This is a genomic window from Aerosakkonema sp. BLCC-F183 (genome assembly GCF_041929145.1).
In the GTDB taxonomy this organism is placed as follows: domain Bacteria; phylum Cyanobacteriota; class Cyanobacteriia; order Cyanobacteriales; family Aerosakkonemataceae; genus Aerosakkonema.
On record NZ_JBHFNU010000087.1, the window covers coordinates 1 to 115,343 of the forward strand.

General features: G+C 43.8%; 104 protein-coding genes, 1 tRNA gene, 1 rRNA gene and 1 CRISPR repeat array (1 of these 107 running past the window's edge). Of the genes, 53 read left to right on the plus strand and 53 right to left on the minus strand.

Going from position 1 to position 115,343, the window contains the following annotated elements; all coding sequences use genetic code 11:
• Window positions 1-18: 18 nt before the first annotated feature.
• The 4 genes from rrf to ACE1CD_RS24975 all read left to right on the plus strand — a co-directional run bounded on the left by rrf (window position 19) and on the right by ACE1CD_RS24975 (window position 2,831).
• Window positions 19-136: ribosomal RNA gene (rrf, locus tag ACE1CD_RS24960) — 5S ribosomal RNA — on the plus strand.
• Window positions 137-220: 84 nt separating this feature from the next.
• A complete protein-coding gene (locus tag ACE1CD_RS24965; RefSeq protein WP_374793432.1) occupies window positions 221-1,201 on the plus strand; it encodes an ATP-binding cassette domain-containing protein in 981 nt (326 codons plus the stop codon).
• A complete protein-coding gene (locus ACE1CD_RS24970; protein ID WP_374826601.1) occupies window positions 1,201-1,989 on the plus strand; it encodes an ABC transporter permease in 789 nt (262 codons plus the stop codon). The genes ACE1CD_RS24965 and ACE1CD_RS24970 overlap by 1 nt, the downstream gene beginning before the upstream one ends.
• 59 nt (window positions 1,990-2,048) lie before the next feature.
• On the plus strand, window positions 2,049-2,831 hold the full coding sequence (locus ACE1CD_RS24975) for an ABC transporter permease (RefSeq protein ID WP_374826602.1): 783 nt from the start codon (window positions 2,049-2,051) through the stop codon (window positions 2,829-2,831).
• Window positions 2,832-2,956: 125 nt separating this feature from the next.
• Here the strand turns inward: ACE1CD_RS24975 and ACE1CD_RS24980 are convergent, their stop codons facing one another.
• Complete coding sequence (locus tag ACE1CD_RS24980; protein ID WP_374826603.1) at window positions 2,957-3,475, minus strand: hypothetical protein; 519 nt, start codon at window positions 3,473-3,475, stop codon at window positions 2,957-2,959.
• Window positions 3,476-3,653: 178 nt separating this feature from the next.
• On the opposite strand from ACE1CD_RS24980, the gene ACE1CD_RS24985 reads away from it, so the two are divergent.
• The 4 genes from ACE1CD_RS24985 to ACE1CD_RS25000 all read left to right on the plus strand — a co-directional run bounded on the left by ACE1CD_RS24985 (window position 3,654) and on the right by ACE1CD_RS25000 (window position 7,424).
• Window positions 3,654-5,099 carry an NB-ARC domain-containing protein gene (locus ACE1CD_RS24985; RefSeq protein WP_374826605.1) on the plus strand — a complete coding sequence of 482 codons (1,446 nt, stop codon included), beginning with the start codon at window positions 3,654-3,656 and terminating at the stop codon, window positions 5,097-5,099.
• Entirely contained in the window at window positions 5,080-6,450 is a 1,371-nt protein-coding gene (locus tag ACE1CD_RS24990) for a tetratricopeptide repeat protein (RefSeq protein WP_374826606.1), read from the plus strand. Before ACE1CD_RS24985 ends, ACE1CD_RS24990 begins: the two co-directional genes overlap by 20 nt.
• Window positions 6,451-6,651: 201 nt before the next feature.
• The gene (locus tag ACE1CD_RS24995) at window positions 6,652-7,005 is read left to right on the plus strand and encodes a hypothetical protein (protein ID WP_374826607.1); all 354 of its coding nucleotides are present in this window, start codon (window positions 6,652-6,654) and stop codon (window positions 7,003-7,005) included.
• Complete coding sequence (locus ACE1CD_RS25000) at window positions 7,002-7,424, plus strand: HNH endonuclease (RefSeq protein WP_374826608.1); 423 nt, start codon at window positions 7,002-7,004, stop codon at window positions 7,422-7,424. The genes ACE1CD_RS24995 and ACE1CD_RS25000 overlap by 4 nt, the downstream gene beginning before the upstream one ends.
• Before the next feature lie 18 nt (window positions 7,425-7,442).
• Here the strand turns inward: ACE1CD_RS25000 and ACE1CD_RS25005 are convergent, their stop codons facing one another.
• Both ACE1CD_RS25005 and ACE1CD_RS25010 read right to left on the minus strand, forming a co-directional pair.
• The gene (locus ACE1CD_RS25005; RefSeq protein ID WP_374826609.1) at window positions 7,443-8,054 is read right to left on the minus strand and encodes a Uma2 family endonuclease; all 612 of its coding nucleotides are present in this window, start codon (window positions 8,052-8,054) and stop codon (window positions 7,443-7,445) included.
• A gap of 163 nt (window positions 8,055-8,217) precedes the next feature.
• Window positions 8,218-13,656, minus strand: a complete 5,439-nt coding sequence (locus tag ACE1CD_RS25010) for an AAA family ATPase (protein WP_374826610.1) — start codon at window positions 13,654-13,656, stop codon at window positions 8,218-8,220.
• A 261-nt stretch (window positions 13,657-13,917) separates the two neighbouring features.
• On the opposite strand from ACE1CD_RS25010, the gene ACE1CD_RS25015 reads away from it, so the two are divergent.
• The 3 genes from ACE1CD_RS25015 to ACE1CD_RS25025 all read left to right on the plus strand — a co-directional run bounded on the left by ACE1CD_RS25015 (window position 13,918) and on the right by ACE1CD_RS25025 (window position 15,656).
• Window positions 13,918-14,640, plus strand: coding sequence for a pyridoxine 5'-phosphate synthase (locus ACE1CD_RS25015; RefSeq protein WP_374826611.1), 723 nt, complete (start codon window positions 13,918-13,920; stop codon window positions 14,638-14,640).
• Window positions 14,641-14,740: 100 nt separating this feature from the next.
• Window positions 14,741-15,070, plus strand: coding sequence for an MgPME-cyclase complex family protein (locus ACE1CD_RS25020; RefSeq protein ID WP_374826612.1), 330 nt, complete (start codon window positions 14,741-14,743; stop codon window positions 15,068-15,070).
• Between the two features lie 172 nt (window positions 15,071-15,242).
• A complete protein-coding gene (locus ACE1CD_RS25025) occupies window positions 15,243-15,656 on the plus strand; it encodes a hypothetical protein (protein ID WP_374826613.1) in 414 nt (137 codons plus the stop codon).
• 70 nt (window positions 15,657-15,726) lie between these two features.
• On the opposite strand, the gene ACE1CD_RS25030 is transcribed toward ACE1CD_RS25025, so the two are convergent.
• The 4 genes from ACE1CD_RS25030 to ACE1CD_RS25045 form a co-directional block, all read right to left on the minus strand.
• Window positions 15,727-16,182 (minus strand): divergent PAP2 family protein, encoded by a 456-nt coding sequence (locus ACE1CD_RS25030; RefSeq protein ID WP_374826614.1) that lies wholly within the window; start codon window positions 16,180-16,182, stop codon window positions 15,727-15,729.
• Between the two features lie 100 nt (window positions 16,183-16,282).
• Entirely contained in the window at window positions 16,283-17,209 is a 927-nt protein-coding gene (gene crtE / locus ACE1CD_RS25035) for a geranylgeranyl diphosphate synthase CrtE (RefSeq protein WP_374793434.1), read from the minus strand.
• A 284-nt stretch (window positions 17,210-17,493) separates the two neighbouring features.
• A complete protein-coding gene (gene folD, locus ACE1CD_RS25040) occupies window positions 17,494-18,369 on the minus strand; it encodes a bifunctional methylenetetrahydrofolate dehydrogenase/methenyltetrahydrofolate cyclohydrolase FolD (RefSeq protein WP_374792589.1) in 876 nt (291 codons plus the stop codon).
• A gap of 56 nt (window positions 18,370-18,425) precedes the next feature.
• Window positions 18,426-18,569 (minus strand): hypothetical protein, encoded by a 144-nt coding sequence (locus ACE1CD_RS25045; protein WP_374826615.1) that lies wholly within the window; start codon window positions 18,567-18,569, stop codon window positions 18,426-18,428.
• A gap of 57 nt (window positions 18,570-18,626) precedes the next feature.
• Here ACE1CD_RS25045 and ACE1CD_RS25050 point away from each other — a divergent pair, with 57 nt between their 5' ends.
• Together ACE1CD_RS25050 and ACE1CD_RS25055 are read left to right on the plus strand one after the other, a co-directional pair.
• Window positions 18,627-18,998, plus strand: a complete 372-nt coding sequence (locus ACE1CD_RS25050; protein WP_374792591.1) for a hypothetical protein — start codon at window positions 18,627-18,629, stop codon at window positions 18,996-18,998.
• Window positions 18,995-19,435, plus strand: a complete 441-nt coding sequence (locus tag ACE1CD_RS25055; RefSeq protein WP_374792593.1) for an NUDIX domain-containing protein — start codon at window positions 18,995-18,997, stop codon at window positions 19,433-19,435. The genes ACE1CD_RS25050 and ACE1CD_RS25055 overlap by 4 nt, the downstream gene beginning before the upstream one ends.
• A 25-nt stretch (window positions 19,436-19,460) precedes the next feature.
• Here the strand turns inward: ACE1CD_RS25055 and ACE1CD_RS25060 are convergent, their stop codons facing one another.
• Window positions 19,461-19,628 (minus strand): hypothetical protein, encoded by a 168-nt coding sequence (locus tag ACE1CD_RS25060; RefSeq protein WP_374792595.1) that lies wholly within the window; start codon window positions 19,626-19,628, stop codon window positions 19,461-19,463.
• Between ACE1CD_RS25060 and mutS the strand changes: the two genes are divergently transcribed.
• The 4 genes from mutS (at window position 19,613) to ACE1CD_RS25080 (ending at window position 23,257) form a co-directional block, all read left to right on the plus strand.
• Window positions 19,613-22,303 carry a DNA mismatch repair protein MutS gene (gene mutS / locus ACE1CD_RS25065; RefSeq protein WP_374826616.1) on the plus strand — a complete coding sequence of 897 codons (2,691 nt, stop codon included), beginning with the start codon at window positions 19,613-19,615 and terminating at the stop codon, window positions 22,301-22,303. The two genes, ACE1CD_RS25060 and mutS, sit on opposite strands and share 16 nt — an antisense overlap.
• Window positions 22,304-22,342: 39 nt before the next feature.
• Window positions 22,343-22,552 (plus strand): 2-oxoisovalerate dehydrogenase, encoded by a 210-nt coding sequence (locus ACE1CD_RS25070; protein WP_374826617.1) that lies wholly within the window; start codon window positions 22,343-22,345, stop codon window positions 22,550-22,552.
• Window positions 22,549-22,791, plus strand: coding sequence for a type II toxin-antitoxin system HicA family toxin (locus ACE1CD_RS25075; RefSeq protein WP_374826618.1), 243 nt, complete (start codon window positions 22,549-22,551; stop codon window positions 22,789-22,791). Before ACE1CD_RS25070 ends, ACE1CD_RS25075 begins: the two co-directional genes overlap by 4 nt.
• Before the next feature lie 106 nt (window positions 22,792-22,897).
• Window positions 22,898-23,257, plus strand: a complete 360-nt coding sequence (locus ACE1CD_RS25080; RefSeq protein ID WP_374826619.1) for a type II toxin-antitoxin system HicB family antitoxin — start codon at window positions 22,898-22,900, stop codon at window positions 23,255-23,257.
• A 56-nt stretch (window positions 23,258-23,313) separates the two neighbouring features.
• Here the strand turns inward: ACE1CD_RS25080 and ACE1CD_RS25085 are convergent, their stop codons facing one another.
• Window positions 23,314-23,661, minus strand: coding sequence for a pentapeptide repeat-containing protein (locus tag ACE1CD_RS25085; protein ID WP_374826620.1), 348 nt, complete (start codon window positions 23,659-23,661; stop codon window positions 23,314-23,316).
• 391 nt (window positions 23,662-24,052) lie between these two features.
• Window positions 24,053-24,684: direct repeats of the CRISPR family, unit length 37 nt; unit sequence CTTTCAATCAACAGAATCCCGGCAACGGGATTGAAAC.
• 56 nt (window positions 24,685-24,740) lie between these two features.
• A complete protein-coding gene (locus ACE1CD_RS25090) occupies window positions 24,741-25,664 on the minus strand; it encodes a nucleoside hydrolase (RefSeq protein ID WP_374826621.1) in 924 nt (307 codons plus the stop codon).
• A gap of 53 nt (window positions 25,665-25,717) precedes the next feature.
• On the opposite strand from ACE1CD_RS25090, the gene ACE1CD_RS25095 reads away from it, so the two are divergent.
• Both ACE1CD_RS25095 and ACE1CD_RS25100 read left to right on the plus strand, forming a co-directional pair.
• A complete protein-coding gene (locus ACE1CD_RS25095; protein WP_374826622.1) occupies window positions 25,718-26,542 on the plus strand; it encodes a hypothetical protein in 825 nt (274 codons plus the stop codon).
• A gap of 531 nt (window positions 26,543-27,073) precedes the next feature.
• Entirely contained in the window at window positions 27,074-27,283 is a 210-nt protein-coding gene (locus ACE1CD_RS25100) for a hypothetical protein (RefSeq protein ID WP_374792609.1), read from the plus strand.
• A 189-nt stretch (window positions 27,284-27,472) separates the two neighbouring features.
• Here the strand turns inward: ACE1CD_RS25100 and ACE1CD_RS25105 are convergent, their stop codons facing one another.
• The 5 genes from ACE1CD_RS25105 to ACE1CD_RS25125 form a co-directional block, all read right to left on the minus strand.
• The gene (locus tag ACE1CD_RS25105; RefSeq protein ID WP_374826623.1) at window positions 27,473-28,222 is read right to left on the minus strand and encodes a Uma2 family endonuclease; all 750 of its coding nucleotides are present in this window, start codon (window positions 28,220-28,222) and stop codon (window positions 27,473-27,475) included.
• Between the two features lie 119 nt (window positions 28,223-28,341).
• Window positions 28,342-30,924, minus strand: coding sequence for a DUF3656 domain-containing protein (locus tag ACE1CD_RS25110; protein WP_374826624.1), 2,583 nt, complete (start codon window positions 30,922-30,924; stop codon window positions 28,342-28,344).
• A 188-nt stretch (window positions 30,925-31,112) separates the two neighbouring features.
• Entirely contained in the window at window positions 31,113-31,730 is a 618-nt protein-coding gene (locus ACE1CD_RS25115; protein WP_374826625.1) for a Uma2 family endonuclease, read from the minus strand.
• Between the two features lie 169 nt (window positions 31,731-31,899).
• Window positions 31,900-32,676, minus strand: coding sequence for a type I methionyl aminopeptidase (map, locus tag ACE1CD_RS25120; RefSeq protein ID WP_374826626.1), 777 nt, complete (start codon window positions 32,674-32,676; stop codon window positions 31,900-31,902).
• A 47-nt stretch (window positions 32,677-32,723) separates the two neighbouring features.
• Complete coding sequence (locus tag ACE1CD_RS25125; protein WP_374792619.1) at window positions 32,724-32,963, minus strand: helix-turn-helix domain-containing protein; 240 nt, start codon at window positions 32,961-32,963, stop codon at window positions 32,724-32,726.
• Window positions 32,964-33,018: 55 nt separating this feature from the next.
• Here ACE1CD_RS25125 and ACE1CD_RS25130 point away from each other — a divergent pair, with 55 nt between their 5' ends.
• A complete protein-coding gene (locus ACE1CD_RS25130; protein WP_374792621.1) occupies window positions 33,019-33,240 on the plus strand; it encodes a hypothetical protein in 222 nt (73 codons plus the stop codon).
• On the opposite strand, the gene ACE1CD_RS25135 is transcribed toward ACE1CD_RS25130, so the two are convergent.
• Entirely contained in the window at window positions 33,185-33,532 is a 348-nt protein-coding gene (locus ACE1CD_RS25135; protein WP_374793436.1) for a zinc ribbon domain-containing protein, read from the minus strand. The two genes, ACE1CD_RS25130 and ACE1CD_RS25135, sit on opposite strands and share 56 nt — an antisense overlap.
• Between ACE1CD_RS25135 and ACE1CD_RS25140 the strand changes: the two genes are divergently transcribed.
• Window positions 33,524-33,862, plus strand: coding sequence for a DUF760 domain-containing protein (locus tag ACE1CD_RS25140; RefSeq protein WP_374792623.1), 339 nt, complete (start codon window positions 33,524-33,526; stop codon window positions 33,860-33,862). The two genes, ACE1CD_RS25135 and ACE1CD_RS25140, sit on opposite strands and share 9 nt — an antisense overlap.
• A 66-nt stretch (window positions 33,863-33,928) precedes the next feature.
• Here ACE1CD_RS25140 and ACE1CD_RS25145 read toward each other — a convergent pair whose 3' ends face one another.
• The 4 genes from ACE1CD_RS25145 to ACE1CD_RS25160 all read right to left on the minus strand — a co-directional run bounded on the left by ACE1CD_RS25145 (window position 33,929) and on the right by ACE1CD_RS25160 (window position 41,366).
• On the minus strand, window positions 33,929-34,204 hold the full coding sequence (locus ACE1CD_RS25145) for a hypothetical protein (RefSeq protein WP_374792625.1): 276 nt from the start codon (window positions 34,202-34,204) through the stop codon (window positions 33,929-33,931).
• A gap of 88 nt (window positions 34,205-34,292) precedes the next feature.
• Window positions 34,293-37,184 carry an EAL domain-containing protein gene (locus ACE1CD_RS25150; RefSeq protein ID WP_374826627.1) on the minus strand — a complete coding sequence of 964 codons (2,892 nt, stop codon included), beginning with the start codon at window positions 37,182-37,184 and terminating at the stop codon, window positions 34,293-34,295.
• A 365-nt stretch (window positions 37,185-37,549) separates the two neighbouring features.
• On the minus strand, window positions 37,550-39,784 hold the full coding sequence (locus tag ACE1CD_RS25155; RefSeq protein WP_374792629.1) for a GumC family protein: 2,235 nt from the start codon (window positions 39,782-39,784) through the stop codon (window positions 37,550-37,552).
• A 109-nt stretch (window positions 39,785-39,893) separates the two neighbouring features.
• The gene (locus ACE1CD_RS25160; protein ID WP_374826628.1) at window positions 39,894-41,366 is read right to left on the minus strand and encodes an SLBB domain-containing protein; all 1,473 of its coding nucleotides are present in this window, start codon (window positions 41,364-41,366) and stop codon (window positions 39,894-39,896) included.
• A gap of 89 nt (window positions 41,367-41,455) precedes the next feature.
• On the opposite strand from ACE1CD_RS25160, the gene ACE1CD_RS25165 reads away from it, so the two are divergent.
• The 13 genes from ACE1CD_RS25165 (at window position 41,456) to ACE1CD_RS25225 (ending at window position 53,510) form a co-directional block, all read left to right on the plus strand.
• Window positions 41,456-41,584 (plus strand): hypothetical protein, encoded by a 129-nt coding sequence (locus tag ACE1CD_RS25165; RefSeq protein WP_374792633.1) that lies wholly within the window; start codon window positions 41,456-41,458, stop codon window positions 41,582-41,584.
• Window positions 41,585-41,590: 6 nt separating this feature from the next.
• Window positions 41,591-42,460: a glycosyltransferase family 2 protein gene (locus tag ACE1CD_RS25170; protein WP_374826629.1), complete on the plus strand. Its 870-nt coding sequence runs from the start codon at window positions 41,591-41,593 to the stop codon at window positions 42,458-42,460.
• Between the two features lie 84 nt (window positions 42,461-42,544).
• Window positions 42,545-42,910 carry a hypothetical protein gene (locus ACE1CD_RS25175; protein ID WP_374792637.1) on the plus strand — a complete coding sequence of 122 codons (366 nt, stop codon included), beginning with the start codon at window positions 42,545-42,547 and terminating at the stop codon, window positions 42,908-42,910.
• Entirely contained in the window at window positions 42,867-43,748 is an 882-nt protein-coding gene (locus ACE1CD_RS25180) for a glycosyltransferase family 4 protein (RefSeq protein ID WP_374826630.1), read from the plus strand. Before ACE1CD_RS25175 ends, ACE1CD_RS25180 begins: the two co-directional genes overlap by 44 nt.
• Complete coding sequence (locus tag ACE1CD_RS25185) at window positions 43,748-44,509, plus strand: WecB/TagA/CpsF family glycosyltransferase (protein WP_374826631.1); 762 nt, start codon at window positions 43,748-43,750, stop codon at window positions 44,507-44,509. The genes ACE1CD_RS25180 and ACE1CD_RS25185 overlap by 1 nt, the downstream gene beginning before the upstream one ends.
• Window positions 44,510-44,518: 9 nt before the next feature.
• Window positions 44,519-45,673, plus strand: coding sequence for a DUF563 domain-containing protein (locus ACE1CD_RS25190; protein ID WP_374792643.1), 1,155 nt, complete (start codon window positions 44,519-44,521; stop codon window positions 45,671-45,673).
• A 6-nt stretch (window positions 45,674-45,679) separates the two neighbouring features.
• A complete protein-coding gene (locus tag ACE1CD_RS25195; protein ID WP_374792645.1) occupies window positions 45,680-46,849 on the plus strand; it encodes an endo-1,4-beta-xylanase in 1,170 nt (389 codons plus the stop codon).
• 35 nt (window positions 46,850-46,884) lie between these two features.
• Window positions 46,885-48,267: a flippase gene (locus ACE1CD_RS25200; RefSeq protein WP_374792647.1), complete on the plus strand. Its 1,383-nt coding sequence runs from the start codon at window positions 46,885-46,887 to the stop codon at window positions 48,265-48,267.
• A gap of 4 nt (window positions 48,268-48,271) precedes the next feature.
• Complete coding sequence (locus tag ACE1CD_RS25205) at window positions 48,272-49,096, plus strand: sulfotransferase domain-containing protein (protein ID WP_374826632.1); 825 nt, start codon at window positions 48,272-48,274, stop codon at window positions 49,094-49,096.
• A 27-nt stretch (window positions 49,097-49,123) separates the two neighbouring features.
• Window positions 49,124-50,068: a sulfotransferase domain-containing protein gene (locus ACE1CD_RS25210; RefSeq protein ID WP_374826633.1), complete on the plus strand. Its 945-nt coding sequence runs from the start codon at window positions 49,124-49,126 to the stop codon at window positions 50,066-50,068.
• Window positions 50,043-50,912, plus strand: coding sequence for a methyltransferase domain-containing protein (locus ACE1CD_RS25215; protein ID WP_374792653.1), 870 nt, complete (start codon window positions 50,043-50,045; stop codon window positions 50,910-50,912). The genes ACE1CD_RS25210 and ACE1CD_RS25215 overlap by 26 nt, the downstream gene beginning before the upstream one ends.
• A gap of 52 nt (window positions 50,913-50,964) precedes the next feature.
• Entirely contained in the window at window positions 50,965-52,218 is a 1,254-nt protein-coding gene (locus ACE1CD_RS25220; protein WP_374792655.1) for a glycosyltransferase family 4 protein, read from the plus strand.
• The gene (locus tag ACE1CD_RS25225; RefSeq protein WP_374826634.1) at window positions 52,215-53,510 is read left to right on the plus strand and encodes an O-antigen ligase family protein; all 1,296 of its coding nucleotides are present in this window, start codon (window positions 52,215-52,217) and stop codon (window positions 53,508-53,510) included. Before ACE1CD_RS25220 ends, ACE1CD_RS25225 begins: the two co-directional genes overlap by 4 nt.
• On the opposite strand, the gene ACE1CD_RS25230 is transcribed toward ACE1CD_RS25225, so the two are convergent.
• From ACE1CD_RS25230 to ACE1CD_RS25245, 4 genes are all read right to left on the minus strand, one after another.
• A complete protein-coding gene (locus tag ACE1CD_RS25230) occupies window positions 53,507-55,126 on the minus strand; it encodes a glycosyltransferase family 39 protein (RefSeq protein WP_374826635.1) in 1,620 nt (539 codons plus the stop codon). The genes ACE1CD_RS25225 and ACE1CD_RS25230 overlap by 4 nt on opposite strands.
• 391 nt (window positions 55,127-55,517) lie before the next feature.
• Complete coding sequence (locus ACE1CD_RS25235) at window positions 55,518-56,264, minus strand: PEP-CTERM sorting domain-containing protein (RefSeq protein WP_374826636.1); 747 nt, start codon at window positions 56,262-56,264, stop codon at window positions 55,518-55,520.
• A gap of 625 nt (window positions 56,265-56,889) precedes the next feature.
• A complete protein-coding gene (locus ACE1CD_RS25240) occupies window positions 56,890-58,305 on the minus strand; it encodes a sugar transferase (RefSeq protein ID WP_374826637.1) in 1,416 nt (471 codons plus the stop codon).
• A gap of 454 nt (window positions 58,306-58,759) precedes the next feature.
• Window positions 58,760-58,927 carry a hypothetical protein gene (locus ACE1CD_RS25245; protein WP_374793468.1) on the minus strand — a complete coding sequence of 56 codons (168 nt, stop codon included), beginning with the start codon at window positions 58,925-58,927 and terminating at the stop codon, window positions 58,760-58,762.
• On the opposite strand from ACE1CD_RS25245, the gene ACE1CD_RS25250 reads away from it, so the two are divergent.
• Window positions 58,896-59,591, plus strand: a complete 696-nt coding sequence (locus ACE1CD_RS25250) for an ATP-dependent Zn protease (protein ID WP_374792664.1) — start codon at window positions 58,896-58,898, stop codon at window positions 59,589-59,591. The two genes, ACE1CD_RS25245 and ACE1CD_RS25250, sit on opposite strands and share 32 nt — an antisense overlap.
• 43 nt (window positions 59,592-59,634) lie before the next feature.
• Here the strand turns inward: ACE1CD_RS25250 and ACE1CD_RS25255 are convergent, their stop codons facing one another.
• From ACE1CD_RS25255 to infC, 4 genes are all read right to left on the minus strand, one after another.
• Window positions 59,635-60,672: a diguanylate cyclase gene (locus ACE1CD_RS25255; RefSeq protein WP_374792666.1), complete on the minus strand. Its 1,038-nt coding sequence runs from the start codon at window positions 60,670-60,672 to the stop codon at window positions 59,635-59,637.
• Between the two features lie 807 nt (window positions 60,673-61,479).
• Window positions 61,480-61,959, minus strand: a complete 480-nt coding sequence (locus ACE1CD_RS25260) for a Crp/Fnr family transcriptional regulator (protein ID WP_374792668.1) — start codon at window positions 61,957-61,959, stop codon at window positions 61,480-61,482.
• A gap of 325 nt (window positions 61,960-62,284) precedes the next feature.
• The gene (locus tag ACE1CD_RS25265) at window positions 62,285-65,278 is read right to left on the minus strand and encodes an Npt1/Npt2 family nucleotide transporter (RefSeq protein ID WP_374792670.1); all 2,994 of its coding nucleotides are present in this window, start codon (window positions 65,276-65,278) and stop codon (window positions 62,285-62,287) included.
• A 493-nt stretch (window positions 65,279-65,771) separates the two neighbouring features.
• Complete coding sequence (gene infC / locus ACE1CD_RS25270; RefSeq protein ID WP_374792672.1) at window positions 65,772-66,305, minus strand: translation initiation factor IF-3; 534 nt, start codon at window positions 66,303-66,305, stop codon at window positions 65,772-65,774.
• Window positions 66,306-66,828: 523 nt separating this feature from the next.
• Between infC and ACE1CD_RS25275 the strand changes: the two genes are divergently transcribed.
• Window positions 66,829-67,779 carry an alpha/beta fold hydrolase gene (locus tag ACE1CD_RS25275; protein ID WP_374792674.1) on the plus strand — a complete coding sequence of 317 codons (951 nt, stop codon included), beginning with the start codon at window positions 66,829-66,831 and terminating at the stop codon, window positions 67,777-67,779.
• Between the two features lie 69 nt (window positions 67,780-67,848).
• On the opposite strand, the gene ACE1CD_RS25280 is transcribed toward ACE1CD_RS25275, so the two are convergent.
• On the minus strand, window positions 67,849-68,190 hold the full coding sequence (locus ACE1CD_RS25280) for a BON domain-containing protein (RefSeq protein ID WP_374792676.1): 342 nt from the start codon (window positions 68,188-68,190) through the stop codon (window positions 67,849-67,851).
• Window positions 68,191-68,480: 290 nt separating this feature from the next.
• Here ACE1CD_RS25280 and ilvN point away from each other — a divergent pair, with 290 nt between their 5' ends.
• A complete protein-coding gene (gene ilvN, locus ACE1CD_RS25285) occupies window positions 68,481-69,002 on the plus strand; it encodes an acetolactate synthase small subunit (RefSeq protein ID WP_374792678.1) in 522 nt (173 codons plus the stop codon).
• A gap of 30 nt (window positions 69,003-69,032) precedes the next feature.
• Here ilvN and ACE1CD_RS25290 read toward each other — a convergent pair whose 3' ends face one another.
• From ACE1CD_RS25290 to ACE1CD_RS25310, 5 genes are all read right to left on the minus strand, one after another.
• The gene (locus ACE1CD_RS25290; RefSeq protein ID WP_374792680.1) at window positions 69,033-70,037 is read right to left on the minus strand and encodes a zinc-dependent alcohol dehydrogenase family protein; all 1,005 of its coding nucleotides are present in this window, start codon (window positions 70,035-70,037) and stop codon (window positions 69,033-69,035) included.
• 84 nt (window positions 70,038-70,121) lie between these two features.
• Complete coding sequence (locus tag ACE1CD_RS25295) at window positions 70,122-70,325, minus strand: hypothetical protein (RefSeq protein ID WP_374792682.1); 204 nt, start codon at window positions 70,323-70,325, stop codon at window positions 70,122-70,124.
• Window positions 70,326-70,484: 159 nt separating this feature from the next.
• Window positions 70,485-70,811, minus strand: a complete 327-nt coding sequence (locus ACE1CD_RS25300) for a helix-turn-helix domain-containing protein (protein ID WP_374792684.1) — start codon at window positions 70,809-70,811, stop codon at window positions 70,485-70,487.
• A gap of 82 nt (window positions 70,812-70,893) precedes the next feature.
• The gene (locus ACE1CD_RS25305) at window positions 70,894-71,397 is read right to left on the minus strand and encodes a helix-turn-helix domain-containing protein (protein WP_374792686.1); all 504 of its coding nucleotides are present in this window, start codon (window positions 71,395-71,397) and stop codon (window positions 70,894-70,896) included.
• A complete protein-coding gene (locus tag ACE1CD_RS25310) occupies window positions 71,375-72,586 on the minus strand; it encodes an RNA-guided endonuclease InsQ/TnpB family protein (protein ID WP_374792688.1) in 1,212 nt (403 codons plus the stop codon). Before ACE1CD_RS25310 ends, ACE1CD_RS25305 begins: the two co-directional genes overlap by 23 nt.
• A 65-nt stretch (window positions 72,587-72,651) precedes the next feature.
• On the opposite strand from ACE1CD_RS25310, the gene ACE1CD_RS25315 reads away from it, so the two are divergent.
• A complete protein-coding gene (locus ACE1CD_RS25315; protein ID WP_374792690.1) occupies window positions 72,652-72,879 on the plus strand; it encodes a hypothetical protein in 228 nt (75 codons plus the stop codon).
• Between the two features lie 32 nt (window positions 72,880-72,911).
• On the opposite strand, the gene ACE1CD_RS25320 is transcribed toward ACE1CD_RS25315, so the two are convergent.
• The 3 genes from ACE1CD_RS25320 to ACE1CD_RS25330 all read right to left on the minus strand — a co-directional run bounded on the left by ACE1CD_RS25320 (window position 72,912) and on the right by ACE1CD_RS25330 (window position 76,956).
• Entirely contained in the window at window positions 72,912-74,213 is a 1,302-nt protein-coding gene (locus ACE1CD_RS25320; protein WP_374792692.1) for a dihydrolipoamide acetyltransferase family protein, read from the minus strand.
• A 152-nt stretch (window positions 74,214-74,365) separates the two neighbouring features.
• A complete protein-coding gene (locus ACE1CD_RS25325; RefSeq protein ID WP_374792694.1) occupies window positions 74,366-74,815 on the minus strand; it encodes a YlqD family protein in 450 nt (149 codons plus the stop codon).
• Window positions 74,816-74,928: 113 nt separating this feature from the next.
• A complete protein-coding gene (locus ACE1CD_RS25330; RefSeq protein ID WP_374792696.1) occupies window positions 74,929-76,956 on the minus strand; it encodes an AMP-binding protein in 2,028 nt (675 codons plus the stop codon).
• 288 nt (window positions 76,957-77,244) lie between these two features.
• Here ACE1CD_RS25330 and ACE1CD_RS25335 point away from each other — a divergent pair, with 288 nt between their 5' ends.
• Window positions 77,245-77,805, plus strand: a complete 561-nt coding sequence (locus ACE1CD_RS25335) for a hypothetical protein (protein ID WP_374792698.1) — start codon at window positions 77,245-77,247, stop codon at window positions 77,803-77,805.
• Between the two features lie 7 nt (window positions 77,806-77,812).
• On the plus strand, window positions 77,813-78,217 hold the full coding sequence (locus ACE1CD_RS25340) for a hypothetical protein (RefSeq protein WP_374792700.1): 405 nt from the start codon (window positions 77,813-77,815) through the stop codon (window positions 78,215-78,217).
• Here ACE1CD_RS25340 and recQ read toward each other — a convergent pair whose 3' ends face one another.
• The gene (gene recQ, locus ACE1CD_RS25345) at window positions 78,218-80,398 is read right to left on the minus strand and encodes a DNA helicase RecQ (protein WP_374826638.1); all 2,181 of its coding nucleotides are present in this window, start codon (window positions 80,396-80,398) and stop codon (window positions 78,218-78,220) included.
• 79 nt (window positions 80,399-80,477) lie between these two features.
• Here recQ and ACE1CD_RS25350 point away from each other — a divergent pair, with 79 nt between their 5' ends.
• Complete coding sequence (locus tag ACE1CD_RS25350; RefSeq protein WP_374792704.1) at window positions 80,478-80,762, plus strand: DUF427 domain-containing protein; 285 nt, start codon at window positions 80,478-80,480, stop codon at window positions 80,760-80,762.
• Between the two features lie 227 nt (window positions 80,763-80,989).
• Window positions 80,990-81,826, plus strand: coding sequence for a Uma2 family endonuclease (locus tag ACE1CD_RS25355; protein ID WP_374792707.1), 837 nt, complete (start codon window positions 80,990-80,992; stop codon window positions 81,824-81,826).
• A gap of 198 nt (window positions 81,827-82,024) precedes the next feature.
• Here the strand turns inward: ACE1CD_RS25355 and ACE1CD_RS25360 are convergent, their stop codons facing one another.
• Together ACE1CD_RS25360 and ACE1CD_RS25365 are read right to left on the minus strand one after the other, a co-directional pair.
• Window positions 82,025-83,272 carry a hypothetical protein gene (locus ACE1CD_RS25360; protein WP_374826639.1) on the minus strand — a complete coding sequence of 416 codons (1,248 nt, stop codon included), beginning with the start codon at window positions 83,270-83,272 and terminating at the stop codon, window positions 82,025-82,027.
• 462 nt (window positions 83,273-83,734) lie between these two features.
• Complete coding sequence (locus tag ACE1CD_RS25365; protein WP_374826640.1) at window positions 83,735-84,661, minus strand: LysR substrate-binding domain-containing protein; 927 nt, start codon at window positions 84,659-84,661, stop codon at window positions 83,735-83,737.
• A 380-nt stretch (window positions 84,662-85,041) separates the two neighbouring features.
• Here ACE1CD_RS25365 and ACE1CD_RS25370 point away from each other — a divergent pair, with 380 nt between their 5' ends.
• The 5 genes from ACE1CD_RS25370 to ACE1CD_RS25390 all read left to right on the plus strand — a co-directional run bounded on the left by ACE1CD_RS25370 (window position 85,042) and on the right by ACE1CD_RS25390 (window position 89,579).
• On the plus strand, window positions 85,042-86,502 hold the full coding sequence (locus ACE1CD_RS25370) for an APC family permease (protein ID WP_374826641.1): 1,461 nt from the start codon (window positions 85,042-85,044) through the stop codon (window positions 86,500-86,502).
• 96 nt (window positions 86,503-86,598) lie between these two features.
• Entirely contained in the window at window positions 86,599-87,300 is a 702-nt protein-coding gene (locus tag ACE1CD_RS25375) for a cadmium resistance transporter (protein WP_374826642.1), read from the plus strand.
• Between the two features lie 21 nt (window positions 87,301-87,321).
• The gene (locus tag ACE1CD_RS25380; RefSeq protein ID WP_374792717.1) at window positions 87,322-87,978 is read left to right on the plus strand and encodes a cadmium resistance transporter; all 657 of its coding nucleotides are present in this window, start codon (window positions 87,322-87,324) and stop codon (window positions 87,976-87,978) included.
• 294 nt (window positions 87,979-88,272) lie between these two features.
• Window positions 88,273-88,947 carry a hypothetical protein gene (locus tag ACE1CD_RS25385; protein ID WP_374792719.1) on the plus strand — a complete coding sequence of 225 codons (675 nt, stop codon included), beginning with the start codon at window positions 88,273-88,275 and terminating at the stop codon, window positions 88,945-88,947.
• Between the two features lie 203 nt (window positions 88,948-89,150).
• Window positions 89,151-89,579 (plus strand): YidH family protein, encoded by a 429-nt coding sequence (locus tag ACE1CD_RS25390; RefSeq protein ID WP_374826643.1) that lies wholly within the window; start codon window positions 89,151-89,153, stop codon window positions 89,577-89,579.
• Between the two features lie 8 nt (window positions 89,580-89,587).
• On the opposite strand, the gene ACE1CD_RS25395 is transcribed toward ACE1CD_RS25390, so the two are convergent.
• Complete coding sequence (locus ACE1CD_RS25395) at window positions 89,588-90,385, minus strand: sulfite exporter TauE/SafE family protein (protein WP_374826644.1); 798 nt, start codon at window positions 90,383-90,385, stop codon at window positions 89,588-89,590.
• 225 nt (window positions 90,386-90,610) lie between these two features.
• Window positions 90,611-90,979 carry a hypothetical protein gene (locus ACE1CD_RS25400; protein WP_374792726.1) on the minus strand — a complete coding sequence of 123 codons (369 nt, stop codon included), beginning with the start codon at window positions 90,977-90,979 and terminating at the stop codon, window positions 90,611-90,613.
• 21 nt (window positions 90,980-91,000) lie between these two features.
• Here ACE1CD_RS25400 and ACE1CD_RS25405 point away from each other — a divergent pair, with 21 nt between their 5' ends.
• Complete coding sequence (locus ACE1CD_RS25405; protein WP_374792728.1) at window positions 91,001-91,183, plus strand: hypothetical protein; 183 nt, start codon at window positions 91,001-91,003, stop codon at window positions 91,181-91,183.
• 187 nt (window positions 91,184-91,370) lie between these two features.
• Here ACE1CD_RS25405 and ACE1CD_RS25410 read toward each other — a convergent pair whose 3' ends face one another.
• Entirely contained in the window at window positions 91,371-92,180 is an 810-nt protein-coding gene (locus tag ACE1CD_RS25410; protein WP_374826645.1) for a prohibitin family protein, read from the minus strand.
• A gap of 152 nt (window positions 92,181-92,332) precedes the next feature.
• On the opposite strand from ACE1CD_RS25410, the gene ACE1CD_RS25415 reads away from it, so the two are divergent.
• Both ACE1CD_RS25415 and ACE1CD_RS25420 read left to right on the plus strand, forming a co-directional pair.
• A tRNA-Leu gene (locus tag ACE1CD_RS25415) sits at window positions 92,333-92,414 on the plus strand.
• 182 nt (window positions 92,415-92,596) lie between these two features.
• Entirely contained in the window at window positions 92,597-93,787 is a 1,191-nt protein-coding gene (locus ACE1CD_RS25420; RefSeq protein WP_374793438.1) for a GTPase family protein, read from the plus strand.
• A gap of 25 nt (window positions 93,788-93,812) precedes the next feature.
• Here ACE1CD_RS25420 and ACE1CD_RS25425 read toward each other — a convergent pair whose 3' ends face one another.
• A complete protein-coding gene (locus ACE1CD_RS25425) occupies window positions 93,813-94,364 on the minus strand; it encodes a Uma2 family endonuclease (protein WP_374826646.1) in 552 nt (183 codons plus the stop codon).
• A gap of 115 nt (window positions 94,365-94,479) precedes the next feature.
• Between ACE1CD_RS25425 and ACE1CD_RS25430 the strand changes: the two genes are divergently transcribed.
• The 3 genes from ACE1CD_RS25430 to ACE1CD_RS25440 are packed head-to-tail and all read left to right on the plus strand — an operon-like array spanning window position 94,480 to window position 97,172.
• Window positions 94,480-94,896 carry a XisH family protein gene (locus tag ACE1CD_RS25430; RefSeq protein ID WP_374793440.1) on the plus strand — a complete coding sequence of 139 codons (417 nt, stop codon included), beginning with the start codon at window positions 94,480-94,482 and terminating at the stop codon, window positions 94,894-94,896.
• Window positions 94,884-95,219 carry a XisI protein gene (locus ACE1CD_RS25435; protein ID WP_374826647.1) on the plus strand — a complete coding sequence of 112 codons (336 nt, stop codon included), beginning with the start codon at window positions 94,884-94,886 and terminating at the stop codon, window positions 95,217-95,219. Before ACE1CD_RS25430 ends, ACE1CD_RS25435 begins: the two co-directional genes overlap by 13 nt.
• Window positions 95,220-95,255: 36 nt before the next feature.
• Window positions 95,256-97,172 carry a GTPase family protein gene (locus ACE1CD_RS25440; RefSeq protein WP_374826648.1) on the plus strand — a complete coding sequence of 639 codons (1,917 nt, stop codon included), beginning with the start codon at window positions 95,256-95,258 and terminating at the stop codon, window positions 97,170-97,172.
• On the opposite strand, the gene ACE1CD_RS25445 is transcribed toward ACE1CD_RS25440, so the two are convergent.
• From ACE1CD_RS25445 to ACE1CD_RS25485, 9 genes are all read right to left on the minus strand, one after another.
• Window positions 97,165-99,072, minus strand: a complete 1,908-nt coding sequence (locus tag ACE1CD_RS25445; protein ID WP_374792738.1) for an adenylate/guanylate cyclase domain-containing protein — start codon at window positions 99,070-99,072, stop codon at window positions 97,165-97,167. The genes ACE1CD_RS25440 and ACE1CD_RS25445 overlap by 8 nt on opposite strands.
• Window positions 99,073-99,134: 62 nt before the next feature.
• A complete protein-coding gene (locus ACE1CD_RS25450) occupies window positions 99,135-102,155 on the minus strand; it encodes a response regulator (protein ID WP_374826649.1) in 3,021 nt (1,006 codons plus the stop codon).
• Complete coding sequence (locus ACE1CD_RS25455) at window positions 102,152-105,205, minus strand: ATP-binding protein (RefSeq protein WP_374826650.1); 3,054 nt, start codon at window positions 105,203-105,205, stop codon at window positions 102,152-102,154. Before ACE1CD_RS25455 ends, ACE1CD_RS25450 begins: the two co-directional genes overlap by 4 nt.
• Window positions 105,183-105,671, minus strand: coding sequence for a response regulator (locus ACE1CD_RS25460; RefSeq protein ID WP_374826651.1), 489 nt, complete (start codon window positions 105,669-105,671; stop codon window positions 105,183-105,185). Before ACE1CD_RS25460 ends, ACE1CD_RS25455 begins: the two co-directional genes overlap by 23 nt.
• A gap of 158 nt (window positions 105,672-105,829) precedes the next feature.
• Complete coding sequence (locus ACE1CD_RS25465; protein ID WP_374826652.1) at window positions 105,830-107,668, minus strand: response regulator; 1,839 nt, start codon at window positions 107,666-107,668, stop codon at window positions 105,830-105,832.
• 69 nt (window positions 107,669-107,737) lie between these two features.
• A complete protein-coding gene (locus tag ACE1CD_RS25470) occupies window positions 107,738-108,835 on the minus strand; it encodes a diguanylate cyclase domain-containing protein (protein WP_374826653.1) in 1,098 nt (365 codons plus the stop codon).
• A complete protein-coding gene (locus ACE1CD_RS25475) occupies window positions 108,832-110,007 on the minus strand; it encodes a response regulator (RefSeq protein WP_374792750.1) in 1,176 nt (391 codons plus the stop codon). The genes ACE1CD_RS25470 and ACE1CD_RS25475 overlap by 4 nt, the downstream gene beginning before the upstream one ends.
• Window positions 110,001-111,836, minus strand: a complete 1,836-nt coding sequence (locus tag ACE1CD_RS25480; RefSeq protein WP_374792752.1) for an EAL domain-containing protein — start codon at window positions 111,834-111,836, stop codon at window positions 110,001-110,003. The genes ACE1CD_RS25475 and ACE1CD_RS25480 overlap by 7 nt, the downstream gene beginning before the upstream one ends.
• Window positions 111,833-115,343: the 3' portion of a PAS domain-containing protein gene (locus tag ACE1CD_RS25485; protein WP_374826654.1), read on the minus strand. 1,517 nt of this gene lie beyond the right edge of the window; the window shows 3,511 of its 5,028 coding nt (coding positions 1,518-5,028); the start codon falls outside the window, past its right edge; its stop codon occupies window positions 111,833-111,835. Before ACE1CD_RS25485 ends, ACE1CD_RS25480 begins: the two co-directional genes overlap by 4 nt.

The window sequence follows — 115,343 nt, forward strand, 5'->3', positions numbered from 1 at the left end:
GTGAGTTTTGACTTCATTCCTGGTGCTGCTGGCGCGGTGGAACCACACCGACTCCATCCCGAACTCGGAGGTGAAACGCTGCTGCGGCGAAGATACTTGGTGGGTCACTGCCTGGGAAAATAGCTCGGTGCCAGGTTAATATTTACAGCTAAAGCCCTCTTGCTCAAATGTACAAGAGGGCTTTGCTGTTTTGAGATGTGCAGAAGGTTTTGGACAGCGTATGCCGATCGTCATAGTTGATAACCTGAGCAAGGTATATCCGGTGGCTGTAAAAGAACCGGGGCTTAAGGGGACGCTACTGCATTTCCTGCGTCGCACTTACCGCTCGGTGAATGCTGTTCAAGGGGTTTCTTTTCAAATTGAACCGGGCGAGGTGGTGGGATTTCTTGGCCCTAACGGTGCGGGTAAGACTACTACCCTGAAAATGCTCACAGGGCTAATTCATCCTTCGTCTGGTAAGCTTAGGGTGGCTGGATATGTTCCTTTTCGACGTGAAGAAGCTTTTTTGCAAAAAATCACTTTGGTGATGGGGCAAAAGCAGCAACTGTTGTGGGACTTGCCAGCGCTAGATTCATTGAAAATTAATGCTGCTGTTTATAATATTTCGGACAGAGAGTTTCGGCTGCGGGTGGGTGAGTTAACAGAGTTATTAGGATTGGAAGGAAAACTCAACCAACCTGTACGCAAGCTTTCTTTGGGCGAACGGATGAAAGCAGAATTGCTGGCTGCACTTTTGCATCATCCGCAAGTCTTATTTTTAGATGAACCGACGCTAGGACTCGATGTTAACGCTCAAGTGGGTGTGCGAGATTTTTTGCGGGAGTACAATCAGCGATACCAGGCGACCGTGCTGCTGACCAGTCATTATATGGCGGATATTACGGCTCTTTGCGATCGCGTTTTGTTGATTCACCAAGGGCTGCTAATTTACGATGGTAGTTTGGAAGGGCTGTTGCAGCGGTTCGCCCCTTACCGGGAAGTTAAGGTGGAGTTAGCCCAAGCTGTGTCGGAAACCGATTTGTCGCAATACGGGGAACTGGAAGCGGTGGAAGGTCGGGAGGTGCGTTTGTTGGTGCAGCGGGAAGCCCTGACTCGCACGGTTGCCCGTATACTTGCGGAATTAGAGGTATTGGATTTGACTGTGACTGACCCGCCGATCGAAGAAGTTATCGGTCGAGTGTTTCGTGCGGGGGTAGCCTGATGAAAGGTATTGTGAGAAAAGCTACAGTGCTGCTTGAGGTCTACTACGCTCATATGGTGGAGTATCGGGCAGAACTGGTGTTGTGGGTTTTGTCCGGGTCTTTGCCGCTGATTATGATGGGAATTTGGATGCAGGCGGCGCAAGGTGGCAGGTTCGGATTGACACCAGTGGAGTTTGCTCGCTACTTTCTGGTTGTTTTCTTTGTACGCCAGTTTTCGGTGGTGTGGGTGATTTGGGATTTTGAGAAAGAGGTGGTGGAAGGAAAGCTTTCTCCCAGGTTGCTACAGCCTCTAGACCCGGTTTGGCATCACGTCGCTTCTCATATTTCAGAACGCTTTGCTCGGTTGCCATTCGCGATCGCGCTGATGGTGTTGTTTTTTATACTCTACCCCCAAGCGGTTTGGGTACCGAGTCTGCAAAGCTTTTTGCTGTGCGTACCGGCGCTGGCGATCGCTTTCATTTTACGCTTCCTAATTCAGTATACTTTTGCGATGTTCGCTTTTTGGATAGAGCGAGCATCTGCGATCGATCAATTCTGGTTTTTGCTGTACCTATTTCTCTCTGGTATGGTTGCGCCTCTGGAACTTTTTCCACCAGGGGTGCGGGAGGTTGTGCTTTGGACTCCGTTTCCCTATTTGGTTCATTTTCCAGCTGCACTGTTGGTAGGACTACCCGTAGATGTGGTGAAAGGATTTTTAACTATGCTGGGTTGGTGCTTGTTCTTTTTTGTCTGCAACCGTTGGTTGTGGCGTCGGGGACTAAAACGATATTCAGGAATGGGAGCATAATTGATTTGAAATTTTGGATTTTAGATTTTGAATTGAGCGTGTAAGTCAGAATCCCAAATATGAAAAGATATTTGCGAGTGTTGGGGTTGTTTTGGAGTACCTCTTTAGCAGCTGAGATGGAGTACCGAGTTAACTTTGTTTTAGCCGCTCTCAGTAGTTTGGGAAATTTGATCGGCAGTTTGTTCAGTTTATTTTTGTTTTACCGCACTGGCTACACTTTCCAAGGATGGTCTTGGGAAGAGACGTTGGTGGTATTGGGAATATTCACTTTATTGCAGGGATTTTCTACTACTTTCCTGGTTCCTAATTTAAACCGCATTGTCCGACAAGTGCAAGAAGGAACCCTAGACTTTGTGTTGCTTAAGCCTATCAGCAGTCAATTTTGGCTTTCAACTAGAAGTGTATCGCCTTGGGGAATACCGGATTTAATTTTCGGTTTTCTGCTGATTGGCTATGCGGGTGTACATCTGGGTATTAGTATTAATGATTACATGATTAGTGCTGTGCCGATCGCATTCGGTGTGGCTATCCTCTACAGCCTGTGGTTTATGCTGGGAGCGACTAGCATCTGGTTTGTCAAAATATTCAACGTTACTGAGGTATTGAGAGGACTGCTGGAGGCGGGAAGATATCCGATGATGGCTTATCCTACGGCTTATCGGTTCTTTTTTACTTTTATAGTACCTGTAGCATTTTTGACAACAGTGCCAGCAGAGGCGATGTTGGGGCGAGGTGATGTTGGTTGGGTATTGGGTGCGGGAGTGTTGGCAGTTGTGCTGTTTTTGGCTTCAGTGGGATTTTGGCGGTTTGCCTTGCGTTTTTATACCAGTGCTTCGAGTTAAGCAGAACCACTGACACGGGCGGCTTTCAGAGTGTCAGTGCTTCGTCGGGAAATATCGACATTCTTAGCGCTATTAACAGCAAGTCTATGGGAGGCTATGCTGTTGGCAGCATAGCCTTCGATCTGTTATTTTGTGGGTATAAGTAGCATCCCCCTCCACATGGCGATACCAATCTCCATTGCCATCTCTGTCTGGTTGAGAATTTGTCCTAAGTGGTAAACACTCTTCAGGACAGTTTCGGCGTGTTCGTTTAGTGCTTGTCTGGTCATAAAAAACCTGACTAGCAAAATATCCTCGCCGATCAGCTCCATAGCTGGACTCTCCCACAGCCCCAGGATTGGGAAGCAACTAGCCCCGCCACACAGACGAGCCATATCAACAATGAATTTTTTAATTTGCTCAATATCCACTAGAGGTAGATAAACAGCCATGTTGCAGTCTAGCACCCGAATTTTAAGCGGGGAATTCGAGACAAACTGCTGAACTTCTGGAGGAAACGTTTCACGCAGGGAATTAATAACGTCTGTATCGGTCTGCTTTAATTGATTGATGACAGTCTGAATCGTTGGGTGTTGCTCAGTAATTTGAGCCAGTATGCGAGGGAGAATGTTTTGGATTGGTTCCATCTCTTCAAAAGGTTTCATAGGTATCTCCTAAGCGTTACTTTGAGTGTGATGGATTTTTTACAAATAAAAAATTTACCTAAAATTAGAATAAAATAGCAAAAATTGAAAAATAGAGTGAAAATAGTAAAAAAATAGTTTAAAAATAGAAAACATTCTTGCTAAAAAAGTTTGATTAAACCTAAATTGGAGCTAACTTATGGACGAAAGAAAAAAATTTCTCAACGAGATGGCTGATATTTTTGGTTTTTTGGGGAATGAGACGCGAAGGAAAGTATTCTTAACTCGGTATGCTTATGAGGATGCGGACAAGCAGAAGCCGAATACAGAGATTGCCAATTCGCTTAAAATGGATGAATGGAAGTTCCAACAAGAATTAGGTGAGATATACAAGGTATTGGATAAGAAGGGTTGTCCTAATCTTGTTTTCAAAAAGGGTCGTCCCTCGAAAGAAGAAGGAGGCAATTTCATAAATTCATTCAATTGGTTGTGGTATAATAAATTCCCGTCTTGGCAGAAAAATCAGGGTTCGGCTTCGCTTTCATCTGAGACGTTAGCGGCTCAAAGAGAGATTGGTGGCTCGGCTACATGGCGAGATGAGCAGCACTACAATAAATTCATTGCTCGCAGTGATGAACGAAGTAAAATGCTGAAAGATTTGGAGGAAGATCGTCCTCAAATTTTTAGTATTGTTGGAATGGGTGGTATGGGTAAAACAGCGTTTTGCCACAAAGTTGTAAGCGATACTTACAATGCCAGAATTTTTTCAAGAGTTGCCTGGGTTCGTGCTCGTGTATGTGAGTATAAAGCCGATTTATTTGGTAAACCCGATCCCCGCATGGAGGCAAGCTTAACAACAGAGGATGCTTTAAGAAAAATAGGTGAAGAACTAAGAATACCAAACTGGGTAATCCTGGGACAAGATCAAGAAAAACTTGAACAAGAAATTTGCAAGGTTCTAGAAGCAAGTCGTTGTCTGATTGTCATAGATGGACTAGAAGATGCAGAAAGTCCCGGTAAACTAGCAGAAAAGTTACAGCAAGTATTGGGAAAAAGTAGTGTTATTTTAACAAGTAGGGAACAGGTCGATGCAAACGTTATTCGATACCCGATGACAAAAATGAGTCGCCCAGTATCACGGGAATTTATCAGAGAAATTGCTGAAGAAAGATACTCAAATCCGAACGAAAATCCCCTCTTAGAATTACCTGATTCAAAGATGGAAAAAATATTAGATGTTACAGAAGGTATGCCATTGGCAATGAAATTATTTGTAAGTCAGGTCGATGTATTAAGTCCAGACGATGCTATTGAAGGCTTGCAGAGAGTATCTACAGAACGACAGCTATATGATTATCTTTTTGAAGCTAGTTGGCAGAAAATAAAAAAACAACAGAATAAATCTTCTATAGTTCTACTTATTTACTTGGCAAAGATACGAGAGCCTATTTCCATTTCTAATCTTTGCAGATTGAAGAATTTGTCAGAACAAGAGGTACGTGGTGGTATTGAAACCCTGCGGAAACTGTCACTTGTAGAATGTAGTACACAAGGAAGCGGTATTAGAAAAGTATCCTTGCACTCGTTCACAGTTCGTTATGTAAATGAAACATTGAAAAATAAATATGGAACAATCTCCCAATGAGTTTGATGTTTTCATATTCAATCTATTTCAGGATAGAGATACTATAATGTCTAATCATTGGATTTCAAGAGGTGAAGAACTAAATAGGGAACTTTACGGAAAAAATGGATATGAAACTGTTTCAAGCCTGCGTGAAATTTTTGGGCAGATGATCGATCTTGTCGAAGAAGGTAAAGGTAATAAGCGAGAATACTGCAAAGTCCTACTTAATTACTGCGATCTAACTCAAGACTGGAGATACTGGGGAGTCTGGGCAGAAGAAGAAATCAGCATTGGTGCAGGATCGGATAGTCCCTGGCTGTTTTATGGCTTCGGTCGTTACGTGGAAGAAATTGGTCAACTGCGGAAGTCTCTGGAATATCATTATAAAGGCATTGAGGTTAGCACCGTTGCAGGAGATGATACATTCTTAGCATTAAACCATTTGGGAGCAGGGATTACTTTACAACGTTCTCTGAAACCTCAGAAAGCTGAATGGCATATAAAAAAAGCACTAAAAATATTTCAGAAACAAGGCGACATTTATCAGCAGGCTAGTGCGTTACTAAATCTAGGCACTTTATACGATCGATGGGGTAAGAGCAACTTGGCTATCTCACCATATCAGGAATCAGATCGGCTACTCGACTCCATTGGTGACATATTTGACCGGGGGCGTGTTTTATATAGTTTGGGAATGGCTTGCCTGGAAGCTAATAAACTTAAAGAAGCTGAGAAAGCTTTTGCTCAGGGCAAAATTCTATCTGAGGAGTCTAATAATGTTCTCTTTATAGCCCTAAACTATTATGGAATAGGATGGTTAGAATACCGCAAAGGTGAAATTGTAAAGGCTCGTCAAACATTAGAAGAAGCTATTACTAGATTCAAGAAAGCAACTGAAGAAATGCTAGGAGTGGTTCAAACTTCATTTGCTGAAGCCGAAGGACACATATCAGGATTAGCTGCATCTGCCTATAGTAAATATCCAGAGCCTAATTATGAGGCAGCATTAAAGTATTTAGAATATGCAGAAGAGTCATATCGCAATCTTGATTATGCTGATTTCTCAATGGCAAAAGTATTAGCTAATCGTGCGCGTATTTTGGAGTATTCGGGTGATATTTATGATGCTATAACAACTTTTCTAAAATTACTGGCTGAGGGAAAGCGTCTTAAGTCTCCTGGAATGATGGGTGATGCTGCCGTACATCTAGTTTACATATACTACCAGCAACGGTCATCGATTAAAGAGTGGGCTGTTCTACTTAAGAAACTTGGAATATGTGGGCTTTGGGGTTTTGCCATAGGCTGTTTTAATCGAATCAAAAGCTACTTGGGTCGCTCTAAGTATCTAAAAAATACAACTGGATGATCCAGATAGTAGGAGATGTCCATTATGATGTTAAGCTGATGCGATCGCTACTCAAATAAATTACAATAACTCCATGAAAAAGCTTAAGCTTAATGACGGGTACTAAGCGAACTTGACTTCAAGACAAACTAGAGATAGAATAGAGACAATTATGCCTACAAAAAATTCAATACAATGTATTAGTCCGCAAACAACTATACTATGTTAGTAACGATCGAGATTCCTAACGAATTAGCCGCTCAGTTGAGCAATCTGGAAGAGGATATCCCCGAAATTCTAGAATTAGGGTTGCGGGAACTCAATGCTAAAGCTCAATCTGGTTTTGCGGGTACAGCAGAAGTTTTAGAATTTCTGGCTAAATTACCTACGCCGCAAGAAATATTAGCAATACGTCCGTCAGAAGCTTTACAAGCTCAGATTAATCAATTATTAGAAAAAAATCGCACTACAGGATTGACGACCGCAGAAGAAAAAAAATGGCAGCAGTACCAATATTTAGAACACTTGGTACGCCTTGCGAAGGCTGAAGCTTACTTGAGATTGAAAAGATCGTGAGTCGTACTTATATATCATCTACGCTGCGACAACTGGTTTACGATCGCGCTAACGGTTGTTGCGAATACTGCTTGATTCCAGAAGCAGCAAGCTTTTCCAAACATGAGATCGACCACATTATTGCTGAAAAACACGACGGCTTAACTGAAGCTGAAAACTTAGCACTTTCTTGTACGGTATGCAACAAACATAAAGGCAGTGACTTAACTTCGATCGATCCCCAAACAAACCAGATTACTCCACTATACAATCCTCGGCGCGATCGATGGTCGGAGCATTTTCAACTGAGTGACGCTCAATTTATTCCACTGACTGCAATTGGTTGCGTTACCATTCGCTTATTACAATTAAATCACCCGAACAGAGTTAAAGAACGTCAATTGCTAATTGCTGCAAATTTGTTACCTTTGCCAGATTGAAAGTAATAAAATTTTCGCCTAAACCCTCAAAATATCTTCAATAGTTAATTCCAATTCAGGAAAAGTAGCAGATCCAATCCGATCGTTACCTCTATAAGCAGTTACTTGATAATCTCCATTTTCATCTAATTGATAAACGAAAACAGTAGGAAGTTTCGGATTACCTAAATAATCTCTACTGCCAATAGCCAAATAATCTACAATCCAATATTCACGAATCCCTAAACGTTGATATTCATCTAATTTATCGATATAATCATCTTCCCAATTAGTTGATACGACTTCTACAGCTAATTGCAAAGGTTCGCGCAAAGCAGAATAAGCAGAACGATTTGCACGCCAGACATCTAAGCTAACCACGCTGACATCGGGAAACCGTCCCTGTTCTTTGCCATTTTTGGTTAAAGTGGCAATCATAATTCTACCGGACACTTTGTAGTTCAAGCTCAGTCGGTCAACTTCCCTATCAAATCGTTTATTAAGGAAATCTGCAATATCATCGTGCTGTCTAGTTGCTAGTATTTTCACAATTTCTCCATCCACTAACTCATAGCGACCATCATCGGGGTATTGCGCCAGAAATTGCTCAAATGTGAGGGTTTGCTTTGACTGAGTAGAAATGGCAGTCATGCTGTTTACCTGTGGTATGCGATCGGGAAATGTATAGTTATATTTTATTGTAATAGCTTCAGAACATTTGGTTAAGTTTTGTTCAGTCTGAAGCTGCTTTGAAATTAAAAAAATCGTGATTTTTACTTATCCATTGAAGCGCGAATATTGGGTAGTTTTGGTATTATACTCGATACTTGATGGGAATCTCGATCGCAAATTTTGTGCCGCTACCGACGGTAGAAGTATAGGTTAATTTACCGCCATGTTTTTTGATAATAGCATAGCTGACCGATAAACCTAAACCCGTACCGCTCCCAACTGGTTTAGTGGTAAAAAATGGCTCGAATATGCGTTTTTGAAGATCGGCTGGAATTCCGCCACCATTATCAGCGATCGTAATTCTTACTTGCTCTTTTTCTATGACTTCAGTCTGAATATGAATCAGCGGCTTTTGATTAGTTTTACTTACTTCCTTGAGAGCATCAAGAGCGTTGCTGATAATACTCAGAAATACTTGATTCATCTCACTAGCATAACAGGTGACTTTAGGAAGATTGCCATACTCTTTAATTATTTGGATTTGGGGTCGATCGTCGCTACCTTGGCAGCGGTTTTGTAAAATTAGTAAAGTGCTTTCAATTCCGGCGTGTAAATCTACGCTTTTCAGGTTAGCTTCATCTAAGCGAGAGAAATTACGCAAACTCAGGATAATTTGTTGAATGCGATCGCTTCCCACCTTCATCGATCGCAAAGTTTTAGGTAAATCTTCACTGATAAACTCTAAATCCATTTGTTCGATTTTATCTTTAATTACGGCACTGGTTTGCGGATATTCCTGCTGATAAAGAGAGAGCAAAATCAACAAATCTTTTAAGTAACTTTCTGTATATTCGAGATTACCAGCAATAAAATTTACCGGATTGTTAATTTCGTGGGCTATCCCCGCTACCAATTGACCGAGGGCTGACATTTTTTCGCTTTGAATTAATTGGGCTTGGGTTTGTTGTAAGTTTTGCAATGCTTGCTCTAAATCAACAGCTTTTTGGCTTAAAGCTTCAGTTTTTCGCGCTACTTCGGCTTCTAAGTTATGAGAATAGTTCTCTACTTGTCGATACAAACGGGCATTTTCTATAGATATAGCTGCTTGGGAAGTAAGGACTTGGAGAATTTCGACGCGATCGCTAGTAAATGCTCCGACTGTGAGGTTATTTTCCAAATATAAAATGGCAATTAATTTTCCCTGCTTGGTAATGGGAATACATAAAGCCGATTTAGGCTGGTGGGCGATAATATAGCGATCGCCTGCAAATTGAGCCTCAGCACTCAAGTCATCAAAAACTGCTGTTGTTTGATTTCTGATTACAGAATAAATCAAATTTTGGGGTAATTCTTCCGATTTAACGAGAGGAACTTGGCAATTTTCAGTTTGATTTCGATCGGCTTTAATTACTACTAACCATTCGGCATCTTTCTCGATCGCTAAAACTCCTGTTTCTGCCCCCGCATTAGTGAGGGAAATTTGCATCAAAGTGGCTAACAATTTTTCTAATTCAATTTCTTGTGATATCGCTTGTGCTGCTTTGATTACCGTTGAAAAATCTAACCGTAAATTCTGACCGCTACTGGTAGCAGTTAAGCTTCTAATCGAGAGGGTGGCGATCGTTGTTCCAGATTCGTTCGCTAGTTTATTTTGTTGGAGAATGGCTGCTAGTAATTGAGGATAATTTTGTTCTAAATGAGCAATTTTTGTCTTCGCACCCCAACGAGCATAACAGTAGTATGCTTCTTGCATATATCCAGGGGCAACTTTTTCTTTTCCCCAACTCAAATAGAATTTAGCCGCCAGTTCGTTTGCTAAAGCTTCTTCATGGGTATATTGATTTTCTTTAGCTGCGGCAATGGCTTTTTCATATAATTCGATCGCTGCCGATTTTTGTCCGAAAATTCGACATTTTTCTGCCTCTAATAAGTCAACTCTATGTTGGTGATTCATCGGTGCATGACGCGCCCATTCAATCAGAGTATCTTGGTGAATTTTCACTCGATCGAGAGCGTTCGCTTGCTCGATTTCTGACTGGGTAGAACAGAGTGCCAACTCAGTTAAACCAGCATAAAAACGGAAAATTGCCGTATAGGTTGCTCCTGCAACTGTGGCTAAAAAGTGATTAGCTTGGGCAATGTAATCTAGGGCATTAGTGTAGTTACAAAAAAAATAAGCCAGCATCAGTTTGCCAATATAGACAGCAGCTAATGCACTTAATTCACTATTTTGATGATGTTGGGGAATCATCACCATTTCATCATAAGCGGTTCCTTGTAATAAATCTGGTTGAGCGATCGCATTTCGCAAATTATGTACCATCTGCTGTTTCATCTTCACAAAAACTAGGGAAGAATCTTGCTTCATTTGAGATAAAACAACGCAGTAATTCTCGACTTCTGACTCCCAATCTTCTAAGCAAACTCCGGCAAATAAACTACTATCTAAATAGTTATCTGCATTATGTCCAGCACTGAAGAAATCACCCGTTTCCATTCCCACCAAATAACCCTCTTTCATCATGGTAATTGTGTTTCTGAGAGCGACTTGGCGATGGTCGATTAAAAAGCTACATAAGAGTAAAGTTAAGGACTTAAATTCTCTTCCATTAAGACGATCGAGTAAACTCAATGCCAAGCAGCTAAAAGCATAACCTCTTTCTACTTCGCCAAAAGAAGCACACAGCAACATCCCATAACTGGCATATCCGATAATTGATGCGGGTGCATTACCAAATTGGAGGGATAAACTCACCATGTTGGAAGTTAGCACCGGAAGCAAGGCAAAATTTCCGAAGAAAATGGGCAGAAATAACATGGCTAATAGCTGCATCGCTGCAATTGTTTCTCGCTTGCTCATTAAGGGGAGATTCATCAGTTCTGAAATCTGCTCGTTTGGGATGCGATCGCTCAAGTTTTGTAGTAATCGATCGTTGAAGTTTTGGTCAGCTTCAGCGGGGAGTTCAATGCCTAATTGCGCTAGGGCAATTCTACCCACAGCGATCGACTCTAATATCTGACTTTGGGCTGCCAAACCACTGATTTTAATTTGATAAATTTTCACTTTATCTAATGTGGTTTGGGCAAATTCTAAAACCCTAGCCACCATTGCTTCCATCTCTTCAAAATCGGCATTTAAGTAAGCAGTTTCTGCACCTGCTACATACAGATTCAGGGTTAATTCATACTGACTTTGCCAGCAATTATCGGTCAGCAATTCCAGCCCTGTTTGCACGAAATTTCGAGCGGCTGAATAGGCTGTGGAATTTCTCGCTTTTTGTCCGGCTGCTAAGTTAATTCTGGCTAATTCTTCCCGTTCATTTGGGTGAGTAATTAACTCAATTGCTAAATTTAAATGCCCGACAATATCGAACAGCTTTTCCTCTTTTTCTATTTCTGATAATCTTTGCTGAAGCAGTTGTCCGATGTGGTAATGAGTCTGTTTTTTTTGCTCGTCAGGAATCAAGGAATAAGCAGCTTGTTGAACGCGATCGTGCAAAAATCGATAAGTAGGATTTGCGGTCGCTTTCAAAACTTCGTTGCTATCACTTTGGGTAAAGAATTTATAGATTCTGGTAGTAGGAATCACCAAACCTTCCTGCAATGCTTTCCATAAAGCTGTTGCCGTCATTCCCGACGATTTCTCACTGACAATTCCCAAGGTATTCAAATCAAATTGCGTGCCAATACAAGCCGCTAATTTGAGAATATCTTGAGTTTCTTTCGGCAATTTCTGCAATTGCAATGCCATGAACTCTACCACATCATCGGTAATTGCCAAGGCTTCAACTCTCGCAATATCGCACTGCCAATGTTGGATATCCCAATTAAAGCTAATTAGCTTGTCATCATGTAATGCTTTGAGAAACTGGGTGGCAAAGAAAGGATTTCCTTGAGTTTTTTGATAGACTAATTTTGTTAAAGGTTGGGCAATAGATAATTCACAATTCAGCGTATCTGCTACTAATCGATTGAGATCCGATCGACTTAACGGCGATAAGGTAATTGTATTGACTGTCACTCCAGTTTTGACCAGTTCATCTACGGTTAAGATAAATGGATGTACTGGCGATACTTCATTATCTCGATAAGCACCTAATATCAATAGATATCCGGTATCTTCCATCAATAATTTTAGCAAATTCAGCGATGCAGAATCAGCCCATTGCAAGTCATCTAAAAACATCACTAAAGGATGTTCTTTCGTGGTAAAAATTTGGATGAATTTTTGCAATAATAAATTAAACCGATTTTGGGCGGCTGTTCCCGATAATTCCGTCGCTGGTGGTTGTTTTCCAATGATGTTTTCCAATTCGGGAATTACGTCAATTAAAACTTGTCCGTTATCTCCTACTGCTGCGAATATTTCGGTTTTCCATATTTGCAATTGAGCTTCTGATTCTGATAATAATTGTGCCATTAAGTCGCGGAAAGCTTGCACGAAAGCGCTGAAGGGAATGTTACGTTGGAATTGATCGTATTTACCTTTGATAAAATAGCCCCGTTGACGCACAATGGGTTTGTGTACTTCATTCACAACCGCTGTTTTGCCAATCCCAGAAAAACCCGCAACTAGCATCATTTCCGTGACGCCATTACTAACTATCTCAAAGGCGTTTAATAGTCGATCGACTTCAGTTTCTCTACCGTAAAGTTTTTCGGGGATCGTAAAGCGATCGCAGATATCTCTTTTTCCCAGTTCAAAATACTCAATTTGACCATTTGCTTGCCATTGAGTTAAACATTTCTCTAAATCGTGCTTGATTCCCAATGCACTCTGATAGCGTTCTTCGGCATTTTTCGCCATCAATTTACTGACGATTTCTGATAAAACTAGAGGAATCTCCGGGTTGATTTGATGGATGGGAATCGGTGCTGTGGCTAAATGAAAATGCACTAATTCCATCGGATCTTCGGATATAAATGGTAAATTACCAGTTAGCAATTCATAAAAAGTTATCCCCAATGAATAAAAGTCACTCCGATAATCTATGCCGCGATTCATGCGACCAGTTTGTTCGGGAGATAGATAGGATAACGTTCCTTCTAAAGCATTAGCATTTTGAATCTCTTGAGTTTCTCTCGGTAAAAGGGAAGAAATACTGAAGTCAATTAATTTAATTTGTTGCCGATCGGGATTAATTAGAATATTCGCAGGTTTGATATCTTTATGAATAACTCGATTTTGGTAAAGATAATGCAGAGTGTCCGTGAGTTGGATGGCAATTTGGAGGAACTCGGATAAATTTAAGGGTTTATATATTTTACTTTCATTAGTTATTAGTTTGAGATAATCAGATAAAGAGATGCCGCCAAAATCTTCCATCACTAAGGCATAGCCGTTGCGATATACTTCTAGACTGAAAGGTTTGATAATACTAGGAAAGTCCAGATTTTTAGCGATCGTATATTGATTGCGGAATTGAACCAGTTCGTTAAAGTTTGGGTATTCGTTTCGCAGTAGTTTGATCGCGACGGGTTGTTGGTTGCTGGTACGAATGCCTCGATAGACGACGGTGCGGGCACCCGCGTACAATTGCTCTGCGATCTGATACCCTGCTAAGTTAGCGATCGGATTCATAACTTATTTCTTGTTTCCCAGACAATTTCTAATATTTTACTCTTTGGCTGTGAGGAAATTTAGAGACAAATAGCTGATAAATGGCGAATATAGGCTTAAGAACGCAGATAATCGCAAAAATAAGTAAAATTGCGATATCGATCCTAATATTGCTAGCTACCGCACCTAACTCACGAACTTGAAATAAACCATCGATCGCGATTCCCAACCTTTCAGGTAAGATCGAGAACGGAAGATTTTGGGTTGTATGGAGAATCCAATTTGCCTACACTCGGCGTTAACATTGACCACGTTGCTACTATCCGCCAAGCGCGTCGTACTGTAGAACCTGACCCGGTAGCGGCGGCGGTATTGGCGGAACTCGCTGGTGCAGATGGTATTACGGTGCATCTGCGGGAAGATAGGCGGCATATCCAAGACAGGGATGTGCGAATATTGCGGCAGACTGTACGCACGCATCTAAACTTGGAGATGGCGGCGACCGATGAAATGGTGGCGATCGCGCTCGATATCAAACCCGATTATGTTACTCTCGTGCCAGAACGTCGGGAAGAAGTCACCACTGAAGGCGGACTCGACGTGGCCGGACAAATTTCCCGCATGACCGATATCGTGGCAAAATTGCAAGATGCGGGTATTCCGGTGAGCTTGTTCATCGATGCCGATAATGCACAAATTGAAGCATCTGTCAAGATAAAAGCCAAATTTATCGAATTGCATACGGGGAAATATGCAGAAGCGCACGACGAAGCCAGTCGGGAAAAGGAATTAGAGGTTTTGGCGAAAGGATGTGAATTAGCGATCGCATCTGGATTGCGAGTCAACGCCGGACACGGACTCACCTACTGGAACGTTTACCCAGTTGCCTGCTTAAAAGGTATGGAAGAACTCAATATTGGTCATACAATAATAAGTCGGGCTGTTTTAGTCGGACTAGAACGAGCCGTCCGCGAAATGAAACAGGCAATACAAGGTAATGGGTAATTTTAGATTTGAGATTTTAGATTTGAATCAAATATGCAATTTGAAATCTGCAATCTGAAATTGGCCAATTACCAATTACCAATTACCAATCACCAAAGAGATGACAACTTACTACTACGTTTTAGCGAGTCAACGCTTTTTACTAGAAGAAGAACCCCTGGAAGAAGTGCTGAGGGAACGCACTCGCAATTACCAAGAGCAAGAAAAAGAAATTGATTTTTGGTTGGTAAAGCAACCAGCATTTTTGGAAGCAAGGGAAATGGCAGATGTAAAAGCAAAATGTCCTCAACCTTCTGCGGCGATAATTTCAACTAACAGTTCATTTATCACCTGGCTGAAGTTGCGATTGGAGTACGTCGCAACGGGAGAATTTCAAGCACCTTCGGATACCATTCCCGACCCCCTCGCTTCTCTGGCGGCGGTGTCGTGACCGAGGGGAGCGGGGGAGTTAAAAGTCAAAAGTCAAAAGTCAAAAGTCAAAACTAGGAATCTCTTCCCTCTCGCTCTCCTCTGTTCTCCCGTTCTCCCGCTCTCTCTTTTCCTCTTATTTTTGACTTTTGACTTTTAACTTTTGACTTTTTGTAGCCCCTAGTCCCTAAACCATGAGTAAAATTGCGATCGAGCGGTGCTGTGCGGTGCTGAGTTTTGCCATAGCTGTTGCTTTCTGGGCAGGATTTGCGGTACGACCTCAAGCATTAGCCCAGGTAACGGCGACACCGCCATCTGAGAATTCGCCAGCATACAATCCGCAACCCTTGGGGACGGGTTATGCTGTTTTGGTAGATTACTTCAACCAGCCGGAAATTGCCGCCCAAGTGCAGGAAGCGTTAAAGAAAGAAGTTGGTTTGGTTTCCTACGGACAGCGACCTTACTTACTGGTATTGCATACGACCGATCAAAAAAATGCTACCAGTACATTTGAGAACTTGAGCGATCGCGGTTTTTGGGTGATGCTAGTAGATAGCAATAAGGTAACCCTCCTGAGATCGCGAGTCGAAGCAACTAAAATAAGGTAATTTCAAATTTCAGATTTTAGATCGCAAAAAGAAAAATAAAATTTGAAATCCGAAATCTTAAATTTGAAATTCAATAAGCTGGCCCAGCCAAGCAGGAAATAGTTATACCCAACGCCGAACCTACAATCACTTGAAAAGGCGTATGTCCGAGCAATTCTTTGAGACGGTCTTCATTAAAAGTGGGATGTTCTCGAAATAACTCATCAATAATTTGATTGAGGATGCGAGCTTGCTTACCGGCAGCTTGACGTACCCCAGCCGCATCGTACATAACGATAATGGCAAAAATGGTTGCCAGTGCGAAATCGGGGCTAGCCCATCCGAGTGTCTGACCCACACCTGCGGCGAGGGAAGCCACGAGGGCAGAATGGGCGCTGGGCATACCGCCAGTTTCCACCAGAACGCGGATGTTTATCTTACCGTGCTGGATCAAGTGGACGGCAAGCTTGCATATTTGTGCAATTAAACAAGAAAAAAGAGCTACCAGCAATACCCGGTTATCTAGGATCTGGCCAAAGTCGTGCATATCGATTTTGGATTGAGGATGCGAAGATGATAAGATTCTGCGATCGGCTGCGAGGACAGGTTTATTTATATTTTCCGATAAAACCTGTCCTCAGAGACTGCTAGTAAGAGCGATTGGTAATATAATCTGCGATCGCCTGTAGCGGTCGCGATTTTTCCCCAAAATGTGCCATTTCTGCCTTGGCAGCATCAACCAGTTGCTGAGCCTTTTGCTTCGATTGCTCCAATCCCCAAAGGCTAGGATAAGTTGCCTTTTTCGCTTGGAGGTCTTTCCCAGCGGTTTTGCCCAACTTTTCGCTAGATACCGTGATATCCAAAATATCATCGATAATCTGAAACGCCAGCCCGATATTCTCAGCATAGCGGGATAAGCGTTGCAAATCCGTTGAGGATACCCCGGCAATAATTCCACCGCAAACTACACACGCTTCTAACAAAGCGCCGGTTTTGTGGGTATGAATAAAGTTAAGAGTTTCCAGCGTGATATCCGCCTTTCCCTCAGATTCCAAGTCAACTACTTGCCCACCAACTAACCCAGCGGCGCTGACAGCGCGGCCCAACCGGGCAATTACCTGCAACAGCCTTTCCGGTGGGACGTTCTTAGTCTCGGCCACAACCTCAAAGGCATAGGCTAACAAGCCATCCCCGGCCAAAATTGCAATATCCTCACCGTAGACCTTATGATTGGTCAATTTACCGCGCCGATAGTCGTCATTGTCCATCGCCGGTAAATCATCGTGGATCAACGACATGGTGTGGATCATTTCCAAAGCACAGGCTGTTGGCATCGCCATTTCCAGCGTACCGCCACCCAGTTCGCAAGTGGCTAAGCATAGGATGGGACGCAGGCGCTTACCCCCGGCCATTAAGGAATAGCGCATGGCCTCATATATTTTTTCAGGATAGGTGATGGGGACGGCACGCTCCAGAGCTGCTTCCACCAAAGCCTGTCGCTGGGCTAAGTAAGCCGATAGATCAAAGGTAGGGGATTTCCCCTGCGGCGAATGCCTGTCATCCGTAGCTACCATCCCTCGATTCCTTGAGCGTGTCTGTATCCGTAATAATTCTACAGGGGATAGGCGATCGCTAATTCGTAATTCAGGAATGGGACATAGGACAGAGGGAAAGTCAAAAGTCAAAAGTCAAAAGTCAAAAAAGGGCGTCGGGAAGAGGGAAGAGGGAAGAGGAAAAATCTTAATTCCCCTGCCCCCCCGCTCCCCTGCCCCCCTGCCCCCCTGCTCCCCCGCTCCCCTGCCCCCCTGCCCCCCTGCTCCCCCGCTCCCCTGCCCCCCTGCTCCCCTGCCCCCCTGCCTCATGAACTTTTTTGGCTGTAGCTCCACACTGTATTTTGCAGTAGGATGGCAACGGTCATGGGGCCAACACCTCCCGGTACAGGCGTCAGATATGCGGCTACGCTCTTAACTTCATCAAAATTGACATCTCCTACGAGGCGAGAATTGCCGGCATCATCGGTGATGCGATTCATACCGACATCGACAACTACCGCTCCTGGCTTCACCATATCACCTGTTATCAAATTCGATCGCCCAACGGCGGCAATCAAAATATCGGCATTGCGGGTAATTGCGGCTAAGTCGTGGCTGCGAGAATGTGCGATCGTCACTGTAGCATCGGCTTCCAGCAACATCAATGCCATCGGCTTGCCTACTAAAATACTGCGTCCCACAACAACTGCTTGTTTGCCCTTCAGGTTAATCTGATATTCTGCCAAAAGGCGCATCACTCCAGCAGGTGTGCAACTTCGCAGTCCCGATTCCCCGCGCACCAAGCGCCCCAAGTTAACTGCGTGCAGTCCGTCCGCATCTTTATTGGGATCGATTTGGTGCAGCAAGGCTACGGCGTCGAGGTGGTCAGGTAGCGGCAGTTGTACTAAAATGCCATCAACCCGCTCATCTCGATTCAATGAATGAATGACCTGCTCAAGTTCTGTTTGGGTAGTTTCTGATGGGAAATGCTGCCCAAACGAGGCAATCCCCACTCTTTCGCAAGCTCGCTCTTTGTTCCGCACATAGGCGGCGCTGGCTGGGTTATCGCCAACCATTAGCACTGCTAAACCGGGCGATCTACCTATTTTACCTTGCAATTGGTGAATGCGTTGTTGCAATTCGGTTTGAATCTTTTGTGCAAGGGCTTTACCATCTAGTAATTTGGCAATTTTGGCGTCCATCAATGTTTAAGAGGCGTTCGTGTCTGAAGGCAATTCGCTCTACCAGTTTCGCAGATTTAGCTAACCTTGTGATATCTTTTAGCGGTAAAAATTCCAGAATGACGATCGAGACTATGCCTAACCTCTGGCGGCGATACGAGAGGTATGTTTGATTTTACCAACTGAAGGTAATTGGGATTGTTATTTTTTCTACGTACCATATTACCGACGTGAATTTTCGTTCGTTCCGCCAAGTACATCGCTGAAGGAAAACTATCATGAAACCAGGCAAAATTGAAATATTGAAATTAGGCGCGATCGCCATGTTACTGGGAGGAGTATTCGCTACTTTAATCGGTTTCTTTTGGACACCAAATGTTCCCGTTACCAAAATCAAAGATTTGGAAAAGCAGCGAGATAAAAAGTCTACTGTTTATATTAGGGGTAGGGTAGTTAAGCAAGTTCCTTTTTTGGGAACGCGAGCTTACGAAGTCGAAGACTCAACCGGTACTGTTTACGTGATTACTAAAGACAAATTCCCAGCACAAAATCGGGAAATTATCGTCGAAGGCAAAGTCCAGTATAAAAGTATACCTTTGGCTGGGCAGGAATTGGGCGAAATTTATATCAAAGAACAACAACGTTTATGAGTAACGAACTAGCACAAGTGGCGATCGCAATTCTATATCGCGATAACCAATTTCTCATGCAATTGCGGGATAACATTCCCAATATAGTATATCCCGGTCACTGGGCGTTTTTTGGCGGACATATCGAGCCAGGGGAAGATCCAGAAGACGCCGTAAAGCGAGAACTGCGGGAAGAAATTGGCTACGCACCATCCACGGTATCATTTTTTGCTCATTACCGCGATAGCAAAGTGTTGCGGCACGTTTTTTACGCACCGCTTACCGTGGAACTGGAAGATTTAGTGTTGGGAGAAGGTTGGGATATGGGATTATTAACGGCTGACGAAATTAGACAAGGCGAACGTTATTCAGATAAAGCAGGAGAAGTGCGACCTTTAGGTTCTCCGCATCAAAGAATTTTACTTGATTTTATCGAAAAATGTCAGGTGATGGTTTGAGACGAGGGGATTTATGCGATCGACTCTAGCATAGCGATCGCAGCACTCTATACAGGTCAGGCTGTGCTAAACTTAGGCTTGCCGATCGCACATTCTTAAGTCTTCGCAAAAATTTAGAACTGAAACTCAACCCTTGCGGTAAAGTCAATAAAGGTTCACGCGATCGCCAGCGCATCCATGAGTTATTCCGCATCTACCCCTACCAACGCCAAAGGTGCTAAATTCGATCGAGCCGACATCCCCAACGCTGATTGTCGTCTGATAGATAAAGACAAACTCAGCAAAATGTACCACCACTACGTCGAGGTGAAGGATAAATATCCTCACGCTCTGCTACTGTATCGGGTGGGAGATTTCTTTGAAACATTTTTCCAAGATGCTATCACCGTATCGCAGGAACTAGAACTCGTCCTCACCAGCAAACACGCCGGCGAAGTCGGTCGAGTACCGATGACCGGTGTACCGCACCACGCCTGGGAACGCTACACCACCCAGCTAGTAGAAAAAGGTTACGCAGTTGTGATTTGCGACCAAGTTGAAGATTCCGCCGATGCAGTAGGCTTGGTAAAGCGGGAAGTAACGCGAGTTCTCACACCCGGCACCTTGTTGGAAGAAGGAATGCTGAGTGCTAGGCGCAATAACTTTTTAGCAGCAATTGTTATTGCTGGCAATCATTGGGGTTTAGCTTACGCGGATATTTCTACAGGCGAATTTCTCACAACTCAATCAGAAAAATTAGACCATTTGACGCAAGAATTGATGCGCTTGCACCCGGCAGAAGTTTTAGTTCCTACAAACGCTCCCGATTTGGGCGCTTTGTTGCGTCCGGGAGAGAAATCGGAAAATTTACCTGAGTGTTTGCCGCCATCATTTTGTTACGCTTTTCGTCCTCAAAGTCCCTTTAGTTTGGGTGAAGCCAAAGCGCGATTGGTACAAAAATTTAAAGTAAAATCTCTGGAAGGTTTGGGTTGCGAACATCTCCCCCTCGCCGTTCGCGCCGCAGGTGGTTTGTTGCAATATTTAGAAGATACTCAAAAAAGCAATCCCGTTTCCCTGCAACCGCTACGCACTTACACCCACACAGATTATCTCATCCTCGATTACCAAAGTCGCCGCAATTTAGAAATTACCCATACAGTCCGAGATAACACATTTCACGGTTCTTTGTTGTGGGCGTTGGATAGAACCAGTACCGCAATGGGCGGACGTGCTTTGCGTCGCTGGTTGGTGCAACCTTTATTAGATATTAAAGGAATTCGCGCCAGACAAGATACTATTCAAGAATTAGTAGAAAATAGTTTGCTTCGTCAAGAATTGCGCCAGCTACTGCGGCAAATATACGATTTGGAAAGGTTGAGTACTCGCGCTGGGTGCGGTACTGCCAACGCGAGAGATTTAGTTGCTTTAGCTGCTTCTTTGGAAAAGTTACCAGAATTAGCTAATTTAGTTGCCGATGCGCGTTCTCCCTATCTGAAAGCATTGCAGAAAGTATCGCCGATATTAGAACAGTTGGCAAGTCAAATTAATGGCCATATATTAGAATCTCCTCCCATTCATCTCAAGGAAGGCGGATTGATTCGCGAAGGAGTAAATGCCCAATTAGATGAAATGCGGGTTGGTGCGGAAGACGATCGCAAATGGCTGGCCAATCTGGAAGCTACCGAGAAATCGCGCACGGGCATTTCTAATCTGAAGGTTGGCTATACCAAATCCTTTGGATATTATATCAGTATTTCGCGCTTGAAAGCAGACCAAGTTCCAGAAAATTATATCCGCAAACAAACTCTCACGAATGAGGAGCGTTACATCACTCCGGAACTGAAGGAAAGAGAAGCGAGAATTCTGACGGCGCGTGAAGATTTGAATAAGCTGGAATACGATATTTTTGTGGCTTTAAGGGCAGAAGTAGCGGCACAGGCAGAATTAATTCGCAATATTTCTCGCGCTGTTGCTGCTGCTGATGTGTTGTGCAGTTTGGCAGAGATAGCGGTGTATCAGGGTTACTGTCGTCCGAATATGGTAGCAGGGCGAGAAATTACGATTATTGATGGGCGTCATCCAGTAGTGGAACAATCTTTGCCGACAGGGTTTTTTGTGCCTAATTCGAGTTGGTTGGGAAGGGAGGAATTAACGAACCGCCAAGACGCCAAGGACGCCAAGGAAGATAATCAGGAAGAGAGACCGGATTTGATTATTTTGACTGGGCCGAATGCGAGTGGGAAGAGTTGCTATTTGCGGCAAGTTGGGTTAATTCAATTAATGGCGCAGGTGGGGAGTTTTGTACCTGCGAAATCGGCGACTTTGGGAGTGTGCGATCGCATTTTCACTCGTGTGGGTGCGGTGGACGATTTGGCGACCGGACAATCTACTTTTATGGTAGAAATGAACGAGACGGCGAATATTCTCAATCACGCTACAGATAAGTCGCTGGTATTGTTAGATGAAATTGGCAGAGGAACGGCAACTTTCGACGGACTTTCGATTGCTTGGGCGGTAGCAGAATATCTGGCAACGGAAATTCGCGCCCGCACTATTTTTGCCACTCACTATCACGAACTCAACGAGTTAGCTTCTATGTTGAGTAACGTTGCCAATTATCAAGTGACAGTGAAAGAAATGCCCGACCAAATTATCTTTTTGCACCAAGTTAAACCCGGTGGTGCGGATAAGTCTTATGGGATAGAAGCGGGGAGATTGGCGGGATTACCGGCGGTGGTGATTAATCGGGCCAAACAAGTGATGACTCAGATCGAAAAACACAGTAAAATTGCAGTAGGATTGCGGAAGGGAGTCGAGAGCGATCGCACCACTAAGCGAAAGAAAAAAGCTCCCGATGTCTCGATTTCAGAAGAAGAGTTATTGGAATAATGAGAGATATAGCAGTTTTTAGTGGGATAAACTATAGTTATGATTGAAATTGTATTTCTAGTTGAAGATGATCCCGACGGCGGTTATAACGCAAGAGCGTTAGGCGAGTCAATTTTCACTCAAGCTGACAATATAGAAATATTGCGAGAAATGGTTCGCGATGCAGTTCACTGCCATTTTCCTGATGAACAAACTCGTCCAAAAGTAATCCGCTTGCACATCGTCCGTGAGGAGGTAATTGCTTCGTGAAACTCCCGCGAGACTTATCTGGTGAAGAATTAGTTAAAGTTCTCGATCGTTTTGGATATGAACTTAGTCATCAGACAGGTAGCCACATTCGTCTGACTACTCAACTTAATGGCGAACATCATATCACAGTACCAGCCCACGATCCGATCAAAGTAGGCACGCTTAATGCCATACTGAGAGATGTTGCTAATCATGCGGGTATGAGTCGTGAAGAATTGTTCAGAGAATTATTTTCTTGAGCGCAATATCTCAAAAAGGTTGATCGGCTAGCCAAAAAATTTAAGTCCTTTTTCCTTTTCACAAATCTAAAGTTTGAACCAATTTTTCTTCTGACAATTTGTGATAATGTATCAGATTGAAAAACAACCATTGGAATACTATTTAAATCTGCAATATCCAGTTACACTTTATCCCGATCCAGAAGGGGGATATGTGGCACAAATTAAAGATTTGCCTGGATGTTTAACTCAAGGTGAAACACTGGATGAGACGATGGTTAATATTAATGAGGCGCGGGAGTTGTGGATTGAAACTGCTTATGAATCGGGCGATGATATTCCTTTACCTAGTACGGAAGAAAATTACAGTGGTAAGCTATTATTACAGATGCCAAAATCACTGCATCAGCGTTTAGCTGAAGAGGCTGAAAGAGAAAATGTTAGTTTGGATCGGTATATTGTATTTTTATTGAGTAGGGTTAGCTAATTGAGAGGATTTGAGGAGAATTTGCGATCGCACATTGCTGAAATGCTTAGGAAATACTAAACCCGAACGAAAGAGCGATCGCCAGGGGAATCGGCAAAGATTGCGCCTCGTTTGATTAGGTATTGCTTCATTTCTTCAGAAATTCCTTGGTTTTCGCTAAATCGAGCATTTTCCACATTTGCACCACTCAGGTCAGCATTAATCAGGTCAGCATTAATCAGGTTGGCATCACTCAGGTTAGCACCACTCAGGTTGGCACCACTCAGGTTGGCATCACTCAGGTTGGCATCTCTTATGTCAGCATTGCTTAAATCCGCATCACTTAACTTAGCATTGATTAGTCTGGCATTTCTCAAGTCAACATCGCTCAAGTCAGCACCACTTAAGTCTCGCCGGTAAAGCATCAGAGGGAACCATCACCACAACTGGCGGTTTGTCTGCTACAGTCTACTGTCTGAAACTGGCAAGAGATGCCAACGACAGACTCGACGAACTGGCAGAAGATTTAAACGACGACTAGAGCGCCCATCCATAAGATTTTCCATAGCATAGAGCGAAACGCTTGACAAGAAAATGCCGTTGGTTTACTATAGTTTTCGTGAACGGAAGCGGGAGCCAAATCCTGGGGGGGTTCACGAAAAACGCCAGAACCTTGACAAATAAATACTTTCAGCCTTTGGCCAAAGGAAGTAGTTGCAATTTACTTGCAATAAGCGAGCCTGAAATGAGGCAAAAAATGAGGTTCACGAAAAGTGCCTTCAGAATGCCTTGTTTGTCTGGGTTTCAGGGGCCAGTCTTTCAATCAACAGAATCCCGGCAACGGGATTGAAACCGATTTCGGTCATGGAGGGATAAATTAGCTTTAAATCTTTCAATCAACAGAATCCCGGCAACGGGATTGAAACACTTCAATTACTAATTTTTTGAATGCGAACCCTGATACCTTTCAATCAACAGAATCCCGGCAACGGGATTGAAACCTAACTGTATTGTTCCAGGTTGCTTCCCCTAAAATCTTTCAATCAACAGAATCCCGGCAACGGGATTGAAACTCCAAACTATTCTTTCCTTCTTTTTTACCTGTACAGAACTTTCAATCAACAGAATCCCGGCAACGGGATTGAAACCAGTAAATCCTCAACGCGTTCCTTTTCAGGTCAACGTGCTTTCAATCAACAGAATCCCGGCAACGGGATTGAAACGTCCGACTTTTAGTTTTACTAAAGGCAAGGAAATCTTTCAATCAACAGAATCCCGGCAACGGGATTGAAACTATTCAGGGGTTGGAAGAGGGGAGCTACGAAACGGTCTCCCTGCTTTCAATCAACAGAATCCCGGCAACGGGATTGAAACCGAGTTTGCCTGTCAAGACATTTACAAAATCCATCCGCTTTCAATCAACAGAATCCCGGCAACGGGATTGAAACCCTGCCTCAACTTCTGTTTTAGTGGAATGCTGACGGCTGATAGCTGAATGCTTACATTATCGTTTCCATTGTGCCAAAATGTACTCGTAGAAGCGTTCCGTATCGACTTTTTCCATTGCCTTAATTAAGCGTCCCCCCGGCTCAATTTTAGTGCGACCTTGGCTGAATCCACTGGTGACAATAACTGTTTCGTATTCGCGCAGTTGGTAAAATTCAGGATGTGCTAAATAAGCTGTGGCCAAAACATCCCAAAAGTAAAAATCCTGGGGAATAACTAGCGCGTAACATTGTCCTGCTAAATCGGAAAGCGGATAGCGACGCTGTTTGCCAATTCGTTGCACAAATGCTGATGTTACTGGTACGTTGTTGGTAACATCTAAAGAGCAAAGTACGATCGGTATTTTCGTTTGCCAAACTCTCTCTACAGCAATTGGGTCCCAGTAAGCATTCCATTCCGCCGAACCATCTTGTCCCGCTTCCAAAGAACGCTCTACATTACCGGAGACGTTAAGTGCGCCTCCCATCCAGATAATTTGTTTAATTTTTGCTTCAATTTCTGGAGACATCTCGATCGCACTCGCTACAGTAGTCAAAGGGCCAGTTACCAGTAGCGTGACAGGTTCTGGTGCTTGTTGAAGCGATCGCACCATAAAATCTTGACCTGATTCTGACACCTTTGGCGTTTTAATAGTCTCGTTTTCGTTCAAAATTGGCAGATGGTCAACAATAAACGAATCTCGTCGATAAAGTCGCGGGAACGGGTTGATTCCGCGCACTGTACTTTCTGCTACCGGTACATCATGACAACCCATCAAATCTAAAATTTTCCGCGTCGCACTCACAGCAGGTTCGATATAGCAGTCCGCAGGCGTCACAATCACCCCCATCGGTTGCACTTGGGTCATTGTCATCAGCAACATGACCGATAAATAGTCGTCAACGCCACCGTCGCAATCCATGAGTACGAGTTGTTTCGACATATGTAAAAACTATAGCGATCGATAGTTGAGCGAAGATAACAGGATAATTATCCGTGAGGTTGTTCGTTTGCGATCGACCTTCTTGCTTTTTTTCTCCTCTAATTCTCGATCGAGTCGTTATGAAGTATGGCTACTTGCTATTCCGGATAATAGAGGTAATATTTTACACTCTAATTTGTGCGATCGCTCCCGAAGTAGCGGATTTATTACCAGGTTTATCCAACCAGGATGGTAGCGCTCCCCAAAATGCGATCGATTTTCCCCTCAGTATTCGCGAGTTATTCGGTAGCAAAACAGCACCGGGAGCGATCGCAGTCGGGGTAGCCGAAGGCAACTTGACCCCAAGAGGATCGCCCACTTCTATTTATTTGGGACATACCGACCCAGGCAACTTTGCGACCAACAGGGGATTTTGCAGTTGGAACAAAGCCGAAGCGATATCTGTAGAAGAAGCAGATAGCCTGTGTTTGCAAGCATTGCAGTCGCAATCTGTGGCGATCGAAAATCAGCTGCTGGCGCTGGGACTGCACCCGAAGATTAACAAAAGAGCGATCGTCATGGGCACAGATTTGTGGAATCAATCCAATTCCGCCGGCCCTCAATTCCCCTTCAAATTTTCTTTAGCCCTGGAAAAAGGATTGACCGGAAGACAAGCGTATATCTGGGCGCGAGTCGAATCATTTCGCAACGCGCAACAGCAATTGGACGCCAGCGGGTTATTTGGCATTTGTCAGCGAGAGCCTTATTATCGTCAGCAACTTGACGGATTGGAACTAGATTCAGAAGAATGGCGCTGGAATTGTATAAAGTTAGACCAATTGCGACGAATAATCACAATAGAGAATGTTTTGAAATTACACCTAACTCAAAGAAAATAATGAAATCAAATATAGGATAAGAATCATCACAAAACGCGCCCCTAAAATTTACCTGTAGCTCACCCACTAGCAAGCCGCTGTCAATACATATGTTTATGCCAAAGTAAGTAACACTTACATCTGTGTAAACCAGTGTTTATTTATTTTTATATGTGGTTAAAAAAATTTCAAGCTCACTTTGCAGATACACATTTATGTTAATCTAAGCAAGGATTCAACTTGCCAAGGTGGGAACGTGTGAAAGTAGAATAAAAGTATCTCCACTAAATACTGTAAGGGCGGAGTTACACCACCATTACCAAACCGTTATCTCACCCCATCCCACAACTGCATAACCGATTTTCACCGAACGAGAGCAACTTCTTACTGTTGGTAGATTCCTGCCAACAGGCCAAATTCCGAAAATGGTTATGTTTTCTGAAAACGGTGTCAATCCGGTGATGTAAACTTAGCTTTAGGGCTGGGATCGGGTAATCAAAACTGGACAGTAAAAGCCCCCATCAGAAAAGAATATTAACAAAGGAAACAAATATGTCTTTACAAAAGTACGATTCGACACTTCCTCGCAGCATTGCAGATTTGGTTCACAGACACGGATTTAAAAGCGTGGTTAGAGAATTAGCAGCTTATTGTGAAGTGGAGTGGGTGCAAGCCGAAATCAGAAGCGAACCGGCTGACCACTGGCGGAATGTCGGTGTTACTTTAGTCACAGTAGCGGAAAATTTGCCGCAACAAGAATAAGCCGAGCGATCGATCTCTGTTTGCCAAATTGGGGAACCCAGACATCAGGGTGATTTGTGATTATCTGTGCCATTGGTTACAGATCGAATTCGCCAAAACAAAAAAGTTATTAAAATAAAGGTAAGTCTATTTGAAGCGAAAAAATAAGCCCGATCGCACTTTTTCTAATTGCGATCGCACTTAACCCACTCATACCTCCGGCTCAATCCCCGCAGCTCTTAGCTGAGCTGCCAATCGATCGGCCCGTTGACGTTCCTGTTCGGCTCGTTGGCGCTCCTGTTCAGTCCGCTGACGTTCCTGTTCGGCCAACTCGAAACCCCATAACAAAAGATCTCCCTGTTCATCCCACCAGCGTAACCAAAAACCTGTCCGGTTTTCTCGGCTTCCTTGCCATACCCCCAGAAACAAACCCATTTCAGCAATCCAATAACGATTATTTACATCCGCTTCGCGTACCTGATACTGTCCGGAACTATCCAGTTGATAAACTTCCAAAACCCCAGTTTCGGGAGTGAAAATTACATAGTTAGGAACGCACAAAACTTGCTCGTAAAAAAACCACTTACCAGGTGGATAAGTTGGCTTCGTAGAATACTCGCTACCCTCAGTATCCGAGATAAACTCCATCACGATAACAGGAATCTCCCCCTGAAGTTGGGGAGTATAGCTGCGCCTAACTTCAGCTCGCGAAACGCTAATCGTGGGAACATAACCCCAATCCGGGGCTTTTACCACAATTTTGTCATTGACTGTCGCACAAATTCCGTAATTTGTGAAAGTTAAAGCATTGGCAGATAGCCTACCGGCAAGTTGCAAACTTTCTGTCAATGCAGCAGCAAGAGGAGGTTGATTGATGTTGTCCACAGGCTCGTCATCTAATCCGAAATCATCGGGGAGTTTTTCCCAGGTTATTTGATAAGGAGCGGTACGAATTAACATGATTTTTCTTCCTGTTTATGATGTTATAGCAAACCGTTCAATTGTGATAAGTCAGAGTTTATTTATCCTAAGTTGCCAACACCTCAATTTTAATCTGAGACAGGTATTATTACCGTTCGCTATTTCTTTTCCAAAGGGCCACGAGTTACGCCCAACTGATTTTGCAACTTTAATTCTCGCCAAAGTTGAGAACCTGTAATCTCTCCTTGTAGCAGTTGCCGATAGCGTTGAATTGTCTGAATTACCTGGTTAGCCGTTTCATTGACAAATTCAATTCGGAAGTTGCTAACCCCCAATTCTATCAGACGTTGGACATATTCTGCACCAGTTTGAGCGGTGCCATTAAACACAGTATTGCGACAACCGGCATCAGCTTGCAAGATATGTTCTGTACCGACGCGATCGCGCAATTTCACCTCATATTTTTCGCAAGGACGCCCGCAATTAGTATAGTCGGTTCCAGCCGATAAAAATGCACAAAAAACACAATGTTCCATGTGAAACATCGGCATATGCTGATGAATTGTTACCTCAAACCAATGACGCGGACAATTAACGAGCAAATCTTCGAGTTGGGTAATATTCAAATCGTAAGATGCGGTGAGCCTTGCCAGTTTATATTGCTGTTTAAAATAGTCAGCCGTGAGAGGATTGGCAACATTGAGAGAGAAATCTCCAATACAGGGATATTCCCCAAAAAACTGGAGTTGATCGTAGTTTCGCACGAGATAACCATCCGCATCGCAGTCGCGAACTTGCTGCAAAATATAATTTTCCCCTGGTTTAGTAATTCGCGGTGGTGCAACCCAGATAGTTTGATTGGGAACGCACTTATTTCGACGAACTAACTGTACAGCTTCTCGATAAGCACGCGGGTCTTCAAATTCACAGTAAATTGTTTGAATTCTCTCTTGAAGTGCCGCTTGCAGTTGTGTGAGATTTCGCACTAAAACAATTAAAGTGGGAGAAGCTGACGGTGCTGGTTCTTGGGCTGGTAGCAAATCGGAAAAAGAAACATTTGAGTGCAATTGCCAGCGTTTTGGTTGCGATCGCAATTCCTCCAATTCTGTCACAATCTCCCGTCGCATCCGATTCAACTCACTGACGGGCAACATCGATGCAAATGTCAGGTTATTTGTCAATACTCCCAAACAAAAAGGTGTGTTACCGAGACGACCGAACTGTTCTTGCAAACGCTCTGCTGTTAGGGGTTTAGTGTGTGCTTCCACTAGAGGTATGGCAGATTCCACCTGTACGATATGACCCAGTTCATCGCGAGCGATCGCAATTAGAGGTTGACCGACTTCGCCATATATTTCCAAATCGATCGAACGCTGAAATTGCGGAGTATCGCCAGCAAAACTCTGACGCAATTGGCGATCGAGTTTCGGATCGCTAGTTTTCCAAATTTTATCGCCCACATGAACTCGTCGCCAATTCAAATCACCCCGCCCAAAAGTCAGCACCGCATCTTCACCCCGCAGTTCCACCCCATAAACGCGACCGCCTTCTTCCTGCGCTGACGGACGACCGCAGTCAAAAACGACACCATCACCCGGTTCGATCGGCGCTTCCAGTCGCACGATTACCTGTTCGTTGCGGATGCGGGTAACTTCACCCAGGTAAACTCCCCGCTTTTTGCCAAAACGCGCATGAACGAGTTCTTGATTGTTAATTCCGCGAAACCATCCTGTATGGAGTCCGCGAGAAAAAGCCATTTCTAAGTTGTAGCGTTCGGGATTACCCCACCCCCCACCCCTCCCCGCCACGGGGAGGGGAGTTTGAGTTTCGCTTTTTCTGGTAGGGAAGGGGGTGAGGGGGTGAGGTTCTTGTAACTCCGCCATTATGCGATCGAGTGCTTCTCGATAAACGCGAGTAACATTAGCAACATACTCCGGCGTTTTCAAACGACCTTCGATTTTCAGAGAACTTACACCTGTCTTTACCAACTCTGGCAAAACTTCCAATCCTGCTAAATCTTGAGGACTGAGAAGATATTTTCTATCTCCCAAATCTACCGTTTTGCCATCAGCAATTAACTCGTAAGTCATCCGACAAGCTTGGGCGCATTCCCCCCGATTTGCAGAACGTCCCCCCAGCGCTTCACTCGTCAAACACTGACCGGAATAAGCAACACACAAAGCACCGTGAACAAACACTTCCAGAGGTAAAGATGCCTCTTTTTTCGCAATTTGCTGCTGAATTTTGTTAATTTCTTTAAGAGAGCATTCGCGAGCGAGTACCACTAACTGACAACCGAGAGATTTAGCAAATTCTACCCCCGCCGGACTCGTGACAGTCATCTGCGTAGAAGCATGAATGGGAAAATCGGGAGAAAGATGACGAATGAGGCGACAAATTCCCACATCCTGCACAATTACCGCATCTACTCCCGCTGCAATAATTGTGCGGAGATACTGTTGTGCTTCTGCTAGTTCTTTAGGAAAAATCAGCGTATTAAGAGTGACGTAACCTTTCACACCCCGACGGTGCAAAAATTCCATCAATTTGGGTAAATCTGCTTCGGTAAAATTTTGCGCCCGCATCCGCGCATTAAACCGATCTAACCCGAAATAAATGGCATCTGCGCCGTTTTCGACAGCAGCTTTAGCACAATCCCAATTACCCGCTGGGGCGAGTAGTTCTGGACGTTTAAAGGTGAGTGATGTAGGTGATGGGGTTTGTGTGCGATCGGCTTTCATTGGCTTTGTGCCAGCTTAGATGGCATTATCTAACAGTTAGGAGTTCTTTGGCTATCATAGCTCGATCGGATCTGTTTGGATTGTGTAAGCTTACAAATGTAGATATTTGAGAGAAAAGATTATTCCTACCGATGAACATATTCAGTTGCGATCGCTACAGGTAACATTACTCAAATCGATCGCACTCTTCAACCCAATTCCTCAGCATCAGCAGCATCGCCCTCTGACTCAACAACTGCAAATTTTACCTTATTATACAAATCCACCAACGCAATTTGAAAAGAAACTGAAGTCAGAGCGATCGCTTCATCTTCCTCATCATATTCATAAAACGACCATCGCTTTTTCCCTGCTTTAGAAAACTGCTCGACACGAATCTTGTTTTGGTCAATTAAAAGGTATTCTTGCAAGGTTTCGATTGTCCGGTAAGCCTCAAATTTCTTTTCGCGATCGTATCCCTTGGTCGATGGCGATAAAACTTCTACAATAACTTGGGGATTGACAAGAATATCTGTACGGTTGTTGAAATACTCCGGTTCACCCGCCACAATCATTACGTCTGGATAGGTATACATCCGCCTTTTGGGTATCCACAGACGCATATCACCTGTGAAAGCTTCGTAATCCTGCTGTCTGAAAGCAAAGTTCAAAGCAGCGTAGAAATTGCCTGATAGCCGATTGTGATTTGCAGATCCACCCGCCATAGGAATGATTTCTCCTTCAATATATTCGCTTTTGGTGTCAGCAGCCTCTTCCAGTTCCAAATATTCCTCTGGCGTGTAGTATTGCTGTTCTGTTATTTGCATAGTTTTGTAGGAATGCGATCGCACTCAAATAATTTTACTAAATCCTTACTCAACAGTTTAGCGCGTTTAGTCGCCGAGCGATGAATGGCGACTAAATTAGTTCAAACCGATCGCCCTTTTTAATTAAGCAAAATTAGGCGATCGCATTCTCGATAAATTAATGCAGATTTCAGTTACTATTGTCTGGAGGTAAAGTCAGGATATCGACACCTGAATCAGTCACAACCACCGTATGCTCAAATTGGGCAGAAAGTTTTCGATCCTTCGTCACAGCAGTCCAACCATCTTTAAGGATTTCAACTTCCCACGAACCCTCATTAATCATCGGTTCGATCGTAAAAACCATACCCGGTTTCAAACGCAAACCTGTCCCCCGCGTACCGTAATGGAGAATTTCAGGTGCAGTATGAAAAATGCGGTGAACCCCATGTCCGGCAAAATCTCTCACCACAGAAAAGCCTTGAGCTTCTGCGTATTCTTGAATAGCAGCACCGATATCGCCGACACGCGCCCCCGGTTTGACTTCTGCAATACCTCGCATCATACTCTCTTGCGTCACCTCCACCAACTTTTGCGCTTTCGGTGAAGGCGTACCGACAAAGAAAGTTTTGGAAGTATCGCCGTGATAGCCGTCAACGAGAGGCGTCACATCTATATTAATGATGTCGCCCTCTTTGAGAATTTGCTTGGCGTTAGGAATGCCGTGGCATACTACTTCATTAATGCTGGTGCAGATAGATTTGGGAAATCCCCTGTAGCCAAGGGGGGCACTTTTGGCCCCACGAGCCTTAGTCCAGCGTTCTGCCTCATCATTGATTTGTAGCGTGCTTACCCCCGGTTTTACCATCGGTTCGAGAAAATTGAGGAGTTCGGCAGCGAATTGGCCAGCCTGACGCATTTTTTCGATCTCCCGGCTGGATAAAAGCTCGATCGTCTCGCGTTTCATGCTATTTTTTCCTTAATTTGAGTTTTTTCAGTAGAGTTACCTCTACATCAGCTAGCTTTATTGGAACTCGTCTCTTCGCTTGGGACGTAGCGCAACAGGTCAGAAGGCTGGCAATTGAGTACTATACAAAGCTTTTCTAGCGTAGTACGGTCTAGACGGGGAGGCATCTCGTAGCTGTTTTTCAGTTTATTCACAGTGACGTGGTGAAGACCAGCCCGACGCGCCACTTCTCGGTAGTCCATTTCTCGGTCTGCCATAACAGCAGCCAAGCGCCATTTGATGACCATTGGGTTGTGTGCGTATCTTAGTTGAAATTAATTAAGATTTAGCTTAACATGAAATTTGTTAGTCAAAACTGCTAACAAAGTAATTATATCCCCAAAAATAACAGGCGATCGCACGATTGGGAAGTGCGATCGCATCGTGTCGTCGTTTCTAACTTATCTCAAGTTGACACTCCTGGGTCTAAAGACACGAGGATTCTTGCTTCATAGGGTAGAAAATGAATTTACCCGAAGCCAAGCATCTTCACCGTTTGCCCAACGGCTGCGAGTCCTCGAATGAGAACTACTTGAGCGGCTGCAACATCTCTATCAGTTGTATAGCCACAATTTGAACAAACATGAGTACGTTCTGAAAGTTCTTTCTTGCCTGTCTCAACAACACAACTGGGGCAAATCTGGCTAGTTTTACGGCTGTCTACTTTTTGAAAATAGACATAACCCCAGTTTTTTCGGTAGGAAAATCCGTACCTACCGTTCGGTTGGCCTCCGCGAACACCATCGCTTGCCTCTGTTACATTAGTTTGTAGAAAGCTAAAAAACTCTACAAATTGGCTGTTAATACTATGAATAATCTCTCAAACCGATCTTCAGAATTCTTTGGCAACCAAAGTGAAGGCAGCAACTTGCTGTGGCAATATGTCCAATCTCTCAATCCAGAGACGATCGCCCACCTCTCCAAACCATCTCCGGAAGCAGTTCAGGTAATGGAACGCAACCTTGTCGGAATGCTAGGAGGCTTACCTCACGAACACTTCGACGTAACAATCACCACAACGCGGGAAAATCTCGGTCGGCTTTTGGCTTCTGCAATGATGAGCGGCTACTTTCTTCACAATGCCGAACAACGTATGGGATTTGAAAAATATTTGCAAGCAGTAGAAAGCAACGAGAACGGAAACTAACATTTCAGACGTTAGGGTGATTCAGTCAAAAGAGAGCAACAAAAACTACCAAAGCGAGTAGGTAGCTCAACAATATCTTCTGTCTTCAAACCACTCCTCGCAAGTCACTTGCTGAACACCTTTCAACCCCAAGCTTTCTAAATGGGATATCCATTCATCGGCAGAGTCTTCGATACTAAGAGCGCCCAGCACCCTTGCCACATCAGCCACCTCTGGAAGGGTTGATAGTTTATATCCTTGCCAATCCGCCTCTAGACGCAGCCAATCGGGTACAGTGCGCTCATCAAAGTGAATAGAGGTTTGGTAATCTGCCCTGAAACAGTACATTTGACACTTGGACATGGTTCGCCAGTTTTTCAACATTGGCTACTAATATTAGCGTAGCGTGTTTGCAGTGGCAATCTAGAGACATTGCACATCCCATAATCCATTAATTAGTGCAGCAGGAAACACCTGCAAGACAAGAAAGCTTAACTAAATCCTTCTTTCTGGCTTGCCCCATTAACTTAGTGGCATCTGAAGCTGGTAAGGGACGACTGAAAAAGTATCCCTGCATATGTTGGCATTCAAGAGTGTGTAAAAGCTCTTTCAATTGTTCTGTTTCGACTCCTTCTGCTACTACTTTGAGATTGAGCCCTTGCCCCAAAGCAATAATCGCCGTAATGATAGCGACATCATTGGGGTTTGTGATTAAATCCCTTACAAAAGATTGGTCAATTTTTAACGTGTGAAATGGGAATTTTTTGAGATACCCCAAGGAAGAGTATCCCGTACCAAAATCATCCATTGCTATCCCCACTCCCATGCGATCGAATTCCATCAAAATTGCACGGGTTAAGTCAGCATTCTGCATCGCAATGCTTTCAGTAATTTCTAATTCTAAAAACTGCGGAGATAAACCTGTATCGGACAAAATTTGCGCTACCATTTCTACCAAATTTGGTTGCTGAAATTGTCGGGCTGAAAGGTTGACTCCCATCCGGATAGGCGGTAAACCAGCATCTTGCCAAGCTTTATTTTGCCTACAGGCAGTTCTTAAAACCCATTCGCCAATAGGTACGATCAGCCCAGTTTCCTCTGCGAGGGGAATAAATGTGGCAGGGGAGATAAACCCAAGAGTGGGGTGTTGCCAGCGGATCAGGGCTTCCATTTGGATGATTTCCCCTGCGATCGTATTAACTTGAGGTTGGTAATAGACGACAAATTCTCCCCGTTCTAAGGCGCGGTGCAGACTATTTTCGATAATTAACAATTCAGAAGTTCTGGAATTGATTGCCGGAGTATAAATGCAGTAAGTATTGCGCCCTTGCTCTTTCGCACGGCATAGTGCGACATCAGCATTTTTGATCAGTGTTTCCGCATCTTCACCGTCATTAGGATAAAAGGCTATGCCGATACTGCTGCTTATGTGCAATTGATGACCGTTGATATAAAAGGTTGGTTTTAAGGCTGCCAAAATTCTTTGGGCGATTTTCACAGCATCTTCTACATACCTTATTTGGGGTAATAGCAGGGTAAATTCATCACCTTCCCAACGGGCAATGGTATCGCATTGTCGCAGACAGCCGCTTAGCCTATGTGCCACTTCTTGTAATAAGCGATCGCCCATCGCATGACCCAAGGTATCGTTGATAGCCTTAAAGCGATCTAGATCTAGAAACATCACAGCCAACATATCTCCCGTGCGATGGGAAGCTGCTAAGGATACCGAAAGGCGATCGTTGAATAGCATCCGATTGGGTAACGCTGTCAGGAGATCGTGGGTGGCTTGATAGCGAATTTTTTCTTCTGCCTCTAGGTGAAGAGTAACATCGCGGAATCTAAATACTCTGCCCACTATGTTTTTGCCGACAATCTGCGGTTGCGAATAGCGCTCGAAAATTCGACCATCTTTAAATTTTATGAAGTCCCTAGATTCTGCTGTCGCTGGCGCGTACAATTCTCTAATTTTTTCAACAAAATTTTCGGTTTTTGCTAGTTGATTTGTCATATAAGCTAGCAGTTGCTCGTCGAGAAAGGAGCCGATCGCAGATGTGGGTATTTGCCACATTTCGATAAACTTCTGATTATAACTGATTATTTTTCCGCGTTCATCTACTGCGATAATAGCATCCGCAGTAGATTCGAGTGTGGTGTAAAGTAGAGATAGGGATTTTTCTAATTCCTGTGCGGTTCGCTGGTGTTCCGCAATCTCTCTTTGCAGTTGGTCGTTGGCACTTTTTAAGGAGGCTGTCTGCTGCAAAACTTCGATTTCTAATTCTGCTTTTGTTTTTTTTAGATCTGACTGGGCTATTGAACCCTCTAGCGTGTGGGAAATTGCCGTTGCTACTGCACGCAAAAAGTTTACTTCGGAGGAATTCCATGTGCGTGCTTCGACACAGCGATCGCAAACGATAAATCCCAACAAATTAGTATTGACAATAATCGGCAAAACGAGTAAAGAAAGGATGTTTAGATCTTCTAGAAACAGACGTTCTGAATCTGGAAATTCTGTGACTGCACCTACAATAATTTCGCCCTCTGCTAACAAATGCGCCCATCGAGGAAAAAAGTCTTCATCAGAAAGGTTTTGAAGTATAGGACGATCGATTTTTAGCCCCAGACTGGGGTAGCACCACTCAGCACGCTGGCGCATCCGCAGACAGCCCTTGACATTGCGATCGTTCTCGAATAGGTAAATGTGGCTGGCACCGGAAGCTTGTCCCAAGAGTTCTAAAATTTGTACATAAAAGTTGATGTTGTCGTCAAAAGCCGATAATCTGCGTTCTACTTCTAGCAAAGCCGCGAGGTAGCGATCGCGCTTTGCCACTGCTTCTCTACCAGTATGGAATAGCAGCCACAGACCGACCACAGACGCTAGACAAGCGATTGCGGATAATGCCACGAATTTTGGATCGTAGCGTCCAACTGCATCGATTTGCTTTGCAGGCATACACCCATAACATATGGTAGCAATCGCTACACTCATACCAATGAAGCCAAAGCACAACTTATGCCAACTTTTCTCGTTGAAGCCGGTCACTCTTAACGCAGATACTGATGCCACAATTGCTACTACCATCAAGACAAAGACGATTTTAGGGTCGTTGGCGATCGACATTGGTAATTGGTAAGATCCCCCAGCAACGAAGTGCATAGACCAAATGCCGATTAAAAGAGCGATCGCACCAGCCAGCCACATCTGACGGGCAAGCGCTACCGCTACCGTTAGTTGAAAAGACCGTTCTACTGCTGTATAAGAGGCAACAATTGCAATGAGAGTCGAAAGGAATACCAAGCGGATGTCATAAATGCTTAGCAGAGCTATACCTATGTTTGTCATGTTATAAGTTTTTCTATCGCTATTATTTATTTTTGTTTAAGGATGCTCTTTCGTTTCATTTAGCTATGAAAAGTTTTTAATAGAAATGTAAAGTTTTTGCACAAAGGGGGATAAGCAGTGTTGATAACCTGTAGAAAAAGGCTGAGTGAGAACTCGCTAACGACGATAAAGTCGGTAGAACGAGCATAAACTAATCAGTCTTAGTCGTCAGATGCCGAAAAACATCATTGACTATCTCGATCCGAGATATAACCAGCAAAATGCCCTGATGGAAAAGGGAAATAAAATAAGACTCGCTCTCTAGTTTTCTGAGAGAGGGGTTTGTCAGTGGGGGGTATCGAAACGACAAAAGTCGTCAGAAATTACTAAATTCGCTGATAAGCCTTATAGACTTTAGTTTTGTAACCTCGAACACCATTAGCGACCACACCCAAGACAGCAGCACCCGCGATATTTAATCCATCTAGCGCTTTGATAGCCATGAAGCGGTCTGTCTTTTCCAGCCCGATCACCATTACAAGCCCATCGGTATAGGCAGCTAAAAGATTAGCGTCTGCCAAACCGACCACAGGCGGAGTATCATAAATAACCAAATCGAAAAAGGCTTGAAATTGCTCCATTAAATGGCGCATCTTTTCAGAAGAAAGTTCTTTAATTGGGTCTGGCGGAATTGAGCCAGCAGTCAGCACAAACAGATTTTCCTGAGAAGGCGATCGCTGGATTACCTCATTCAATCCTATATCTGTAGAAATTACTTCGCTCAGTCCTCGCACGTTCGGTAAACCCAACTTTTTGTGAATCTTGGGACGGCGCAAATCCGCGTCCACCAGCAATACCCGCTGACCGATCGCAGCTGCTGTCTGGGCCAAGTATACCGCAACCGTAGATTTACCATCTCCAGGTGTAGCAGAACCGATTACTAAAGATTGGATCGGTTTATCGGGACTCAGCAAACGAATATTGGTATACAGAGAGCGGAATGCTTCTAATAAAGGAGAAGAAATATACCCTTGCGGTTTAGCATTTTTAGAAATGACAAGATACTTACCAGCCTGTTTGCTTAAATCAACTAGGATTGGTATGCGAGCGAGTTTTCCGGAATTTTTGGAAAAGCTTTTTGCTTCTTTTGCAAAAGGAACTATTCCCAGTACTGGTAGTTTAGTTTCCTCTTCAACATCTTCCGGACTGTGGAAAACATTATTAAAAATTTCTACAACAACAGCAGAGCCGATCCCTAATACCAATCCCAAAACTGCCCCTAAAATGTAGTTTTTCTTATTTAGAGGAGCCGCTTGCGGATTGCCATCTTTATCCCGAGGTATTTCAGGAGGAGTAATTAATTCCCAAGGTAATTCTTGTTGAGCAGAATCTATCCGTAGCGCATCTAACTTAGTTAAAAGCTTGTTTAAAGCATCAGTAGCAACTTCCAATTCGCTATTTAATTCCGCATATTTACGTGCCACTGCTGGAAACTCTCTCATTTGTTTTTTTATATTATTTTCGGCTTGCATAATGATTTGATTGCTAGCCTCTAGTTCTTGGATTTTACCAGCAGTTTTCTCCAAAATAGTTTCCGCTTCTTTACGGGAAATTTTAATTAAATCCTGCTGCTTTTCCCGGAGTGCGATTAAGCTTGGGTGCTTCTCACCCCATCGAGCTGACTTTTCCGCAATTTCGGTGTTGAGATCGTGAATCTGTAATAGTAATCGCGTATAAGCGGCCTCGTCCTCACTCAGCAGCGCCTCAATATTTCCTTCATCAAACAGTTTTTTATGGGTAGTGTAGTTGACTCGTGATTGAGCTAGTTCTGCTTGAATATCTACTCGTTTTTTTTCAAGCGCAAGGGCGTGTTCGGTCAAGGTTTGGCTCACTTTCCCGGGTTCGATTAAGTTTGATTGTTGCCGCAGTTTTTGCAGTTCTTCTTGCAGCGTATTCACTCTCTCTTCGCGTTCTGGCAGTTGAGCTTGAATAAACTCAATACCCTGACGTAGCTTTGTCTGACGATCTTTCAGACTGTACTTTAAATAAGCTTCTGCTAATTTATCTAATACAAATTGTACTTTTTCTGGATTTTTATCTTTGTAACTTACACTTAAGAGCCTCGTGCCTGACTTTTCCTTCATAGGCCGCTCTATTGTTAACTGTTCCATCAGTGTATCGTAATCAACGCCGGGATACTTTTCTTTGATTTTTTCTATGATTGGAACCATCAATTTCGGGCTTCGCAAAACGCGAATTTGTGTTTCGTAATCCAAAGTAAAATCTTCTATTGTTAATCTATTTTGTTCGCCTACAGTTTGCGACAGTAATGATACTAACTTATTTTCCGAGGTCGTTACAGGCTCAACTAAAAGCACAAATCTACCTTCATAACTTTTAGGCTGATCCTTGAGTTTGTAAGCGATCGCACCAGTTACTACCAGCGCTACTGTAGCGATTAAAATAATCCTTCGTCGCCCAGCCGCAAATATTTTACTCAGATCCTTGAGCAATTTCTCTTCGTCGCTTTTTTCCGACTCGGTTTTGTATTTACCCGGCAATGATTGCGGCAGATTGCCATTTTTTTTTGTCCAGGATTGATAGTATGGTTCGGTATCCATTTTGTTCCTATGTATTTTCGATCGCTAATATTGCCAAAAAGTTTGTATTGATTTTTAATCCTCTAGCACGCGAACATATCATAGCGTAAACCTGATTGCGTTAGCTGCTTTACAAGCGTCTAAAAATCTCTAAGATTGTCAGCGGAATATTGAATAATTGGTTACCCCTAGTGGCTGGGGTTAAAACAGTATCTACCGTGTCAGCGATGCGTGCTATACCAGAGCGCCTTACGACAATAACGTCGTTATTGCGAAGTTGGGGATTAGTTTGCTCGTTAATTCCTTGGGACATATCCACACGCACCGATCGTCGAGACACACTACCATTACTGTTGAGGCGAATTAGTTCAACTGTATCTCGATGAGCGCGAGCGTTGTTGAATCCTCCCGCTACCAACAAAGCCTGATTCAAGGTAGTGTTGGGGGCTACCCTTAAGCTCCCTGGTGTTTTCACTTCTCCGATCACAGTCACTTGAATATTAGCAGGAGCAAAACTAGCCGTAGCGAGTTGTTCTGCCTCTGCTGGGTTGACATCGGTAGCTGTGGGAACAACGATCGTATCACCATCTTGCAATACCGCATTTTGTCGCAAATCTCCTGTCTGTAAGAGTTGCCAGAGGTTCAGGCTAATTATTTGTTGCGTACCCGCTCTAGTAGCGCGGCGTAGCTCGATCGAGCGAATATCAGCTAAAGATGTAATTCCCCCAGCCAGCTCAATAGCCCTGATGACGGTTGGCAAGCCCAGATTTCTTGGCTCAGCAGCTGTGCCTCCTCCCACTACAACGTAGCTCCCCGGTCGAAAAACTTCCCCCACCACAGCTACAGTGCGTGCTTTTTCCGGATCTCCGATTAAACCCGCAGATGCGATCAGCCTTGTTTCTCCTACACTCAGGTTAGCCGCAGTCGGAACAAAAATCGTGTCTCCATCTCGCAAAATGGCGTCTTGACCCCGATCGCCTGCCTGTAAAAATTTCCAAAAATCGATATCGATCGTTCTGTCTCGACCAGATGTTTGCGGACGACGCAGCTGGATGCGACGGATATCAGCCGTTAGCGTAAATCCCCCAGCTAGCTTGATTGCTTGGATGGCCGTGGGGTATTGCACCCCAGACTGGTATCCTTGTCCTTGCGTCAAAGTAATGGAATAGGAACCCGGGTTATTCACTTCTCCAGAAACTAAAACATTTACAGGCCGAGCAGACAAAAGCGTTACCGTCACCACCGGACGTTTCAAGTAGGGAGCGTATCGACGCTCGATCGCCCGAGAAGCTTGTTCTGTCGTCAAACCCTGGATCGAGATCCCACCAATCAATGGCAGCGTTATGAGGCCACCTAACGGGACTTGTAATTCTCCGCCGAGTTGAGGTTCCTCGAACACATCAATCCGAATCCGATCTCCTCCCCCTAATGTATAGTTTGCTTCGGCTTGTACAACGCTGGCCGTCGGTCGGGGTGCCACAGACCTTTGTCCCCTTGGCCGCTGCGCTTGGCTGGGATAGGTAACAGCGATGGTTATTGACGCTAACAGGGTCATAGCTGTAAGGGGATAAATTAGTTGTTTGTAACAAAACATAACAAACATATCCGACCTATACACCAAATATTCTTCTTCTAAACTTAACGCAGGAGCAATGTGGTTGCTCTAGCCTGACTGGAAAACTCTTTACCTTAATGGCTAGAGTGAGTGGAACGACTTCTACTACTGGAAGTCGATCTACCGAGCCAGTAGATATTTATGCTGTTGCACGGCAGGAATTCTTAAAGTATGCTGAATCAAAACTCGGTAAGTTTCTGGGGTAAGTTCGAGTGAACCACGTACCCTTAGCAATTTTGATCGCTTGTTACAACAGACGCGACCAAACTTTAAAATGTCTCCAAGCGCTTTACGAGCAAAATGTCAGTTGTGACGTATACCTCGTAGATGATGCTAGTTCTGATGGTACATCGGATGCAGTCAGAGCAAACTATCCGACAGTCAAACTGATTCAAGGCAAGGGCAACTTGTTTTGGGGTGGCGGAATGCGATTGGCATTTTCCGAAGCTCTTAAGGTTGGTTATGACTATTATCTTTGGCTAAACGACGATACGACGCTCGAACCTGACGCGATCGCCAAACTACTTGATACCCACCATAAACTTGCATCTCAAGGTTATCCCAATTCGATCGTGGTCGGATCGACGCGAGATCCCGTCACTAAAAAGCCTACTTACGGTGGTCAGGTACGTTACAACCGTTGGCGTCGTCTCAAATTTAAATTGGTAGAACCGGGTGAGCAACCCCAGCAATGCCAAACAATGAACGGTAACAGCGTGTTAATCCCAGCTGCTGTAGCTGAAAAAGTTGGTAATATAGATGATGCTTTCCCCCACCAACTAGGAGATTACGATTACGGACTCAGGGCGCGTCAAAAGGGGTGTTTGGTGTGGATAGCACCAGGTTATATAGGTACTTGTTCTAGAAACTCCTATAGCGGCAGTTGGAAAGATTCAAACCAACCTTTGGCTAAGCGTTTGGAAAAAGTGTTTAGTTTGAAGGGTATGGAGCCAAGGGAATGGAAAATATATACTAAGAGACATGGCGGAATCTTTTGGTATCTTTATTGGATATTTCCTTACCTACGAGTAATTATTTCATCAGTGTTCAAACAAATGGACTATTCTTCAACAGAACTTTAATAGTTTGACAAGTTACTCATCGAAAAGAAATATGCTTCTGGTTTGACCATCGCAGTTATTGTCAAAAATAATCAACAATCAACCATGCACAATCAACAAAAAAGATTAGGCTATATTTCAGCAGCCCCCAGAGTATCAACTAGACTGGATGCAGAAATGGGAGGACCGCGATCGCACGTTATGGGTATCATCAAAGGATTTCAAGCCCAAGGTTGGGAAGTCAAACAATTCATCGTGGGCGATCGCTTACCCTCAACTATATCCGGCAAAGGTTCAGAAGCTCAGTTGACCCAAAGCCAGTTTAAAACATTCCTAGCCGACTTAGCGAGGATGGCAATGGGAGCGCTCAATGCAAATGAAGCTTGGCGGGAACTAGGCGATCGAGTAGATTGGGTGTACGAACGTTTTGCGGCATTTCAATCTTTGGGGTGGATATTTCGGGAAACATAATATTCCCTGGATACTAGAAACAAATGCCCCCCTATTTTCAGAATCGAAACAGCAAAGAAAAACAATTGTACTGAGCAAAATAGCTCGATATCTCGAATTACGAGCTTACCAACAGTGTAATGTTTTAGTGTGTATTAGCTCCGATCTCAAACAAATTATCGTGCGCGAGATGGGCATTTCACCATCAAAAATCATAGTAATACCTAACGGCGTAGATGTGGAAATATTCGATCCAGCCCGATATCAGCCCAAGCGTTTATTTCCAAATTTTACTATCGGTTATGTAGGTAGCTTGTACGCTTGGCAAGGGTTAAACTTTTTGTTAGAAGCGATCGCCGATCTGCGAACAGAAGGGTTAGATTTATCGCTGCTCGTCGTTGGAGATGGCCCCATGCAAAAAACTTGCCAGGAACTTGTTCACCGACTAAATATAGCTCCTCACGTAGCATTTGTAGACCGCATACCCGCATCGGAAGTACCAGCTTATATAGCTGGCTTTGATGTGGGATATTGCGGGCAAGTTGAGCTAGAAACGGGCAAAATATATTTCTCACCCCTGAAGCTTTACGAATATATGGCGATGGGAAAACCAGTTATAGCATCTGCCTTTGAGGATACAATCAGAGTAATCCGAGATGGAGAAACTGGATTTCTATTTCAAGCCGGAAATTTGCCTCAATTAAAACAAGCAATATCAAAAGCATATCGGGAACGAGAGCATTTGGTAACACGAGGACGACTAGCACGGGAACAAATCGTCACCAATCACAGTTGGAACGTCAGAGTACAATTGATGATTGCAGAAGTCGATCGCATCTTAAAGGCAAGCAAGCAGTGATGAACAAAAAATCCTATCGCCTAGTTGGAATATGGATAAATGCACTATCTATTTCCGATCTGAATGCACTAATTGCTGAAGCAGTTAGCAGCAAGCAACGTTGGATTATTGCTAACCACAATTTCCACAGCATTCATATTTATCACCGCGATGCCAAAATGCGTGCTTTTTACGCTTTAGCAGATTACATTCATGCAGATAGTATGCCCCTTGTTTTCTTGGCAAAGCTGTTAGGTTATCCTTTCCAACGAGAACACCGCGTTACTTATGCAGATTGGACGCCTCGCTTGATCGAAGAAGCAGCGCAACAAAATTGGCGCGTGTTTTATTTAGGATCTAAACCGGGAGTAGCTGAACGAGGAGCTATAATTTTACAACAAAAGTTTCCCAACTTGCAAATTGCCACAGCAGACGGCTACTTTGATACTCGTCCCGATAGTCAGGAGAACAAAAATTTATTGGCAAAAATTAATAATTTTCAGCCTCATGTTCTCATGGTAGGTATGAGTATGCCCAGGCAAGAACACTGGGTATTGGATAATATAGAGGGTTTATCTACAAATGCTATTTTGACTGCTGGTGCCGCAATAGATTATATTGCAGGTGAAGTTCCAACACCTCCCAGGTGGGCTGGCAGATGGGGGTTAGAGTGGTTATCGCGCCTAATTGCAGAGCCAAATCGACTTTGGCATCGCTATTTAGTAGAACCTTGGTTTGTTTTAGCATTGTTTATCATCGAAAGATTTAAAAAGGGGAATTAGAGAATTACTATGACTGGCATGGCATTGTCCAAATCAAAAATGATCGAATTCCGTACTCAGCTAGTTGCGATTCACCGAAAATTAAGCTGGAACAAGGAATGGCCTCCCCAAAGCACAATTAATTTAGAAGATTTACCAACTGCTCGTCAAATATTCGAGCCTGAAAATTTAATTGTACCGGAAGCAAAATTAATTTCTAGCAATTCAGAAACTACATTACCAGCTAGCAAGTTATATTGTCCGGCAGCTTGGACAGCGCGTATTCCCAAAGGTGCAGCTGTAGGCGGAACAGTGCTAACACCAGATAATCAGGCAGTTATTACATCTATAGAGTCTTGGCACGATCACGGCCCGCCAAATAATTGGTTACTACCTATTTCCCGCCGAAATCATCATCTAAATGGCTCCTGTTTGGATATAGGAAAATTGATCTGGGCGACAAATTATTTCCATTTCTTAATTGATACACTACCGCATTTAGCTATATTGCGTGAGGCTGAATGGGAGCCGGATTGGATTCTAGTTTATCAAAACAGGAGTAAATTTGTAGACGCAATTTTTCAGAAAATGGGATTGGGAAAAAAAATTGTTTATACATCTATACGAGAGCGGTATAAAGCAGATGAAATGTTGGTTTGTACGATGCCAAATCAAAGAATAGGTAAATATGAATCTTGGGGAATGAATTTTTTGAATCAAGTATTTAAGCCAGAAAAAGAAAGTAAAAAAATTAGATTATTTATCGATCGAAGCGGTACGGCAGTACGGAAATTGAAAAATCAAGCGCAGATGGTAGAGCAGCTAAGTAAATATAATTTTGTCACAGTTAGATTAGAAGAAAAAACTATTCAAGAGCAAGTAAACTTGTTCCACAATGCAGAACTTATTATCGCCCCTCACGGAGCCGGATTATCAAATATAGCCTTCTGTCAGCCCAATACTAAAATAATTGAGTTGTTTTCTCCCGAATACGTACAAACTATGTATCGAAAGATGGCCGCTAGATTGCAACTGCCTTGGTTGGGTGTTTTGGGCAAAGGCGAAATGTTGTATCCCGATTCGGTAAAGAGAAATATACTATACCGAGATCCATCATTAAATAAAGATATTATATTAGAGCCAGAGCTAATAGACAGAGCGCTGGCTTGGGCTTTTGAAAAATGATATTTTATGCACAAAAACAGGGTATTCTCGAGAAGACGTGCTTTTGTATTGGGCTTTGGTGCTTTGGCTGGTGCTAGTGCTTCGGTCGGCCTAAGTAAAAATAAGCACTGGCAAAACTGGACACAAGCAATGGCCGCAGCCGATACAGATTTTACAGTTCAGGGAGAAAAATCTATGCGAGAAAGAGCAGCAGCGAAGGGATTGGTTTATGGAGCCGCAAGTGACTATGCGATCTTACTCAAAGATCCAGAATTTGCCGCTCACTTTGGCAAAGAGTGCGGCATCTTAGTTCCAGAAGGAATGCTCAAAATGAAAGCTCTTCGCCCTACTCCAACTACATTTAATTTTACTCGCAGCGATTGGTTATTAGACTATACCCAGAAAAACAATATGTTGTTTCGCGGGCATACCTTGGTTTGGCACAATCTTTTACCAGATTGGTTCAAAGAAACAGTCAACGCCCAAAATGCCAAACAGATTATGGTCGATCATATCAAAGCGGTGGCGGGACGTTACGCTGGGAAGATGCACTCTTGGGATGTGGTAAATGAGGCTGTTTATCCTTGGGATGGACGTTCTGATGGTTTGCGTAACTCGCCTTGGCTGGATTTTTTGGGGCCAGATTATATTGAAATAGCTTTTCGCGCTGCTGCTGAAGCTGACCCGAATGCGTTGTTGGTATATAACGATAACCGCGTACAATACGATACCCGCGAAGGGGAAACAATGCGAACGGTAATCTTTAAGTTGTTGGAGGGTTTAAAATCCAAAGGCGTACCCGTGCAAGCTTTGGGTATCCAAAGTCATCTGTGGGGAGATGAAGTCCGTTTTAATCCAGAAAAATATCGAAAGTTTTTGAGCGATGTAGCGGCTCTGGGACTGAAAATATTGATTACTGAACTGGATGTGACCGATGTAAATTTACCTAAAGACGAGGCAGAACGCGATCGCATTGTGGCGAAAACTTATGAAGATTATCTGTCGGTAGTATTGGATGAACCTGCGGTAGTGGCAGTGTTAAATTGGGGATTGAGCGATCGCTATACTTGGCTGTCCGAGTTGAGAGCCAGAACGGATGGCTCACCAGTCAGACCATTGCCATTCGACAGAGACTTGAAACCCAAGTTAGGATGGAATGCGATCGCCCGCGCCTTTGACCAAGCTCGACCTCGCTAAATTTTACACTCAACCCACACCCTGCAAATATACCCGTGAGCAGATTTGAGAACCTAAAAGCTAAAGTTGATTTACTGCGTAGCCGTTTGATGGGAGAAGGGAATGCAGCTACCCTGGCTAGAGGTGCTGCTAGCAGTTTCACCATTAGAATGACGGGAACTGGCATTAACTTTGTCACGCAAGTCGTGCTAGCGCGTTTGTTGGGTGTGGGAAGTTATGGTAGTTATATTTACGCGATTACTTGGATCACCGTATTGGGAGTAGTGGGAAAACTTGGCTTCGATACTGCATCCGTGCGATTTGTAGCAGCATACAGCACTCAACAAGCTTACGGACTTTTGGGCGGTTATTTGCGCTACAGCAGTCAAGTTATTTTGCTAATTTCGATCGGTACAGGCTTATGTCTGGGATTAGTTAGTTGGATCTTCCAGGCTCGATACAGTGTAGAACTTTTACATACCTTTTGGATCGCTGGCGCAATATTGCCCCTCAGCACTGCTTTAGAAGTGCAGCAGTCAAGACTGCGTGCTTTGAAAAAAATCATTCAAGGACAATTACCGCAAGAAGTTTTAGTTCCCCTGCTGGTATTGGTAGGAACAGTAATTGCAGCTGTTTGGTTTAAGTCGGATTTAGATGCTAGAACTGCTATGAGTATCAGGTTAGTAGCAGTTGCCGTAGCTTTAAGTATTAGCTTTTACTTGCTTATACAAGTTCTACCAACAGAAGTACGAGTTAGCCAACCTATCTTTAAATCTAATGAATGGTTTCGCGCCGCCTTAGCGATGGTACTGGTAACTGGGTTTAATATGGTAGTAGCCCAAACAGGTACGATCGTACTCGGTGCGACGCTAGGCACTAAGCAAGTAGGTATGTATGCAGTGGCGAGTAGGATTGCCGAGTTGTTAGTTTTCATTCTCGTCGCTGTTAATTCAATTCTCGCGCCTTTAGTTGCCAGCCTCTACGCTAAAGGCGAGAAAACTGAACTTCAACGTATAGTTAGAATAGGTGTATGGATTGTATTCTCGATATCCCTAACAATTGCCGTCATCTTACTGATTTTTGGCCGCCAATTACTCAGTTTGTTTGGCGCAGAATTTACTTCTAGTTATCCTATACTTGTTGTGTTAATAGTCAGTCAGTTAATTAACGCCATGTCAGGCCCAGTATCATTATTACTGAACATGACCGGATATCACGGTGATTCAGCCAAAATTCTGGCTGTTAGCGCAACTATTAACATAGGATTGAATATAGGTATAACTCCTATTTACGGTGCATTCGGAACTGCTTTAGTAACAGCACTCACTTCTTTAATATGGAACGGTTCGATGTCAATAATTGTTTGGTATAGACTCAAAATTATCGCTGTTGCCATACCAGAACGTATATTTTCAATAAGCCTAAAAGGAGATAATTAAAAATATGCAATCACTACCAAATAAAATTGCCAATCGCATCAAAAGAATCCGGCAAATTCCTATAGAAAAAAATTACCAAAAAGAATTGCCAGAGAATCATCAAGCGGAAGATGTATTTCTAGTATCTTATCCCAAATCAGGTAATACCTGGTTAAGATTTTTAATCGCTAATGCGCTCAAAGTGCATTACAAAATTGAACGAGAAGTTAATTTTTTTACAGTCCACGATATTATTCCTTCCCTGACATTTTCCAGAAATCTCCGTAATGAAGGGCCGTTTGGACGTACAGATTTACCGAGAATTATCAAAAGTCACAGTGGATACAATCCCTACTATCAGCGGGTAATTTTTATGGTACGAGATCCCAGAGATGTGTTGATATCGTACTATCACTATCTTAAGTCATTTGGCGCTATTCCAAATAATTGGACAATATCTGAATTAATACGCGATCGCAAATTTGGTACAGAAGCATGGAATCAGCATACAAAAGGTTGGTATGTAAGTAATAAAGAAGGACAAAATATTCAACTATTTTATTACGAAGAATTTATCAAAAACCCTCAAGCTAATTTAGATCGTTTGATGGATATACTAGGGATAAAAATGACAGAGGAGGAATTACAAGAAGCAATTAAATTAAGTTCCAAAGAAAATATGAGAAAATCAGAAGAAGCTCACAGATCTACTTATGTAATCAAAACTCAAGAAACCCGCTTTGTTCGCAAAGGAGAAGCAGCGGGGGGTAAAAGTTTAAATGAAGAAGATAAAAAATACCTGGAAGATGCAACGAGAGAAGTTGCACAGTTGATTGGATATAATTTTTAAACTTTGCCATAATTAGAAAGAGGGAAAATGGAGAAAAACCCTAGATTGCCAAATTTATTTATCTGCGGTGCTGCGAAAGCAGGTACAAGTTCTCTTTGGTATCTTCTCGGACAGCATCCTGATATTTTTATGCCAGAAGATGAACTTGTAAAAGAACCTTGCTACTTTTCCAACTTGGTGGGAATAACAGATGAAAAAGAATATTTAAATATATTCGCAAAAGCTGATAATCAAAAATATATTGGGGAAGCATCTACAGCATATCTCACAGATCCCGCCAGTCCGCAAAGACTTTATGATTTTAATCCTAATGCCAAAATAATTATTATGTTACGCAATCCTATTCAGCGAGCTTACTCTCTGTATAATTGGATGATTCAGGATGGGTATGAATATGCTAGAACGTTTGAGGAAGCTTTAGCCAAAGAACAGCAACGGCGAAATCAAAAAATACCTAACTTTTTTGAGCCGCAGTATTACTATAACTATATGTATTTTAGTTCTGGTCTGTACTACGAACAAGTAAATCGATATTTGGAGTTATTTGGGCATAATGTATTTATCGGTTTGTTTGAGGATTTTATCAAAGACCCAAAAGAATTTTTAAATAAAATTTGGCAATTCCTAGAAATTAAGCCGTGCGATAATTTACAAGAAGAAGCTAAAAATCCTTCTCGAAAAGTAGTGCATACTTATATTTCATTCGCGATGAGAAGAATTACCAAATTTAAAGATTCAGTTTCGAGATATTTAGACAGGAATTATCAAATAAAATTGTATAATACTAAAGAGGGACGAGATTTTTTACTAAAGCTGGTAACAACCAAGCAAAAGCCAAACCCTATTAAGCCAGATACTTATAAACGATTGCGCGAAAAATATAAAGATGAATATGAAAAAATCGAAAGTAATCTTAAGCTAAATTTAGACGCTTGGAGAAAAATAGATGAAAAGTTTATCCACAGAAACTAATAAGATGAATATGCAGCTTTTAAATATTGGTTGTGGTTCTGTTTTCCATCCTGCTTGGACGAATATCGATATTGCATCTTTCTCGCCTGATGTTCAAAGTTACGATCTCAGAAAAGGTTTACCTTATGAGAACAATTATTTTGATGTTTGTTATAGTTCTCACGTTATAGAACATCTTACCATAGATGAAGTGAAATTTCATCTAAAAGAAGCTTTAAGAGTTTTGAAACCAAAAGGAACAATCAGGGTAGTTGTACCGGATCTAGAAGGAATAGTACGGGAATATCTGCGTTTATTAGAACTGGTGGAAGCGGGTGGAAAGCAAGCAGAAACAGACTATGATTGGATGATGTTGGAACTTTACGATCAAAATGTTCGTAGTTTTACTGGCGGTGAAATGGGCAAATTTTTAAATAGCCCAGATCTAAAAAATAAAGAATTTATTTTGAGTCGGATCGGTAAAGAAGCAGAACTGTTTTGGGCTGAACAAACGGCGAAGGAAAAAAGAACGATCTGGGAAAAAATCAAGTCTAAGAAAATATCCTGGTATATAGAAAATTTGCAAAACAAGTTGTTGCTAATTTTAGCAAAGTCAATTGCAGGTAAAAAGGGGAAAATTGCTGTAGAAGAAGGATTATTTCGGAATTCGGGAGAAATTCACCGCTGGATGTACGATCGCTTTTCGCTGCGGCGACTGCTGGAAAATGCGGGCTTTGTAGATGTGCGCGTTTGTCGTGCTGATGAAAGTAGTATTCCTAATTTTAACAGCTACGAGTTGGATACGATCGCAGGGAAAATTAGAAAACCCGATTCCTTATTTATGGAAGCGATAAAACCAGGGTGAACTAGGGCAGAAATAAGTAATTATTTATCAAAAATATGGAGTTATTTAGATAATGAAAATTTGTATAATTAGTAGATCTGATGGGAGAGGAGGTGCTTATGCGGCTGCTTACCGACTGCACCAAGCTTTGCAGCGATCGGGATCGGATTCGATTATGATTGTAGGGGAAAAAACAAGAGACGAAAAAACTATTTGGGGAGAAGATACTGGATTCAAAAAAGAATGGACAAACCTGGCTTTATTGATAGATAATATAGTATTAAAAGCTTATCCAAATCGCGATCGCAGTATATTCTCCTCCCAGTGGATTCCAGATTCAATTGCTAGTAAAATCGCTAAAGCACAACCAGATATAATTAACTTACATTGGGTGTGTGCTGGCTACCTAAAAATAGAAAGCCTTGCCAAAATTGCCAAATTAAATAAACCAATCGTTTGGACGCTGCACGATATGTGGGCGTTTACAGGCGGTTGTCATTACAGTCAAGGATGCGATCGCTATATCAATTCCTGCGGCGCTTGTCCCCACCTTCACAGCAGTAAAAACAAAGACTTATCCCGCTGGATATGGCAGCGCAAAGCCAAATCCTGGCAAAATATTAATATAACTATTGTAACTCCTAGTAAATGGCTGGCAAAATGTGCTAAAGCTAGTTCATTGTTTAAAGAGCAGCGAATAGAAGTAATTCCTAACGGTATCGATACCAAAATTTATAGACCGATCGATAAAAAACAAGCGCGAGATCTGCTACAATTACCTCAAGATAAGCATCTCATCCTGTTTGGAGCTACTGCTGCAACTAGCGATCGCAGAAAAGGATTTCACCTCTTGCAACCAGCCTTAGAAAGCTTAAGCAAAACAGTATGGAAAGAGAAAACCGAATTAGTAGTATTTGGTGCATCCGAGTCCAGCGATGACACAGAATTAGGCTTTAAATGCAACTACTTGGGTCAAATCGGCGACGATTTATCGCTAGCACTAATTTATTCAGCCGCAGACGTTTTTGTTGCATCTTCCATTGAAGATAATTTACCAAATACGATCGTCGAAGCGATCGCCTGCGGTACACCCTCAGTCGCCTTCAATATCGGCGGTATACCTGACATTATCGAACATCAGCAAAACGGATATCTAGCCGAACCTTACCAAACAGAAGATTTAGCCAAAGGAATTGCTTGGGTACTAGAAAATCCAGAAAGACATCAAAAGCTATCATATCGCGCTCGCGCCAAAGCCGAACAAGAATTCACCCAAGAAATCCAAGCTAATCGTTATACATCTCTCTATCACGAGATCGGCAAATGAAAAGTCTTGTCAAGCTAGCAGAAGATGGGTTTGTATTTGTAACAATTTTAGCGGCGACAAACGCTTTTGAACCTATAGAACCCTGGGGTAGCTTATTAAGAAGAGTTTGGTATTTAATAAATCCTTTCACGCTGTTGATCGTGATATTGCGGTGGAAACAAATTCTTCGCGTGGCTGCGAGAGACAAATTTATCCTAACCCTAGTGGGAATTGCGATTATCTCGGTTTTATGGTCTGAAGTACCGGGGGAGACAATCCACGAAAGTTACGAACTGGTCTGTACTACCCTATTTGCTTATTACCTAGCTTACCGTTGTAAAAACGTACAAGGGCTGCTAAAAATGTTGGCTTTACCCTTGGGATTTGCAGCTTTGACCAGCTTATTTTATGCTGTAGCTATGCCTTCTGTCGGGGTAATGCAAGCCAATCAAGCTGGCGGAAACCATACGGGATCTTGGAAAGGAGTCTTCGTACAAAAAAACATCATGGCTAGGGCGATCAGCGTCGCCGTAATAGTTTTTTTATGTCACGATCGCACTAACCGCAAGTACAGCCAAATCTGCTGGTTTTTGTTTGCCATTTCAGTCATATTGGTAAAATTTTCCAGATCCGGGACTGGTTTTATTACTGTCATCGCTTTAATCGGTTTGTTTCCCCTCTACAAAGCTTTACGATGGAACTTTGTCCTGATCCTACCTATCTGCCTGATGGGGTTATTGCTAGGGGCATCGTCCACCGTATGGCTGGTGGATAATGCCGCAGAAGCAGCAGCTTCCATAGGCAAAGACCTGACATTTAGCGGCAGGGATAAATTGTGGGAAGCTGTATTTGATAAAATCTGGGAGCGGCCTTTCCTGGGGTGGGGATACGGCGCTTTTTGGAGTTGGGAAAGTGGAGGCGCTCATGTTTGGCGATCGCTCGGTTGGGACCCACCCCACGCCCATAATGGAGTGGTACAAGTTTGGGCAATTTTGGGCTTATTAGGTCTATCGGTATTTTTAATGGGATATATCAGTACCTACATCCGAGCGCTAAATTGGGCGCGGATGACCAAAACACCAGCTGGTATTTGGGCGTTGGAATACCTGACATTTATGTTTATATTCAACGTCAGTCAAGACTTAACTCCCGAAGGAAAGAGTATATTTTGGATTATTTATGTCGCCACCAGCGTATTAATTGGTATCCCATCCGAGCAAGAAAGCGCGATCGATCCCAGACAATCAAACCAGAAAAGTTTATCCGAGCGAAAAGTTCCCGATCGGTTTAACAAAAGGTATTTGAAAAATTAATTAGCTGAATTATTAAATCTAGGCTGTTTTTCTAACTTCCAAAGTTGATCTTGGAACTTGCCTAACTCTTGCATTGGCTTACTCTGATAACTTTGCTCTTTTTCAAGTTTCATTCGCAATCCGTCAGAAGGCTTGTATAAAAAAACATCGCTAAAACCCTGCGAAATTTTAGGTATGTTTGGTTTAACTAGCAACTGAAGCCGGACTTTTGGATCGAGCAGATAGCTGAGAGCAAAAATCGGCTCTGGATTGGTATCGCTGACTACAAGTGAATAATTAGCTTGGTTGATAATGCCAGCTATTGCAGGAAGTTCAGAGGCATCTTTATTCCACCAAACTTGTGCTTGCGAACCAATTGCACAAGATAAAACACCAGCAGAAAAAATTGCGATCGTCACTACCTGCCACAGCTTTTGTTGCCAAACTTTAAAAGGCAAAAAACTTATTTTGGCAGCCAAAAAGTATGCAACAGCTAGCTGAATACCCAAATAACAGGGAAGTAAATAGCGAGCAATTCCCGAACGGCGTCCCCCCAAAATTAAATCTGGTAATACCAAGGGAATAGCACAGACTATTATTAATATCAAAATAAATAACTTTTCTCGTTTAGATCCCCGGCGATATAGAAATAAAATAGCATATCCGATCGTAATTAACAAAATTAAGATGAACGGACTCAAGGGAATTATACGGCTCAAAGGATCGTCTGAACCAATACCAACATCAAAAAAAATGCGGCTTAGATTACCAAGCCACATATTAAACAAAGAAAACAGGCTAACTTCCCTCGATGTCCACCTAGTCCTTTTATTAAATTCAGAAAAATTGCTAATCACAAATAAAATCCAGGGCGTGAAAGTTATATAACCTACAATTAATACCACTAGATAAGCAGTAAACTTTTTAGTAAATCGGCAACCTTCTACAACAAATACATATATTCCTTGTCCAATGTTCACCAATCCCGATAACAAAAATGTATAGAGTCCTAGCACCACAGTTACCGCATATATAATCCAACTCAACTTAGTTTGGATTCGCATCGCTCGCAGCAGAGCCGCACTAGATAGTAAAATTGTTACCGTCCACAAACTATACGGTCGCGCTTCCTGCGCGTACAGCACTTGAAATGGCGAAATAGCTATTACTCCAACTGCCATCCAAGCAACTAAAGGCAAGTCGAATAATTCTCGGCATAGCCAATAAATACAAGGAAAAGCAAACAAACTCAAAATTGCAGACAAACTGCGGATTATCGCGATCGAATCACCAAACCATTGTACCCAAAATCTTGCCATCAAAAAGTAGAGTGGCGGCAGATGAGGTTCTTCCGTTGCCAATCCCTTGATGGTGTCCAATGGACTTTTTTCAGAATTAATATGTTGAAACTTCGTTAAATCTTCAATCCGAATTTCTTTCCCATTAAAAACTTGCCGATTTAATTCAGCTTTAGTATATCCAGACATCCGCAATGAAGTATAAGTCTCATCTCGCCAGTAAATTTTTTTATCTATATTTATAAATCTAAAAAATATCCCCAATATAATGAGAATAATAATTAAAATTCGTAACTTATCTCGATCGAAACTACTATTTTCAGTTGATTTTATAGTCATCTTATGTATTTCAGCAGTTCAGAGGGTAGAATCAAATTCAAATTTAGTCGATCTTCTGCCACAATTGATAGCAACCAAACCAATTCTAAATGTAGCATCCCAGGCAATACTGCTCAGGATTTGCATAAAATTGGGGTTTTCGTAGGTTGGGTTGACCCCAGGCAACCCAACAAAGTTTTGAGTTTCGCTATCGCAAGGGCCCAACCTACAATTCCAAAACCCGAGCAGTATTGGCATCCAAGGTTTTTTGTTGTCCGATTCAGTATAAATACTGAATCAGCAAGCCAGCCCTATAATAGATACATTGATACAAAATAGCTGATACAGTAGCCCAAAGTAACTACTGTATCAGCCGATCTGTTATTTAATCCCAACTAGGTTAGTCAGTTAATTAAGCTTGATGAGCTTTCCGACGACGAGAGAAAGCAAGCGCTCCACCTACGAGTCCCAGACCCACCAAGGTAGCAGGCTCAGGTACAGAAGCAACGGATGAAATTTTTGCTTTCAACATAAAGTCGTTGTGGTCTATGTGAAGGGTAGGCCCTGCATAATCTTCCCAAGCAATGAGCATTTCGCCCTTAGTTAAGTCAAACGCCGAGCTAGTTAAGTTTTGCAGTTTACTGTTTGGGCTGTAGCCAGCGTGCTGATACTTTTGAGGACCACCAGCCCAGGCCAAATCGTTGTAAAGTGCATCTTGGGTAGCAGCATCAGCAGTATAAACAGTCTTTGCTGTAGCAGCAGTTAACGTGCGGCGAGGATCTCCATTCACAGGAATCTGGTCAAGAAACATGGTATATTGCTTTCCAGCCAGGAAGGTAAAGCTGTTTGTACAAGTTGTAACTGCTTTGCCTGCGCCACAAGTTCCCTGGAAATCTCTCGCATTAGAGTTCCCATCGGAAATTGCTACTTCTGAGAGCATATCTGACTTAGCCCCAGTTGCGAGCTCTTTAATGCCGAATATTTCTTGCCAAGCACCGTGAGATTCAAGGAAAGTAAAGTCAACTGTTGTGTCAGTTGCAAAGCTAATGGGGTCTCCAAAACTGAAGGCTTGTGCTGGAGCGGAAGCGACACTGAATATAGCGCTAGCAGCGGTGGCGGTAGCGGCGGCGGTAGTAAGTAGGCGTTGTTTGAGATTCATGATAACCATCCTAAAAGTGGTGACAGGTATAACTTAGTAAAGATGATTTTGACTAAGAGGTGGCCTAGCTAATATCCCAGTTCTCTGGAGCTTCTCCATAAGATTCAGGTTAGATCTAGAGACACCTTCTCTTAGCTAATATAAGCTGACAGTTGGCGCTCTCCTTGACTTACCCCGACAGTTAACCCCTCGACTTATCTCGTTACAATCTATTACTAACCGACTTAGCACCCTAATGTCCAGAGATTTGAAGCAGCTTTATCTACTCTTTAAAAATTTCTCTGCTTGTGTAAACTCTTGGTAGATTACATCCTTTTGGAGATGGCAAATCATCTGTCTTCTCCGTATTTATACTGGGATTTTGCTTATACAATAGTTAATCCGACTGGAAGTGACCCATTCTCCTCCTTTGGAACGATAGGGTTTTTACGTATTACTGGCTTCAAGACAAATCGTAATGCCTGACCGATTACAGCACCCAGTAAGAATAGTTAGTTTACTGCGAATTCTGAAACTAGCCTGTTTAATTTTTGAATATTTTTGCATCGAAAAGCTAGTTTTTTGTGAGTTTTCAGTGCTGTTTTAAGTCATGATTTTCATTACCATCAGTGGTGTTTCACCGCATCTAGTAAGCTCCTTCTTTTTGCAGCACAACTTTGATTGTTTGTAGCAAAATTTGGAAATCGAGAGCTAGAGACCAGTTCTGAATATAGGTTATATCCAGGCGAAAAACATCTTCAAAATCAACAACATTAGAACGACCGGAAACCTGCCACAAACCGGTAATACCAGGTAGTACCTCATGACGGATGAAGTGATGTTCCGACATTTTTTCTACATCTCGTAACGGAAATGGTCGTGGACCGACAAGGCTCATTTCACCCAGCAGGACATTAATGATTTGTGGTAGTTCATCCAAACTATAACGGCGGAGAAACTTACCTACACGAGTAATACGGGGGTCATCTTTCATTTTGAACATAACGCCCCCTTTCATTTCGTTTTTCGCTTCTAGTTCCTTCTGTAAGCGATCGGCATCTATTACCATCGTGCGGAATTTCCAAACTTTAAAGTGACGGCCTTTGAGACCAACTCGGTTCTGTTTGTAGAAGATCGGGCCACGCGAGTCAAATTTTATGAGTAGTGCGATCGCTAAAAACAAGGGACTTGCTAACATCAACACAGATATTGCTGCCACAATATCGACAAAACGCTTTGTCCAAAAATCGCTCCCCAAGATAGGTGGAGAACGAAACCTGATGGTGGTCAGCCCATCGATCATCTTGATTTCAGACCATTGGCTGGGAATTTTCAGACCAATTGGTAACACTCTGAGACTGATACCGGAACTCATCAATTCCCAATATAGGAATATGGGAGCCCTGACAGCTTCCCAAGAGCAAACAAACACTTCACTGACTTTGAGTTGCCGAACGCGATCGAGGATTTCAATCCAAAATTCTTGGTTACTTTCTGAAGGTAAAATCGCTTGACCCCGGACGTCAAATCTTGCGGTTTTGTCCAATAACTTTCTGGCTTCTTCAATATCCCCAGGGTCGCCCAGTAGAAATATTCGCTGACGTATTGCGCCTTGACGTCGCAGGCTGACGATCGCTAACTGAATCAGTAGCCGCTCAGTACAAACAAAAATTATAGATAACAGCCAAGACAACAAGAAAGTTGAACGAGATACTATCAGGCCCGGTTTATAAAGAAATGCAATAATCAATAACACAATCTGGGCCAGAGTGAGCGATTTGATCAGGGTGAAGTAATCGCGTCGTTTATCATCCGTGCCATACAATCCTGAAGCGGCTAGAATTCCAAGGCTGATCGCCATAATTGGTAGCAAAAACCCCGGCTCTTGGCTGGACTTCCAGAAAAGTTCAAAAGAATTGACAGGGGTTCCCCAAGAATCAGCAATTATCCAAGCCAAAGACAACATAAGGCTATCTAGGACAAGCAGGATGGCTACTCGCAGCCAACCAACACCTGTGCCTTGGCGAAGCCTGGTAATAATCGGAGCGCGTAGGTCAGGCATATTTTAGTGTTTGTTCTTGTCTGGGGGAGATGAATTAATAATGTACAAGTGCGTAAGCTTCCCCTATTTTTTAGCATATGCTTTTCTTGACGCGCCCATTTGCCAACACTGACAACCCGATACGCGACAAAATTTTTGCCAAGTACAAACTAAGATCGGTTAGCAGCCTGCCAAAGTCTTGATGACGCTGCGATCGCACCCCTACAATCCTACTACCATAGCACCTCAGCGCAACCTATAAGCAGAGACTGCTACTCTATCAGTCTAGACAATGGGCAAGTAGACTCTCACCCCACATAAGTATTGGTACTTACGAATAAACAAGGGAGATCGCTAGATTAATTATTGTACATCTTTCCAAGGAAAGAGTTGACAGCAAAGCTCGACAGACAAAGGGCGACTTTGCATAAATGCGAGATTCTTGATTTCTAGAGCAGATTTGTTGCAAAATGTCCTAGCGGTAATAGGATCGGTCAAGTTCGATCGGATCGAGCGATAAGCGGTATTGCAAAAGCAGTAACAACGATGAATTACCAGCCAACATAGCCACATAGTTAAGTAAACATAGCGCTTCTATTCCGTACCCAGGCATGAGCAAAACCGCCCTGAACTTAATAGCCATTTGTGTTTTTGCAATGACGCTCTCCACGCTTCTAGGGCCATTGTTGAACATATCTCCGTATGTGCCCGCCATCGCCACCTTGACCATTTTGGGATTAGGCACCCTAGATACTCTCACCTGGCAGGGACAGGGAGTAAACCTACTTTTGGATTGGTTAGCGAGTGCTTCCCCGGAACATCGAGCCCGCGTAGTGAGGCATGAAGCAGGACACTTCCTGGTAGCTCAGCTGTTGGGAATACCTGTGAGCGGCTACGCCCTAAGCGCCTGGGAAGCCTTTAAGCAAGGACAGCCAGGACAGGGAGGGGTAACATTTGACGATCGAGAATTAGCATCCCAACTGCAACAGGGAATCTTATCGGCGCAGATTCTCAATCGCTACGGCATTGTCTGGATGGCTGGAATAGCTGCCGAAACTTTAATCTACGGTAATGTCGAGGGAGGATCTGAAGACCGACAGAAGTTAGGAAGTCTTCTCGAAAAGTTGGGATGTCCTCTGCGCGAATATCCTCAACAAGAGCGCAGTTTTGCTCTCCAAGCTCGTACCCTCTTACAGTCCCACTGGAAGTCATACGAAGCTCTTGTTGTGGCAATGGAACAGCGAGCTTCCGTGACCGAGTGTTCTCGGATTGTTGCTCAGTATTGCCAGGAGACTTTAAAGAGTTAAGAGTTTTCACTTGGGAGAAAAATATTAACTGGGAACAGAGAACTCAGTATTCGCAATTCCCCTCAAAGGAGGTCTCGTTGATTGGCCGATCTCCATCGCAAATGACTTGATTGCGTCCATTAGTTTTGGCACGGAGTAGGCTTCGATCGGCACGGTTGAGCAGACTTACCCCATTAGTATCGTCATCTGGTTGCAGCGAAGCAATCCCAATACTGACAGTAACGCTTAGAGCTAGGTTGTTGTCAATGCCGAAGCGTTGGTTGGCGATCGAGCGATTTAGACGCAGTGCAACCGTTTGCGCTTCTTTAGGGTTCGTGTTACTGAGAAGAATCACAAATTCTTCCCCTCCGTAGCGAAAGGGCGTGTCTTGAAAGCGCAGGTTGTGCCGCAGTCGGGCCGAGAGCAGCTGAAGGACGCGATCGCCGACCAAATGGCCGTAAGAATCGTTGATCGATTTGAAATAATCGACATCTAGCATCAGCAAGCTCAGAGGCATCTCTCTGGCGCGAGCGTTTTGGATTTGTCGGGGTAATTCCCAATCCAAAGCCCGACGATTGCTCAATTCCGTCAAGGGGTCAGCCAGTGCGATCGCAGACAAAACATCGTTGGTACGCATTAAGTTGCGATCGATCTGCACTCGCCTGATCCCGGCTTGAACTTGCGCTTGCAGAAGATGATTTTGCATCGTTAATCCTGCTTCCCAGGATATATCACCATTTCCGCGATTGGTCAGCAACCAGAGATAGGCGTCGGCTCCTCCTTCTAGAGCTGCTGCCCTCAATCCTAACTCCCAATTCCAGCCTGGTAAGATTTCTTCGATAGCGTTTTGAGGTTGCTCCGCTATCAGGATGCAGTATATCCAGGCCAAACTGGTTTGTTGTTTGATCTGCCGACAGAGCTCGAGGCTGCCAACTTGGCTTGCCTGTAGAATCACTACATCAGGCTGTTGTGCTTGGATCGTAGGCAACGCTTCCATAGGGCTGGACGCAAACTCTACTGTACAAGCTGCTAAATATCGCAGCCGTTCTAGAAGTGTTGTTTTAAATTCATCACTTCCAACTACAAGAATGGAAGCATCCATTGGCGTAGGGAGCTGGGTGGGAAAATTTGAGCGGTGACGACAACCAGATAAAAGAACTTTCACGGATGGAAAAACATAAAATTGTAGATTTGACGAGATAGGTGAGAGCCCCTGCCCCCATGTTTTATGAGTATATCTGGGTTTAGCTTAGCCACTGGTTGCTCTTTTAATCTACTTTTAACATTTTCCAGTTTCTACAACTCTCAGAGGTTCTTATTCGGATGGCTCACGTCTACCTTCACACAATCTTTAAATAAAATGATTTATTATTTTCTGTGTGTAAGTAGCTGTTTGAGAGTAATCGACCGTTCACTTCAACTACCGTATTTATACATAAATACAGCCGAAAACGTTCCTGCGTATGCTTAAGAAAAGCTACATCAACAAGCGTCAATCAATAGTGAACTTTTTGGGAACAATTTGTTAATGTTAAATTTAATACATCATAGCTCAAATATCGGCAATTGTAAATTCCTTCTGACAATTACCATTTCTACTGAACAGAAGAATTTTAGAAATATCAAGGTATATCGATATAATGGCGCTCTCCTATTTGTGCTGTAATACCCTAATTTTAGGGACTCTTGACTGGGATTTCTTAGTTGCTCTTTAGATGAGTTCAATCCATGAAAGCTTGATTTAGAGGGGATTTCAGGCGATCGTTTATCTGTTGAAATCAGACTGCGATCGCAGTCTGATTTCAACGATTTAGACAAGCAGAGATTTCTCGGCAAAAAACTGGAGTTCGAGGCATAGCAAAGGTTTGAGACATGGGGACTTCCCTGTAAAGCCAAACTCCATTTAGTCCTATCCCACCAATTTCTTACCTCCAGCAGTGTCCTGTGTCTGACGCTCAGCTGCTTGGGCATTTAACTTTTGGTTCAAATCGCGTATGCGGCGGGAAAGCAGGCGGATGATGTTAACCGCAATTCCGGGCGTTTCCTCAATAGCGTCGTAGAGTTGCTGCTGTGTCAGCACTAGACACTCACAGGCTGTTACAGTCGAGACTGAGGCGGAACGAGGTTCGGCGTCAAACAAAGACATTTCACCAAAGCAGGCACCTGGCCCCAACTGGGCGAGATCGTTGTTTCCTATATGCACGCGGACTTGGCCGAGTACGACTATGTAGAGAGATCGCCCCTCCTGCCCTTGGGTAAAAATGGTGTGCTTGGTCGGAAATGATAGCTCATCCATCACCGAAGCAAGTCGGACGAGAAAATCATCCCGCAGTTCCTGAAAGATGGGCACGCCCCTGACAAACAATAGCCGATCGACACTGGTAAGCATCTATCTATACTTTTATCTGATAATAATAATACCCCGCCTATGCGTCAACATCCCGGAGCCCGCTCAACCTAACATCAGTAGGTTCGCAAGCAACATTGTACTGGTTTTTAGCGAACGAGGCGTTTTGCATATCTTATGCTTCATTATTAAAGCAGAGAAAATAAAGGTTCAGTAGGATTTCATTAGCCATTTCCCGAATCAAAACAAATCAATTCGATTGCCAAGATTGGGTAAGTATTTTGACAGACATTTACTGGGGAATTTGTATCCTTAACCCCAACTGCAACTTAGAAATACCTCGCCTCTTGACCGAGTATTCTTCAACTTACGCTGGATTCTCACCCTGCTCTATACCTAACTCTGCCATCATTTCCTGCACTTGAGCGGCTACTAGGCGATCGGGATCTTGTTTGAGTTTCGGTAGGAGTTCTGCTAGCGCACGTTGGGAGGCCACTCTGAGATAAGCGATCACTGCTTCTCTGACAAAACCCGTAGGATGACGCAGACAAGCGATAGTAGCTTCAGCCGTCAAATTCCAACGAGCAGATCTCGCTAAATGAAAACAACAAGCTAGAGACCAATCTGATAGAAAGTGCCGTAAAGATAGCAACCTACGCACGCGATCTCTCTCGTCCAAAGGCTGATAGACAACTAGCGCTGCTAAACTTTGCAATTTTTCCCAATCCGAGTTGCGATCGAGAACGGTAAGCAACACACGTTTAGTAGGAATATCAATAGTTTGGTCTAATATTTCTAACCCCCTTGCCATCTCAGATGGAGAATCCGATCGCAAATTAAAAGCTGCTGCTTGAATGGCCCCAAGCGGATACAAAAATTTCATGAGTAAAAAACACCGCTCCACCGAATCTGCCAGTGCATCTTTGAGGGCCCTTTGCAGCAAATCGGCTTCGTTGCTTTTTAATTCTCGGCTCAGATCTATCCTAGCGGCGTACATCTGCGCCATAAACATTAGTTCCTGATCGATTAACATTTCGACGCCGCTGCGCCCCAACCGATCGAGTACGCTTTCAATACCGATTTCGTTGGGCAACTTCAGCACAATTTGGATAATTTGACGTCTGGTGTTTCCCCAGGCAGTCATCAAGTTAGATACTAATACATTCAGGGCTTCGCGAGTGCCAATACGACCGATCGCATCCCAGGCATAGCGCCGCACCAAATCAGGTTTGTGAATATTTGTTGCCAGGGACAGGAGCATGGGAATCGCATCGTTTTCCAGTCGGACGATCGCGTGCAGGGCAGCCTCGCGAGTAGACTTATATTCCAGACCGCGTAGCAGGGAAGGATAGTACTCTTCCAAACGAGTAGCTGCGATCGCTTCGAGCAAAGCACAACGTACCCGCAACGACTTATCTCGCAACAAGTTAGGAATTTGCAGCCTGAGTGTTTGCAAATACACCGCTTCACCTAGCGCCCGACAACCCATTACCCGTTCTTGTTCTTCTTGATGGGTTAGCATCCGCCGCAAGACAGATGTTGCCTCTGCTTTTTGTGTGGCGCTTCCCAAGCGCAAAAGTAGGGAAGCAGCAGTACCTCGCACCATCGGATCGATCTCCGGACGCAGATACGGTCTTAACTGACGCAGATCCGGTTCTGGTTCGGTTAGCCAAACATAGCGCAAAGCAACAGCCAAGACATCCGGTTCGGGATCTGAGGTTTCTATGAGAGCGCGAATATTGGTTAAATAAGCTGGATTGGGGTTGTTGAGCATCACTTCCAAGCTTTGACGTTGCAAAGCGGGTGGAAACTGAGGCAGCAGAGGAGCTAGTATTTCCCCAACGTCCTGGGAGTAAATTTGACTGAGAAGTTCGATGCAAGAGCGCTTTTCTGCCTCCTCTGCCGGACGCTCCAGCACTTCTACGACGGCTCGCTTCAAGACGCGCAAATCGACATCGGCACTACCGAGCTGTCCGCGTTGGGCGCTCAATACTAACAAGTCTACATAGCGCGATCGCAACAGCCAAACTGACATCAGCCACGCCAAGGCAAAGATGACTATTCCGAGGACCACAATCCAACCCAGCCACTCTTTCTGTACTTTCTCCCCAAGAGTAGGGAATGCCCAATGGATTAACCAGAGAATTGCTAATATCGCACTTCCGGTAAAACCCGTTGCCACAGGTTCCGCAATGCCACGAGCTTTCGTCTCCACACTGCCGCGCAGGTTCTCCGGGATGGGTTGGAATAGCACCGAACCGGTGCTGGCAACGAAAGTGTAGCGCAGCAGTTCATCGACAAACTTCAAGACGATTAAACCGATGAATAATTCTAACCCCTTCAGAGAAAATACGCGCAGCACAGCCAATATCAATATTGTTAGAGGGATCAAGCCCAGGATAGCCATCACTGCGGGTGGCAGCATGGCGGTTACGAACACCCCCATCCGTTCGATCACCCTACTGGAGATAAACCATTGCGTGATCAGCTCGCAGATACCGACAATACCGCTGAACAAACCTAAGAAACTGGCAATATCTTTACCATCCAAGTGCAGTTCCAACTGGGAGAGATACTGAAAGTCGATTAGCAGCAGCAATACCTGGGCGATTACAAAAAAGGCATAGAGTAATATCTCGTATTGTCGTAAAGGCCCTGCCAGTTTGCGAGTGGAAGATCCATCGTGGTAATCCCTTAAGTTGCTTGGGTGAGAGTCGGGAAATGACTGCTCGTAGCGATTACTGAGATAGTAGAGAATTCCTGCACCCATAACCAGCATTACCGCCGCTACCAAGATGATGTTGTGCAGTCCTACAACGGAAAGCAGCAGGGGTAGGGAAAAGCCGCTCAGTACGTCTGCTACTAAACTGCCGCTACTGATCAGAGGAAAGGTGCGCTTAATTTCCCGGATGTTGAATAGCTGGTTTGCGGTCAGCGAGGTGTTGAGGTGATTGAGGGCATAGGCTCCATCTACCCATAAGGGTAGTAAAAATACTGTCAGCCAACCGAAATCGGGAAACTGTAAGCCCACGCGAAATAATAGCAGGGGAAAGGCTAGCAGCACAGCGATCGTCACGATAAATTGTCGCAACGGCAAAATTCTTTGCATCCAGGTCGATAATAAACCCAATGCTCCGCCCAGTCCAGCGCTGGCAATATAAATCCAGGGCAACCACTCTGCTCCCAACTGATCGAGGAACAAAGCTACTGTGCTGGCTTCCAACCATACCAGTCCTATGGAAGTAGTGGTATATACAGCGAACATCAGTAGCGTGCGTTCGCTTTCTTCTGCACGCAGGTTGAGCCATTGCAGCAATAATCGTGAAAAACCCCACGAAGGCGATGTATTGTTCAGCGTCATAAAAATAACAGGGAAACCGCACGGGCGAGCGAAAGCAGAGGGTTTGCTGGGCTATTTGTCAAGAGGTTAGTTGCCGTGACAAATAGCGATCTTTTCCAGCAGTGGCAGATAATCTGTTTGTTTAACTGATGCCTTGGTATATTTAGTGTGAACTACCTACGCTTCCCTACGGGTAAGCGTAGGCTTCTGGCACATTTTTAAGAAATTTTTGAATTAAGATGAAAGCCCAACTATTGTATCTGAATTTAGTTTCTGCTGCGATCGCGCTCAAAGGATAAACATAGCTCCGACAGCCTACCTCAGAGCTTACACAAAGACCAGCTGGAGCTATGTTTAACGAAGAATTAGGCACTCTAGGGGCTTTCCTAAAGTGCTTTCCCTGTCCTTTAGCTGCGATCGATATTTCTATAGTCGCATAATGGCAAGTAATACCAAGAGCGATCGCCAGCCGCCTTTAACCAGGGCAGTTATGGTGCGTTCTCCAAAAAGTCGGCTATTTTTTGGGAGCCAGCAGCATCATCATATTGCGCCCTTCTTTTTTGGGTGCTTGCTGCACTTCGGCAATCTCCTGCAAATCGTTGGCCATCCGATTGAGCAGCTCTTCTGCCAAGTCGCTGTGTTGAATTTCCCGCCCACGGAACATGACGGTCGCTTTTACCTTATCTCCTTCCTGAATAAACCGCTTCGCGTGAGCAAGCCGCACGTTATAATCGTGTTCCTCAATCTTGTAGCGCATCTTGACTTCCTTAACGTCAGCCGTGTGCTGCTTTTTCCGGGCTTCCCGCGCCTTTTTTTCCTGCTCGAACTTAAACTTGCCGTAGTCCATGATCCGGCAAACAGGCGGGTCAGCCTTATCGCTGACTAAGACAAGATCGAGTTCTTTTTCGATCGCTAAGGGTAACGCTTCTTGTGGGGACATAATCCCCAGCTGCGCTCCATCGGTATCAATAACTCGAATTTTTGGAAATCGAATGCGTTCGTTGATTGTAGGTAAATTACTTGGGCGTCTTTTTTCGATCACAGGCATTGGTAAGGTTTGTGAGCAGTTGAGTGACAGTTTGGATTTTGCTGCGGTTTGCACCATTATCCAGATCCTTGATGGGGCTACGCAGTAGCTGAGCGGCATTGCCGTCTCGGAAGCGGGAAACCACCATAAAGCTTTATCTGCTTGTACTTGCCATTCTACTCACTCTGGTTGAGTTTCGGCCTATTTTTTTACATAATGTCTTAAGAACTGGCCTACCACAGCCGCAGCTTCCTTTGGAATGAATTACCATTAAAACTTAATAAAGAAACAGGAAACCAGCTCAGCCAATCAGCACTGTATAGAATTCTACAAATCTTAAAAAAAGCTGAAGAAAAAATGCTCAAGCGAACAGATACTTAATTTTGGTTAACTAATGAACGCGAACCATACAATGACCAGAGCGAAAAATGTCAATCTCAGGCCCCACCAAGTATTATCCCCTCGAAATGACATTCGATCGATCGCCAAAGCTAAAATTGAAGTCTGAGCAACATTTTGTCATCTTTTTGAAGCAGAGGTTAGCGTGACCATTTCCCTGCACTGGCAGCAACGGGTTGGCAGTCAACGAGATTGGGTTTGGCGAGGCTGGCAAACTCGATACACTTATATGCGGCCTTCCCAGTCTGCTGGGGATGCGACGACCTTTATCCTGTTGCACGGATTTGGGACTTCTATCGGCCACTGGCGACACAATATGACGGTATTCAGTCAGTCGCACCCGGTATACGCCCTGGATATGCTGGGCTTTGGCGCTTCGGAAAAAGCATCGGCAAAATATAATGTCACGCTTTGGGTAGAGCAAGTCTACGACTTTTGGCGGACTTTTATTCAGCAGCCGGTGGTTTTGGTTGGTAATTCGATCGGTTCTTTGGTGTGTCTGGCAGCAGCAGCAGCTCATCCGGAGATGGTACGGGGAGTTGTGATGATGAGTCTGCCCGATCCATCGGTGGAAGAGGAAATGATTCCGCGACCGTTGCGATCGCTCGTTGCCACCATTAAAAACATTGTCGCTTCCCCGCCCGTACTTAAAACTTTTTTTTATTGGGTACGAGTCCCGCAGCGAGTGCGCGGCTGGGCGGCCATCGCCTACGCTAACCCCGAAGCGATCACTGATGAATTGGTAGATATCTTAGTTGGGCCTGCCCAAGACCGGGGTTCTGCTCAAGCCTTCTGTGCTATCCTCAAAGCGATGACAAGTTCACAATTCGGCCCCAGTGTCAAGTCTTTGCTTCCCAACTTAAACATTCCTTTGCTCCTCATCTGGGGCAGCCAAGACAAGATGATACCTCGCGGTTTAGCCCGTCAGTTCAAACAGTACAACCCCAATTTGGAAGTTATCGAATTGGAGAACGTCGGTCACTGTCCTCACGATGAGTGCCCAGAGCGGGTAAATCAAATTATTTTAGAGTGGGTAGATGCCCAGTGTGCAAACACAAGGAAGTTGGAGGCGACACAGGAGCCGTCTAAAGTTTAAAGTAAAAAGTAAAAAGAACTAAGCTAACAACAGAGCATTCTTTTACCTTTTTACTTTGGCTTTTCGGAATTAACCAACCGTAACCTGATCGGTACTTACAGATGTTGCACCGCTCACGCTACGGGCTACCGACACCATCTTATTAAGAACGTCCTGACTGGGAACTTCTCCTTTCAAAACCACAGTACCGCCAGTCTGAGCTACCCAAAGACGATCGTAATCAGTCAGATCCGAGTCTTGGTCGAAAGCTAGAGCGACTCGCTTGGCTAAACCGCTTTGGTCGTACTCGCCATTCAATCCCACGCGCTCTGGGGGAATGTCCCCTCCATCGGGAGCCGATCCTGCTGGTGCGGGATTCGTTTGAGCATCAGCGGGCTTTTCCATTCCGAATAGGCGTTGTAACCAACCCATTGGCGTTTTTCCTCCAATAATTATGGACACAAATAATAATTAAACATTTTTCGATGATTTACTGCATCTATCGTCAAAAAGATTTTATATTCTCCCGTTACTACGCCTTTAGATAGATAAAGCCAGGATCTGGCTTTGTTAAAGTCATCTGACAAAAACTGTCGGTAGTGTTGCCCGGTCAAGTAGTTGCGGTAATATGATTAGACTAAACCCGTGCAACTTCTTTGTGCCACGGGGTAATTTTCTATCTTCAGCAGTATGCGATCGCGCCTCAGCATTTTTTCACGATAATGAAACACACCCTTTCCGTTTTGGTTGAAGATGAAGCCGGTGTTCTCAGCCGCATCGCTGGTCTATTTGCCCGTCGAGGCTTTAATATCGAGAGTTTGGCAGTTGGCCCAGCAGAACAGATGGGAATTTCGCGGATTACAATGGTCGTCCCTGGCGATGACAGAATTATCGAGCAGCTTACCAAACAGCTTTATAAGTTGATTAACGTCCTCAAGGTACAGGATATTACTGAGATTCCCTGTGTAGAGCGAGAGTTAATGCTACTCAAAGTCAATGCTAACAGCACCACTCGTTCGGAAATTATCGAATTGGCTCAGATTTTTAGGGCGCGGGTGGTGGATGTCGCGGAGGAGTCCCTGACTCTGGAAGTAGTTGGCGATCCGGGTAAAATAGTCGCGATCGTACAAGTACTCCAAAAATTCGGTCTTCGGGAAATTGCTCGCACCGGAAAAATTGCTCTGACTCGCGAGTCTGGCGTAAACACGGAGTTTCTCAAATCTTTGGAAGCAAAAATTTCTTAACCGAGTAGGGTGGGCAATGCCCACCCAGACCTAATCTATTATTAAAGAAATTTTACCTGTCGTCGAGCCTGTTTCTAGCAAGCGATGAGCTTCAGCAGCGTGTTCGAGGGGAAGAGTTTTGCTGAGGTGAATTTTGAGTTTACCTTGGTCTATTATACGGGCAGACTCTTCTAAAATTTTGCCTTGGTGTGTCTGTGCTGAGACCAACCCTTGCAACATGGGTGTCAGCATCAGTTCTAAGCTAATTCGGAGATTTCGGTTTCTGGCTGTCTTCAAATTTCCCAAGGCGGGATCTGGTTCTAAAATGGTGACTAAATCGCCATAAACCTGCACGACTGGAACTGTTTTGTAAAAGGTTTCGCCGCCTACGGTATCAAAGGCGAGGTCTACTCCTTCTCCATTTGTCCAGTCTAATGCGGCTTCGACAAAATCGGTTTCTTTATAGAGAATTACTTTATCTGCACCTAACTGACGAACGAATTCGGCGTTATCTTCCGAACCAACTGTAGTACAGACTTCCGCACCTTGCAACTTTGCCAATTGTATCGCGACGTGACCGACGCCACCCGCACCGGCGTGGATGAGAACTTTTCGTCCAGCTTCCAGGCGTCCGCGATCGTACAATGATTCCCAAGCGGTAATGAGGACGAGGGGAGCTGCTGCGGCTTCGGCAAAGGAGAGAGAAGCAGGTTTGCGGGCGACATACCGCTCTTCTACAACTGTATATTCCGCATAGTTGCCGTAGCGATCGCCCAGTCCACCATAGCAGAAATATACTTCATCGCCGACACGGAAGCGGCTGACACCAGCACCGACTGCTTCGACGACGCCAGCACCATCGCATCCCAAGATTGCCGGCATTTTATCTGGATAGAAGGTGCCTCGCTTCCGCAGTTTAGTATCGATGGGGTTGACACCTGCTGCCCGCAATCTTACCAAAAGTTCTGTGTCTCCCACAGGAACGGCAGGATTTTCAATTTGCCGCAGTTGTAGCACTTCCGGATCTCCGGCGGCTGTCATCAAGACTGCTCTCACAAGTTTTTCTCCTCACGGCTGAAGCTATGGCTTGTATTTGCCACTTTACCGCAACTGGGAGGAGAAAGCGATCGTCTCAAAGTATCAAAATAACAGAAATAATATCAAAGCAGCGCTGGCGACGATCGCCAGAAGAGAGGTATCATCGTCTTGTTTCGGCTGAGGATCGAGGGAGCGTTCTAATCCGCATTTGAGACAGACATATCTGCGGGGGTTGTTCGGATCGCTGACAAATGGACATGGCGCTTTACTGCAATCAACAGCGCAGGTTTTTTGTACTGTTGTCATGAAAACCCCCGATTGGAACCACTACCTTTGTTTATTCAACCGATATGGTTAACATCAGGAGAATTGCTGGCAATTTCGGGAAATTGTTGGGGGTGGGTAGGGTGCGATCGAACTCTGACACAAAGAGCGATCGCATTCTGTACTATTTCAAACTTTGCCCTAGTTTTCTTTTTGTTCCAGTGCCGGTGGATCTTCCAGAATCATAGCTATTTCTAGCAGTTCCCAGCATTGATAATCTTTGCCTGTCTCTGAGTTAAAGGGACGAACAACTCGACGATACGCTTCCAAGGTATCGACCATTAGTTTATTCCCGTTTGCCAACTCTACATCGTTGAGCCTGGTTTTGCCAACACCGGTGAGGTCTGCTAACTCATCCAGCGTTAAGCCTTTTTGTTCGCGGGCATTTTTCAAAATTAGCCCAACTTTTACCATTCCCACTTTGTCAAATCGGGCTATCGGTTCGCTTTTCTTGCTTTGGCGCGACATAACAACCAGACACAAACCTGTGAAATCGTGTGAGAGTAAAATGAGATCGCCTACATCACTCCTCTATTTCGACTCGATCGATCTATAGGTACAACTTTGGATCGTGATAAGGTGGATGTTCGCAAGCGATATAAAGAGCATTAGTAGGTTCTAAGGGTTCTCCTGTTAGTGGATCGATCGGTTTGAGAACAAAGCATAGCAGCGAAAGAGAATGCCAATCTAAATTATCCAATTTTCCGCGTTCGTAGCGACTAACGGTGGCGTTACTGATGCCTACATCTTTGGGGACATCATCGCCAGCAGCTTGAAAAACCGCAGCTTCATAAGCCTTCGTAGCAAATTCCGTTTCAATGATAGACCAACCCAGGCGCTCTCTAGCTGCTTTGATCAGCTTGCCCAATCGTTTACGTCCTGTGTCCGTAAACCGTACAGGGCGCAGTTGTGCGCGATCCACCACAGCCTTAAAGTTATTTACGTGCATCGTTCGGACAGAGGGGGACAGTTTATCAGCTATCGCCAGTTGTGCGAGTGGAAAAATGCAGTAGCCTTTGACACTCCCCGGTCTAAAGACACGGGGATTCTTCATTCACAGACTCAGCTTGCTCTGACAGGATTACTCCAGCCAAAGTAGAGGTTGAATCTCCTGAAGCGTTCGGATCTTCGATCCAAGTTCCGGTATGCCCTACCGTACTCAAGGCTACTTTTAGAATGTTCAGTGCCGCGTTCCAGTCTCTATCTAACACAAACCCACATCTGCAAATATGAGTTCTGGTTGATAGAGATTTTTTAACTATTGCGCCACAACTAGAACATTTTTGGGAAGTATAGGCAGGATTAACAGCAATAGTTATCTTGCCAAACTTTACCCCAAAATACTCTAGCCATTTTCTAAATTGATACCAACCTGCATCATTAATAGATTTGGCGAGACAATGATTTTTTACTAAGTTCTTAATTCTCAAATCTTCATAAGCAACCAAATCGTTAGATTGGATTACGCAACGCGCTACTCGAAGAGCGTGTTCTTCACGTTGCCTACTTATTTTGAGGTGTACTCGACCTAATCTATTAACGGCTTTCTTTCGATTGGCAGAGCCTTTCTGTTTGCGCGAAACACGCCTTTGTCTAAACTTTAGCCGTTTCTCACCCAGGCGATAAAATCTAGGGTTAGGTTCAGTATTACCATTTGAGTCTGTGTAGAATTCTTTAATGCCGACATCTAATCCAATTGCTTTACCTGTTGGCTGTAAGTCTACTTTATTCTCTACTTTCATTAAGAATTGAATATAGTAGCCATCAGCACGCCGAACTAATCTCACCCGTTTTATCTGCTCTAATTGGTAGAAGTTTAAGTCCCACGTCCCCATAAGTTTTAACTTGCCAATTCCCGTCTTATCTGTGAAATAAATTTCCTTTCTAGTAACAGAAAGCTTCCATCCTGAAGTTTTGTATTCAACTGAACGGCAGTTTTTCTTGAACTTTGGATAACCTTTCTTTCCGGGAACAGACTTTCGACAATTATCGTAAAACCGAGCAATTGAGGAATAAGCCCATTCCACTGCTACTTGGCAAGCATGAGAGTTTAAAGCTTTGACAAAGGGATACTCGGCTCTTAACGCCGTGTTGTGACGATACAACTCTTTTTGCCCTACTCCGCGATGATCCATCCAAAACCGAAGGCATTTATTGCGGACAAATTGAGCAGTTCTAATCGCCTCATCAATGGCTTTGTATTGAGTTGTTTTCCCTTTCGCTTTAAACTCGAAAACGATCATTTGACGTGGAAAACATCTACGGCAACTAGCTTAACATAATTAAAGCCGTCCTGCAAGGACGGGGCTTGTATCCCATTATTTTTGGTCAGATACAAAAATGCTGCACTTGGGAAGATTGGGAAAAATTGTGGAACGCCATCCGAATCGATCGCAGAAAGCACTGCAAGCAATACGAGGATTCCTTAGTGCAATTTTGGCAAGAAATCTGGGCTAAACGCAGCGATGCTCTTCCTAGCAAGGTAATGGTTGAAAATTATACAACAAATTTAGCAGGAAAGGCGATCGCTCTCTAACAAAAACCCCCTTTTCTAAGGGGGCAGGGGACTTATAAAGTCAAAGATTGCGGGTCTGTTTCAATTAACTTCGCCAAATCTTGCAAGAAAGCCGCTGCATGGGCACCGTAAATAATGCGGTGATCGCAAGTAATATTAACCTGCATTTGCCGCTTCACGCCCATCAACCCATCTTCAGTGGCGATAACTTGGGGACGGGACGCACCAATCGCGAGGATGGAACCTTGTGCCGGCGGGAGAATCGCATCGAATCGGTCTACGCCAAACATTCCCAAATTCGACACAGTAAATGTGCCAGAATTATACTCGTGGGGTTGCAGCTGCTTGGTTCTGGAACGCTCCACCAAATCTTTCCAAGTGCGAGAGAGAGAGTAAATATCGAGTTTATCGGCATTTTGCAATACTGGCGTGATCAGTCCGCCATCATCCATCGCCACCGCTACAGCTACATTAATCGCAGAAGGATATTGAATGCCTTGGTCTGTATAGCTGGCATTCAGCAGCGGATGTTTTTGTAAAGCTACTGCTACTGCTTTGGCTAGCAGCGCCGTCATCGTCACACCTTTAGACTTTATTTGTTTGTAAAGTTTATCGAGATTATCTGTAGTGATGGTGTAACCGACATGGTATGTAGGCACTTGCAAGCTAGCCACCATGTTCCGCACGACAGCATTTTGCAGTGTAGTTAAAGGCACTACTTTACCGGGGGCTACCGCGACCGGGGCAGGTGCGGGTGCTGGTTTTGCTACTGGTGCGATGGGGACGGGAGCGGGCGGTGGCGCAACGGGCGTTATGGCGGGTGCGGCGACGGCAGGTTTAGCCCTACCCACGGCGGCTTCCACATCTTCTGCGACAATGCGTCCGTGCGGGCCACTGCCTTGCAAGCTACTCAATTCTACTTTCAGTTCCTTAGCCAACTTTTTGGCGCGGGGTGAAGCAATTAAACGTCCGTTGCCTCCACTGCTGCCGTTGGGAGAACCTGCGGCGGCTGCAACTGGTTGGGCTGCTTGTGCTGGGGCGGGGGCTGGTGGGGCGGTTTGTGCGGGTGGGGCGTTGTTGCTAGCGGCCTGTTGCTTGGCGGTTTCAATTTCTGCTTGGGTTTCTGCTACTAAAGCAATGGTGGCACCAACAGGAGCTGCTTCGCCAGCGGGTACGACGATCGTCGCCAAAAAGCCCTCGTAGAAGGACTCCACATCCATATCTGCCTTGTCGGACTCGACCACCACCACGGTTTCGCCTTTTTCAACTTTGTCCCCTGGAGATTTAACCCAGGAAACAATTTTGCCTTCGGTCATTGTAGAACTGAGAGCGGGCATGAAAACTTCGTGAATCATGGGGTGATGTACCGAATCGACAATTTACTAGAATAACAGATTTAGTCAGTGAAAAACTTTAAATTTCAGATTGCAGATGGGAAATTTATTTTCTTTTGTCTATTTTAAACCCGCAATCTGAAATCTGAAATTTCTCGATGATAATGACTGCTCTAAATATCGCCGCGAATTTCTTCGACTACACCATCACGCAGCAGAATTTCTACTTGCATTTTCTCAACTAAGTTGTCTCCTGGTTCAATGCGGAAAATGCTTTCTATTTGGCCTTGATTTACTTCTTGATTGAGTTCGAGAAGTTGCACTTGTTGGAGTTGTTGGAGGCTTTGATTTTTTTGCTCTAGCAGCTCGCTTTTTCTCTGGTTGACCTGCATTTGAATGCTTTCAATTTGCTGCATTACTTGCGGGCCAGGTGGTTGCAGACTTTGTTTTTGAATTTCTGTGATTGCCCGCTGTGCTTGGGTTTCTAACTGTTGCAATTGCTGGTCAATTTGATTGAGTTGGGACTGAAGTTGCTGCTGCGCCTCCTCTTTCCAGCGAGTTGTGACGATCGCTTTGACGGTAACGGGGCGTTTTAGCAGAAGGTTGTTCGTAGAGACATCCATAACCATTTAACTTTGAATCTCGTACAGGAGCGGGCTTTTTTTTAGTTCTGAGTGTTGAGTGCAAAAGTGCTGAGTTATTTTTTCACTCAGCACTTTTGCACTCTGCGCTCATTTTAGTACATCGCGTCGATCGAATCGCTATAGCGTTCCATCACGACGGGTCGCCGAATTTTCAAGGTTTGAGTCATCATGCCATTTTCGATCGAAAATGGCTCCAGAATTAGCCTAAATGGGCCTATGCGGTCATCAGGACGATAGCCAGGTCGATTTTGGACTTCGCGGTTTAGTTCTTGCCGGAATAAGTCTTGGACAATTTTACTATCGAGGTCGATTTCTTGGTTTGATGACGCCTCAAGGGATACGGTTTCCTCCGGTAGACGCAAGCTGAGATTTTGCGATGAAGCCCATTTCTTGAGGGCTTCTGTGTTGGGGACGATTAAGGCACCTAGCGATCGCTTGTCTTGCCCTATTAGCATAATCTGGTCGATGTAGGGACTACGCAAGCAGGCATCTTCGATCGGCTGGGGTTCGATATTTTCCCCATTCGTCAATACAATCGTATCCTTTGCTCGTCCGGTCAGCACCAAATCGTTTCCTGCGGTTATCCAACCTAAATCGCCGGTATCGAACCATCCTGCGGGGTCGATCGCCTTGGCTGTGGCGCTGGGATTGTGGTAATATCCTCCCATCACCTGCGGCCCGCGTACCAGCACTAAGCCGCGCTGACCCACAGGTAAGGTTTGACGGGTTTCCGGGTCAACAATTTTGCATTCTGTCAGGGGTATGGGTTGTCCCGCCGAACCGCGTAGGTTGTGCCAAGGGCGACGGGCATGGGTAACGGGGGATGTTTCGGTTAAACCGTAGCCTACGAGTACTTCTACTCCCACTATTTCAAAAAAGTTGTCCAGGTGCATTGCCAGGGAACCGCCACCGCTGAGGACGTATTTCAATCTGCCGCCGGTAGCTTGACGCACTTGTTGATAAACTAGGCGATCGGCTAGTGCTTGAATGGGAGTGAGGGCGATTGTTTTTGCTGCTGCTAGGAGTTTTTCTGCTGGGGAAGGAGGGTAAGGTTGTAATTTTAATCCCCGGACTATTCGCCGCGCTTCGATGTATTTTTGGCTGATACCTAGCAGGGTGTTTATCAATCGCTGTTTGTTGGCGGGTTGTTCGCGGAATTGCTTTTGCACGCCTTCATAAATTGATTCCCAAAGACGCGGTACTCCCACCATGTAGTGCGGTTTGAATTGTTTGAGGTCTGATTTGACGTGACGCAGGTTGGTATAAATTTGCGTGACACCTTGGGAGATGATGAAATATTCGGCGGCGCGTTCGTAGGCGTGCCATGTGGGGAGGATACTGAGGACTATATCGCCCGGTTGCGGTTGAATTACTGAACCCAAGGTGGTAACTTGATGGAGCAAGTTGCCGTGGGATAGCATGACGCCTTTGGGTTTGCCGGTGGTTCCCGATGTGTAGAGGAGGGTTGCGAGGGTATCCCGGTTTTGGTGAGTCGGTTTTAGCTGTTGGTCAGCGCCAACTGCCATTAATTGAGAGAAGTTGAGAATTTTGAGATTGGAAGAAGTTTCGGGTTCTTCGTCGGATAGCAAGACTGCGAATTGGATGGGGAGGTCTTCAAGGCGATCGCGCAATTTTTTCAACGTCTTGCGGTCTTCTACCACCAGAGCTGTGCTACCGCTATTCTCTAAAATATACAGCAGTTCTTCCTTTTCTGCTTGGGCGCTGCGAACTACGTTAGCTGCCCCTGCCATCATAATGCCCTGATCTGCAATCATCCAGCGGGGACTGTTATCGGCGATGAGGGCTATGCGGGCGGGGACGCCCGCACCACTGGGGACGCCCGCACCACTGGGCAATTCTGCTTCTGGTTGTACTCCCAACGCCTGCAATCCAGCGGCGAATTGCTGAATTTTTTGATATAGCTGTGGGTATGTGAGTACTACCTCTGGTTTGGCGTGGGGGTCATGCAGGGCGATGATATTTTCAAATCTTTGTGCTGCCAATGGCCAGATTTCCGGCAAGGACTGCGCTGAGGAGTAATCTGCCAAACGTTCTAAGTTAGCACGCTCTCGCTCTTTCATTTTCAAGTCATTGGGGGAGGCTGGTCTGTCTTTCAACATAGTCTCACATTATGGATGCAAATTTATCTTTGATTCCTAAGTTATCTTTACTATGGCTGAATCGGACGATCTGGGGGACAGTATTGATTCTGTCTGTCTTGTCTTGTCGTGTTCGGTATGATGCCATTTTTTTACTACATCATTATATTTAATATTTTTGTAGTTTGGCGGAATTCCAGAAAGGCAGTTTTTTAGAAAAACTGCGTTTCTGGGCAACAATAATCAATTTTGGATCGATTTGGTGTACTCCTAAGATAGGATAGGGTATGAGAAGGTTGTTGGCGGTGCATGAGCGATACTGAAAGTTCGATTATTACAGTTTGGGGCTATCACGGGACAAGCGCGGAGGCAGCCGAGTTAATTGTTCGTGATGGGTTTAGAATAAAGTCCAGTAGATATCATTGGCTAGGCGACGGTGTTTACTTTTTTCAAGATGCTCCTTTAAGAGCTTGGGAATGGGCAAATCAGCGTTACTCAGACCCGGCGGTGATACGTTCCTTAATCAAGTTAGATGAAGATTGCATAGATTTAGTTGACATTAAGTGGTTTTCGTTAATAGAGGAAATATATGGGCTATATTTAAGCAGTTACGAACTGTTAAAGCAACCTTTACCAGTACAAAACCTTGAAAGAAAGGCTCATGGTATAGACTGCGATTTTTTCAATTTTATGGTGAGGTTACTTTCCGAAAGTAGGGGTATAAAGGTTCGTGCTATTCGAGGCGTGTTTATAGAGGGCAAACGTATTTTTACTAATTCTGCCATTTTTAACCGCGCTCATATTCAGATATCAATTTTAGATACCTCTCTGATTCAGGAGTCTTATTTGGTAGAAGAGAAACAGGAGTAATTATATAATGCTAGATCCCAAAGAAATTGGCGATTTTCTTCGCAAGTATTTCCACGAAGTAACACCTGAACAGTTTGCTCAAGATTACAAACGTTATTGCCCTGAAATTAATGACCGCAATTCATATCAAGGCATAGAACCAAACGTTGAGTTGAGGCAAGATTTATTGCCAGAAGTAGAACCATACGTTACTGTTGATAACATACCAACAGAAAAAGCCATTCAAGAAACAAAAAATGCTTTAACAAAACTGATCGCTGCATTTGCATCGGAATTACCGAGCAATTTGCTTTTAAAAATAGGAGAAGAAAATGCCATCCAGGTAGTTGTTACCTTTATTATGCCAGAAGATTTGGAGGCGGTGAAGCAAAAAGATTTATCCCTAGTCCACCGCCAAAAAAATGTTTCTTAATTAACCTCCATTTTCGAGTCGCCATTTGGCTCGGACTAATCGAATTGCGCCATAATCGAACTGTTCTCCGAGATGTTCGTAAATTGGTTTAAGCGCATCAGTAACGCCAACTTCTTGGATCGCCTGCAAAATGATTTCTTGATGTGCGGGGGAAACTAGGCTATCTATATCTACTGTTTTACCCAATTCGATCGCTTCAGCTAAATGACCCAGGATCGTAGTGGTTTTTAAATTCCGTTTTTGGGCAATTTCTTCTATAGTTAGTCCTTGCTCAAATAAATCGAGAGTCATTAACTGCGTGTAGTTAGTAGAAGCAGATTTTGCAGAAGAAGTTGCGATCGCACTTTTCAAAACATCCTTTCCTACCGATAAACCTTGCTCTTTTCGGTAAGCTACAATTTCCGCAATAAATGTTTCCCCGTACTTATCGCGTTTGCGATTACCAACACCGGAAAGTTGTTCAAATTCTACTAAGGTTTGCGGTTGCACTTGCGCCATTAATTTCAGTGTAGAATCAGGGAAGATTACATAAGGCGGAACTGATTGTTCGTCGGCGATTTTTTTGCGAAGTTGACGCAAGCGATCGAACAACATTTCCATCCCTGCTTTCTTCAAATTCTTTTCTTCCAGAGTCGGTGTATTTTTAACAGGAACTACAATATTAACCGGACGCTGACGCCGCATAACTTCCCAACTGAGGGGGTTGAGTTTCAGCACAGCATAACCATCTGCGGTTTGATCTAGTATACCTTGATGCAAGAGCGATCGCGCTAGCATTTTCCATTCATCTGCTGTTCTATCTTTGCCGATTCCATAAGTAGAAAGTTCGGTATGTTTGTTTTGCAAAACTTTCTGACTGCGAGAACCGCGCAAGACATCAATAATATAATTCATGCCAAATTTTTCCTTGCAACGCGCCACGCAAGAAAGAAACTTCATCGCTTCAATTGTCCAGTCTTCTACTGGTTTTTGGTTGCAGCAATTATCGCAATTACCGCAATTACCGGCAAAATATTCGCTAAAATAACTTAACTGAATTGTGCGCCGACAGTCTGTACCTTCGGCATAATCTATCATGCGACGCAGTTGTTGACGAGCGATCATTTGTTCTTGCTCGTCAATTTTTTGTTCGATTCCCCATTCAATTTTCTTGACATCTCCAAAGCTGAAAAATATTGTACAGCGAGATGGTTCTCCATCCCGCCCTGCACGTCCGGCTTCTTGATAGTAACTTTCCAAATTGCGGGGTAAATCGTAGTGAACGACAAAGCGCACATCTGGTTTATTAATCCCCATCCCAAACGCAATTGTCGCTACGATGACTTGCACATCATCGCGAATAAAACGAGTTTGATTTTCGGTGCGATCGTCATCACTCAATCCCGCATGATAAGGTAAAGCTTTAATACCATCTTTCTGTAACTTAAAAGTAAGTTCGTCAACAGAACGACGGCTAAGACAATAAATAATTCCCGTACCTGTTGTTTGACGAATTAGCAATAACAATTCCGTGTAGCTGCTTTTCTGCTTCGGACGAACTTCGTAGTAAAGATTTGTGCGGTTGAAGCTAGAAATATGGACATTCGGTTGCACAAGTGCTAGCTGTTGGATGATGTCTTGGCGGACGCGCTCGGTGGCGGTGGCGGTGAGCGCCATAATGGGAACATTTGGATAACGCTGGTGAAGTATTCGCAATTGGCGATATTCTGGGCGAAAGTCGTGTCCCCACTCGGAGACGCAGTGTGCTTCGTCGATAGCAAAACCAGAAATACCGATTTGATGCTGCACTAAGTCTAAAAATGGCAGAAATCTTTCGCTCAGCAGACGTTCTGGCGCAATGTAGAGTAATTTGATGCGTTTGTTGAGGATGGCTTGTTCGGAATATCGGATCTGATGACTGTTGAGGGTACTATTGAGGAAGGTTGCGCCGATACCGTTATCCCGCAGCGCGTCAACTTGGTCTTGCATTAAGGCGATGAGGGGAGAGACGACTACGGTTAAACCGGATTTTAGCAGCGCGGGTAGCTGAAAACACAGGGATTTGCCGCCACCTGTGGGCATGACAATGAGCAAATCTTGATTCTGCAAGGCTTCTTCTACTATCTGCCGCTGTCCGGGACGGAAGCTGTCGTAGCCAAAATATTGTTTGAGTGCCTTTTCCAGGGAGCGAAACTGAGACATGATGGAGGGGATTTTCAGCTATTGTACCTGCACCTTCGCTTCATAATGGTACTTGGAAAATCGTTCAGCAAAAAATGTTATGCCGAAAGCTGTTTGGAATGGTGCCACTTTAGCGGAGAGCGATCGCACTATAGTTGTGGAAGGAAATCACTACTTCCCACCGGATGCGATCGACTTGCAGTATTTTAAGGAAAGCAGTACCCACACGACTTGTCCCTGGAAAGGCGTTGCCAGTTACTATACGATCGAGGTGAACGGGCAAGAAAACAAGGATGCTGCTTGGTATTACCCGCAGACTAAGGACGCAGCTAAGAATATTGAAGGTTATGTGGCGTTTTGGCGAGGGGTGAAGGTGGAAAGTTAAGTGCTGTTGTGGGATGTTGTGGGATGAGGACTGTTGTAGTTCTTGTGGCAGGAGGACTGTTGTAGCTGTTGTGGGATGGGGACTGTTGTAGTTCTTGTGGGATGGGCGCTGTTGTAGTTCTTGTGGGATGGGCGTCTCGCCCGTCCCCGATGATTGAAGGGCAGGCGGGACGCCTACCCCACAAGAATTGATATTGAAATTCCACAAGAGGTGGGAGGGCTGTGGCGATGTCAGTTGAAACAACCAAAGAACAAAATCCCCAAATGGCGGAGGTTGTAGACTGGTGGGAACCTCCTATGCCTCCTACCGATCTAATTTTTGATGATGGTGAACCTTTGGAAAGCAATCGCCACCGTATTGCTATGAATACCCTGATTCGATCGTTGCAGCAAGCTTGGCTCGATCGCAACGACTTCTACACGGGCGGCAATATGTTTATTTATTTTAGTAGCGCTCAAGCTCGTAACCGCGACTTCCGAGGGCCAGATTTTTTTGTGGTGCTGGATGTTGATGGTACAAGAGAACGACAAGGCTGGGTAGTGTGGGAAGAAGATGGGCGTTATCCCGATGTGATTGTGGAACTGTTATCTTCTAGCACCGCACAAGCAGATAGGGGAACTAAGAAGGATATTTACGAGCGAGTTTTCCGAACGCCGGATTATTTTATTTTCGATCCGTTTGACCCGAATTCGTTGCAGGGTTGGCATTTGGATGCTTCCCAGCGCTATCGGTCATTAGTAGCAAATGAGCAAGGTTGGCTGTGGTGCGAGAGTTTGGACTTTTGGTTGGGAATTTGGCAGGGAACAGTAGATAGGGAAACGGCGAGTTGGTTGCGCTTTTACGATACCTCTGGCAATCTGGTTTTGTTGCCGGAGGAAGCAGCACAACAGCAGGCAGAAATTGCTCAACAACAGGTAGAAGCTGCCCAACAACAGGCAGAAGTTGCACAACAGCAGGCGGAAACTGCCCAACAACAGGCGGAAGCCGAACGCCAACGCGCCGAACTTTTAGCGGCGCGGTTACGAGAATTGGGAGTCGATCCCGATAATTTGATTAGAGACTAGAAACCGGATTTCTTCAAGAAACCCGGTTTCTGTGTACTCACCGGAAAGCGGCTGTAATATTATTCATCTGGCGCAAAATCTCTCTGTTGGTGTGTCCCTACAGTTATGCAAGAAATAACAAAGTAGGTAGCAGAAAATAACAAAGTAGGTTGGGTTGAGGAAACGAAACGCAACTACGATTACTATTGCCGTTGACGCCTACACTGTAGCAAGATTAAGGGTGTAGTTACTGTTACTAGATGAGCCTGTACTGACGACAACGAAGTAAGTATCTGCTCCTATAGTGCGGCTGATTGATGTGCTGCCACCAGAACTAACAGTTCTGTCGTCCACATACTCGTTGGAATCGATTTGCCCATTGCCGTTAGTATCTACATAGAGCGTTACAGCAACATTAGCAGTCGTACCGTTTAAGGTCAGCCTGAAGTTGCTGGGACTACCCAAGACAAAGCGATAGAAATCTTGGCGGTCTGTTCTACCCACAAACTCAGTAAAAGTACGGCTACCGTTCAACAAACCAGCATCTATCAAACCATCGCGGGTATTGTTAGCCGTCAGTCCAAGACTGTAGTTAGTGTTACGACCTTGGGAGTCTGGTTGGAGGCGAACGTAGTATGTACCTGCCCCTAAACTGCGGCTGATTGATGTGCTGCCACCAGAACTAACAGTTCTGTCGTCCACATACTCGTTGGAATCGATTTGCCCATTGCCGTTGGTGTCTTGATAGAGCGTTACACCAACAGGCGCAGTCGTACTATCTAACGATAAAATAAAAGCGCTCGGAAGTTGCAAGCTGAAGCGATAGTAATCATCGCGGTCATTAAATCCCACAAATTCATTAAAATTGCGCGTTCCAGTCAGAACATCTACATTAAATGCAGCACCTGGATTGTTACCCGGTTCTCCTTGTGGTGGTGGCGGAGTCGAACCTCCCGGAACAGCAGGACGTCCCTCGCGAAAACCAGAAGTTACATAATGCTGAAATGCTTGTAGATAATTAAAACCTGCTGCCCGCAAATCCGGGTTAGCGTCAAGATAATAGCGAACATTAAAATTTTCAGCTGAAGCCCGTCCGTCATTCAACCCGAAGGCGCGGAAATGCTCAAATCGTTGCTCGTTATTATTTATACCGGCTAACGCCAAGTCGGGATTGACAGCCCCATAGAAAGGTGTATTTAAACCATAAGAAAACCTGCGCCCATCTGCAACTCCATAACTTTGCAGATGGTAAAAAGCTTGCAAATTGGTGTTCAATCCTGCCGCTGCCAAATCGGGATTACCAGCGCGATAAAAGTCAAGATTGACAAATGGCGAGAATGCACGCCCCTCGTTAGCGCCAAATTTCTCAAAGTGACTCACCAGCTGTGCATCTGTAGTCAGTCCAGCCCTAACTAAGTCTGGGTTGAGGGCCCGGTAGTAATTTACATCGAACAGATTAACCGTCATTTGCCATCCCCCAGCGGAATATATAAGTTTTTTTTATATAACAGTTAGCAATGGCAATGTCAAGAGTGGGATAGTGAGGGAGAGGGAGAGAGGGGGAGAAAAACAGGCTTTCTTGGATATTTTATGATAATTAAACCTGATTAATTGCGATAATCCTTGCCGTATAAGCATTTCCTATGGCCAATTGCCTCTGGAGGGCGAGTTCGCTAAAAGGTTTTGTGCAATCGACATTTCTAGAAAAGAATTTCAAAGACAGGCAGGATGCCTATCCCACAATTTTGGAGATGTGTAATAAATTGTCGCTCTCATACTTTGCCCCTGCATAAGCTGCGACGCATCTAAGTTGTATAAATGGGGCGGCGGCGATGCCCACCCCACAAGAGTTTCACATTCCTTTAGAAACCCGGTTTCTTGAAGAAACCGGGTTTCTGACGTTTATTGAAGAAACCCGGTTTCTGACCGCTATAGAGTCAACATTGTTTCAAATGCTTTGGAGAGGCGAGTTTGAAAGCGCTGGCGATGCTTCAGCTTTAAAAAGGGTCGGGCTATTTCCAATATGGGCTTAGAATCGTCTGTGTTATCGATAACTTGAATTGCGCGTAGAGTGTCAAGCTGTAGTTCTTTTTTTACCATCAACTCAGAAATTGCTGTTGCGCCGACACCACTTTCTACTATTGATTTGACCATCTCGCCACTGTGCAAAACTAAAATAATATTCAATTCAGTAATAGGGATTCCCCAATTTTGCAAAGCTTCCTCAAACCTTTGCTGTGTGCCGGAACCGGTTTCTCGCATCACCCAATCTGTTGTGGAAAGTTCGGTGAGGGGAATCTCTGGCAGTTCAAACCAAGGATGAGATTTGCCAACAACAATTAGGAGCCGATCGCTGCCGACAACTTGTTGCTCTAAAGTTTTCTTAAGCGATGGGCTAACTACGCCTTCCACCAAACCTAAATCGAACTGTCCATTAGCCGTCCCAGTACAAATTTCTTCTGTATTGGCAAGAAAACATTGCACAGAAATGCCGTGATATCTCCGCTGAAATTCGCCGATTTTATTTGGGAGCCAATAGTTACCAATTGTGAGGCTCGATCCCAATTTCAATTCACCTCGCTGCATATTGTTCAATTCTCGTAAGCCGCGTTCGGTTAAAGTAACTTGGTCGAGAATTTTCTGCGCTTCCACTTGCAGCAATTTGCCAGCCTCACTGATCTCGATATGGCGACCGATACGATGGAAAAGCTTGACTCCGTATTCCTCTTCTAAATTTTGGATCGCCGCACTCACTGCCGGCTGGGTAATGAAAAGCGTTTCCGCCGCACGGGTAAAGTGCTGATGTTTGGCTACAGCTAGAAAAATTCGCAACTGATCGAGCGTCATCCCTGCCATTTGAAGTATCCTTGCAGCTTTTTGTCGAGTTATTAATCAATTTTATTTATTAAATCGACAAAAAAGAGCATTTGATTCTATCGTTAAGTTTCCGTATGGTAAGAATAAGCCTAATGCACCGAACTGAACTGAAGCGATGCCTGAGAGTTCAATTCGAGGTAGAAAGCGATCGCTTTTTAAGCGCAACGTTGCGAAACGACTAAAAAGAGATACAGAGCCCAAGGTTTTTCCTGAAAAACTCTGTTTGTCTTTTTGGTTACTCAAGAGCAGGCTTTTTGGAGTCAAATATTGACCCGGCTGGGAGCTGAGCGGTGATTGTACCGTGTTCCCGGCGGGTTGGTGTTGCCAAACAGGAAATCTGTACGGGAAAAAATTGCCTTATGACCAGTGAAATCCAACTAGATCGCGATCGCAGCGCTCACGGCTTAAAGCCAGAATGTCTGCCCTACAGGGAAGTTTTGGCCCAATCAATTGCTGTAATCGCACCTACCACAACACCAGCAGCAAATTTAGCTTTGATCTTCGCCGCTTCGGGAAACGGCACTTGGCTGAGTTTTCTGATCGGTATGATGGGGCTAGTGTTTGTCAGCGTCAACATCAATCAATTTGCCCGCCGTTCTGCTTCTCCAGGTTCCCTCTACTCTTACATTGCTAAAGGTCTTGGCCCTACGGCTGGCGTCCTCTGCGGTTGGGGTTTGGTACTGGCTTATTTGTTTACCGGGATAGCGACGCTGTGCGGTTTTGCCAACTTTGGTGCTGTGTTGCTGGGTCACATAGGAATCCATCCTTCCCCGATTACGATGTTAGCGATCGGCGCTGGTATAGCTTGGTATATGGCTTACAAAGACATCAGTCTATCGGCGACGATGATGCTGCTGTTAGAAGGTGTATCTGTTGGCTTAATCCTGCTTTTGGCTGTTGTTGTTTGGGCGCAAAAAGGTTTCGCCCTGGATATGGCTCAAGTTACTCTGCATGGAGCCACACCAGGAGGCATAGCGATGGGACTTGTGCTGGTCGTGTTCGGTTTTTCTGGTTTTGAAAGCGCCACTTCCTTGGGCGATGAAGCGAAAGACCCACTCAAAACTATCCCCAAATCTGTAATTCAAAGCACGATTTTGGCCGGTTTGTTCTTCATTATGACGGCTTACATTGAAGTGCTTGGTTTTAGCGGTCTTTCCGTATCCCTTGCGGATACTGAAGAACCTCTAACTGTTCTGGCGAAGCTCGCTAAAGTAGGTTTTTTAGGAGATCTTATCAGTCTGAGCGCGTTGCTATCTTTCTTCGCTTGCGTGCTGGGCAGTATCAATCCGGCGGCTAGGGTATTCTTTATGATGGCGCGTCACGGTTTGTTTCACAATTCTGTTGGTGCGGCACATTCATCAAACAGAACGCCTCACATTGCTGTCTCTATGTCAGCGCTGATAACATTCCTGGTGCCAGCTTTCTTGTGCTTATTTGGCGTCAAGCTGTTTGAAAGTATGGCTTATACGGGAACGATTTGTACTTACGGATTTTTGCTGGTGTATATTTTGGTTTCCGTTGCTGCGCCTGTTTACCTGTACCGACTGAGAAAATTGCGGCCATTGGATATCGTCTTTTCGGTTTTGGGCGTTGGTTTTATGTTGATTCCGGTTGTGGGTACGGTAGGAATTCCCGGTAGCAAACTTTTCCCACCTCCAGAAGCTCCCTACAATGTGTTTCCTTTTTTGTTCTTGCTGTACTTAATTGTTGGTTGTGGATGGTTTATCATCCAAAAGCGGCGTTCTCCGAAAATGCTTAGGAGAATGACGCGATCGATGGAAGCAATTGAGGTCAGAATCGACGAGAGCGATCTCCTTTAATAGTCTTAGTCATTAGTCTTCAGTCATCGATAATATTTGAACCTTGACTGATGGCTGATAGCTGGTGAGCGATCGTAAACATAAGGATTCCCAGAAATGAGCGAGTTAGTAACTGCAATACCTACAGGAATAGCGGCCTTTACAGCGACAAACCTCGATGATATCGTCATCCTGCTGCTGTTTTTCTCCCAGGTAAATGCTGCATTTCGTTGTCGGCACATCGTTGCAGGTCAATATTTAGGCTTTGCCGCACTTGTGCTTGCCAGCCTTCTCGGTTTCTTTGGCGGTTTAATTCTGCCAGAACGCTGGATTGGATTGCTTGGCTTGGTGCCAATTGCCATAGGACTGAACCGCTTTCTCAATCCAGAAAACGATTCTGAGGAGGAAGTTCAAGCAGAAATAGATGAGTCCAATCTCTCTCCCTTCGCGAGTTTTCTTTCTCCCCAAACTTACGGTGTGGCAGCGGTTACGTTTGGCAATGGCGGCGATAATATTGGCATCTACGTGCCGTTGTTTGCCAACAGTGCCTTACCAAGTTTGTTGGTAATTTTGAGTGTATTCTTTCTACTGGTGGCAGTTTGGTGCTACACTGCCTACAAGTTAACTGCTTTACCTGCGGTGGCTGACGTCCTGACTCGTTATGGCAATCATTTCGTTCCTTTTATTTTGATTGGTTTGGGCGTTTTCATCGTGTTGGAAAATCAATCTTTAAGTCCGCTGGCTTTAGTTGCTGCTTCTCTGTGTTTGATGGGGTTAGTAAAAAGTAGCGGGCGAGCGACTTCAGAAGCGCAAAATTAATTTGGTGACAATCACACCGTAATGAATTGGCTTGTAACGGCAATTATCACAGGGATAACTTCTTTTGGGGCGACCAACATCGATGACATTGTTATTTTGACCCTTTTTTTCGCGCAGGTGAATGCTACCTTCCGCCGTCGGCACATCGTTGTTGGTCAATACTTGGGTTTTACAGCACTTATACTAGCTAGTTTGCCCGGTTTTTTTGGGGGTTTGATATTACCGAAAGCTTGGATTGGAATACTGGGTTTCGTTCCAATTTTCATAGGTATAATCCATCTATTTAAGGGAGAAAATGATGAAGAAGTACAGGCAGTTTCAACTGAATTTGACTCTTCCAGAAGCAATGTATCTGTGCTGTCAAAGTTGGCTAGCGTTCTTTCTCCCCAAACTTATAATGTGGCCGCAGTAACTTTTGCGAACGGTGGAGATAATATCGGCATCTACGTACCTTTGTTTGCCAGCAGCGACCCCGCTAGTTTGGCCGTAATTCTCACAGTCTTCTTTTTGCTGATCGGGGTTTGGTGTTATATTGCTTACCTACTAACCCGCCATCGTGCGATCGCTTCTATTTTAACTCGCTATGGTAAGGCTCTGGTTCCCTTTATATTGATAGGCTTGGGTGTTTTCATTCTGGTTGAAAGCGGTACTTATCACTTAATACCCAAGTTTAAATAGGATAATTTTATATTGATATATAATTGGCTGTACTATTAAAATCTATTTAACTAGAGATTAAAATGGTAAGTTTTTTAACAAAAAAGTATGGTGAAAAAATGTCTAAAAAATTTGAATATATAGTTGATAAATTTAAGCATAGCTGTTACGATTAGCATGAGTGAATTAAACTCAAACAAACACAAGAAGCGCAGTCAAATTAGGTAAAAACTTCTGTGTTGACAATATTCCCATAAAAAATCAAATTCAACTTTTCAAGTTGAATAGCTGTAAGATTGGAAAAGGAGAGAAAGGATGAAGCTATTCAAATATCTTGTTTTGGTCTTGGTATTGGTAGCCAATTTACTGCTCGCACAACCTTCCTGGGCGGGCAACAAACACAAGTCGTCGTTGGCACAAAATCCGGAATACATAGAGGTGACTCAAACTCTAGACGCTCTCAAGAAAGCGAAAGAGACACAAACTCAAATAGAGGATTATACACCGGAGCAGCTTCAGCAAAAAATTGATGAGTTAGAGTTTAGGAAATACACTCTAGAATCGGGCATCAACTGGAGTCAGTGCAGCAATGAAACAGGTAAGACGGTGGCTGTTTATGGGCCCAAAGCTAAAAAATCCAAAGAACCATATGACAATGGACTTTACTTTTTAGCTGACGGTCAGACAACTGAAAAAAAATGGAATTGTGAGGGATTTTACGTACCGAATGACGGAGTACCAACAGATTTAATGGTTACCGGACAAAATGGGCAACAATTGAGCGGCGCTCTTGCGGTCAAGATACCTAATGGAACTAATGTAGTCCTCAAAAGAAACTCGGACACTGGCGTACTTGAATTCAACGTTCCTTTTACGAAAGTCTTGAGACCGGGTGATGTTAACTGGTTTATACCAAATGTATCTCAAGCATTCATAGATACGCGAGTTCCAAATGCACCGATTGTAGAGAGCGAAGAGAGCCAGGGTTAAACTTTCTTTCTTGGTGATGATGTAAAGGCGTTTTTGTAACCAGGGCTACAGTCAAAATTCGCGAAAAAATACAAGATAACTCTGTAAAGATATGCGATATTTGACTGTAATCCTGAGAAAATAACATAGGGCACGAACTGTGCTGTTCGAGTTCTCAGACTTGCTTATTTGTAGATTTGAATTAAAAGTAAAAGGTGTTACCGATGCAGTTAATGTTCAAACCGACGCAGGTAGAGGCAGATCGGAATCAACAAAGACGATTGAACCCGTCGCGAGTGCGGGATCACTTGGCGAACGAACGTACTTACCTAGCATGGATGCGGAGTGCGATCGCGCTGATGGGTTTTGGCGTGCTGATCGTGCGCCTTCGCACTTTCCAGCCACCTATGTTACCTTACCCCGGTAATGGCTGGAAGTTGGGTTTGCTCTTTTCTGTAGTCGGTTTGCTGACAGTTTTGCTTTCAACTCAGCACTACTTTGCCGTTCGTCGGGACATTGAAGAAGATACTTACGAACCGGCAGACCGCTGGATAATTCTGTTCAGTCTGGCGGTGTTGATTTTGGGTGCAGGGGTAATCTATTTTGTCTTTACAGCACCGCTCAGTTTAACGAGTTTGGTTGTCGCTGAGTGATAGTTTCTTTAAGCTTGATAAACTAATTTCCAGCTCACCATTACTAAGATTGCATAAATCACAAACCGGAGTGCTGGCTGAGGGGTAATTTTACACAGCTTAGCACCTACTAGCACTCCCGGTACTGTGCCTAACCAGATGGGTAATACCAAACTCCAATTAACTGTGCCAAGACAGAGATGTCCTAGAGAAGTAAAAATTAATAAAATGGCTGCTTGGAAGAGATCTGTGCCTACTAATTTACGAGAGTCAAGGCGGAAAAAGGAAATTAGCACAAGTGCAAACATCGAACCGGACGATACGCTAGTCATGCCAACTACACAGCCTAAAACTGCTCCCACAGCCAGGGTCAGCATCCGACCGGAGTGAGTTTTTAAGTCAAATTTGGGTGGTTCCGGTAAGTTCAATTGGGGGATAAAATTTTTCAGCAGTAATTGTGCAAGTGCTGATAGGGCGACAAATAGCATTGCTACCCCCAACAAGCGCAGCAGGATGCCATCCAGATTAAAAGCCTGATTATGTTTAATCAAATATAAAATTCCCACTCCCGTCAGCGATCCGGGAACGCTCCCCAATGCCAGCCATGTGACAACTTGCAGATCGAGCGTTCTTTGCTGCCAGTGCTTGTAGCTGCCGACAACCTTCATTAAGGTGGCAGCGACTACATCAGAACTAACAGCGATCGAAGGTGGAACTTGGAATATAAAAATCAACATGGGGGTAATCAGAGATGCACCACCAACTCCCGTTAAACCGACGATGATACCAACTACAAAACTGAGGCTTGAAAGTAATAAATAGTTCATACTGCTGCCCTGTTACAGGGTGTAAATTTGCAGAAACTTTTACTGTGATTAAGCTTCTGTTTTTTCGAGCGATCGCGGCAATTTAGAGAAACAGTAGGTAGATGACAGACCAAACCCCTTATCACCACTCCAAGTGCTTTTACTTGTTCTAAAGCTATGGCTATTAAGAAAAGCTTTGGTGGGTTGAACCCATTCTAACCGTACACATTTCCGGGATGCGGCTCTTCATAGAATCTTCACAGGAAATAGGCCGGGATTTTCGATAATTTTAAACTGTATCAATGCCAAAATCGCCATTGTATAGACTGTTGAGGAAACTAAACCAGTCAGTAGCTCTTTTTTAAGGTTATGTTCTTTGGGCTGTCCTTGCAGAGCATCCACAGCGCCTACTTGCATCATGATAATGCCAGCAACATTAGACAGCCAGTACGCTGCGATCGAGCAAGGTACGAGTAAATCTGAGTTAAACAAACTAAAGACGTACCCAACAAAATAAGCAATGGGTAAATTGAAAACTAGGTCGTTCCACCAGCATAGTGGTGAGAGCAAGTATCCAATTACGAGCAGAAATCCGCCTCTTAATTTTCTGAACATGATTTTTATTTGGTTAATGGGATGAGAGGACTACAGATAATCTACGGTTACTACTGGGAGTACGAACCTGAGTTTGGGCCAGAAAAGCCACCTCCAGAGGGCGATCCCAGCTTTGGCAAGAAGTTGAAAATCGCTTGTGTTGGTTGCTTGTACACTCTGTACTTCAGAATAATACTTAATTCCGGTCAACTTACCGTAGTTTAACTTGCAGGTTAAGCAAATGTCCAGAGGAAAATATGCGATCGAAGCAAATTTTCTGACCGAGCTGCATTAACAGAGGGCTTTTGCTGGATTGAGACCTGCGCTCTGCCCCCTTATGAGCAATTATACTCAATTTACCAAACAGCGCCGGACGTTGAAAGTCCCGCGCCTGGAAAGGAAAATGAGATAATTATTTTTTTGTTTGGATTAAAAATTCCCTTAAATCTAGCAAATTTCCACTGTCATTACCAAAAATTACGGGCAGTTCCCCATTCCATTTATCTATTGCTTGCTTAAGCAGTATTTCCGGAGTCAAAGTTTCGCGAAGCAAGCTTTGCGCCTCTGCTTCTCCTTTAGCTAAATTTACTTTTGCCTCTGCTTTTTTTGATGCCTTTTGGGCTAAAAAAATAGCTCGTTTAGTTTCTTGTTCGGCAATTTGTTTGGCTTCTACTGCTTCCCTAAAGCGTTGTGAAAAGTGGATATGCACGAGGGAAATATCATCAACTGCGATATGATAGTTAGTTAAGCGTGCGGTCAACAAATTGTCTACTCCTCCTTTAACTTCTTCCCGGTCGGTAATAATTTCTTCAGCAGTGTACTTAGCGATTACTGCCTTTAGCACTTCTTCAACTGCGGGATTGAGGATGCGATCGACAATAGCCTGTTCGTCGCCAATTTCTTGAAAAATCGCATTTGCTTGTTCAGGAATAATATGCCAGTTAACAGCTACATCAGCGAAAACATCCTGAAGATCCTTAGAAGAAGCCTCGGCAGAAATTTCGTGCTTTTGCACCCTAACGCTCAACTTTTTGACTGTATTTACGATGGGAATAATTAGGTGAATTCCTTCTCCCAGTACTTGTTCTTGCACTTGGCCGAATTGCATCAGCACGCCTCGATGTCCGGCATCGATGATGGTAAAGGGAGTGAAGATTATAATTAGGAATAATAAAAGTAACGTCAGTTTTGAAAACCTGTTAAAAGCACTATTATTCTTCATAGTTGGTTGGAAATTGTCCTAAGTAGCCGCTGGGGGAAAGGCAGAGGAAGCTGGATAGGGATGAGTGTCCCGTTGTCCCGTTGTCCCTTGTTGACGATCGACTTTTGACCCCTACCCATTTCTACGCCAGCTCTGCTATGATATAAATCTATGCGGATGTGGCGGAATTGGCAGACGCGCCAGATTTAGGTTCTGGTTCCGAAAGGAGTGTAGGTTCAAGTCCTATCATCCGCATTGCAGCGAGGGATCGTCTATCCACGGTTTTGATGGGAATGACTGAGGAACGCGATATCCAAAAGCAGTCAGAAAATTCTCAGCAGTTGAGTGAAGCGCCTGATGGTGGAACGCCTGAGTCGATCGTTAATTCCCAAATTAAGCGGATCGCGGATGTTTGGAACAGCGCTACCGCAGGGATGATGGGGTTGCTACCGGTAGACCGAGTGGCACAGACGGTTCTGAAATGGTTTAGTGTTAGCGAAGCCCAAGTGGCAGAGATTCTGGAGACGGTGAGAGCGGAACTGCCAACTACGGAAGCGCTGCTAATCGGTAAGCCGCAAGCGGGAAAAAGTTCGATCGTGCGGGGATTGACGGGAGTTTCGGCGGAGATTGTGGGACAGGGATTTCGTCCCCACACGCAACATACTTCGCGCTATGCTTATCCGTCGAGTGACTTGCCGTTGCTGATCTTTACCGATACGGTGGGACTGGGAGATGTCAAGCAGGATACTGAAGCGATCGTCCGGGAACTGGTAGGAGATCTGCAACAGGACAATCGCCGCGCTAAAATTCTGATTTTTACGGTCAAAATTAACGATTTTGCGATCGACACGCTGCGACAAATTGCCCAGCAATTGCGTCAGCAATATCCAGATATTCCTTGTTTGCTGGCAGTTACTTGCTTGCATGAGGTGTATCCTCCCGATACGGCGGATCATCCTGAGTATCCACCAAACTTTGAGGAGGTTAATCGCGCATTTGCGGCGATGCAGCAAGCTTTTGCCGGATTGTACGATCGGGCGGTATTAATTGATTTTACGCTAGAAGAAGACGGATACAAGCCAGTATTTTATGGTTTGGAAGCGCTCAGAGATGCTTTGGCAGATTTACTTCCGGAAGCAGAAGCGCGTGCGATTTATCAGTTATTGGATGAGAAAGCCGGTCACGAAATAGGCAATCTTTATCGGGATGTGGGACGCCGTTATATTTTGGCGTTTGCGATTATGGCAGCTGCGTTGGCGGCTGTACCCTTGCCTTTTGCGACGATGCCGGTACTGACAGCTTTGCAGGTATCGATGGTGGGTCTGCTAGGGAATTTATACGGACAAAAGCTGACGCGATCGCAAGCTGGAGGTGTTGTGAGTGCGATCGCGGGTGGCTTTTTGGCACAAGCGATTGGACGGGAGTTAGTTAAATTTATACCGGGTTTTGGCAGTGCGATTGCTGCTTCTTGGGCAGCTGCCTACACTTTAGCATTAGGTGAGGGAGCTTGCGTTTATTTTGGAGATTTAATGGGCGGTAAAAAACCCGATCCTAAGAAAATTCAGTCAGTAATGCAAGCAGCATTTCAAACAGCAAAAGAACGATTTAAAGGTATAAAAAGTGTGTAAAATTTCGATACCCGATCTTACTTCCTTAAATGCTGACGATCGCAGCTACTGATACCGCTACATCTGGAAATGCTAATGGATAAATTGTCCCGTTCGCTAGTGTAGACTTGGAAGCATATTCTCCATCTTCGGGTTCTCGAAATACTATCAACTGTCTTTTCTTGAGGTTGATTACCCAATATTCAGGGATACTAACTTCAGCATAGACTTTACTTTTTATTTGCAAATCTTTGTCCAAGCTAGAACCTGAGTATTCAATTAGACAGAAAACATTTTCCGGGTAAGGGTGATGTTCTAGATATTCGCGCCCCAGTCGTTGTACGATCGCGATATCCGGTTCGGGTTCGGAGTTATTAGGAAGAGTAATGGGTTTAGCGATACGGATAGTAGCTCGATCGCCCAACAATCGGATTAAATATTCGCCAGCTTCACTGCTAAAATAGGCGTGCGGTTCTCCTTCTGGTGGCATTTCTACAATTTCTCCCTTCAGCAGTTCCACGCGCCGATCGTCCAAAATGCCTGCTGCTATCATGCGGTGATACTCGTTTATCGTCCACTTGACTGTAGTTACTGGCATAGCGATCGCTTTTCTCTTTCCGCTTGTATTTCAGATCGTAACTAAAGCTTTGTTATTTTTACATTGTACCCTATGCGATCGCTATCATATATCTACAGGGTTTGGATTGGAGTTTGTGTCTGCTAGAGATATTTTCCACGCAGCGGTAAAGAAGGCTCTTGAGAAGGAACAGTGGATTGTTACCCACGATCCCCTCATAGTAAAGTTTGGCAAAGACAAAGTATCAATTGATTTAGGTGCAGAAAGAATCATCGCAGCCGAAAAAGCAGGAGAAAAGATTGCGATAGAAATCAAAAGCTTTTTGAATGAGTCAGAACTATATGATTACCATGCTGCTTTGGGTCAATTTCTCAATTATCGCTTGGCACTCCAATTCAGCGAACCCGATCGAACCCTGTATTTAGCAATTTCTTTAGAAACGTATCGCTCGCTTTTCAGTCGCGACCTGACTCGTGCTTCAGTCCAACAATATCAAGTTAAATTGATTGTTTACGATCCAATTAATGAGGTGATTGTACAATGGCAAAATTAGAAACATATCGCGAATATATTCAAAATATCCTGATTAAATATGGCAGTTATAAACTTGATGATGAAGAAGTTGAAGTTCAACTAATTTTCGATACAGAACGCGACCATTATCAAATTTTAGATATTGGTTGGGAGGGATACGATCGCATTTACAATTGCGTCATGCACTTGGATATTAAAAACGAAAAAATTTGGATTCAACGCAATACAACGGATATCCAGATAGCGAAAGAATTAGTAGAAATGGGAGTACCGAAAGAGGATATCGTGTTGGGATTGCATCCTCCCTACAAGCGACAGTACACGGAGTATGGCGTAGCTTAGGAATGTAGGCGATCGAAAATAGGCAGGTAGAGGACAATGATACGATTAAAAGTTTGGCAATGGGTCATCTTAGCAACTCCGATCGCAACTATGATCGCTTTCCTATTGGTAGCGGCGGGATTGCAAATTCAGGAGTGGCGGATCAGTTGGATTTGGGCGGTGTTTACTTTGGTGTTCGTCGGTTGGCGGTGGTTGTTGGTAAAATGGACGCAGCCGATGGTGACGCAGATGGAAGCTGTGATGGCGGAAGTTAGCAAAGAACTGGAATCTGCTAAAAGCGACACGATAAATTTACCCGGCGAAAATGACACCATCCATAAGACAGAAATTGTCTTGCAAGAAGTCTTGCAAACTGCACAAAACGATCGCCCAATTTGGGAAGATTGGCCAACTTTTTGGCAGCGATGTCAGGATTTAACGATCGCGATCGCGCATATCTATCATCCGGAAGTAAAATATCCTTTGCTGAACATCTACGTTCCCCAAGCTTACGGATTAATTCGGGGAACTGTGGATGACCTCGATCGGTGGATGCAAAATTTATCTCCCGCCCTCAATCAAGTTACAATTGGACAGGCATACCAAGCTTATGAAGTCTATCGCAGGTTAGAACCGGGAGCGCGTAAATTATGGCAAGCTTGGAATTGGGCGCAATGGATTTTAAACCCGGCGGCGGCGTTGGCGAAAAAAGCGAGTCAGGGTTACACTAATCAAGCAAATCAACAGTTATTAGTGAATTTAAGTCAGCTTTTGCGGGAAGCTGCTTTGCGGAATTTGTGCAAGCAAGCGATCGCACTTTATGGAGGTATCGATTTACCGAAGACAGAATTCGCAGTTTCTACGCCAACATTACCCAAGGCGAAAACGCAAACTCTGCGAGATATCTTAGCAAAAGCAGAACCTGTTGAAGAGGTAGAACAAAAATTAATTAATATCCTGCTGGTGGGTAGAACTGGCGCGGGAAAAAGCAGCTTGATTAATACTTTGTTCCAAGCAGATAAAGCAGCAGTGGATGTTTTACCGAGTACCGATCGCATTCAAAATTATCACTGGCAAACTGAAAGTGGAGAAACTCTTACGCTTTGGGATACTCCCGGTTACGAACAAGTTAAACGGGAAGATTTGCGGGAACAAGTGTTAGAATATGCCAATAATGCAGATTTGTTGCTGTTAGTTACGCCTGCACTAGACCCGGCTTTACAAATGGATGTGGACTTTCTCAAAGATGTGAAGGGGGAAGTCGAAGATTTACCTGCGATCGCAATTGTAACGCAAGTCGATCGCCTGCGTCCGATCCGGGAGTGGCAACCGCCTTATGATTGGGAATGGGGCGATCGACCGAAGGAAATTGCGATTCGAGAAGCTACGCAATATCGGGAAAAGCAATTAGGTGAATACTGCGATTTCGTGTTGCCGATCGTGACTGCGGATAGCAAAACGAATCGGGCGGATTGGGGTGCGGATGCTTTATCTTTGGCATTAGTAGAATCGATTTCTCCCGTCAAACAAATGCGTCTGGCGAGGTTTTTGCAGAACTTAGAAGCACGCACCGTTGCGGCAGCTAAAATTATCGATCGCTATACTTTCCAGATGACAACAACCCAAGGTGTAACTTCGCTGCTTAAAAGTCCGGTTCTCCAGTTCATTTCTACCCTATCAACCGGTTCTCCTACTCTAGCATATGTGCTGGCAGAACAAATTCCAGTGGAACAGTTGCCTGTAGTAATTGGTAAGCTACAAATGGCCTACGATTTGTTTTCGTTGTTGGGTAATGACGATGGTAACAAGCTAAAATTTGACTTGCTATCTTTATGGCCGTTGCTGTTAGAAAAATCTGGTACGCCTGATCGTAATGCTTGGGCGTTCGGTCATGCGCTAGTGGAGTTTTGGACGCAAAATCTGACGATCGAACAACTGCGAGAAAAGTATGAGTACTATAGCAAAGCTAATTAACGATATGCTTGACAAAGCGTTTTCCGGTGAGGATGTAGACGATCATTTCGCCTTTACCTTTGATCGGAATTGTGCCTCGTTCCTCAAACTCAAATTCGTTTTTTAAACGTTCGTAGATAGCGGCGGTTACTTGAATCATTCCCGGAAGTCCATTCGATTCCATACGGGAGGCAATATTGACGGTATCGCCCCAAAGATCGTAGATAAATTTGCTCATCCCAATGACTCCGGCGACTACGGGGCCAATATTGATGCCGATTCGCAGTTGAAACTTGTCTGTACGATTGGCGTTAAATCTGGCGATCGCAGCTTGCATATCTAGCGCCATGAGGGCGATCGCGCTAGCTGAATCTTCGCGGGGTATGGGTACGCCACCAACTACCATGTAGGCATCGCCGATCGTTTTGATCTTCTCCAAGCCGTGTTTTTTTGCTAATAAGTCAAACTCAGAAAAAATCTGGTTGAGCAATTCTACTAACTCTGTAGGATTTTTTTCTGTAGATAATTTTGTAAATCCTACCATATCGGCAAATAGTACGCTGACTTGTTCAAAGCGATCGGCGATGGGATTTTCACCGGCTTTGAGGCGATGAGCGATCGGTTGCGGCAAAATACTCAGTAGCAGTTGTTCTGTCTGTGCTTGTTGAAACTTTAAGGCTTCTTGTACTTGCTTGCGTTCGGTAATATCGGAAACGATGCCTTCATAGTATAGCAGCTTACCCGAACTATTTCGCACCGCACGCGCAGTTTCAGAAATCCAAATCATCTTGCCTTCTTTGCGATATACCATTGATTCAAAACCGGAGACGGAATTATTTGTTTCCATCGCGGCGATAAATTCTTGGCGACGCTTGGGGTCAACATATATCTGTCGGGAAATGTTTTGTATTCTTTGCATCAATTCTAGTGGGGAAGAATAGCCATAAATCCTTGCCAGTGCGGGATTCGCACTCAAGTAGCGTCCTTCTGGTGTGGTTTGATAGATGCCGTCGATCGCATTTTCTACGATACTGTGATAGCGTTCTTGTGCTATTCGCAAAGCTTCTTCTGCCAGCTTGCGATCGCTGATATCTCGCGTCACCAAAATAACTGTATTATCGTTTAACGGAGAAATCGTCACTGCCAACCAAACTTCTTTTTCGTTGATGTTTAAGCTATAATCAAAATTGATAGTCTGTCTAGTCTCTAATGTTTGTTTAATTATATTCAACCAACTGAGAGCAGTTTCAGGTTGAAAAAATTCTTCGATTATGTGGCTGACTAAATCTGTGTCATCCTGATATAAGCGAACCCAATTTGTTGGTAAAATATCCATATTGCCCAGCTGACCTTCTTGAATATCGATCGCCATCACAATATCGGTCATCGCTTCAAATACCGCCCGCATTTTTTCTTCTGAAGCGAGTAACTTGTCCTCCAGAAGCTGACGGGAGTTAATTTCAGATTGAAGTTGTAGGTTTTGCTGGTGGAGTAGATTGGCTTGTTGCTGAAGTTTCTTTTGTAAAGATCGTTGGTTGATTTGATTGGCTACCCGTACCAATACCTCTTCGACTTGGAAGGGTTTGCTAATGTAGTCCGCACCCCCGACTTGAAATGCTTTGACTTTATCTAACCCCTCATTGAGGGCGCTGATAAAAATCACCGGGATTTCGCTTGTTTCTGGGTCAGCTTTAAGTTTTTCGCAAACCTCGTAGCCATTGAGAGAGGGCATGAGAATATCGAGCAAAATTAAATCCGGTAGCCTTGCTTTAGCTACCTGAAGCGCTAAATCTCCATTGTTGACTGGGCGAACATTGTAGCCCTTTTCCCTTAAAATATTGACTAATAGACGCAGGTTGACTGGGGTATCGTCTACTACTAATATTTCTGGATTTAAATTTTCGTCGCTCGCGACACTCATTGGCGTACTCTAATAATGCTAATGCACCATTTTTGAATTTAAAGCATATCTGGCTATTTACATCAATTATCTACGATTAAATTAATAATTTTTTCGTAATCTAACTTAGTGAGATAATATTGAATAAGTTGAGCCATAACAATATTTTCGTTCCGCAGTATATTAACAAGAGCGTTCATCGCGTCTAGGTCGGCAATATCGATAGCCTGTTTCATGTTGGCAACCCATTCGCGGGAAATTTTTGCTTGAGAGGGTTGGTTGTTGATTTGGTCGGCAGAATTAGAACCTTCTGGTTGGCTAAAATTAGATGACTTGGCAGCAGCGATCGCACTGACAATCTTTTGATATTCAAAGTTTTCGGCGTAAGTTCGCAGCGCATGAGCTAAAGCAGTTTCTTGAGATTCAATTTGCTCGATGAGGTTATATATTGTTTCTTCCTCTAGAGTTAAAGAAGCTTCTTCTAATTGTTCCAACCAGGCATGAGGTAGTGTTTTCAAAGCAGAGATATTGATGGATTGGTAAGAATTAGCCTGTGTCGATATTTGGTCTTCTTCATAAACAAACTCTACTCCTAAATGCTCGGCTAATTTCTCGAAAATGACTGACTCTTGAATGGGTTTGCAGACAATATCATCGCAACCCGCCGAGAGCATAATGGGTTTTTGTTCTTTAAAAACACTAGCGGTGAGGGCAATAATTATGGTTTTAGTAGCTGGTGACTGGGAAGTGGGGGAAGCATTATGTAGATTTTCTGCTGCGCTTTTGTTTTCCCGCTTTCCCGCACTCCCGCTCTCCTCACCGGCCCATTTTTGCTGCGCTTTTGCTTTAATTTCTTTGGTAGCTTCGTATCCATCCATCACCGGCATTCGCATATCCATCCAAATTAGGTGAGGTTGGAAGTTTTCCCAAACTTGAATTGCATCTTTACCATTGATTGCTTGTCTAACTTCAAAATCCATACCCAGGAGTAATTGTACTAGCAATTGACGGTTGCTTTCTTTGTCATCCACTACTAAAATACGGTAGCGAGGTTGGTTTGGGGCAAGGGCGATAACGCGGCGATTGTTTTGTTGGGGTTCAATGAAAGTTTTTTCAATTGCGGTGGCTTGAATGTCAAATTGGAAAGTTGTTCCTTTTCCAATTTGAGAGTTTACTTTGATGTCACCGCCTAAAAGTTGGACGTATTTGCGGCTGATTGCTAAACCCAAACCCGTACCTTGTCCGGAAACAATTCCTGCTTGAGTTTGTACAAAGGGATTGAAAATGCTATTGATTTCTTCCGGAACAATGCCAACTCCGGTATCATCTACTACAAACAAAATTCGAGATGTATTCGTTATTGATGGTGATGAATTATCAAGTTTCACCTGCATCGTCACAGTGCCTTTATTTGTGAACTTGATCGCGTTACTGAGAAGGTTAATTAATACTTGACGAAGCTTGAGGCGATCGCTTCTGATAAACTGGGGAACATCCGCCGCAAAATCAAACTTCAACTCTAAGCATTTAGAGTCAGCTTTGAGTAAAAACATTTCTTCTATTTCCCACAGCATTTCCTTCAGGTCGAATTCTGTTTCATTTAAATCGGTGTGTCCGGCTTCAATTTTTGAGATATCTAAAATGTCGTTGATTAAATTGAGTAGATGTTCGCCACTGCGTCCGATAATGGCGATATTTTCTCTTTGTCGATCGTTGAGATTGCTGTCGCGACTTAGCAGTTGTGCAAATCCTAAAATAGCGTTCAGGGGTGTTCGCAACTCGTGGCTCATATTAGCTAAAAAAACGCTTTTAGCTTGGGAAGCTGTAACTGCCGCTTCTTTTGCCAGTAAAAGTTCTGCTGCTGTATTCTTGAGAGCGGTAATATCTTGAATTTGGGTGACAAAATAAAGCGGTTGTTCTCGATTGTCGCGTACCAGAGAAACGCTGAGCAACCCCCAAACAATGCTTGTGTTTTTGTGTAAATAACGTTTTTCTATATGATATGAAATTATTTCTCCATTTAATAAATTTTCTTGCGATTTCCAATCTATATTGATGTCATCTGGATAAGTAATTTCCTCAAAGTTGAACGACAGTAATTCCTGCTTTGAGTAGCCGAGCATTTGGCAAAGTGAAGAATTAACTTGCATAAATTTCCCTGTCGGTGATACCAAACACATTCCGACAGCGGTATGATCGAAAGCTTTACGAAATTTTTGCTCGCTTTGGCGTAATGCGATTTCTGCTTGTTTGCGATCGCTGATATCCAAGACGGTGCCAAAAAGTCGGATAACTTGCCCAGCGGAATTAAAAATCGGCTCTCCGGTTGTCTCAATGTAGCGTAATTGACCGTCGCTTCGCTTAATGCGGAACTCAAATTGGTAAGCTAACCCATCGGCGATAGCGCGAGCGATTGTTGTTTGAAATAGCTCTATATCGTCTGGATAGATCAGCTCATTCAATTCGGTATGGCTTGGTTCCGATCGATCGGGAGCGAATCCAAAAATGCGGAAAGTTTCTTTTGACCAAGTTAATTTATTAGTAAAAATATCGCGTGACCAACTTCCCAGATGGGCAATTCTTTGCGCTTCGGCTAATTGTCGAGAGGTTGTATGCAAACTTTCCACTGTTTTTTTGAGGGCTTCTTCCGTAGCGATGCGAACCTCAATTTCTATTTGCAGTTGTTGATTGCGCTCTTCTAATTCTTGTTTCAGCCTTTGGTTAGCGAGTCGCACTTCTATTCTGGCCAGGACTTCTTCCGGTTGAAACGGTTTGGTAATATAGTCTGCTGCGCCTAGTTTAAACGCTTGCAACAAATCCTCTTTTTCGTTGCTAGCTGTGAGAAAAATAATCGGAATTTCGCACAACTTGGGGTCAGCTTTCAACTTCTGACAAACTTGCAATCCGTTCATTCCCGGCATCATTAAGTCTAGTAAAATTAAGTCGGGTTGGGCAGTTTGCACTCGTTCCAAAGCTTGCTGTCCGCTGGTGGCGAAAGTGGTATCGTAGCCCGCATTTTCCAGCATCTCGCCAATCACTTGCAGATTTTGGCTGATGTCGTCTACAACTAAAATCAAGAAGTCTTGGGAATTAAATTGTGTCATACTAAGGACTGCCTCACCAACGGAAATGCTTCTATTGTCATAGGTAAGTGTGCCCAATCAAAGGTTGATAATTGCGTTTCCAATCTTGTTGCATAGTCTAGCAGGGCAGCACACTGATATTCTGTTGCTAGGCAACGCAGCCGTTCTGCAAAGGCTTGCAATTCCCGTCTTCTCATCGTTTTTCGCAGCTGTTGCCAAGCCGTATTTTCTTCCTGAAGCAGTTTTGAGAGCAATTCGGGCAGTTTTTCTTTAGCTTCCGGGAGCGATTCTGGGACAGCAGATTTCTGATTTCCGCTGTATACATTCTGGTTTTGTGGTAAAATTTTCTGCAATTGCTCCACAAGTTGGGAACGGTTGACGGGTTTAAGCAAGAAACCTTCGCAGAAATTTTGCAGATCTTTGTAATCTTGTCCCATTACAGAAGCAGTGAGAATAATGATAGGGATATTTTGAGTTTTTTCGTCCTGCTTTAAACGACGAGCTGCTGTATCTCCATCCAAATTGGGCATCCGCAAATCCAGCAGAATTACATCGGGATGATGCGTCTGCGCCATCTGAATCCCTTCCAGTCCATCTTTAGCAAACAAAAGTCGGTGTCGAGTCCCTTCAAAGTAGCCTGCAATTAAATCGCGATTGGATTTCACGTCATCCACCACCAGCAGCACGGAAGGTTGAAACTGTTCTAAGTTTGCATTTAACTGAGAGTCGCCAACTGGTTTTGTCATCGAGTCAGTCAGGGTCACATCTGGAAAAACGAAGATAAAAGTACTGCCTTTACCTAATTCGCTTTTCAGTAGCAGGGTTCCTCCCAGCATGGTTGTCAGTCGGCGGGTAATTGCCAATCCTAACCCAGTACCGCCGTACTTGCGGGTGCTTTGTCCTTCGCTTTGGACGAAAGCCTCGAAAATTCGTTGCCGTTGAGCCGGGGCAATACCAATTCCGGTGTCTTGCACGGCTATTTGCAACCAAGCTTTGCGAGTGTTTCTATCTAGGTAAGTTTGGCAGCGCAAGGAAATTTTAACATACCCTTGTTCGGTGAATTTGAGGGCGTTGCCGATCGTGTTGAAGAGTATTTGCCGCAGGCGCACTTCATCAAAAATAATGCCCGTGGGTAGGGTTTCGTCAATTTCTGCAAGTAGGGATAAATTTTTCTCGCTAGCTTTCTGGGAGAAAATTTGCAGAACTTCCTCAACTAATGCCCGCAAATCTAGGGGGTCGTATTTCAGTTCTAGTTTGCCTGCTTCAATTTTGGAGAGATCGAGGATATCATTTATTAAGTCTAGGAGAGCTTTGCCGCTAGCAGAGATCGACTCGACATAAGTGCGTTGTTTTGGTTCGGTAACGAGTCCTTGCAGCAAGTCGCAAAAACCCAGGATGGCATTCATGGGTGTACGAATTTCGTGACTCATGTTGGCAAGGAATTCGCTTTTGGCGCGGTTGGCAATTTGAGCGCGGTTGGCAGCTTTTTCTAAGGCGGCTTGCGAAACTTCTAATAAAGCTAGCATCAGGGTGTTTCTCAGTTCGAGGGCGGCATCTATTTCTAATGGATTCCAGACTAAAGATTTGCCAATTACTGTTTCTTTCCACAAAGCAAAAGATTTGCGGGGAGACAGGCGCAATCCGCCATTTTCTTCTAATGTTACAGTTTGGTTCGGATTGCCTCCCCAGTTTACTGTTTGAATGATTTCCGGCCTAAACCAAACTACTTGATAGCAAGTGCGATCGAGAAAAATAGAAATTGCCAGTAAGCCGCTCACTTGCTCTTTGTATTCCTCAGCTTGGGGATAAATTTTCGCCAAACTATCGGTGTAAAAAACTTCTTCTTTATGGTGCTGACGAAGCCAATTTAGCAAATTTTGGACGGTTTCTTTGGCTGGAGCTTTGCCAATGAGCGTAATTTCATCTTGTAGATAGATAACTGCTCCTTGTGCATTGACTAATTCTAATAATAATTCTTCCGTTTGAGATAAAAAGCAATCTACATTTATTTCTTTGGCTAAGCTTTTTTTGATTTCTTGTTGAATGCGTTTAACTTTTTCAGAATATATAACCCATTCTTTTTGTTGCTTTTTAAATAGTTCAATCGACATAAATTGTCCGAGCAGTTCGCAAGCTTTACGAGTTTCGTAATCAACGTATTTCGGTTGATAATGATGACATACAATTAAACCCCAAAGTTTGCTTTCATTGATGAGAGAAATACAAAGTGAAGCGGTAACTCCCATGTTTTGTAAATACTCAATATGAATGGGGGAAACGCTTCTGAGGATAGAGCTACTTAAATCTAATGGTCGATCCGTGAGGGGGTTATTGGTTGGCATAATTTGCACGGGTTGATAATTGATATCAACAATAATTCGCAACCAATTTTGGAAATATAATTTTCTGGCTTGTTTGGGAATATCTGTAGCTGGATAATGCAAACCCAAGTAAGCTTCTAACTCCGGTTTTTTGTCTTCCGCAATAACGATGCCACTATCGTCGGATTCAAAGCGGTAAATCATGACGCGATCGTATCCGGTCATTTGGCGTAGTTCTCGCACAAGTATGTCTGTTGATTCCTGGAAGCTGGCTGCATTTGATATCTTGGCGATAGAGGTTTTGAGCAAATGATAAAAACTAACTGGATAATTTTGCTTTAAGGAAATTTTCTGTTCTAATTCCAGAATTAATACTCCATCCGAACGATGGATAATCCCTTCAAATAGCAAAGGCGAGCCGAGAAAATTAACTGTAAACTGGAGCGGGTTAAAATATTCTAAATTTTCTTGGGATATGCAATGGTATAGCAAATCTATTTCTTGACGACTAAATAAAATATCTAGGTCTTGTCCGAGCAGAGATTCAGCAGTAATGCCGAAAAATTGTTCTGTATTTTGACTAACCTGTAAAATTTTTAATTGCGGGTCTTGCAGCACTAGGAGAATTCCATGAGGCTGAATTTTACCCGGAGTGCGGATGGGTTCGGTTTCGCAATTGCTTAAATCTATTAGTTGGTTGTTAATAAATTCCATTTCCTGCATGATTTCACTCAACCTTTTTGCTGACATTGGCGCTTCTTAAATTTTCTAACTCTTGGGCTAATAGGAGTTGCTCCTGAAGAGATTCTCTCAGCTGCTCGCGCAGATACTTTAATTCCAAGTGCGTCCGAACTCTGGCTAGCAGTTCGGGCTTTTTAAAGGGTTTGGTAACGTAATCGACTGCCCCCATATCAAAAGCTTGCAGTAAATGCTCCTCTTCGTTACTGGCAGTTAGGAAGACGATCGGCAGTTCTGCTAGTGCTGGATTTGCTTTCAGTTTAGAGCAAACTTCCAGTCCGTTCATCCCCGGCATCATCAAATCTAGTAGAATCAGGTCGGGTTGGGCGGTTTGGACTCGTTCCAGAGCTTGCTTTCCGCTGGTGGCAAAGGTGGTTTCGTAGCCCAAATCTTCCAGCATCTCGCCAATTACTTGCAGATTCTGGCTGATGTCATCTACAACTAAAATTAGGAAATGTTCTGGGTAGAAAGGTTTCATAATAAATGCCTTATTTGGGGAATTATTTTATTGCCTTGGGTAAGCGATCGCAGTCAAAAGCAGTAAGCTGGGTTTCTAGGGTAGTGGGGTAGTGGAAGAGTAGCTGACATTAGTATGGGATTGTATTTATTTTTCAATGGTTTTGAGCGTTTTTGAGCCTATGTTTGCTTGGTTTGATGGATGGGTATTTCAATAGCGAATTCCGAGCCCTCTTTGGAAGAGGAAGAACAGGTTAGTTTACCTCCATGTTTTTGGACAATAATTTGATAGCTAATCGACAATCCCAATCCCGTGCCTTTGCCAGGGGCTTTGGTGGTAAAAAATGGGTCGAACAAACGCGATCGCATCGACTCTGGAATGCCGGGGCCATTGTCTGCAATGCGAATTTTTATAGTATTGGCGGCTATTAATTCTGTGGTAATACGGATAGTAGGGTGTCGGTAGAGGGTAGTATTTAGTGGGTTACATTCAGAGGAATTACCCAGATCTAAAGCGTCGATCGCATTATTCAGCAGGTGCATCAAAACTTGGTTAATTTCACTTGGAGAACAAGTCACTTTGGGCAAATTTGCGTACTCTTTGATCACTTTAATTTCGGGACGAATTACTTCGTTCTTTGGCGAAATTTGAGAATTGAGTCGGTGCTGCAACATTAGCAGGGTGCTGTCGATCCCTTCATGAATATCCACCGACTTCATTTCAGCTTCGTCTAACCTAGAAAAGTTGCGAAGAGAAAGTACGAGTTGCCGGATGCGATCGGCTCCTCTGTGCATACCTTCCATGAGGCTTTGCGCGTCCTTTATTAAAAAAGACAGGTCTATATCATCAATTATGCGGTCGATTTTTGGTGTGGGATTGGGATATTCCTGCTGATATATTTCAATCAGCTTTAGTAAGTTTTGCACATATTCGTTGGCATAGTTGAGATTGGCATAAATAAAATTAATTGGGTTGTTAATTTCATGAGCAATCCCTGCTACCAATTGCCCCAGAGCTACCATTTTTTCGTTTTGGATTAATTGGACTTGAGCTTGTTGAAGTTCGCTTAAAGCTTGTTCGAGTTGCTCCTTTTGCATTCGCAATAATGCTTCTGTTTGCAGTTTCTGAACCTCTGCTTGCTTGCGATCGGAAATATCGCGCACGAGCGCCAGTACTTCATTTTGGCCTGTCTTGACAAATCTCACTTCATAAGCGTGCCAAATGCCATCGATTTGTTGCACGTACTCGCCAATTTGCATGGTAGATGCGAGCAGAGTTTGCTGGACGTAGTGCATTACCCAGACACTCAAGTCTTCGCACAAAACATCAGATATATTTTTACTAACCAAACTATTTTGTGGGCCGATCGCATCAGGTATGGGGAAAGCTATCCCATTTTCAATTAATAATTTGTGTGAAGATGTTTGCGTTATAGCAACTTCTTTAGCTATGCGATAGTCCAAAAAAATACCATCATATCCGATGCGAAACATTAAATCTGGAATCGCATCGAGTAGGGCGCGATTTTTGGCTTCGCTCAATTCTAAAGCCTCCTGAGCTTTGCGGCGCTCTAAAATTTCTTCCCGCAGTATAATATTTTGTTCCTCAAGTTGTAGTTGCAGCGATCGCAGTTTAAGCTGATTGCCAATTCGCGATAAAACTTCTGCTTCCTGAAAAGGTTTGCTAATGTAGTCTATTCCTCCCACATCAAAAGCTTTTACCTTATCTAAAACATCATCCAAAGCACTGATAAAAATGACGGGAACTCCGCGAGTTTTTTCATTGGCTTTCAGACGTTGACAAACTTCATATCCATTCATCATGGGCATATTTATATCAAGCAGAATTATGTCTGGCAAAGCCTTTTGACAAGCAACTAAGGCTAATTCGCCGTTCAATGCTTTGCGAACTGTGTATCCCTGCTCGGTGAGCATTGCCGATAAAAGGCGTAAGTTATCAGGCGTATCATCGACAACCAAAATATTGCTTTTATAAGTATTGGTACGCTCGTCATTCATTTTAGTATCTCCGTCACCTGTTAATTTGTATAATCATAGTACAAAATAAAACTTGCGCGTTTAATGTGTTTATTTTAAATCCTCGAATATATAATAGCTTTGATAAACTTCACGGGGCTCTTTGGTAGGGGAGTCTTCTGTGTCAGCCATAAAAAAATCGGTTGTGTAGGTGCAGTATCGATCGCGTCCCTGTTGTTTAGCTTGATAAAGAGCTCGATCGGTCTTAGCGATTAAAGTTTCTGGAGATTCTTGATAATTTCCGACTAGGCTACAGATGCCCATGCTTAGTGTAATATAATTGCTCACAGAAGAAAAGCAGTGGATAATCTTTAGCTTTTCCATCTCTAACTGGATATTTTTAGCTATAGATATGGCTCCGTAAATATCTGTGTGAGGCAAAATCGAAACAAACTCTTCTCCTCCGTAACGCGCCACTAAATCTGTCGGACGCTTTACCGCATTGCTAATAGCTTTGGCAACCTCCTTTAAACAAAAATCTCCTGCTAGATGTCCGTAATTATCGTTGTAGGATTTAAAAAAATCGATATCGCACAAAATCAATGATAGAGGTGTTTTATCTCTTGCCGAGCGGTGCCACTCTATTTGTAAATATTCATCAAAGTGGCGACGGTTGGCCAGTTCAGTCAAGCTGTCCGAACAAGCCAAACGGTGTAATTTTTCGTTTGCTTCTTGTAAAGCTGACTCGGCACTTCGCCGTCTCTCTATTTCCTCAAGCAGCAGAGCATTTTGCTGTTTTAGTTGTTTTTGCAATTTTTGAACCGTAAGTTGATTTTCCACTCTTGCCACCACTTCTTCAATATGAAATGGCTTAGTAATATAGTCGGCACCACCGACATCAAAAGCTTTTACTTTGTCCAGCACATCATCCAAAACGCTAATAAAAATCACGGGGATATCGCAAGTTTTTTCATTTGCTTTCAAAGCAGCACAAACTTCATAGCCGTTCATATCGGGCATATTTACATCGAGTAAAATTATGTCTGGCAGTATCTTGTGGCAAGCACTTATAGCTACTTGACCGCTCAAAGCTTTGCGAACGCCATAGCCCCGATTCTGTAGCATAGATGACAGCAGGCGCAGGTTATCTGGCGTATCGTCAACCACAAGAATCTTACTTTTGGGTAGTGCGTTTAAATTTTTACTCATTGTGAGGGTATGGTGAAGTAAAAAGTTGTGCCCTTGTTTACCTGCGATTCCACCCATATGCTTCCGCCGTGACGTTCAACTATTTTTTTGCAGATAGTCATACCAATGCCATTACCTGGGTATTCTCTATAAGAGTGCAGGCGTTGAAAAATTTCAAAAATGCGTTCAAAGTACTGAGGTTCTATACCAATACCATTATCCTGGACTCCAAAAAGCCATTCACTGCTGTTTTTTAATTGAGCCGAAATTTTTATTTCCGGTATAACTTGAGGACGGCGAAACTTAATACCATTGCTAATTAGATTTTGGAAAAGGCTGATCAGTTGTGTGCGATCGCCCATTAGTTTTGGTAATGGCGAATAGGTAATAGTGGCACCGCTTGAGTTAATTTCTTCACGCAAATTATCTAGGGCTTCTTCTAGTACGTTTTGGCAATCAGTCAATTCAAGCTCTTGTGTTTCCTTTTCTAACTTGGAATAATCTAGTAAGTCGTCAATTAGCCGCTTCATCCTCCAAGCCGCATTTACGATATGTTCTAAGTATCGCTTATGGTCTGGAGCGAAATCTTTTTCGTATTTACAGCCAATCAGCTGCGTATAACCAATAATCGATTGTAGAGGTGATTTGAGATCGTGAGAAGCGATGTAGGCAAATTGTTCTAGTTCGGCGTTGGCTATTCGCAATTCTTCATTTAATTTTTGCAACTGTAGATTTTGATCGGTAAGTGCGTTATATAGCTGGCGAATAGTCAGTTGATTTGTCACGCGAGCTAACACTTCTTTAACTTCAAATGGTTTGGTTATGTAGTCCGCACCACCGCTATTAAAAGCTTTTACTTTGTCCAGTACATCATCAAGAGCGCTGATAAAAATTATAGGTATATGGCGGGTTTTTTCATTTTCTTTAAAATATTTGCAAAGTTGATACCCGTCCATATTTGGCATCATAATATCGAGTAAAATTAGGTCTGGCAATATTTTTTGACAAGCGTTTATAGCTATTTTTCCGTCTAACGCTTTCCGAACTATATATCCATTTTGTGTCAGGATTGATGATAAAACTCGCAGATTATTTGGACAATCATCAACTACTAAAATGTTGACTTTGTGAGAGTAGATTAATTTATTTCTCAATGTATTTTCTTCGATCGTACTTTCCATAACGCTCACCATTGGGGGTCTGCTGCTAGCAATTCTAAAACCAATTTACTATCCAAAGGTTGAGAAAATAAATAGCCCTGACCAAAATCGCACCCTAAACTTCTCAGTTGTGCTAACTGAGCGGGAGTTTCTACACCTTCAGCGATCGCACTCAGCTTCATTGTATGGGCCATACAGATAATCATGGGAACCAGTCCCATATTATTTGTATTTTTATCCATCAGTTTTACGAAAGACTGGTCAATTTTGAGCGTATTTAAGGGAAAGGTGTGCAGGTAACTCAATGAAGAGTAGCCAGTGCCGAAGTCATCAATACTTAATTGAATTTGACGCCTCCTGATTTCTGCTAAAATTTTGTTAGCTTCTTCGCTATTTTCCATAATAGCGCTTTCTGTGATTTCAAACTTTAAACTTTCCGGATTCAGTTGCGTTTTGTGAAGAATTTTATCAATTCTTTCAAGTAAATTAGGATGCGAAAATAGTCGCCTCGAAAGATTGACGCTAATAGTTAAGATTTCCTTAGCAGGGCAAGTTTTCTGCCAGATAAGTAGTTGATGGCAAGCTGACTGCAATACCCAAGTGTCAATATCGGCAATCAATCCCGTTTCTTCCGCTAGGGGAATAAATTCTGCGGGAGAAACCATACCGCGAGTAGGGTGCTGCCAGCGCACAAGAGCTTCAAATCCAGCAATTTTTCCATTAGTTAGAGAAATAATAGGCTGATAGTAAACAATAAATTCCTCGCGTTGGATGGCCCTTCGCAAGTCGTTTTCTAGCTGTAGAACTCGGATAGCCTGCTGGTGCATATCTGGGTCAAAAACGTGATATCGAGCTTTTCCTAATGCCTTGGCACGATACATCGCCGTGTCGGCATCTCGCAGCAAATATTCTGGCTTATCGTAAGAAATATTGCTGAGAGCAATCCCAATACTGACATTAATAAATACTTCGTATCTGGATAGTTGAAAGGGGTTTGATAATTCTTTCAGAATTCTATCAGCAACAAGCGTAGCCATTTTTACATTTGAAATATTTTCAATAAGAATAGCAAATTCGTCGCCGCCCAATCGCGCTAAAGTATCAACCGGATTAAGAGATTTTTCCAGTCTGCGAGAGATCGCAATGAGCAGTTCATCGCCTACTAAATGACCGAGAGAATCGTTGATAAATTTGAAACGATCGCAATCCAAAAATAGCACGGCAAATTGACAATCGGACTCTGACTTAGCGCGGTTGAGAGCTTCTGACAAACACTCCATGAATAAAGCTCGATTCGGCAAGTTAGTCAGGGGATCGTGTAGCGCCATTTGCAGCAATTGACTTTGTAGTTGCTTGCGCTCTAATATCTCTCGTTTCAATTCTTCATTAGCTTTTTTTAGCTGACTGGTACGCTCTCGTACCCGTTGTTCGAGTTCGACATTTATATTCATTATTTTGATCTCTGCTTCCCTCATCACCAATTGATTTTGAACGCGGACAATAACTTCTTCAAAATGAAACGGTTTGGTAATATAGTCAACACCCCCGACATTAAAAGCTTTTACTTTGTCAAAAGCATCATTTAAGGCACTCAAGAAAATTACTGGAATCTTACAAGTTTCCTCCGCCGCTTTTAACCGCTGACAAACTTCATAGCCGTCCATATCTGGCATCATAATGTCCAGTAATATCAAGTCCGGTAATAATTTTTGACAAGAAGAGAGAGCAATATGCCCGTTTAATGCCTTGCGAACGTTGAACCCCTGCTCCGTCAGAATCTTAGCTAAAAAGCGCAAATTTGCTGGCGTATCGTCAACAATGAGAATATCTTTTCGTGGCAAGTTAAATTGTTTGTTATTCATTGTTCATCCTGTTGAGTTAATTGCATAATTTTTTCAAATTGGAAGTTATTAGCCAGTTCGGCAAAGCTCTCCGCTAAAGCCGCATTTTCTGGTGGAACTTGAGCTAACAATGCCAAAATGATATCATCGCTGCATTCAGCCGCGCCATCGTGTACCTGTTTCACCCACTCAACTGGCATTTGAGACAATATATGCACTAAATCGGCTTCTGTAAAAATTGCTTTCGTTTTTTCAGCAGATGTTTCTTTATCAACCTTTTCTTCTGCGTAAACATAGCGAACTCCTAAGTGTACGCTAATTTTTTCTAATAAAACTTCCGCTTCGAATGGCTTGTGAACTAAATCATCGCACCCCACAGCTAATATCTTCTGTCGCTGTTCCTCAAAGGCACTGGCAGTCAAAGCAATAATTACAGTCATTTTTTCTTTTTCATTTGTCATATGTGCTGTTTTTGATGACTCTCGATCGATGCGCGATGACTCCCTAGTCTTAATTTCTTTAGTAGCTTCATAACCATCCATTTTCGGCATCCGCATATCCATAAATATCAGGTGCGGTTTCCAGCTAGACCATACCGTAATTGCCTCGATCCCATTAGAAGCTTCGCGCACAGAAAAGCCTATTGATGTAAAGAATTCGATCAGCACTAAACGACTTTCTCTGGCGTCATCTACTACCAAGATGCGATATTCAGGTTGGTCGGGTGCTAAACCAATTACCTTGCGCTTACTATGGTTTCGCTCACTATCAGCAGCATCAGCTAAGTTTATCTCTATATCAAAAGAAAATATGCTTCCTTTTCCCAGGACACTGGTAACTCTAATATCTCCTCCCATCATTTGGGCGTATTTGCGGCTAATAGCTAAACCCAATCCGGTTCCTTGTTGAGATTTTCGACCAGTTTCTGTCTGCCCGAAAGCTTCAAATAACATATGAATTTCTTCAGGAGCAATGCCAGGGCCTGTGTCTTCCACCTCAAATAAAAGCCGGTAAATTTGAGGGCAATATACCGGATTTTTACCTTCATTATCTCTTCCACTTTCCCTAGCGCAGTTTTCTGTTTTTACGCGCAACGCGACGCTACCTTTCGCCGTAAATTTGATAGCATTTCCCAGGAGATTGAGCAAAATTTGACGTAGCTTACCTTCGTCTGTTTGTACATATTGAGGAAGATTGTTTTCGTATTCAAAGGTAAGTTGCAAGCCTTTGGAAGAAGCTTTTAACAGCATCATATTCTCCAAATTGTTCAGCATATAAAGCAAGTCAAAGTTGCTTTGATTGATTGTGGTTCTGCCTGCCTCAATTTTGGACATTTCTAAAATGTCATTGATTAATGACAATAAATGTTCCCCAGCACGATTAATAATTTCTAAGCTCTTTTGATGTTCGGTGGATAGGTCACTGTCGCGGCTCATCACTTGGGTAAAGCCGAGTATGGCATTGAGCGGCGTCCTCAATTCGTGGCTCATATTAGCGAGAAATTCGCTTTTGGCACGATTAGCTGCATCTGCTGCTAATAAAGCTTGTTGTAGTGCAGCCGACTGTCTTTTAGTTTGTTCTAGTAATTCGGCTTGCTGCAAAGCTATGCCCAACTGACTGCCAATTTGAACGACTACATTAATTTCTGTTTTTTTCCATTGGCGGGAGCTGCTATTTTGATAAGTGGCGAGTAATCCCCAAAGTTGTGTGCCGCAGAAGATAGGTACAATTATGTAAGCTCTGGCTTGAAATTGCTCCAAGAAATTGATGTAACAATCGCTAAATCCAGCCGTATAGATGTCTTCAGCAATTAGGTAAGATAAACCTTCGTTGAAGGCACCACCTCTTGTTTGAGTGATGTAACTATCCTGCACGATATCGGGAACAAAGCCTAATTTTTTGAGAGTGCAAGTTTCGGCTGCAATAAAATTACTTGTAAAATAGGAATTATGGTTTTGTTCTTGGACTAAAGAACTCCAGGTAGTTGACAGGGACTCGGAAACAAACTCGCCACTCCAGTCAGTATGGAAGCGATAGATGACGACGCGATCGCAGTTGATCGCTAGCTGCAATTCTTGAGTTGTAGCAGCGAATATCGTTTCCATATCCAAAGTTTGGCGCATCCTTTGAATGATTTGGGAGATCGCTCTTTCTCGTTCCGCACTTTCTCGCAATGCTTCCTCTGCCAGCTTGCGTTCGGTGATGTCGGCGAGAGTACCGGTGACTCGGTAAGTTTTACCAAAGGAGTCACGCACGCATTTAGCTTTTGTCTCGACCCATACCCATCGACCATCTTTGTGTTTGATGCGATAGATCTTTTGAAAAATGGGAGCTTTGCCTTTTATGTGATCTTGAAGAGCGTTCATAGTACTCTGTAAGTCATCTGGATGCACCTTATTTGACCAGGTACTGAACAGATACGGCAGTTCTCCTTCGCGATAGCCGAGAATTTGCAGCCAAACAGGAGAATAATAGACTTTGTTTGTTCTTAAATTCCAATCCCAAATTCCATCATTAGTGCCGGATACTGCTAGATAAAAGCGTTCTTCGCTCTCTTTTAATGCTGCTTCTGCTAACTTGCGATCGCTAATATCTGTAATCGTGCCAACATAGCCTTTAATTTCGCCATCATCCCCTATTTCTGGGACTGCTTGACCGATTACCCAGGCAATTTTGCCATCCGGACGGACAAAACGATATTCAGACTTAAACGGCACTCTAGCTTCGGCAGCAAAAGCCCATTCGGTAAAGATCCGATCGCGATCTTCTGGATGTAAAATACTCGCCCACCCCATGCCGTATCCTTCTTTTACGGATAGTCCGGTAATTTCGCTCCAGCGCTGATTAACATACAGAAAATTGCTATCAGCATCGGCGTGGAATATACAAACTGGGGAAGCTTCTGCTAAAGTTTGATACCGCCGCTGACTTTCGCGTAACGCAATTTCTGCTTGTTTGCGATCGGTGATGTCTGTCCAATAACCAACGCACTCAATCGGATTACCTGCTTCATCTTGGATCGATTTAACTTGGTCGTAAACCCAACGGTAAGTTCCGTTTTTATGCAGAAAGCGGTATTCAATCGAATGAAACCCATCTAGAAATAGGTGTTTTGCTAATTCGACAAGAACGCGCTTAATATCTTCCGGGTGAATGCGGGTTGTCCAGAAACTTGAATCTTCTAGAAATTCTTCTGCTTGGTAACCCAGCATTGCCTCTACGTTGCTGCTGATAAAAGTAGTTGCCAAATCTTCTGTCGGTTTGCGGCTATAAATCGAAGCTGGGCTGGAAGTGAGCAAATGTTGCAGGCGTTCTGTTGCTAGGAGTAATTCTAATTCTGTTTGCTTGCGATCGCTGATATCGAAAAGCACTCCTTCTAAGCAGATAATTTTGCTCTTTGCATCGAAAATACCTCGGCCTTTTTCGTAAACCCAAGCAATGCTGCCATCGCCTCGCACGATTCTATACTCATTCATGAAAGGCTGTTTATTTTTGATAGCCTCGCGCACAATATCCTCGACGCTCTGT

Bases quoted from the DNA above. Each gene is read 5' to 3' on its own strand.
- ACE1CD_RS25055 (WP_374792593.1), top strand. From the start codon at position 18,995: ATGAGTAACGAACTAGCACAAGTGGCGATCGCAATTCTATATCGCGAT.
- recQ (WP_374826638.1), bottom strand. From the start codon at position 80,398: ATGTCTCAGTTTCGCTCCCTGGAAAAGGCACTCAAACAATATTTTGGC.
- ACE1CD_RS25025 (WP_374826613.1), top strand. From the start codon at position 15,243: ATGAGTAAAATTGCGATCGAGCGGTGCTGTGCGGTGCTGAGTTTTGCC.
- ACE1CD_RS25100 (WP_374792609.1), top strand. From the start codon at position 27,074: ATGTCTTTACAAAAGTACGATTCGACACTTCCTCGCAGCATTGCAGAT.
- ACE1CD_RS25240 (WP_374826637.1), bottom strand. From the start codon at position 58,305: ATGCCTGACCTACGCGCTCCGATTATTACCAGGCTTCGCCAAGGCACA.
- ACE1CD_RS25420 (WP_374793438.1), top strand. From the start codon at position 92,597: ATGGGGTTGCTACCGGTAGACCGAGTGGCACAGACGGTTCTGAAATGG.
- ACE1CD_RS25255 (WP_374792666.1), bottom strand. From the start codon at position 60,672: ATGGATGCTTCCATTCTTGTAGTTGGAAGTGATGAATTTAAAACAACA.
- ACE1CD_RS25205 (WP_374826632.1), top strand. From the start codon at position 48,272: ATGCAATCACTACCAAATAAAATTGCCAATCGCATCAAAAGAATCCGG.
- map (WP_374826626.1), bottom strand. From the start codon at position 32,676: ATGAAACGCGAGACGATCGAGCTTTTATCCAGCCGGGAGATCGAAAAA.
- ACE1CD_RS24995 (WP_374826607.1), top strand. From the start codon at position 6,652: ATGTTAGTAACGATCGAGATTCCTAACGAATTAGCCGCTCAGTTGAGC.
- ACE1CD_RS25465 (WP_374826652.1), bottom strand. From the start codon at position 107,668: ATGAATGACGAGCGTACCAATACTTATAAAAGCAATATTTTGGTTGTC.
- ACE1CD_RS25165 (WP_374792633.1), top strand. From the start codon at position 41,456: ATGGCTAGAGTGAGTGGAACGACTTCTACTACTGGAAGTCGATCTACC.
- ACE1CD_RS25020 (WP_374826612.1), top strand. From the start codon at position 14,741: ATGACAACTTACTACTACGTTTTAGCGAGTCAACGCTTTTTACTAGAA.
- ACE1CD_RS25225 (WP_374826634.1), top strand. From the start codon at position 52,215: ATGAAAAGTCTTGTCAAGCTAGCAGAAGATGGGTTTGTATTTGTAACA.
- ACE1CD_RS25265 (WP_374792670.1), bottom strand. From the start codon at position 65,278: ATGACGCTGAACAATACATCGCCTTCGTGGGGTTTTTCACGATTATTG.
- ACE1CD_RS25190 (WP_374792643.1), top strand. From the start codon at position 44,519: ATGACTGGCATGGCATTGTCCAAATCAAAAATGATCGAATTCCGTACT.
- ACE1CD_RS25210 (WP_374826633.1), top strand. From the start codon at position 49,124: ATGGAGAAAAACCCTAGATTGCCAAATTTATTTATCTGCGGTGCTGCG.
- ACE1CD_RS25405 (WP_374792728.1), top strand. From the start codon at position 91,001: ATGAGAGGACTACAGATAATCTACGGTTACTACTGGGAGTACGAACCT.
- ACE1CD_RS24990 (WP_374826606.1), top strand. From the start codon at position 5,080: ATGGAACAATCTCCCAATGAGTTTGATGTTTTCATATTCAATCTATTT.
- ACE1CD_RS25030 (WP_374826614.1), bottom strand. From the start codon at position 16,182: ATGCACGACTTTGGCCAGATCCTAGATAACCGGGTATTGCTGGTAGCT.
- ACE1CD_RS25475 (WP_374792750.1), bottom strand. From the start codon at position 110,007: ATGGTGAGCGTTATGGAAAGTACGATCGAAGAAAATACATTGAGAAAT.
- ACE1CD_RS25195 (WP_374792645.1), top strand. From the start codon at position 45,680: ATGCACAAAAACAGGGTATTCTCGAGAAGACGTGCTTTTGTATTGGGC.
- ACE1CD_RS25455 (WP_374826650.1), bottom strand. From the start codon at position 105,205: ATGTCAGCAAAAAGGTTGAGTGAAATCATGCAGGAAATGGAATTTATT.
- ACE1CD_RS25410 (WP_374826645.1), bottom strand. From the start codon at position 92,180: ATGAAGAATAATAGTGCTTTTAACAGGTTTTCAAAACTGACGTTACTT.
- ACE1CD_RS25365 (WP_374826640.1), bottom strand. From the start codon at position 84,661: ATGGCAGGGATGACGCTCGATCAGTTGCGAATTTTTCTAGCTGTAGCC.
- ACE1CD_RS25115 (WP_374826625.1), bottom strand. From the start codon at position 31,730: ATGCAAATAACAGAACAGCAATACTACACGCCAGAGGAATATTTGGAA.
- ACE1CD_RS25335 (WP_374792698.1), top strand. From the start codon at position 77,245: ATGAGCGATACTGAAAGTTCGATTATTACAGTTTGGGGCTATCACGGG.
- ACE1CD_RS25250 (WP_374792664.1), top strand. From the start codon at position 58,896: ATGAGCAAAACCGCCCTGAACTTAATAGCCATTTGTGTTTTTGCAATG.
- crtE (WP_374793434.1), bottom strand. From the start codon at position 17,209: ATGGTAGCTACGGATGACAGGCATTCGCCGCAGGGGAAATCCCCTACC.
- ACE1CD_RS25425 (WP_374826646.1), bottom strand. From the start codon at position 94,364: ATGCCAGTAACTACAGTCAAGTGGACGATAAACGAGTATCACCGCATG.
- ACE1CD_RS25150 (WP_374826627.1), bottom strand. From the start codon at position 37,184: ATGACAAACATAGGTATAGCTCTGCTAAGCATTTATGACATCCGCTTG.
- ACE1CD_RS25450 (WP_374826649.1), bottom strand. From the start codon at position 102,155: ATGACACAATTTAATTCCCAAGACTTCTTGATTTTAGTTGTAGACGAC.
- ACE1CD_RS25370 (WP_374826641.1), top strand. From the start codon at position 85,042: ATGACCAGTGAAATCCAACTAGATCGCGATCGCAGCGCTCACGGCTTA.
- ACE1CD_RS25325 (WP_374792694.1), bottom strand. From the start codon at position 74,815: ATGGATGTCTCTACGAACAACCTTCTGCTAAAACGCCCCGTTACCGTC.
- ACE1CD_RS24975 (WP_374826602.1), top strand. From the start codon at position 2,049: ATGAAAAGATATTTGCGAGTGTTGGGGTTGTTTTGGAGTACCTCTTTA.
- ACE1CD_RS25460 (WP_374826651.1), bottom strand. From the start codon at position 105,671: ATGAAACCTTTCTACCCAGAACATTTCCTAATTTTAGTTGTAGATGAC.
- ACE1CD_RS25140 (WP_374792623.1), top strand. From the start codon at position 33,524: ATGAATAATCTCTCAAACCGATCTTCAGAATTCTTTGGCAACCAAAGT.
- ACE1CD_RS25215 (WP_374792653.1), top strand. From the start codon at position 50,043: ATGAAAAGTTTATCCACAGAAACTAATAAGATGAATATGCAGCTTTTA.
- ACE1CD_RS25050 (WP_374792591.1), top strand. From the start codon at position 18,627: ATGAAACCAGGCAAAATTGAAATATTGAAATTAGGCGCGATCGCCATG.
- ACE1CD_RS25235 (WP_374826636.1), bottom strand. From the start codon at position 56,264: ATGAATCTCAAACAACGCCTACTTACTACCGCCGCCGCTACCGCCACC.
- ACE1CD_RS25470 (WP_374826653.1), bottom strand. From the start codon at position 108,835: ATGAGTAAAAATTTAAACGCACTACCCAAAAGTAAGATTCTTGTGGTT.
- ACE1CD_RS25145 (WP_374792625.1), bottom strand. From the start codon at position 34,204: ATGTCCAAGTGTCAAATGTACTGTTTCAGGGCAGATTACCAAACCTCT.
- ACE1CD_RS25090 (WP_374826621.1), bottom strand. From the start codon at position 25,664: ATGTCGAAACAACTCGTACTCATGGATTGCGACGGTGGCGTTGACGAC.
- ACE1CD_RS25360 (WP_374826639.1), bottom strand. From the start codon at position 83,272: ATGACGGTTAATCTGTTCGATGTAAATTACTACCGGGCCCTCAACCCA.
- ACE1CD_RS25085 (WP_374826620.1), bottom strand. From the start codon at position 23,661: ATGCTTTACCGGCGAGACTTAAGTGGTGCTGACTTGAGCGATGTTGAC.
- folD (WP_374792589.1), bottom strand. From the start codon at position 18,369: ATGGACGCCAAAATTGCCAAATTACTAGATGGTAAAGCCCTTGCACAA.
- ACE1CD_RS25005 (WP_374826609.1), bottom strand. From the start codon at position 8,054: ATGACTGCCATTTCTACTCAGTCAAAGCAAACCCTCACATTTGAGCAA.
- ACE1CD_RS25395 (WP_374826644.1), bottom strand. From the start codon at position 90,385: ATGAACTATTTATTACTTTCAAGCCTCAGTTTTGTAGTTGGTATCATC.
- ACE1CD_RS25390 (WP_374826643.1), top strand. From the start codon at position 89,151: ATGCAGTTAATGTTCAAACCGACGCAGGTAGAGGCAGATCGGAATCAA.
- ACE1CD_RS25260 (WP_374792668.1), bottom strand. From the start codon at position 61,959: ATGCTTACCAGTGTCGATCGGCTATTGTTTGTCAGGGGCGTGCCCATC.
- ACE1CD_RS24970 (WP_374826601.1), top strand. From the start codon at position 1,201: ATGAAAGGTATTGTGAGAAAAGCTACAGTGCTGCTTGAGGTCTACTAC.
- ACE1CD_RS25300 (WP_374792684.1), bottom strand. From the start codon at position 70,811: ATGTCGCGCCAAAGCAAGAAAAGCGAACCGATAGCCCGATTTGACAAA.
- ACE1CD_RS25480 (WP_374792752.1), bottom strand. From the start codon at position 111,836: ATGAATAACAAACAATTTAACTTGCCACGAAAAGATATTCTCATTGTT.
- ACE1CD_RS25280 (WP_374792676.1), bottom strand. From the start codon at position 68,190: ATGGGTTGGTTACAACGCCTATTCGGAATGGAAAAGCCCGCTGATGCT.
- ACE1CD_RS25305 (WP_374792686.1), bottom strand. From the start codon at position 71,397: ATGAAGAATCCCCGTGTCTTTAGACCGGGGAGTGTCAAAGGCTACTGC.
- infC (WP_374792672.1), bottom strand. From the start codon at position 66,305: ATGCCTGTGATCGAAAAAAGACGCCCAAGTAATTTACCTACAATCAAC.
- ACE1CD_RS25355 (WP_374792707.1), top strand. From the start codon at position 80,990: ATGTCAGTTGAAACAACCAAAGAACAAAATCCCCAAATGGCGGAGGTT.
- ACE1CD_RS25160 (WP_374826628.1), bottom strand. From the start codon at position 41,366: ATGTTTGTTATGTTTTGTTACAAACAACTAATTTATCCCCTTACAGCT.
- ACE1CD_RS25175 (WP_374792637.1), top strand. From the start codon at position 42,545: ATGCACAATCAACAAAAAAGATTAGGCTATATTTCAGCAGCCCCCAGA.
- ACE1CD_RS25340 (WP_374792700.1), top strand. From the start codon at position 77,813: ATGCTAGATCCCAAAGAAATTGGCGATTTTCTTCGCAAGTATTTCCAC.
- ACE1CD_RS25245 (WP_374793468.1), bottom strand. From the start codon at position 58,927: ATGGCTATTAAGTTCAGGGCGGTTTTGCTCATGCCTGGGTACGGAATA.
- ACE1CD_RS25060 (WP_374792595.1), bottom strand. From the start codon at position 19,628: ATGCGGAATAACTCATGGATGCGCTGGCGATCGCGTGAACCTTTATTG.
- ACE1CD_RS25385 (WP_374792719.1), top strand. From the start codon at position 88,273: ATGAAGCTATTCAAATATCTTGTTTTGGTCTTGGTATTGGTAGCCAAT.
- ACE1CD_RS25320 (WP_374792692.1), bottom strand. From the start codon at position 74,213: ATGATTCACGAAGTTTTCATGCCCGCTCTCAGTTCTACAATGACCGAA.
- ACE1CD_RS25440 (WP_374826648.1), top strand. From the start codon at position 95,256: ATGATACGATTAAAAGTTTGGCAATGGGTCATCTTAGCAACTCCGATC.
- ACE1CD_RS24985 (WP_374826605.1), top strand. From the start codon at position 3,654: ATGGACGAAAGAAAAAAATTTCTCAACGAGATGGCTGATATTTTTGGT.
- ACE1CD_RS25400 (WP_374792726.1), bottom strand. From the start codon at position 90,979: ATGTTCAGAAAATTAAGAGGCGGATTTCTGCTCGTAATTGGATACTTG.
- ACE1CD_RS25445 (WP_374792738.1), bottom strand. From the start codon at position 99,072: ATGAGTGTCGCGAGCGACGAAAATTTAAATCCAGAAATATTAGTAGTA.
- ACE1CD_RS25330 (WP_374792696.1), bottom strand. From the start codon at position 76,956: ATGTTGAAAGACAGACCAGCCTCCCCCAATGACTTGAAAATGAAAGAG.
- ACE1CD_RS24965 (WP_374793432.1), top strand. From the start codon at position 221: ATGCCGATCGTCATAGTTGATAACCTGAGCAAGGTATATCCGGTGGCT.
- ACE1CD_RS25220 (WP_374792655.1), top strand. From the start codon at position 50,965: ATGAAAATTTGTATAATTAGTAGATCTGATGGGAGAGGAGGTGCTTAT.
- ACE1CD_RS25070 (WP_374826617.1), top strand. From the start codon at position 22,343: ATGATTGAAATTGTATTTCTAGTTGAAGATGATCCCGACGGCGGTTAT.
- ACE1CD_RS25010 (WP_374826610.1), bottom strand. From the start codon at position 13,656: ATGAATCCGATCGCTAACTTAGCAGGGTATCAGATCGCAGAGCAATTG.
- ACE1CD_RS25380 (WP_374792717.1), top strand. From the start codon at position 87,322: ATGAATTGGCTTGTAACGGCAATTATCACAGGGATAACTTCTTTTGGG.
- ACE1CD_RS25125 (WP_374792619.1), bottom strand. From the start codon at position 32,963: ATGGTCATCAAATGGCGCTTGGCTGCTGTTATGGCAGACCGAGAAATG.
- ACE1CD_RS25375 (WP_374826642.1), top strand. From the start codon at position 86,599: ATGAGCGAGTTAGTAACTGCAATACCTACAGGAATAGCGGCCTTTACA.
- ACE1CD_RS25155 (WP_374792629.1), bottom strand. From the start codon at position 39,784: ATGGATACCGAACCATACTATCAATCCTGGACAAAAAAAAATGGCAAT.
- ACE1CD_RS25080 (WP_374826619.1), top strand. From the start codon at position 22,898: ATGTATCAGATTGAAAAACAACCATTGGAATACTATTTAAATCTGCAA.
- ACE1CD_RS24980 (WP_374826603.1), bottom strand. From the start codon at position 3,475: ATGAAACCTTTTGAAGAGATGGAACCAATCCAAAACATTCTCCCTCGC.
- mutS (WP_374826616.1), top strand. From the start codon at position 19,613: ATGAGTTATTCCGCATCTACCCCTACCAACGCCAAAGGTGCTAAATTC.
- ACE1CD_RS25350 (WP_374792704.1), top strand. From the start codon at position 80,478: ATGCCGAAAGCTGTTTGGAATGGTGCCACTTTAGCGGAGAGCGATCGC.
- ACE1CD_RS25295 (WP_374792682.1), bottom strand. From the start codon at position 70,325: ATGACAACAGTACAAAAAACCTGCGCTGTTGATTGCAGTAAAGCGCCA.
- ACE1CD_RS25045 (WP_374826615.1), bottom strand. From the start codon at position 18,569: ATGGTACGTAGAAAAAATAACAATCCCAATTACCTTCAGTTGGTAAAA.
- ACE1CD_RS25230 (WP_374826635.1), bottom strand. From the start codon at position 55,126: ATGACTATAAAATCAACTGAAAATAGTAGTTTCGATCGAGATAAGTTA.
- ACE1CD_RS25310 (WP_374792688.1), bottom strand. From the start codon at position 72,586: ATGATCGTTTTCGAGTTTAAAGCGAAAGGGAAAACAACTCAATACAAA.
- ACE1CD_RS25110 (WP_374826624.1), bottom strand. From the start codon at position 30,924: ATGAAAGCCGATCGCACACAAACCCCATCACCTACATCACTCACCTTT.
- ilvN (WP_374792678.1), top strand. From the start codon at position 68,481: ATGAAACACACCCTTTCCGTTTTGGTTGAAGATGAAGCCGGTGTTCTC.
- ACE1CD_RS25185 (WP_374826631.1), top strand. From the start codon at position 43,748: ATGAACAAAAAATCCTATCGCCTAGTTGGAATATGGATAAATGCACTA.
- ACE1CD_RS25105 (WP_374826623.1), bottom strand. From the start codon at position 28,222: ATGTTAATTCGTACCGCTCCTTATCAAATAACCTGGGAAAAACTCCCC.
- ACE1CD_RS25435 (WP_374826647.1), top strand. From the start codon at position 94,884: ATGGCAAAATTAGAAACATATCGCGAATATATTCAAAATATCCTGATT.